The organism is uncultured Tenacibaculum sp. (assembly GCF_947494125.1).
GTDB lineage: Bacteria > Bacteroidota > Bacteroidia > Flavobacteriales > Flavobacteriaceae > Polaribacter.
This window is the reverse complement of record NZ_CANLTU010000002.1, coordinates 576715-692057: the sequence shown is the minus strand read 5'-3', so window position 1 is coordinate 692057 and position 115343 is coordinate 576715. Positions and strand designations below refer to the sequence as shown.

The window sequence follows — 115343 nt, the reverse complement described above, 5'->3', positions numbered from 1 at the left end:
GTAAAAAACAGATAAGTTTCTCCACCATCTTTTATTTTAGTTTCTGTTCGAATTTGAGCTACTGTTTTGGGAAAGTTTCGTATACTAATATTAGCTTTATCTAATTTTAATGTTTTTTTAATTTTCTTTTTATTATATGAATGAATGTTATTAATTTTAAATATTCTACCTGGAAAGTTTGCTATTAATTTTTCAGATGTATACAAGTGAGAATGTTGTTGTAATTTATTTATTTTTAATTGATAAGAAACTTCATTAAACCCCCCTGATTTTAAAATAGCAGCGTTTGGTTCATATAAATAATTTTGTGGTATTGAATATATCGACTCGTTGTTGTTCTTATAGGTAAAGTTAAATTCTTGATTATTGTTTTTTAGTAAGTTATGTGTTTTTACCTGAATTGATTCTTTATAGTTTTTTTCTAATATAAATAGAAGCTCTTTCACTTCATTTTTGACAGAAATAATATGTATTTCTTTGATAAATTTTAAATCATTAATTGTAGATGTTATATCTAATATTGGAGAATTTTTAATTAATATAGTGTTAGCTTTTGTAAATAGAAAATCAAGATTTTCAGGTACGTTAGGTAGGCAATCTTTTAACAGGAACACTTTCCCTTTTACATCATGCCTTCTTGATGGGTCGATATAAATACAATCTAGTTTTCCATTAAATTGTTTTAAAAAATCAATTCCATTTTTAGCTATAGTTTTAATATTGTTTACACCTAGTTTTTCATAGTTGTATTTAACTATTTTAGATAGTTGTTCATTAATTTCACAGTGAATAACATTTTTAAATATTTTAGAAAAAGCTAAACAATCTACACCAAAACCACCTGTAAGATCAATTATGGTATCTCCAGAAATTAAATTTGATTTATATTCTGCTGTAATTTCAGATGAAGTTTGTTCAATACTTAGCTTTTCAGGGTAATAAATATCTTTAGTATTAAACCATTGAGGTAATTTCTTTTCCGACTTCTGCTTTGCTAAAATTTGATTAGCTAATTCTTGGATAGTGATGTTTTCAAAAGGGCTCCCTTTAAAAATCAGTTTATTAATATCTGTTTTTAAGTTATTTTGAATGAATAACTGAACATTTGGTTGTAAAATAGCTTTGTTCACTGTAAAAAGAAGATATATTAATATTTAATTGTAACCTTTCACATTCCCCATGTCTAGAGTTCCTATTGAAAGTTCATGTTTTGTGGGTAAAACTGCTCCAGATTGTGTTGTTGTCCAATCATTCCAAGAAGCTTCCATACCGCCAGTTGGTATAATTGACACCCACATTTTATAAGCAATAGGTTTGTAGTTTTCATCTAAAATCCACAAATAGGAATCTCCTGGAGTTGTGCCTCCAGTTATATAAGTTACCATAAGTGCGTCTTTGTTTTCATGTTGCACTATTTTACGCTTAATTCCTTCTTCAAAAACTTTATAAGGAGCTACTAACCAAAAACTATCGTTGTTAAAAAAATCTGTAGCTTTTTTTAATATTTTAGAATCCTCAACTTGTTTGTTATTGATAAAAACTTTACTGTTAGGTATATTTTTAGTTTCTAAAAAAACTTTATTCTTGCCCCAAGAAACTTCTACAATGTTGTTTTTCTTATTCCATTTATAAAAATGTTTACCTCTAAAACTCCATTCTATAAAATGTGTATTTTCATAAGCTTCATAATTTAATGCTTCTAACATTTTTGTAGCTAATACATCGGCTTCTTTATTGCTGTTTCCTTCAGGTAAGCTTTCATTACTCATAAAATAAAAAACAGTTAGGCTAATAATTAAAAACAAGATTATTGTACCTAATATTCTTAAGATTTTTTTCATGTTTATTGTAATAATTGTTGAATTTCTACTGCTAGTTTATCCGCCGCTTGTGGATTATTTCTGAACCATAATTCTGGCTCTATTAATTCTAATTCAGCAATAGCTAAATTACCATTATTATCTGTAAAAATATCAACTCTGGCATAAATTGGTGTCTCACTACACGCTTTTATGGCTTTCTTAGCAAATTCAATCTCAGCTTGAGTAGGTGTGTAATTATAAACAGAACCTCCAAAGTCGTCTTGAACCCTAAAGTCTCCTCTTTTAGCTTTTTTTAAAACTGCATGTGTAAATTTTCCGTTGATTAATACTAAAGAAATTTCGCCTTTTTCTGTTATATTGTATTGAAAAGGCTGAATAATCATTGCTTCATTACTGATTAATTCGGAGAAAATTTCTTCATGCTGAGCTATGTTATTTTTATTGATTTTATAAGTGTGTCTTCCCCCACCAGAAACACAAGGCTTTAAAATAAATTCAGAAAGTTTAAATTCTGTAGCTAGTTCTTGTAAGTTTCTGCTTTCTGAAGTTTCTAAAAAATAAGATTCACAGATATTAACCCCTTTATTTTGCAAGTCTAATAAATAGTGTTTGTCTACATTCCATCTGATAATATTTTCAGAATTCAACATGGTAGTTTGCTTACTTACTTTATTTAACCAGTTTGAAAATTCTGAATAACAATTTTGGTAATCCCAAGTTGATCTAAAAAGGATGAACTTAGTTTTAGACCAATCAAAACTTGTATCATCCCAAGATAAACGGAGAGTTTTTAAACCAAGTCTTTCTAAAGCTAGTTTGACATAATTATCTTCATCTAATACGTTTTGTATAATGAGGTTATTTTCTGTAGATTTTAGATGTTTATTATCAGTTAGAATAATTACGTCGAAAGCATTCATAATTTAATTTATTTCGAATAGAATAATTGTGTGAAATAATAATTTCCTGAACTATTTTTTTCTACACCAATACCAGTATGACTATAATTTCCTTCTATGTTTTTTCTATGCCCATTGCTATTTATCCAGTTTTGAACAACTTGATTGGCTGTTTTTTGATGTGAAGCAACATTTTCTGCAGCTCCTATGGCGTTGTCTAAATTTTGTAACTCTTTAAATCGATCATCAAACTTATCGTGGCTAATCTTTTTTACATTTATCATGTATTTTGTATGCTTCAACGCAATTGAAGATGCATCTTTACTAAAGATAAGTTGAGATTTACCTTTGCTAACTCTATATTTATTAATAAGTTCATGAATTTCTTGAGTTATAGAAGTGTTTTCTTCTGAATTTAGATTATCTGAAGAATCACTACTACAAGAAATAAAGAAAAAGGTCGCTATAAGGGTAACAAATGTGTATTTAAACAACATAAATAAGTATTTAGGGAATTAATAAAGCTAGCTAAAATACTATTTATTTTGGATGTAATAATCTGTAACATGCTTAGGAACTTTAATTCCTTTTTTTAATTTATCATCAGAAATAGGAGGCAAGGCTATTTGTTTTAAAGGTACTAAACCAGCCCATACATCTAAATCATAATCCTCAGGTTCATCAGCTACACCTACATCTCTAATTTTAGCAGAAGCAGTTTCAATAGTCATTTCTACAACCATTGTTCTATCTAATTCTTCCTTGTGCATTGGACGTATTCCATCCCATCTTCCTTTCATCATATGCTCCATAAAGCAAAGTAATGCAGTATCTTTTTCATCTGGGTTAGTAATTTTTTTTACTGAACCAAAAAGAGTGGCTGATCTGTAATTTACTGAGTGATGTAATCCTGAACGAGCAAGAACTAAAGCATCTAAATGCATTACAGTCATGCTCATTTCCTTTGCTTCTAATAAGGCCAAAAGCATTCTGTTAGCTTGAGAACCATGTAGGTATATTTTATTTTCTTTTCTTCCATATGCCATTGGTAAGGTGATAGCTCCGCCTTGATATACATAGCTTACATACCCAATAAAACCTGCATCTAAAATAGTATTGATTTTTTCAACATCATATGTTGCTCTATTCTGACCACGTTTTACTCTGTTTAATTTTGATTTTGAATATTCTTTCATAATGCTATTTTTTTAGAGAATACTATATTGTCATATTCTTTTCCATTGACTATGAAATTTAATTTTCCTACGTTTTTAAATTGATTCTTTTGATAAAACCTGATAGCTCTTTCGTTTTTTACGTAAACTGATAACCACATCGTGTCTAACTGCAAATCTTTTGATTTTTCTTCCAGAAAAGTTAAAAATTGTTGACCAATTTTTAATGGAATAAATTCATTTAAGATGTAAATTCTTTCTAATCGACAATTATTTAAAGAAGTAATAGTTTCATGAGTTCCGTTTAAAACTAATTTAGCATAACCAACAGGCAAATCATCTACATAAACGATGTAGAAAAGATTATTTGGGTGATTTAAATCTAGTTTTGTTTTTGAAATAGAAAAAGCTTTATTATTGTATTCAAATAAATCTTTTTTATCATCTATAAAATGCCCATGAGATTCTGTGTAAGTTATCCTTCCTAGTAAGGCTAAAACTTCTGCATCAGCTTCTTCTGTTTTTCTAATGTGAATCATTTTATCTTTTTTTTGGGTGTATATTTTTGAATGTTTTCGAATTGATTCTAGCTTTTTCTAACTCCTTAGGTTTAAAAAGTCGTTGAATTGAAGCTGGGTATTTTTCAATCATTTTTGAAGGGCGAATAGGTCTTTCAATAAAATTTCCCGAACAACTTGGGCAAACGTTTTCAAAAACTTCTAAAGCACAAGTTTTACAGTAGGTGCATTCAAAAGAACAGATCATTGCTTCGGTAGATGTGTTTGGTAAATCTTTATTGCAGTGTTCGCAGTTTGGTCTAATTTCTAACATTATAAATAGCGTTCTTTAATAATTTCTATATGCCATATACTATGTCCTAACAACACAAAAGCACAAGCTCTTGCAGATATTTTAGCGTTACTTGCTGTTCCAATATTTTGTAGATTTTCATCAGAAATACTGTTTAGTAAATTCAATGAATACAGACGTGTCGTTGTAAATTCATGTATTAATTCTTTAATAGATTTTGTATTTGCTAGAGATGGTGATATGTATATATCTTGATCAAACCCAGCCAGTGCTGTAGTGTCATTCCTGGCAATACGTAAAAAACGATACATGAAAATTCTCTCAGTGTCTATAATGTGTTGTAGCACTTCTTTAATACTCCATTTTTCTGGCTGATAACGATATTCTAATTTGCTTTCTGGTATTGAAGTAAAGAAATCAATAACCATGTTTTTATCTTCTTCAAAACCTTTAGCAAGGTTCGTTTTGTTAGAAACCTTATTAATATATCTCGAAAAGTATTCGTTGTATTCAGTGCTTTTTAAATCTTGTCTAATCATGTTTGCTGTTTTGTTATCCAAAAATACTATTTTTATGGACTATTATGTTGGTCCAGAATAAAAACAATAAATAGTCCAGATGTTTCCTTATAAAACCAGTTTTAAAGTTAATCGAAGTTGTAAAGAACCGTTGTATTTACAATTTGCAAATCAATTTATAAATTTTATAAAAGGAGGAAAACTTTCATCTGGAACAAAATTGCCAGGAACGAGAAGTTTTGCTGATTTATTAAATGTGCATAGAAAAACAGTTGTAGCTTGTTATGAAGAATTAGCATTACAAGGATGGGTTGAAAGCATTCCTAAAAAAGGAACATTTGTACATAGTAATTTGCCTTTACTTAATACAACCAGTATTGTAAAAGAAAGTATAAAAAGGGAGAAGTTAAAAACAGGATTTTCTTTTTATGAAAATAACGAGTTACTAAAAAAAAGAGAAACAGAATTAGTCGATAATATATATATAAATGATGGTACTTCTGATGGGAGATTAACACCTGTAGAAGAAATAGTAAGGACTTATAGGAGGATAGCATCAAAAAAAAATATTTATAAAGAGTTAGGTTATGGGTCTACCTACGGAAATAGTAAACTAAGAGAAATATTAGTTAGTTATTTGAATGAAACTAGAGGCTTGCGAATTTTAAAAGAAAATATATTAATTACTCGTGGAAGTCAAATGGGAATTTGGTTATCATCAAAACTATTATTAAAAAAAGGAGATAATATTGTAGTTGGAGAAACTAATTACGGATCTGCAGACACAACTTTCTTACATCAAAAAGCTAATTTATTAAGAGTGCTGGTTGATGAAAACGGAATTGTAACCGATGAGATAGAAAAGCTTTGCCAGAAACAGCAAATTAAAGCGGTATATGTAACTTCTCACCATCATCACCCAACAACAGTAACATTATCGGCAGAAAGAAGGATTCATTTATTAAATTTAGCAAAGAAGTATATTTTTGCTATTATTGAAGATGATTATGATTACGATTTTAACTATAATCATGCGCCCATATTGCCTTTAGCTAGTCACGATACGAATGGAAATGTTATTTATATAGGGTCTGTATGCAAAACTGTGGCACCTGTTTTTAGAATTGGTTATTTAATTGCTTCTAAAGAGTTTGTTGATGAAGCTTCAAAACTGCGAGGTTTTGTAGATAGACAAGGAGATGCACTTCTTGAACTTACTTTTGCAGATTTTATTAAATCCGGAGATTTAGATAGGCATATTAGAAAAGTATTGAAGATTTATAAATTGCGTAGAGATTTATTCTGTAAACTTTTAAAAGACGAATTAACTGAATATTTTCAATTTGAAAAGCCTAAAGGAGGTATGGCAGTTTGGGTACGTTTGAATAAAAAATATTCATGGAATCAGGTTTCTGATGAAGCAAAAAAACATCAATTAGAAATAGGAGAGTGGCAACGATACGATATGGCAAATACAAAGCACAATGCTATTAGAATGGGATTTGCTAGTTATAATGAAGGAGAAATTTATGAATTAATTTTTAAGTTAAAACTAATATTAAAATCTTTATAAAGAAGCTTTAATCATTCTGTCGTTGGTTAAGAAATCTTTACGTAATTCAATATTTATAAACCCTTTTTCTTTAAGCATATCCATAGTTTCTTTTCCTAAATACTGATTGATTTCAAAAAATAAAATTCCATTTTTGGTTAAATGATCTTTAGCTAAATCAGCAATTTTACTATAAAATATTAAGGGATTATTATCATCAACAAATAAAGCTAAATGAGGTTCATTTTCTAAAACGTTATTTTTAATCTCCACCTTTTCAAGGTTTCTTACATAGGGTGGATTTGAAACAATAACATCATACAATTGAGGTAATTCTTCAGTTTCTAAAATATCCCTCCTAATAAAATTAATAATAACATTATTTAACTGAGCATTTTGTTTGGCTATTTTTAAAGCATCATCAGAAATATCAATAGCACTCACATTAGCACTTGGTAAGTTCTTTTTTAAGCTAATAGGGATACAGCCAGAACCAGTACCAATATCAATGAAATTTAATTTTTTTTCTTTTTCTGTAGTGTTTAAAACCCATTCTACAAGTTCTTCGGTTTCTGGACGAGGAATTAGTGTATGCCTATTTACGTTAAATGGTAGTCCATAAAACTCGGTCTTTTCAATAATATATTGAATTGGTTCTTCTTTACCTAGCCTTTCTAGTGCGATATTTAAAGCTTTTTCTTTTTCTGTAGAAATTTCAAAATCAGGTTTCATGATCATGTCAATTCGCTGTAACCCCAAATACTCTTCAATTAAATAGGAGAAAAAGGTGTCTATTTCTGTTTTAGGATAAATTGAAGATAGTTTATCTGAGAAATAAACTTTGTATTGTTTAAGCTGCATCTTATATAGGGTATTTTCTTGTTTACAGATTTTTAAGCATCCAAACATTACAAGAATAATGTCCTGTGTTTCCTATTGGCTTGTCTAAGTTTGTAAAACCATTTTTTTTATACAAAGCTCTAGCGGCTTCCATATAAGGCATGGTTTCTAAATAGCACTGAGTGTAGCCTTGTTTTTTAGCTTCGGTTAAACAATGGTCTATTAGTTTACTTCCTAATCCTTTTCCTCTAGTAATAGGTAAGAAATACATTTTTTGAAATTCACAAACAGCATTTTCAGTACCTTCTAACTTAGCAAAACCAGCACCTCCAACAATTTTATTGTCATGTTCAATTACAAAATAAGCTGCATTTTCTTTTTGGTACGTTTCAAACATTAAATCGGTAGCTTTATCTTCATAGGCAGTACCAACTTTAGGGGCTTCAAATTCAATTAAAACCTCACGTATAACTTTCGCTATTTGTTGATTGTCACTGGGTTGTATTTCTCGAATAATAAAATCTGAGGGTGTCATAGGAATACCTTATTTTTGCATTGCAAATTAGCTAAAAAATGAGAATTCGTATGAAGAAATTGGTGTTTTTTATAGTTGTATCATTAATTATAGGATGTTCTGTAAAAGAAAAACCTGTATTTATAAAAGTAGATGATGTAAAAATAATGTCAATAACACCAGATACAATACATTTAAACGCAAATGCTTTTTTTAAAAATCCAAATGATATTGGAGGAAAGATATCTACAGATGAAATAAAAGTATTGATTAATGGTGATGAAATGGCTAAGGTGTCTTCAGAAGTGTTTAAAGTTCCTGCAAGACAAGAATTTGCAATTCCATTAAAAGTTGTGATACCAACTAAAAAAGTGTTTTCTAGTGAAGGTGGTGGAATTTTAGGAGGATTGATTAATTCACTACTAAGTAAAAGTGTAAAAGTTCAGTTTAAAGGAGATATAAAGTATAAAGTTTTAGGTTTTTCTCATATTTATCCTATTGATAAAACTGAAGACATTAAAATAAAATTATAGCCTTTTTTGAATCACGAAAAATACATAAAACGTTGTTTAGAATTAGCAGAGAAAGGTATAGGAACTGCACGTCCTAATCCTTCTGTAGGAGCTGTGGTTGTTTACCAAGATCGTATTATAGGAGAAGGATATACAAGCGCCTATGGTGGAAATCATGCGGAAGTAAATGCTATAGATGCTGTTAAAAATAAAGAACAGTTAAGAGAAGCAACCATATACGTAACACTTGAACCATGTTCGCATTATGGAAAAACACCTCCTTGTGCCGATTTAATTGTAAAAAATCAAATACCCAATGTAGTAATAGGTTGTATAGATACCAATAGTTTGGTAGCAGGAAAAGGTATAGAACGATTAGATAAAGCTGGTTGTAATGTAACTGTTGGGGTATTAGAAAATGCGTGTAAAGAACAGCATAAACGATTCTTTACGGTACAAAACAAAAAGCGCCCTTATATTATTTTAAAATGGGCAGAAACTAATGATGGTTTTGTAGCGCCTTTAACTAAGGATGAACAAAAACCAGTTTGGATTTCTAATCAATATTCACAACAATTAGTACATAAGTGGAGGAGTGAAGAACATGCTATTTTGATAGGAACTAATACTGTAATAGCTGATAATCCTTCGTTAACCGTGCGTAGTTGGACAGGAAACAATCCAATAAGAATAGTGTTAGATAAAAGTCTTCGAGTACCACAAGATGTAAATGTGTTTGATGGCAATGTAAAAACTATTGTGATTACAGAAGAGAATAAAAAAAATTATCATAGTAAACAAAGTGAAACTATCTCTTATGAAAGAATAGATTTCAAAAAGAATATAGCACAACAAGTATGTGAAGTTTTGCAAAAGCACAATATTCAATCGGTTATTGTGGAAGGTGGTACTAAGACTTTACAAACATTTATAGATGCTGAATTATGGGATGAAGCTAGAGTTTTTGTAGGTAATTCAGTATTTGGAAGTGGAGTTAAGGCTCCAGAGATAAAAGGTAAATTAATAAACAAAGAAAGCATCGATAGCGATGTGTTAAAGATATATATAAATGATTAAAAACATCATTTTTGATTTTGGTGATATATTCATCAATTTAGACAAAGAAGCTACCTATAAAGAGTTAGCAAAGTTAGGAGTAAGTGATATTTCACAAGACATGATAGAGACCTATTATAAGTATGAGATGGGGTTAATTTCTACTGATGAGTTTGTGAATTTTTATCAGAATAAATTTCCGCAATTAAATAGAGAAGATTTAGTAAACGCATGGAACGCTATTTTGTTAGATTTTCCATTACATAGATTGGAGTTCCTTAAAGAGCTTGTGGCTTCTGAAAAGTATCGAATATTCTTGTTGAGCAATACAAATGATTTACATATTTCATGGATTCAAAACGATTGGGGGGCTGAATTATACAATGATTTTAAAAGTTGTTTTGAACAATTTTATTTGTCACATGAAATAAACTTGAGAAAACCCAATACAAATATCTATGAATTTGTATTAGCTGAGAATAATTTAAACGCTGTTGAAACTATTTTTATAGACGATACAGAAGAAAATACCAATGCAGCAAAAGAATTAGGAATGCATGTTTGGAATTTAACTCCAGGAAAAGAAGATGTGGTTGATTTATTAACGAGGAAAGAGTTTTAACGTGAATTATTTAATACTAAGTATTTTAGTTTCAAGTTTACTATTTGTAATCTTTAAACTATTTGATGTTTTTAAGATTAATACATTACAGGCTATTGTTATTAATTATGCTATAGCATTATCTTTTGGATTATTTTCATCAAATATACCTTTGTCAATAGTAGAAATACCAGAACAGCCTTGGTTTTTTGGAGCTTTTTGTTTGGGGTTTTTATTTATATCTGTATTTAATGTAATGGGGCTTACAGCACAGAAGAATGGACTTTCGGTAGCATCTGTTGCAGGAAAAATGTCTGTAGTAATTCCTATTATCGTTGGTATAATTGTTTATAAAGAAAGTGTAGGTTTTGTAAAAATTATAGGAATTTTAATGGCTTTAGTAGCGGTTTATTTATCCTCTGCAAAAAGCGATACTTCTCCAGTAAAGTTTAAAAACTTACTATATCCATTATTACTATTTATAGGATCGGGATGTATAGATGCTGGTTTAAAATATGTAGAAAGCACCTCGGTACCAGCAGGAAATGTACCAATGTTTTTAGCAACCATATTTGGTTGTGCATTTATATTAGGATGTTTCTTTGTAATTATTCAAATGATAAACGGTAAGTTTCAATTTTATTGGAAAAATTTAATTGGAGGAATTGCATTAGGAATTCCTAATTATTATTCAATGGAGTTTTTAATAAAAGCTTTGCAAACTAAAGGGCTAGATAGTTCAACGTTATTTACAATTAATAATGTGTCAATAGTAATATTAACTACAGTTTTTGCATTGCTCTTTTTTAAAGAAAAACTAATAAAAAAGAATTGGATTGGCATTGGACTAGCTGTAATTAGTATTTTATTAGTAGCTTCGGCATAATGGAAGAGGTAAAAGACACTTATAAAACAATTGATGTTCCTTCAGAAGAAACATTATTTAAAGATAGAAATAGTAAATTCTTTGGTTATGCATTTTCTGTATTTTCTGAGGAAGATATAAAAGAGGCTTTAGATGGTTTAAAAAAGAAGCATCATTCAGCACGTCATTTTTGTTATGCATGGCAGTTAGGAACAGAAACTACAAGATTTAGAGCAAACGACGATGGTGAACCTAGTAATTCTGCAGGGATGCCTATTTATGGACAAATACAAGCTTTTGAAGTAACCAACATACTTATTGTTTCAGTTCGTTATTTTGGAGGAACAAAACTTGGAGTAGGAGGGTTGATAAATGCCTATCGTACTTCTGCCCAATATGCTTTAGAAGCGTCAGAAATTATCGAAAAAACAATAGATATCCAGTATAAGCTAACTTTTGATTACGATATGATGAATAAAGTACAGCGTATTATTAAGGAAAGAAATTTAAATATAATTGCTCAGAAATTAGAAATGAATTGCGAATACACCATTTCTGTACGTAAAAAGGAAGCCCAAACTATATTCGAAATTTTTGAGAACCTTTTTAAAGTGGAGGTAAAAAAAGTAGAATAATTACTACATTCCTATTTTTAAATGTTTTAGAAGCAATTTTTTACTATAGGTTTTAGTGAGGAATAAATAAATGCTTTACATTTGTATTGCTAAATGAAAAAATAAATTGCTAATTCAATAATAAACTTTATGAGAATATTAATCATAAGCATTTTTACAATGCTTTTATGCGTATTTGTTAATGCGCAAGAACTACCTAAGATTGTTCCACCTTCACCAGAGGCATCAGCATTATCAGAATTTACAAATGTTCCAGTATCTCATTATACTGGCTTACCAAATGTTTCGGTACCAATATATACAATTCAACAAAAGGGAATAACAATTCCTATTAATTTAAGTTATCATGCAAGAGGTGTGAGAGTTTCAGAAACAGCTCCCAGAACAGGAATGGGATGGTCTTTAGTATATGGGGGGTCAATATCTAGACAAGTAAGAGGAAAGCCAGATGAATCTCCAAATAATGGATATTTAGTAAATAAAGCTGATTTTACGAGTTATTTTTTAAGTGAGCATACACGAAATATATTAGTTGCAAGAGAAGTTAGTGATCCGAGTTATGATTTCTATCCAGATCAGTTTAGTTTTAATGCAGGAGGAACTAATGGAAAGTTTGTGTTGAATTATGTAGATGGAGAACCTGTTGTACAAAGTTTTGGAGACGTTGAAGTATCCTATACTAGAGAGAATGGATTTAGTGGGAAGATAGATTCTTTTATAGTAATTGATTCGCAAGGGAATAAATATTATTATGGAAAATCGAAAGATGGGTTAAGAGCAGCACAAGATTATCAAAACTCAATAGGAACGACAATATCTTTTGTTACTAATGTAGAAACAGACCTTCCCCCATCTAGCGACGAAACAGTATACAGTTCATGGAAACTAATGGATATAGAGACAGTTTATGGAGAGTTAATAAGTTATTTTTATAGTGAAGATACTACTATTTATTATAGTAAAGGAGCAGATAAACATGCACAAATAGATCCATATCATGCAGATTTTCAAGGGCAATATCCTAAAGATCATGGTCCGAATTCAACAATAAATATGTCGAAGATTGAAAAAATTACGACTAGACTTTCTAAGGTTTTTAACTATGAAAAGCAATTAACAAAGATAGAGTTTAATCAAGGGAGAGATAAGGTAGAATTTACGAAATCACAAAATAAAAGAGCGGATTCAGATGGATATTCATTAGATAAAATTTCAATTTATAATGATACTAAAAGAATAAAGTCATTTAACCTTAATTATAGCTATACGACTAGTACAGATCAAACAAATCTATTATGGTATTTTGTAGGAAATAGTGTTTTTGATAAATATTTAAAACGAATGTTTTTAAGTAGTATACAAGAGGAGGCTGTTAATGGAGAAATGCTCCCTCCTTATACATTTACTTATGATTCAACAGTACTACCAAGTACATTTTCATCGCGCCAAGATTACTGGGGTTATTATAATGGTGCTGAAAATAATGGGCCATTTACAAGAGCATTTGATTATGGTAATTACAAACCAGATAGAAGAGTAGATGTATTAAAATCGGAAGCAGGAATTTTAAAACAAGTTAACTACCCAACAGGAGGTATTTCGAAATTTACGTATGAGCATAATACAGGAAGGGTTCCAGAAGATTTTAAAAGTTTAAAATTACCAAGTATTAATCCAGGGTCAGTAGGAGAAGTCGAACTGATACTTACCAAAAAAGATTTTGCATATACATCAGGAGGCTATACTCCATATCAGGTTCAAATTCCTGGTGCAACAAATGTTGTTTATAGGTTTGAGTGTAAGCATTTTAAAAGTGAAGGAGATACTACTCCCGACTGCCTTTTCAATTTCACTATTGATCAAGGAGCTGTAAACCTAAGTGAAAATATTACACTTATGACAAGTATTAATAGTAATTATTCGGGGCATGTTTCAATAGGTGTTTCAGCACCTATAGTTCCAGGTGTAGACCCTGATTTACATTTAGGTGAAAATTATGATTTTCAAATTACTATTAAATATGATGCTCCTAACAATAGGAATAATTTATATGGAGCAGGAAAACGTATAAAAAAAATAGAAAATATTAGTGATAATGGAGAAGCGATTATTAAAGAGTATGAGTATGTTTTTCCTTTAGATGGAGTTTTATCACCTACAATTTCTAGTGGAGGAATTATAGGGTTGCCAGCTTATTTAAATACAATAAAGGATGTAAATAATAATGTTTATTTAAATAAATATTACGATGAAGGTAGTGCATATAGTAGTTTTCAGCCCAATAGTATAGGGTATTCATCTGTGATAGAGTATCAAGGAACAAAACAAAATAATCTAGGAAAAATAGAATACACATATACAAATATGATGGATACTGGAGGCGATTATTATGAGTTTCCTTATCATCCATCTACAGATAATGAATGGTTACGAGGGAAGAATATTAGAACAAAAGTTTTTAAACGAGTAGCAAATGGAGAATATTCTTTAGTGAAAGAAGTTTATAATAAGTATTTGTATGGTAATAATGAATATATAGCAGATTTCGAACATACAGGCGATATAAAGCATATAGAATCGGAAACTAATAGTTTTATTTTTACACCAAAAGGAACAAGGTACAATTGGAAATCAAACTCAACAGTTTCTACTATTAATTCAAGGACTTTATTTAAACTTCCTTTATTCATGAGAGAAAGAATTCCATGGGAAACAGGTATTAATGTATCGGATACTAATAATTGGGGGTATCGAGTATATCACTTAACAGGAGGTACAGTAAATTTAAAAAGAACAGAAGAAAAAAACTATTTAGACGGAAAGGAATTAAAAACAAAAACGGAGTATTTTTATAATTACGATACGCATTATCAGGTAAAAAGAACAGAGGTAACCAACAGTAAAGAAGAAAAGTTTAAAACAATAAATTACTATCCAGATGAAGTAGAGTCAATAAATTCATTAGGACATGATAACCTTACTACTGCAGAGTTTAATGCTATAAAAAAGCTGCAAAAGAAAACAGCAACTAATACAGATGGACAAAATAGAGTAGCAACACCAGTACAAGTAGAGAGTTATAAAGAAGACAATTTATTAACAACACAGCGTACCAATTTTTTAAGCCAAGGAGCTAATTTGGTGCTCCCTAAAAATGTACAAACATCAAGAGAGACAGATGTTTTAGAAGATCGTGTGGTATATCATGCATATGATGCTAAAGGAAATCCAACAGAGGTAAGTAAAAAGGACGGAACCCACATCGTTTATATTTGGGGCTATCATCAAACCCAGCCTGTAGCCAAAATAGAGAATGCAACTTTAGCAGATATTCCAAGTGCTACAATTATAAGCATACAAAATGCTTCCAATTTAGATAAAGATACAGCAAGTGAAAATACTTTACGCACAGCTTTAAATGGGTTACGCGGAGTATCAGCCTTGTCAAAAGCACAGATAACAACTTTTACGTATGATCCGCTAATAGGAGCCACGAGTATCACGGATCCACGAGGACAAACGATGTATTATGAGTATGATGATTTTAATCGCTTACAATTTGTAAAAGATAAGGATAGAAATATATTAAAAGAAACAAAATATAAGTATAAAAACTAGTAAGCTATGAAAAGACTAGAAAAACAATTATTCCTATTCTTATTGCTATTAGGGGGAGTAATTTACGGACAATTTGGAGGAGATCCAGGAATAGATCCAGGAGGCTCAGGATTTGGAGGGGGTATCGAATTGATACCTATAACAGGAGCTACTAATGTAGATTTAAACAGTACTCATATCTATACAGTAACAGCTCTTGGAGGCGACCAGCCCAGTAGAGGAAGTTGGGAAGTGCCAGGAGCAACGATAATAAGTAGTTCAGCAACACGAGCAACGATAAAGTGGACGAGTGTAGGAAGTAAAGAAATGACTTATAGAGGAAGTTTAGGAACGCGTAACTTTTTGAGTCCATATTTTGTTACCGTAAATGCTTTACCAGTGGCTCCACCCACACCATCAGTACCTACCATATCGCAAAATAATTGTGGAAGTATGGTGTTATCTAGAGCAACACCACCAAGTGGAATAACATGGTATTGGCAAGGGACAAATGGAAATGGAACAGGAGCAGGTTATTCTAATAGTACTTATAATGTATCTAACTCAGGGCGTTATTATTTGAGAGCACGAGATAATAGTAGTGGACTATGGAGTGCAGCCTCTTCATCTATACAGGTGAGCGTAAAAACCATTCCATCAGTACCACCAACAGCATCAGTGGTAAATAATTGTGGAAGTTCAGTATTAACCAAAGGAAGTCAACCAAGCGGCATTACTTTTTACTGGCAATCAAGCGCAAGTGGTACCTCTACTAGTAATTCAAGTACAAGCATCAATCGTACTAGTGGTTCGGTATACTATTTAAGAGCAAGAAATAACAGTAGTGGCTGTTGGAGTTCAGCACGAAGTGTAAGTTATAGTATCAAAACAGTGCCATCAGTGCCACCAACAGCATCGGTAGTAAATAATTGTGGAAGTTCGGTATTAACCAAAGGAAGTCAACCAAGCGGCATTACTTTTTACTGGCAATCAAGTGCTTCAGGTACGTCAACGAGTAATTCATTAACAAGTTTAACCAGAACCAGTGGTTCGGTATATTATTTAAGAGCAAGAAACAACAGTACAGGCTGTTGGAGTTCATCACGAACAGTGAGTTATAGTATTAAAACAATCCCATCAACACCAACCACACCATCAGTAGTCAATAATTGTGGAAGTTCAGTATTAACCAAAGGAAGTCAACCAAGTGGGATTACTTGGTATTGGCAGTCAAACGAAAGAGGTACATCAACAAGTAATTCATCAACGAGTATTACCAGAACTAGTGGTTCGGTATACTATTTACGTGCAAGAAACAATAGTACAGGCTGTTGGGGAGGTTCACGAACCGTAAATTATAGTATAAAAACCATTCCATCGATACCGCCAACAGCATCAGTGGTAAATAATTGTGGAAGTTCGGTATTAACCAAAGGGAGTCAGCCAAGTGGCATTACTTTTTACTGGCAATCAAGCGCTGGAGGAACCTCTACGAGTAATTCAGCAACAAGTTTAACCAGAACGAGTGGTTCGGTATACTATTTACGAGCAAGAAACAACAGTACAGGCTGTTGGAGTTCGGCGAGAAGCGTAGGTTATAGTATCAAAACAATCCCGTCAGTGCCAGCAGCTGCCTCGGTAGTCAATAACTGTGGAAGTTCGGTATTAACCAAGGTTAGTCAACCAAGTGGCATTACTTTTTACTGGCAGTCAAGTGCAGGAGGAGAATCAACGAGTAATTCATCAACAAGTATTACTAGAACGAGTGGATCGGTATATTACCTAAGAGCACGAAACAACAGTACAGGCTGTTGGGGAAGCTCACGAACCGTAAGTTATAGTGTAAAAACCATTCCATCAGTGCCAGCAGCTGCCTCGGTAGTCAATAACTGTGGAAGTTCGGTATTAACCAAGGTTAGTCAACCAAGTGGCATTACTTTTTACTGGCAGTCAAGTGCAGGAGGAGAATCAACGAGTAATTCAGCAACAAGTATTACTAGAACCAGTGGATCGGTATATTACCTAAGAGCACGAAACAACAGTACAGGCTGTTGGGGAAGTTCACGAACCGTAAGTTATAGTGTAAAAACCATTCCATCGGTGCCAGCAGCTGCCTCGGTAGTCAATAACTGTGGAAGTTCAGTATTAACCAAGGTTAGTCAACCAAGTGGAATTACTTTTTACTGGCAGTCAAGTGCAGGAGGAGAATCAACGAGTAACTCAGCAACAAGTATTACTAGAACCAGTGGATCGGTATATTATCTAAGAGCACGAAACAACAGTACAGGCTGTTGGGGAAGTTCACGAACCGTAAGTTATAGTGTAAAAACCATTCCATCGGTGCCAACAGCTGCCTCGGTAGTCAATAACTGTGGAAGTTCGGTATTAACCAAAGGAAGTCAACCAAGTGGTATTACATTTTACTGGCAATCAAGTACAGGAGGTACGTCAACGAGTAACTCAGCAACAAGTTTAACAAGAACCAGTGGTTCGGTATATTACTTACGAGCACGAAATAATAGTAGTGGTTGTTGGGGAAGCGCAAGAACAGTAAACTATACCATTCAACAACCTTCAACATGGTATGCAGATACCGACGGCGATGGTTATGGAAATTCAACAAGCATCACAAGTGCATGTTCAAAGCCATCAGGTTATGTAGCAAACTCAAGTGATTATAACGATAGTACGACAAATATTACGAATATAGCCCCACAGACCTTTTATTTAGATGCGGATAATGATGGATTTGGAGATCCAAACACGAGTGTTTATTACAGTGTGAAACCATCAGGTTATGTAACCAATAACACCGATAATTGTCCAAATACAGCAGGAGCAAATAACGGATGTAACTATACAGCACCAGTTTTTAGTAATGAGAATTATGTATTTACAAGAGCCTATAGAAAAGGAATGACGAGCCCATCGGGAATAACAGATGCAAGTGATGTGGTAGAAAGTATAACTTATTTCGATGGTTTAGGAAGAGCCAAGCAAAGTATAGGAATCCGTCAAGGAACCAGTGGTAAGGATATTGTAACCCATATGGAGTACGATGCTTTTGGAAGACAAATCAAAGAGTATTTACCCTATGCAACAACGAGTCAAAACGGTTTAATAAGCACAGGAGATATCGCAACAGCTACCAAAACCTATTATCAAACAGCGTATAGCGAAGATTTTGCAGGAGTTCCATTACCAGCGATAAATGCCTATTCAGAAAAAGTATTAGAGAGCTCGCCATTAAATAGAGTGTTTGAACAAGCAGCACCAGGAAAGGATTGGGCAAAAGGGAGTAGTTTCTCATCAAAAGGTTACACCAATAATAGTCATAGTATTAAGTTTGAATATAGTGCGAATGAAGCGAATGAAGTAAAAATATTTGGAGTTACAACTACATATGCAAATAATACGTATACGCCAAGTTTAACAGGAGGAGCTACGTTTTATCCAGCAGCAGTTTTGTATAAGACAATCACTAAAGATGAGAATTGGGAGCTAGCAGATGGTGTAAATCATACCACAGAAGAGTTTAAAAACAAGCAGGGACAGGTAATCTTAAAACGAACCTATAATAATAGTGAAAAGCATGATACCTATTATATATACGATGATTTTGGGAATTTAAGCTATGTATTGCCTCCAAAGATAGATGGTAGCATAGCTACATTAAGTAGTATAAATAGTAAATTAAACGACTTAGGGTATCAATATAAGTACGATTATAGAAACCGATTGGTAGAAAAAAGAATACCAGGGAAAGACTGGGAATATATTGTATATAATAAGTTGGATAAACCAATATTGACGCAAGATGCTAATCAAAGAATAGAAATACCTAATGAATGGTTACTTACTAAATATGATGCTATTGGACGTGTAGCTTATACAGGGATATATAACGATAATTCAACAAGAGTTCCTTTACAAAATGCTCTTTATAGTAATTCTTTTTCTCAATATGAAACAATGACAACTGTTTCTCAAAACATAACAGGAGTTAATATTTACTATACAAATGGAGCATTGCCTACAGGAGCTATTACTATTTACACCATTAATTATTATGATACTTATGTAGATGTACCAGCAGGATTAACTTCAACGGTAACAACGAGCTACGGAGTAACATCAACAGTAACGACTAAAGGATTAGCCACAGTAAGTAAAGTACGCGTATTAGGAACCAATAACTGGATAACCACAGTAACTTATTACGATGAAAAAGCACGACCAATATATGTGTATTCTAAAAACGATGAATTACAAACAGTAGATATTCTAGAAAGTAAGTTGGATGATTTTACAGGAAAAGTTTTAGAAACAAAGTCTACTCACAAGAAAACAGGAAAGTCAGATATTGTAACGGTTGATACGTTTACTTATGATAATTTAGATAGGTTACTAAGTCAGATACAAAAAATTAATGAGCAAGTATCTAATAGGGTTGTAAAAAACAATTACGATGAACTAGGACAGTTAGCTTCTAAAATAGTAGGAAATGGAACAGCTGTAGGTTATAAAGATGTAACCTCTGGAATTACAATTAATGATGATGTAATTACAAAAACTGGAGCTAATGGTTGGGATGCAGGATTAACCACTATAGGTAGTATTCAAACAACTGGTTTTGTAGAGTATAAACTACCAAAGAAATATATGCATTTTATGGTTGGTTTATCAGAACAAAATACGGATGCCTACTTTGGATCAATATCATATGCAATATATAATGCAGGAACAGCTATACAAGTATTTGAAAAAGGAATATTAAAAGGAGTTTTTGGAAATTCAGAATTAGATGATGTGTTCAAAGTAGAGCGTATAGGTAATCAGGTGTATTATAAGAGAAATGGAAATGTTTTTTATATATCAAAACAAATATCTATAGGAGTTTTAGTAGGAGATGTTTCAATGTATTCTACAGGAGGCCAAATAAAAGACTTAAAAATAGTAGATAATAATAAAGGGTTGCAAACTGTAGATTATCAGTATAATGTACGCGGATGGTTAAAAAACATAAATCAAGATGCAAATAATGATAATGATTTATTTAACTTTACGTTAAAGTATAACGATGTAACCGATGCTAATAAACGTTTGTATAATGGAAACATCAGTGAAACAAATTGGAATACTTTAAGTGTAAACAATACACCAAACTCTGTAAGTAATAAGTATGTGTATACTTATGATGCTTTAAATAGAATTACAAGAGCAGATGATAATACAGGGAGATATGATGTATACGGAATTAGTTATGATAAGAATGGAAATATTATCAATTTAAGAAGAGATGGACATACCGACCTAGGAGGAACCAGTTTTGGAGTCATGGACAATTTAGTATATTATTATAACGGAAACCAATTACACTCTGTTACCGATAGTGGAAATGTTACCTATGGATTTAAGGATGGAAATATATCAGATAGTAATTACAGTAATGGTGATGGCGATGATGATTTTAAATATGATGATAATGGTAACATGATTAAAGATGCAAACAAAGGAATAACCAACATTGTTTACAATCACTTAAATTTACCAACGCAGGTAACCATAGGAAGCGGAACTATAAATTATACCTACGATGCCGCAGGTATGAAGTTAAAGAAAGTAGTAAATGGTATAACAACAGAGTATGCAGGTAATTATATCTACGAGAACAATGTATTACAATTCTTTAACCACCCAGAGGGTTATGTAAAACCCGTCTTTGCGAACGGTAGTGCGGCAATCTCATCATTTGATTATGTATACCAATACAAAGATCACTTAGGAAATGTTCGATTATCGTATACAGATAATGATAATAATGGTGTTATACAAACTGATGGTCCAAATTCAGAAATTGTAGAAGAATCTAATTATTATCCTTTTGGTTTGACTCATAAAGGGTATAATACAATTAAGAATATTGGTATTGGAAATGCTAGTGCGCAGAAGTTTGGGTATAACGGAAAAGAGTTAGAAGAAGGTTTGGGTATTCAGTGGATGGATTTTGGTGCTAGAAATTATGATGCTGCCTTAGGTAGATGGATGAATTTAGACCCTTTAGCAGATGATATGGAGCAAATTAATATGAGCCCTTATACAGCATTTTGGAATGACCCAATTAAGTATAATGACCCAACAGGGATGAAGCCAGAAGATGATTATGGGTTGGATACTAAAACAGGAGAGCTAATTTTCTTAAGAGAAACAAAGGGTAACACTGATACGATTTATACAGGTGAGATTACAAATATGAATGACGATGGTTCTCAGAATTTTAAAAAAGATGGAGGAGGAAAAACATTTAAAAAAGGAAGTAGTAATATAAAGGAAGTCACAACAGCTAAAGACAGTGAAGGAAATGTTATAGGTTCTGGGTCAGCTCATTTCCAAGGATTAGTTTTTAATGAAGGTAATCTTGAAATTGGATTAGAAGTAATGGAGTTTATATCTTTCAAATCAAATATAGAGCTAAGCGCTTGGGGTTTTGAGAATAGTAAAGGACAAGGACTTTTTATTTCACACTGGAGTGATAATGATGCTTTCAGTGCTAGAGAAGATGTTAGTTATTTTACTGATAATGTAGTTAAAAGACAGTCAACTAAAATTTATGGTAAAAAAATAGGACATATTCATACTCACCCAGGAAGCAAGGATGGTAGAGGAGGATTTGGAACTCCAAGCGGAGGAAAAGGATTCGATATTGGTGATAGGAAAAATAGATTATTAGGAAAAAACAAAAAATACCCATACTATATAAACTCTAAACATGATGGCTGGAAAACATATTAAATTTTTAATTTTTATTACAATTTTTATTACAAATTGTAAAACAAATGTGAATACAGAAAAAAGTATTCGATTAATAGTTAATAATTATATTAAAGAAGAGTTAAATTCAGTAAATGAGCACTCAATTATTTGCGTAAGTAAAGATTCTGCAATTAATTATGAATTAATTAGAATTGCTAAATATGCTAATTTATTGGATGTAAATAGTCCAATACCCAATCATTTTGAGAGTATTGAAGGGAACAAAATTGTTTACTATACTCAAAATAATAATACTAAAAAAGAATTAGATAGCATTAAAAAGCTATTAGATGAAAATTCATATTATAGAAAGGATTCAATTTATTATAGCTCAAATTACCCAGAGTGGATTGTTTTAAGAAATAAAAATTCTAAAAAACAAGTCATAGTTAAAAACATGTGGTATCAACCTATAGATTCTATAATTAAAAAATATAAAAAGGAAATAGAATAGAATTTACCAAATGCTACTGTAGAAGATAATTCTTAGTAGTGAAGTAACATATTAAAACAAGCAAGAAGATGGACTTAGGTTCATCTTTTTGTTTTTGCGGGAGTTTTTATGTGTGTTTTGTCGCTAGCGTAAATAAGTATCAGTGAGTATAATAGTAGTTAGATTTAAAAAGAATGATATAACTATTTATAATATGTATACTTACATTTTTATAGTTTCTCACGGATTTAAAATCCGAGAGATCCGTTTTTCTTAGGTTTTTACCTCCAACGGAGTTCGCTGAAGGTTCCGTATTGTTTTTATTGTATCAGCGAGCTTCGCTGATAGTTCTGCATAGTTTTTATTTGGTCAGCGAACTTCGCTGAGCATATTGTATACTTATAAAAGCTTCAGCGAAACTCGCTGATGGTTTCAATATGAGTTTTAGTTCAATTCTTACACGATTGCATCGAAAGATGAGTAAACACAAAATAATTAAAAGAAATGAGCATAATAAAAAGAGGAGTTGACTTTAGTTTTTTAGCCAGAGTATAGTTAAATCTTTTAAAATCAAAACCTTTATAGGTTATTTCAATAAAACTTTGTAAATTTGCACGCCTTTTTACAAGAACAGATTTATAAAAGGTGGAAAACAAATTTATATAAGTTTAATTTCTCTTAGCGTTAGTATTGTTAATGGTCTGACTAACAAAAAGATACAAAGTATTATTCAGAATGTCTGAAGAAACAAAAACAGTAGCTGCTGAGGCAGTGAACCCAGCAGAATTTTTAGCAACATTTAATTGGCATAAATACGAAGAAGGTATTGATGAAGTTGATGAATCTAAATTAAAAGAATTTGAAAAAGCCTTAGAAGGTACAGTAGGTTTCGTAAACGAACGTGATGTAATCGAAGGTTTAGTAACAAGAATTACTGATAGAGATGCAATTATCGATATCAATTCTAAGTCTGAAGGAGTAATTTCTTTAAACGAATTCCGTTACAACCCAAGTTTAACTGTTGGAGATACAGTAGAAGTATTAGTTGACAAAAGAGAAGATTCTTCTGGTCAATTAGTATTATCTCACAAGAAAGCACGTGTAATTAAAGCGTGGGATCGTGTTAATAATGCACACGAAACTGGAGAAATCGTTAACGGTTTTGTTAAGTGTAGAACTCGTGGAGGTATGATCGTTGATGTATTTGGTATTGAAGCATTCTTACCAGGTTCTCAAATTGATGTGAAGCCTATCCGTGATTACGATCAGTATGTAGAGAAAACTATGGAATTCAAAGTTGTAAAAATCAACCACGAATTTAAAAACGTAGTAGTATCTCATAAAGCGTTAATCGAAGCTGATTTAGAAGATCAAAAACGTGAAATCATCGGTCAATTAGAAAAAGGACAAGTATTAGAAGGTGTTGTTAAAAACATTACTTCTTATGGTGTGTTTGTTGATTTAGGTGGTGTTGACGGATTAGTTCATATTACTGATTTATCATGGTCTCGTATCAACCACCCGAACGAGGTTGTTGAATTAGATCAGAAATTAAATGTTGTAATTTTAGACTTTGATGATAACAAGTCTAGAATCCAATTAGGATTAAAACAATTATCTGCTCACCCATGGGAAGCTTTAAACTCTGAATTAAAAGTTGGAGATAAAGTAAAAGGTAAAGTTGTTGTTTTAGCTGATTATGGTGCATTTGTAGAGGTTGAAGAAGGTGTTGAAGGATTAATTCACGTTTCTGAAATGTCTTGGTCTACGCACTTACGTTCTGCGCAAGATTTCGTGAAAGTTGGTGATGAAGTAGAAGCTCAAATCTTAACATTAGATCGTGAAGATCGTAAGATGTCTTTAGGTATGAAGCAATTACACCCAGATCCATGGACTGATATTACTACTAAGTACCCTGTAGGTTCAACGCATTCTGGTACTGTACGTAACTATACTAACTTCGGTGTATTCGTAGAATTAGAAGAAGGTATTGACGGATTAGTGTATATCTCTGATTTATCTTGGACTAAGAAAATTAAGCACCCATCAGATTTCGTAACTGTAGGTGATAAATTAGATGTTCAAGTATTAGAATTAGATGTTGAGAACCGTAAGTTAAACTTAGGTCATAAGCAAACTCAAGATAACCCTTGGGATGCGCATGAAGCTACGTATGCAATCGGATCAACTCATGAAGGTACTATTAAAGAAAAGAACGATAAAGGTGCAACAGTATCTTTCGCTGATGGAATTGAAGCATTTGCTCCAACTCGTTTCTTAGAAAAAGAAGACGGATCTAAATTAGCTAAAGGAGATACAGTTCAATTTATTGTAACTGAATTTAGTAAAGAATACCGTAGAATTGTTGTTTCTCATACTTCTATCTTTAGAGAAGAAGAAAAGAAAAACATTAAGGCTGCTGCTAAGAAAGCTGCTGATGTAGAAAAAACTACATTAGGAGATATCGGTGGATTAGCTGAGTTAAAGAAGAAAATGGAAGGGAAATAAATCTCTGAACATTATACTTATAAAGCCGCTACAATTGTAGCGGCTTTTTTGTGCTTTTAAATGTAACATTTGTTACAGTTAAAGACCGTTTGTTTTTAAGTTAATTTCTTAAATACCATTATATTTGTACACAAATAAAAATTAAAATGACGCTAATAAAATCAATATCAGGAATCAGAGGTACAATAGGGGGAGCTACAGGAGATAACCTTACACCGATTGATGCTGTCAAATTTGCTTCAGCATATGGAGCATTTATAAAAAAGAGAAATCCAGAAGCAAAGAAAATAAAAGTAGTTTTAGGAAGAGATGCACGTATTTCTGGAAAAATGATAAGCAATTTAGTTGCTAACACTTTAGTAGGTTTAGGGATAGATGTTGTTGATTTAGGATTGTCTACAACACCAACTGTTGAAGTAGCAGTGCCATTAGAAAAAGCAGAAGGAGGTATTATTTTAACAGCTTCACATAACCCAAAACAATGGAATGCGTTAAAATTATTAAACGAAAAAGGGGAGTTTTTAAATGGAGCAGATGGAGAAGAAATTTTAAAGTTAGCAGAAAGTGAAGATTTTTCTTTTGCAGAAGTTGACGATTTAGGTAGCTATAGAAAAAACAAGAAATATTTAAAAAAGCATATAAAAGAAGTACTAAAGCTAGATTTAGTAGATGTAAAAGCTATTAAAAAAGCAAAGTTTAAAGTAGTAGTAGATGGAGTAAATTCTACAGGAGGTGTATTTATACCAGCTTTATTAAAAGAATTAGGAGTTAAATGTGTGGAGTTGTATTGTGAACCAAATGGAGAGTTTCCTCACAATCCAGAGCCATTAAAAGAACACTTAACTGATATTTCTAAGTTAGTAGTTAAGAAAAAAGCCGATTTAGGAATAGTAGTTGATCCAGATGTAGATCGTTTGGCATTAATTTCTGAAGATGGATCAATGTTTGGAGAAGAGTATACATTAGTAGCTTGTGCAGATTATGTATTAGGTAGATTAGGTGGTGGAAACACTGTTTCTAACCTTTCATCTTCAAGAGCATTAAGAGATGTAACAGAGAAACATGGAGGAACCTATACGGCTTCAGCAGTAGGAGAAGTAAATGTAGTTCAAATGATGAAAGATACCGATACTGTAATTGGAGGAGAAGGAAATGGAGGAATTATTTATCCAGATTCTCATTATGGAAGAGATTCATTAGTAGGAGTTGCATTATTCTTATCGCATTTAGCACATAAAAAAATGTCATGTAAAGAATTAAGAGATTCGTATCCAAGTTATTTTATGAGCAAGAACAAAATCCAGTTAACACCACAAATTGATGTTGATAATATTTTAGAAACAATGGCTGATAAATATAAAGCAGAAGATGTAAATACTATTGATGGAGTAAAAATAGATTTTGCTGATGAATGGGTGCATTTACGTAAATCAAATACAGAACCTATTATTAGAATTTATACAGAAGCGACATCTCAAGAAAAAGCTGATTCATTAGCTGAAAGAGTGATTGAAGAAATAAAAGAAATAATTAAATAAGAAAACAATAGTACCTTGAAAATAAGAATAGCGAGTTTATTAATAATGTTATTAACAACATCATTAATAGTAGGGCAAGAGAAAGAGGAAAAAGAACAAGAGAAAAAGAAAGTTACAAATAAAGGTAAATTCTTTGTGTATTGGGGGTGGAACTGGGCAGATTATTCAGATTCAGACATCCGATTTAAAGGAGAAAACTACGATTTTACCTTATCGAGTGTAAGAGCACAGGATAGACCAACAAAGTTTTCTTTTAGAGATTATTTTCATCCAGGAAGAGTTACAATACCGCAAACAAATTATAGAATAGGATATTTCTTTAAAGAAAATTATACTATTTCTATAGGTGTAGATCATATGAAATATGTGATGATTGCTGATCAAGATGTAACAATAAACGGAAATATAAATGTAGGAAATGCGAAATATGATGGAGTTTACAATAATGGAACTATCAATTTAGCTGAAGATTTCTTACGTTTTGAACATACAGATGGTTTAAACTATGTAAATGTTGAATTAAAACGTTTTGATGATGTGAGTCATTGGTTTGGATTAAATCTAGAAAACTTACAAATTAATTTAACCGAAGGAGTAGGAGCAGGTATCTTATTTCCAAGAAGTAATACAAAGTTGTTAGAAAACGAACGCTATGATGAGTTTCACTTATCAGGATACGGAATGTCTATAGGGGCAGGATTAAATATAGCTTTCTTAAAACATTTCTTTGTACAAGCAGATTTAAAAGGAGGGTATATTAATATGTCAGATATTAGAACCACTATGAATCCTGCAGATAGTGCATCACAAAGCTTTTACTTCTTTGAAAACACTATTTTAATAGGAGGTAAGTTTAGGCTATAATTAAACAAAAGTCATTAATTGGTTAATATTATAAATCTTTTAGATTAGAGAATTTAATAAGTTTAATTTTAACCATAATACAATCAAATTATGAATTTAGAACAATATTTTGATAAATTTAGAAAAAACATTGTAGGTATCAATCAAACCTATCAATCGCCATACGGTGAACAAAAAATGATATATACCGATTGGACTGCCAGTGGAAGATTGTATGGACCTATCGAAGAACAATTATTATACAAATTTGGTCCTTTTGTAGCAAATACGCATACAGAAACATCAACTTCAGGAGCGGCTATGACTTTAGCGTATCATGAAGCAAGAAATATTATAAAACGTCATGTAAATGCATCAAAAGATGATGTATTAATTACAGAGGGATCTGGAATGACAGGAGTTGTAAATAAGTTTCAACGAATCTTAGGTTTAAAAGTTACAGAAAGCTTAAAAGATCATACCCAAATTCCAGAGGAATTAAAGCCAATTGTTTTTGTATCTCATATGGAGCATCACTCAAACCAAACATCATGGATAGAAACAATTGCCGATGTAGTGGTAGTTCCATGTAATGATGCTGGGTTAGTATGTCTAAAAAAGTTTGAAGAAACTATAGAGAAATACAAAGACAGACCTATTAAAATAGCTTCAATTGTTGCAGGATCTAATGTTACTGGGATTAAAACAGAGTACCATAAAGTAGCGTCGTTAATACATAAATACGGAGGGCTGTGCTTTGTAGATTTTGCTTGTTCAGCACCTTATGTTGATATAGATATGCATCCAGAAAACGAAGATGAATATTTAGATGCTATATTCTTTTCACCACATAAGTTTTTAGGAGGTCCAGGGAGTTCAGGAGTTCTTATATTTAATAAAAAACTTTATAAGAATATGGTTCCAGATAATCCAGGAGGAGGAACTGTAAGTTACACCAATCCATGGGGAGGACACGATTATTTTGATGATGTAGAAACTCGTGAAGATGGTGGAACTCCAGCATTTTTACAAACTATAAAAATTGCTTTATCTATTCAGATAAAAAACCAAATGGGAACTGAAAAGATGAAGAAACGAGAAGATGAAATAAACCCGATAATTTTCGATTGTTTAGAGAATTTAGAAGGCGTAAAAATATTAGCCCCAAACCATAAAGATCGTTTAAGTATTTTTTCATTTTATTTTGAAAAATATCATTTTAATCTAGTGGTTAAATTATTAAATGATCGTTTTGGAATTCAAACAAGAGGAGGATGTTCTTGTGCTGGTACTTATGGACATTTTTTATTAAATGTTGATCAAAATACGTCTCATAAAATTAAAGATCAAATTTTAGAAGGTTGCAATACAGAAAAACCAGGATGGGTACGTTTATCAGTTCACCCAACAATAACAGATGAAGAAGTACAATATATATGCAATTCATTAAATACATTGGCTGATAATATAGAAGAATGGTCTAAAGATTATAAATATGATATGAATAAGAACGATTATATTCATATATCAGCAACGCCTATAGAAAAGGAACTAGTAGCAAATTGGTTTTCGATATAATAAAATATGAAACAGATAGAATCTTTATTCTTAGAAAGTAATTATTCGAAAATTAAAGAAAGTGAAATATCAGGTAGATGGATAACACTACAAGATATTAAACCATTATACGCGAATATAGCAGCATCTATTCAGAAAAAAATAATAGGGCAGTCTGAGGAAGGAAGAGATATTTATCAATTAAAATTAGGCTCAGGAAAGAGAAAGATTCTTATTTGGAGTCAAATGCATGGAAATGAAAGTACAGGAACCAAAGCTGTTTTTGATTTTTTAAATTTTACAAAATATTTTTCTGATTCAAATATTATGAAAGCAATTATAGACAATTGTGAAATCATAATAATACCTATGTTAAATCCAGATGGGGCAGAGGTGTATACTCGAGTAAATGCTAATAAAATTGATTTAAATAGAGATGCAGTAGCTTTAAAAGCAAAAGAAAGTAAATTATTGCGAAAAATCTTGAATGGGTTCAACCCGGATTTTTGTTTTAATTTACATGATCAAAGGACCATATTTGGAGTAGAAGGAACTAAAAACCCAGCTACAATTTCATTTTTAGCTCCATCGGAAGATGCTTCTCGTAAAATTACGAGAGGAAGAAAAGAAACGATGAATGTAATTGTTGCTATGAATTCTTTATTGCAACAATTTATTCCAGATCATATAGGTAGATATACAGATGAGTTTTATCCAACGGCAACAGGAGATAACTTTCAAAAATTAGGAAACAATACGATTTTGATTGAAGCAGGTCATTATCCAGAAGATTATGAACGAGAAGTAGCAAGGGAATTCAATTTTTATGCATTATTACAGGGGATTTATCACATTTCTACTGCAAAAAACTTTGAAAATTATTCTGATTATTTATCTATTCCAAACAATATCAAGAACTTCTATGATGTAATTTATAGAACAAAAAATAATCAAAAAGATGTGGCATATCAGTATGTCGAGAAAGTAGAAAATGGTAAATTTGCACTCACCTTAACTAGAGAAAAGGAAGGAAACTTATCTTCCTTTATAGGTCATAAAGAATTTAATAAAAACGATTAAAAATTAAACTTTTGTTAATTAAAGTTGTTTTTATTTATAAAAAAAACATATTTTAGCAATATTACTTGAAGAAAACAAAAAAAATGAAGAAGTTTGTACTAGATGAAATTGATCATCAAATTTTAGACATTTTAATTGAAAATGCTCGTACTCCTTTTACAGACATAGCAAAGAAATTATTAGTATCAGCTGGTACTATTCATGTTCGTGTTAAAAAAATGGAAGATGAAGGAATTATTCAAGGATCTACATTAACCTTGAATTATGAAAAAATGGGATATTCTTTTATAGCCCATGTAGGTGTTTTTTTAGAAAAAACATCTATGACTCAGCATGTTTTAGATAATTTACGTTTAATACCAAATGTAACTGTTGCTTATGTTACTGCAGGAAAATATAATATATTTTGTAAAGTAAGAGCAAAAAGCACCAATGACGCGAAGGATATTATTTATCAAATAGATGATGTTCATGGTGTAAATCGTACAGAAACAATGATTTCTTTAGAAGAAAGTATTAACGATAAAAAACGTTTAATGCACGCTATTTTTAAAGAAATTTAATGAATAAAATATTTAATTAAAAGGGTTACATTTCATGTAACCCTTTTTTTAATTAATTTTAAATACTGTTTGCTTAGTTATATTTATTTTAAATTTTATTAAATGAAAATTACCAATCGTAGTTTACATAGAGATTTTGCATATTTCTATGTAGGACTTATTATAGCCTTTTCTTTTTCAGGAATTATATTAAATCATAGAGAAGATTGGTATCCTATGAATTATACATATGAAACCAAAGAAGTAGCATTGACTATTCCAGATACTCCTGAAGAAATTACAAAAGAATATGTTATAAATAGTACCAAAGACTTGAATTTAAAATATGATGGACATAGAGTAAGGGGAGGTAAATTGCGTGTGTATTTCAAAGGAAACGCAATACTTGATACGGACTTAAAAACTGGAATTGGTAATATAGAATTTAAAAGAAAAGTACCAATTATAGGACATTCTATGTATTTACATAAATCTACCAATAGTTTTTGGGTATGGTATTCAGATATTTTTGGTGTGGCAATGTTATTAATAGCTATTACAGGAATTTTAATCCCCGCAGGAAAAAAGGGGTTCTCAAAAAGAGGTTGGAAATTAGCGATAGCCGGAATGATATTCCCTTTATTATTTTTATTCTTGTTTTCTTAAATACACCAATTAAACTTTTCAAAAACAATATTCCAATCATTTGGAAATTTAGCATTCAATACAATGCCCTCTTTTGAAAAAGGATGAATAAACTCTAAAGAGTATGCGTGAAGAAAAAGATTTTCACAATTAAAGTTTTCTATAAACATAGTATTGTGATTTTTATCTCCGTATTTAGGATCGCCAATAAGAGGATGACTAATTTTATTCATATGTATACGCAATTGGTGTAATCTACCTGTTTTAGGAGATAACTTAACCAAACTATATCGTGATGAATCATATGGTTTTACAGGAATATCTTGAATTGTCTTCCCAGATAGTTCTAATAGAGTTTCCGCTTCCTTATAAACATTAGAATCACGTCCTTTTACTGGAGAATCAATCGTTTTTATTTCAGGAGCATGTCCTCGAACAATTCCATAATAAGTTTTCTGAATTTCATTATTTGTAAATAGCTCTTGAAATTTGGAAACAAATGAGGTTTCTTTTGCTAATAAAATTATTCCTGAGGTTTTTCTATCTAATCTATGAATAGGATAAAACTTTTTCCCTAATTGATTAAATAGTAATTGCAGTAATGAATCCTCATCTGAAACATTTCTTGAATGGTGTGCATGATGTACAACAACATTATTTGGCTTAGAAACACAAATAATATATTCATCTTCAAAAAGTATATCTAATTGCATAATTAGTTTTTTACTGCTTTAAGTTTAGTTGACTTTAATAAAATTATAGACAATACTCCACAAATTAAAAACCCTATAAATAGAGGTAGTGTAGAAGTAATAACAAATTTACCTATATAAGTGGCTATAGGTACAGCCATTATTGTTGAAACAAAACCATTAATAGCTGCTCCAATTCCCGCAATATGCCCAACTGGTTGCATAGCCAAAGCCCGTAAATTTCCAAATAAGAAACCGATAGCAAAAAATTGCAATGCAAAAAAGGTTAATAGAATACTTATACTTGGATTTTCTTTTTGATAGAATAAAAAGATATATATAATAGGAATAATAGTGAATACAATTAAAAAAACTGAAACTAGTTTGTGCATTCCATATTTCATAACAAAAGTTCCATTTAAAAAAGTAGCAAAACCTACTGAAATGGCAAGGCCGGCAAAAATGTATGGAAACTCATCTATTAAATGATATTGTTCCTGAAAAATTTGTTGTGAAGCACTTAAATATACCATAAATGAACCTGTAATAAAACCAGATATTAAAGTAAATACAATGGCTTGCTTATGTTTAATAAATTCTTTAGTACCAGTAATAAATAAACGAAAAGAAAAACGAACTCTATTTTCTTCTTTTAAGGTTTCAGGCTGTCGCTTCCATAACCAAAACATAACGATAACTCCAAAAATTAACTGGCTATAAAAAATAGACTTCCATCCATAAACATCTAACATTAATTTACCCAAAGCAGGTGCTACTACTGGAACCATAATGAAAATAACAACAATAAAAGACATTATTTTGGCCATATAATCTCCACTAAAAGAATCTCTAACCATTGCTATGCTTATTGTTCTAGGAGCGGAAAGACCAATTCCTTGAAGGATTCTTCCAAAAACCATCATTTCAATTGATGTTGCACTAACGCAGATAAAACTAGCTATAACAAAAAGTATAAAACCACCATATATTATGGGCTTTCTACCTAAGCTGTCAGAAATTGGCCCAGATATAAGTTGACCAAAACCTAAACCTAGAAAAATCATAGTAACAAGTAATTGATTATCACTTGATGCTTGTTTTAAATTAAGAGATAATCCTATTTGTTCTAAAGCAGGTAGTAAAGCATCTATAGATAATGCTACTAATGACATTAATGAGGCCATTAAAGCTATAAATTCAAGCTTAGAATTATTTTTTTGTTTTTGCATCTGGCAAAAATACAGTGTTTATTTTCAGTAAAACTATATCTATAAAAAAAAGACCATATTTTTTCAATGGTCTTTTTAAAACAAACAAATAGAAAAAATCAGTTTATAATTTTCTCTAATAACTTAACTAAGTCTTTTATTTCTTCTTTATTATTTATCGTAAGCTTTTCCCCATTATATTTTAATATTATGTTAGGTAAATCTCTTACAATATTAGTTTTGATCTTAAAATCAATACTTTTAAGTTCTTTTTTAATTTCGTCTATGTGATTTTTAGAAATAGAAAATTTGTGCTCTCCTTTTAAAATTACATTTTGAAATCCTTTATAAATTACTTTACCATCATTATAAATATACATATCAAAAACTGGACATTCACCTAAACATGGGGTTTTACCATAATAAAGTAATGCATTCTCTTTAATGTTCTTGGATAAAGAGCAACTAATAATAGTAAGAAAGACTATATAAAATAAAGAATGTTTCATATTATGAATTTAAAAATGACGCCATCAAGAGTTAAATGATTGAAGGGTAAAATAGAAGAGTATTCACTCTCAACAGCGTCTTATATGTTTTATTATCGATGTCTACATTTAGTTTTATATGGATTCCCAATAGTATTGGCTTGTTTCCATTTTCCTGGTTCTGGTAATTCAAAAGCTAAAGAGTTACCTCTACCTCTTAATTGTAAGTTTTTTCTTATGTGATTTTTAAATTCTATTAGTTCATTTCTTTTGTACATTAATAGAATCTTTTTTTCAGCAATAGTATTACCAGCTGGTTTTTCTTTCTTTGTAATAAATGTTGCAAAAACTTCAGCAATATCTTCAGGAGGGTTGGTAGATGCATATTGAGTTACAAATCTATCTTTATGCTTCTCGTAAAATTTTTGCTGAGATTCTTGATCCTTTTTGGCTACTTCATATTCAGTCCAAATATCTTTCCAATAATTAGCATGCAATTCATTTATATAAGAATCCTCTTTAGCACAACCTTCTCCTGGAAAGTAATTTTTACAATTTTCTGTAGTAATTGAAGCGTCTAATTGAGTGTCATTTAACGTTAATACATGCCCAAATTCATGAATAATAGTATAAGCTAATTGCCCCCCAGCATTAAAACTACCTTGAAAGGCATAATTAATAGCTATTCCCATTTTCCAACTAGATAAATCTTTTTTTAATTGTACTACAAAACCAGCACTTCCAGAAGTTGTTCCGTTATAGATTAAGAATTCGCCCATTTTTTTACGTTGATTTAATGGTACTATTTTCTTAACTAAATCCCATATTTGATTATGTTTAACAATATCTTTTTGATATTCTAAATCTTCACCGGTAACTTTATAATCTTTAATTTTTGAAATATTATCATTATCAATTTTATATAAAGTAATTTCTCCATCATTTCCTTGTTCTTGATTACTAGTATCTTCTGAATTTGAATCATTTGAATTATCAGCAGTACTAGACGGAATTATAATAGCTTCATCATTATTACACGAGTTTATCACTAAAATTGATAAAACAATGAAAAGAGGTATAATTAATCTTTTGATTTTTTTCATAATGTTTAAATTTTAATTAATAACTAATTCCGCGCGGCTATATAAATTAAACAGCAATAACAAATTCTACCCTACTTAAATAAAAGAAGCAATCATGATTTTTATCATATTATAAAGAACTCATTATATAGAAATTTGTATTTTATAAATAATGAAAATCAAATAATTATGAAAATATTTAAAATTTTATCAGCATTATTACTGCTCTTATCAGTAACAACTTATGGACAATTGAAGATTGATGCAGAAGTACGTCCTCGTGCAGAATACAGACATGGTTTTAAAACTTTATTTCCTGATAATGCTAAAGCAGCATTATTCACGTCGCAAAGAACTCGTTTAAATTTTAATTATGGTATTGAAAAATTAAACTTTTATATAAGTGTTCAAGATGTTAGAGTATGGGGTGATGTTCCTCAATTAAATACTAGCGATGCTAACGGTCTTAGCTTGCATCAAGCTTGGGGAGAGTTATTATTGGACTCAAACTTCTCATTAAAACTAGGACGTCAGGAAGTTATTTATGATGATAGTAGAATGTTTGGTAATGTTGGTTGGGCCCAGCAAGCTAGAAGTCATGATTTAGCTTTGTTAAAGTATAGAAAAAATAAATTTAAATTAGATGTTGGTTTAGCTTTTAATCAATCAAAAGAAAACTTAATAGGTACTAATTTAACAACACCAAAAACCTATAAAGCAATGCAATATGCTTGGCTTCATAAAGATTTTGGGAATTTTTCAGGAAGCTTCTTGTTTTTAAATAACGGATTACAATCTTCTTCAGGTTTAAAGTATAGTCAAACTGTTGGTACACATTTAAAAGCTAAAAAGAACAACTTGAATTTATCTGCTAATTTATATTATCAATTTGGAAATGATATTAATGACAATGATTTAAGTGCGTATTTATTAGGTTTAGAATCTAACTATAAGCTTACTGATAAAACAACAGTTGGTTTAGGTGTAGAATTGCAGAGTGGTAACGATTACAATGCAGCTAGTGTAAAAAATAATGCTTTTAATCCTTTTTATGGAACAAATCATAAGTTTAATGGATTTATGGATTATTTCTATGTAGGAAATCATATAAATAGTGTAGGGTTATTAGATATTTATGCTAAAGCTAATTTTAAGTTGAATTCAAAATCTAAACTAACAGCTTTTGTACATAATTTTTCAGCAGCGGCAGATATTAATAGTACTGTTTCTAAACAGTTAGGTACAGAAGTAGATTTAGTATATGCATATAAGTTTACTAAAGAAATAGGTATTAAAGCTGGATACTCTCAATTATTTGCTTCAGATGGAATGAGAGCTTTAAAAGGGAATTTTGATAATACGAATAACTGGGGATGGGTAATGGTTACTATTAATCCTGTATTATTTAAATCTAAAAATAAGTAGTTATGCTAGTATCAAATGATAAAACAGTAGCAGATTACGTTACTGAAAATATTAAAGCTGCACATGTTTTTAAAAAGCATGGAATAGATTTTTGCTGTGGAGGCGCTATCTCTATAGAAAAAGCTTGTAAAAAAAATAATGTTGATCAAACAATCTTAGAAAAAGAACTTTCAGAAATTGATAAGGTTGTTGATACAATGAAAGATTTTGATAATTGGGGGCTAGATTTTTTAATGGTTTATATTGAAAATATCCATCATACTTATGTTAGAGAAAGCTTGCCTTTAATATCTCAATATGCAAATAAAGTAGCAAAAGTTCATGGACATCACTACGAAGAAGTTGTAAAAGTAAATAAGCTTTTTCATGAAGTTGCCAATGAGTTAATTTCTCATATGCAAAAAGAAGAACAAGTTTTATTTCCTTTTATAAAGGAACTAATTGATGCAAAAAAAGGAAATAAAGTATATGAAAAACCTCCATTTGGTACTGTAAACAATCCTATTAGAATGATGGAGAATGAGCATGAAAATGCAGGTAACACTTTAAAAGAGATATCTCGTTTAACAAATAATTATACACCTCCAGTTGGTGCTTGTAATACTTTTAAAGCTTTATATTCAAAATTAGAAGAATTTGAGCAAGATTTACATCAACATATACATTTAGAGAATAATATTTTACATCCTAAGGCTATTGTTATAGAAAAACAATTATCTAGTTAATTCTAATAGTTTTTAATAAAAAAGGGCATTCAGTAGAATGCTCTTTTTTATTTGTATTTTGATTTAAATATTAATGAAATCTTTCATAAGCTTCACGCTCTAACTCTTCTCTAAAATTAGGATGTGCTATAGATATTAAAGCTTTGGCTCTTTGCTTTAAACTTTTACCAAATAAATTAACAACTCCATACTCAGTTGCAACATAATGTACATGCGCTCTTGTAGTAGTAACTCCAGCTCCTTCTTTTAAAAATGGGGTTATTTTAGAAATTCCTTTGGCAGTAACCGAAGGCATAGCTATAATTGCTTTTCCTTCTTTTGATAAAGATGCACCTCTAATAAAATCCATCTGTCCACCAACTCCTGAATATTGATATTTACCAATAGTATCGGCACATACTTGCCCAGTGATGTCTATTTCTATAGCACTATTTATGGCTGTTACTTTTGGATTTTGTTTAATTATAGAGGTATCGTTTGTATAACCTGCTTCTTTAAAATGCACCAATGGGTTATCGTCAATAAAATCATATAGTTTTTGTGAACCTACAGCAAAACAAGTAACTATTTTTCCTGTTTTTATTTCTTTTTCTTCACCTGTTATAATTCCTTTTTCAACCAAAGGAAGAATCCCGTCAGAAAACATTTCTGTATGAATTCCTAATCGCTTATGGTTTGTTAGGTTGTGAAGTACTGCATTAGGAATATTTCCAATTCCCATTTGTAAAGTAGCACCGTCATCAATTAAACCAGCAACATGTTTTCCTATTTTTAACTCTATTTCTGAAGGAGTTCCTGAGATTGAACCATGAATTAATTCATCAGTTTCAATAGCATAATCTATCTTATTAATATGAATAATACCATCTCCATGTGTTCTTGGTACATTTGGGTTAATTTGTGCAATTACAGTTTTTGCTGTTTGTATTGCTGGCAAAGTAATATCCACAGAGACTCCTAAAGAACAGTACCCGTGTTTATCTGGAGGAGAAACCTGGATAAAAGCTACATCTAAAGGGTAAATATTACGTCTGAATAGCCAATGTATTTCACTTAAAAAAATAGGAACATAATCTCCATTATTAGTATTTACACCTTTTCTAACATTGTCTCCAACAAAACAACTAACCAACTTAAAAGAATCACTATAAGGTGCTTCTAAATATTTTGCTTTTCCATGCGTATGAATTTGAATAATTTCAACATTAGTTAATTCATTATAGCGTTCACATAAATTATCTATTAATACATTAGGAGTCATAGCCGCTCCTTGAAAAAATATTTTATCATTAGATTTTACAATTGAAACAGCTTCCTTAGCTGTAACAATTTTCATCATATCTATACTCATTGTTTTATTTATTTACTGCAAAGGTCAGTCGAAAGCATGTTGTATAAAATGATAAAAATCATGTTACTTATATAGATTGTTTTCAGCTGATATTCCGTATTTTTACAAGTATGTTAACCTCATTTAATTTCTTAGAAAAACACAGTAAAATTGCTTTAAGTTATTTTTTAATAATTGCTTTTTTAGGGGTTCTACTTCGTTTTTTTGCAGTTTTCGATTTACCTATTAATTATCGATTTATAGTACACACACACTCACATATAGCTCTATTAGGGTGGATATACATTGCAATAACAACACTCATTTTTAAAATGTATTTGTGTGAAATAAATATAAGAAATAAATACAAGAAAGTATTTTGGGCTACTCAATTAACAATCATTGGAATGTTAATTACATTTCCTTTTACTGGATATGCTTTGTTTTCTATTATTTTTTCTTCATTATTTTTAATAATCTCATATGTATTTGCTTACCTAATTTTTAAACATACTCCTAAAAAATATAAAGAAAGAAATTCTTACAAATGTATTCGTATTTCTTTATGGTATATGATTATTTCTAGTATTGGTCCATGGGCTTTAGGAATAATAATGAAAACTACTGGTAATGGTTCAGATTTATATAAAAATGCTATTTATTTTTACCTTCATTTTCAATATAATGGCTGGTTTATTTTAGCTTTATTAGGTATTCTATTATATATTTTTGAACAACAAAATATTAATATTACTAAAAGAATATTTAATCTCTTTTTTGGATTAATAAATATTGGAGTTGTATTAACATTTGGTATTTCATTATTATGGATGAAGCCTACTATTTTGATTTATATAGTTTCAGGTTTAGGAGCTTTTTTTCAAATAATTTCTTTCTTTTTTTTATTTAAAAGCTTCGTTGTTTTTAAAGCACAACTTGAAAATAGTTTTTCTAAAAAATTTATTCAATCATTAAAGTTGGTTGCTATTTTATTTTTATTAAAATTAATATTTCAATTATTAGGAGCAATCCCTTATGTAGCAAATGCTATAGCATCAAATATAAATTTAGTTATAGGCTATTTACATTGGACTTTTTTAGGTGTAGTAAGTATTAGTTTATTATTGTTTTTAAATAAATTTAAATTAATAGTGCTTTCAAAAAAAGCTATTATATTTTATTTAGCAGGTTTTCTTTTAACTGAAATCTTAATTTTTTATAAAGCTATAAGTGCCTGGTTTAATATATCTTTAATCGATAAATATTTTGAGTTTTTAATAATTGTTAGCTGTATATTTTTTCTAGCTATAGCATATATTTTTATAAATCAGTTTAAACGAAAATAATTAAAGATAAAAACATCTTTTTTATTACTTTTATCTAAAAAATATAGATGTTATCAAACGCTTGTAAATATGCTATTCGATCTGTTCTTTATTTAGCTATTCATAATGAAGAAAATAAAAGAGTAGGGGTAAAAAAAATTGCTGAAGGTTTAGAGGTTCCTCAACCTTTTTTATCTAAGTTACTACAGCAACTAACAAAAAGTAAATTAGTTTCTTCTTCTAAAGGGCCTACAGGTGGATTTTATTTAAATGAGGTTAATTTTAAAAATACTGTTTGGGATATTATAAAAAGCATTGATGGTACTGATAAATTTGATCAATGTTTTATGGGATTATCGTCTTGTGATGATAAGAATCCCTGTCCTGTACATTTTACTGTAGCTCCATTTAAAAAGAAATTAATGGATGATTTTAAAGATAAAACAATACAAGAATTTACGAAAGAGATAAAAGTTAAGGGTAGATATATTTCATTAAAAAAAATGGATTTTTAGGTTTATGAATTAAAAATCTTTGTTTTTTGATTTTGAAACTATTCTCCAAGTAGGTAAAACAATCCACAATACTAAAACACCACTAGATAATAACATTCCAAAGTTAGTGCCAAAAAACTTTTGAAATACAGCACCAGTATAGCCTAACAAAGCCGAAATATCTAGTTTTAGAAGTATTAATATTCTTGATAAATCAACAGGATTAAAGAGTGTAGCAAATAAAGAAAATTGATCTAATGGATATTCTTGAAATACCATTAAAGAAATTAAGAATAAGCCATCATAAATAACTGCTAAAAACAGCCAAAGTAAAATAGCATATCCAAATCCTTTTATTTTATTTTCATTGTTCAATCCAATATTAAATGCCAAAGCAACAAAAATAAAGGTTAAAAAAGCCCCTATAGCTAATAAAGAAATAAAATTAAATATTGCTGTTGATTGTATTACACCATATGCTAAAAATGGAATTCCTAAACCTAAAACTAAACTAAGAGATAATGATAATGAGACTCCAATATATTGGCCTAAAAAAATAGTGCTTCTTTTTAAAGGTTGCGCTAATAAAAGTTCGGTAAACTCTCGCGAATTATAGTAGTACATTATTCCAAAAATAGTACCTATTAAAGGAGTTAGTACAACAATAATATTCATTAATGTTATAACTGCTTTAGAAGTATCATTATTTAGAAATAACAATACAAAACCAATAACTAAATAAAAAAGAAAGTACACATAACTCCATCTACTTCTTAATAAATCCGAAAAACTATATTTTAATATTTTAAGCATACTCTGTAGTTAAAATGTTAGCTATTGCATGTTCTAAATCAGTTTGATTAGTTTGCTCTTTTAATTCATTAATTTTTCCTTTAAAATGAATATTTCCATCCAAAAGAAATACAATTTCGTCTGAAATTTCTTCAACAAAACTCATAATATGAGAAGTAATTAAAATGGTTTTCCCTTTTTGTTTTTCCCATCTAATAAGCTCTTTCAAATGAAGTAATGAAATAGGGTCTAGTCCAGTTGTAGGTTCGTCTAGTATAATTAGTTCACTATCAAACATAAAGGTTAGTACCAAATTTACTTTTTGTTTTGTACCTCCTGATAAATTTCCAAGTTTCTGCTTTAAAAAAGGCTGTAAACCAAAGAGTTCAATTAAGCCTGTATCGTTAGATTTTTTTATTCTAATATCTTTAATCATCTGAATTAATTCAGATACTGTAAGATTTTCAGGGAAATTAGCTATTTGTGGTAAGTAATTTATATTATTACGATATTCATGCTTTTTTAAAATATCAGTATCGTTAATTTTAATAATTCCTTTATCAGGAATAACCATACCTAAAATACTTTTTATTAACGTAGTTTTTCCTGAACCGTTTGGACCTAATATTGCAAAAATCCCTTTAGATTGTATTTCTAAATTTAACTCTTTTAATACAGTTACTTTACCAAAAGTTTTATGTAAATTTTTAATATCTATCATTGTATTTTATTCATTGAAGGTTCTTTATCTACTAAATCATCAGGGGTAAATGCTGGAGAAATTTTTTCAGAAAAATTAATAATATCTACAAATAAACTTCTCAATAAAACAATAGCTTCTGGAGTTCTGTTCACAACATAAGAAAAGAGTTTTACAGGCCTATAAGGTACATCTCCAATACCATTTTTATCTAAATCATATCCTGTATACGAACTCCAATAATTATTATTAAAACTATTATCATTTAGCTTACTGTTGTATGATAAATCAAAAGAATTGTTTAAGAAATTATTTTTTGAAAATTTATTTGCATAACAAGCTCCTGCTATTTTTAAAGCCCAGCCATTACTTGAAAAAGTGTTTTTTAAATAATTAATTCTTGTTGAACCTTCAATATTAATTGCAATTGTATTTTCTTGAAATGTGTTATTTATAATTTCAGCATCATAAATTTCCTTCAGTAATAATCCATATGAAGCGGTTCCCCAATTTTTTAAAAACGTGTTATTAGTCATTTTTATAAATTTAGAAAACATTACTGCTACTCCTGAACCATTATTTTGAAAAGTATTGTTATGATATTCATCATTATTAGAAAACATAAAGTGTAATCCGTAACGTAAATTTTTAAAACTTGTGTTATTGATAACTTTACTATGTGTTACAAATTCGAAATAAATACCATCTCTTAAATGATGTACTCTATTATTTTCTATAATAACATTTGAACTGTGCCACATATGAATGCCATTTCCAGATCCAGCTTCTTCTTTAGCTTCACTAGATATATGGTTGTTTTTAATAAAACCATGATGTGATTTTTCTACTAAAATTCCAAAAAAAACAGTTTTTAAACGAACATTCTCTATTTTAAAATGCTTACTTCTTGATATATAGATAGCAGCGAAGTCTTTCGTATAACTTTTCCCTACATTTTTTAAGGTAATTCCATTAATAACAACACTATCTGATGCTATTTTAAGAATATATCCTTTTTTATTACCATCAATAATAGCATCTCTTGTTCCTATAATTGTTAATGGTTTATTTATAAGAATATCATACTCATTGTACACACCTTTTTCTAAAAAAATAGAATCGTGTTTAGAAGCAATATTAATAGCTTCTTTTATAGTTTTAATACTACAATCAGAACAAACTTTTAATTGTTGTGCGCTTACAAATGCTCCTATAAATAGAAACGTTAAAGTGATTATATAATATTTAATTTTTAATACCATTTAAAATAATAAACCAGTTCTTAAACTTACTCCGATCAAAACAAATGCAATACTTATTAATGTAACCAAAATTATATGAATAGCTAATGGTTTTAATTTTCTTTGAGGAATTAAAAAAATCGCGCATGAATTGCTAAAATTAAAGTAGCTAATAATAAAAGTAATTTTAGCATTAAATGTTTAGGGAAATGTACTTGAAAAGTAAACCAATCAGAAAAAACAGGAACTCTAATAAAAGCAAGAGTAAGTCCGCTTATTACTGATATTAATAAAGCAGGAAGTCCAATTGGTTCATATGCTTTTTTAAAATACTCAATAATTGAAAAATTATCTTTCTTTAATGCTTTAGGTAAAAATCGAATAGCTAAAATTAAATGACCTCCAACCCAAATTGTTGCAGCAATAATATGTACAAAAATTAATAGAGGATACATTTTTTATGCTTTAAATTGAATATTTAATACCTAATTGAAATGATAAATCTTCATCCATTAGCACTCCATTATAGTTTTCATAAATAGGTGCACCAGCTTCAATACCAACTCTAAAGTTCTTAAAACTAGAATTTTGATTGAATATAAAATTAAATCCTAAGAATGATTTTACTTTTTTACCACCATAATTATTCGTATTAGCTGTAGGAACCATCATTGGATTTAATTGTGCATCATTTCCTGATATTTTTCCTTGTGAAACACCTAAAACTCTTCCAGAAACACTTATCCAATCAGCAATTTTATAAGCTCCCCAAAAATTAATTTGTTGTGAATTTCCTAATCTATAATTTTCACTATTTGTTCCAGTTCTAAAAGTAAATAAAGGTTGAATTCCCCAAGAAATATATTCTGTATTTCCTTTGTAAGTAGCACCTAATGTAATGTCATACGTTCCAGAGCCCAATTGCATCGCATATGGTAATTTTGCATTTAGCATCATTGGAGTGTCATCTTTTTGTTTAATGCTCCCTAAAGGTATATTTAATGTACCATTCAAGTGAATAGAAGTATTTTCTGTAGTATAAATACTATATAAAGCCCCAAGTTTTAAATCACCAAATCCAGAAGAACTTGTAGAGAAATCTCTAAACATAGTTGTACCACCCATCATCATACGAGCTTTTAAATTCATTTTATTTCTAACAAAATTCTGCATTAACATAAGCGTTAATTTATTAGAAGGAGCATACATAACTCCTAACATATACATATCCATACTCATGTTCTGAGGTGCTACCATATAAGTATTAAAAATAGAAGTATTATTTATAGAAGAAGATCCTGAACGATTACCATTCATCTCCATTTTCATATAACGTAATGATACCATAATTCCACTTTTTTCATGTAAGTGATCTCCCATTACGCCAATTGGAGCATGAGCGTCAGGTCTATTATGGTGATGATGATTATGCTCTACATTACTAAGTTTATTAGCTTTAAAGTTTTCTTTAATTTCTTGCCATGTATATAATTTCCCTTTTTTATTCTTTTGAATTAATTCAGCTTCATTTTTAGTTTTAAAAGCCGATAAATTTGCACCCATTGGACTTTTAATTCTATTGCTAATTAAATAAGTAGCAGTCTTAGCATTTACTTGTTTTCCGCTTTTATAATCGGCAACTGTAAGATTAGAATAAGTTGTTTCTTTTGTACTATTTAAATAATTTAATAAACACTCAATAGCATCAAAATTTAATGTTTTTTGTGAATCAGTTGTTAATTGTGCATTATGTAATTTATCTTTAATTACCATATTACAATGAATGCACTGATTTGATGTATGCTTATTTTGAGATATTGCTATTTTATTTAAAAATAAGACAGCAATTATACTTAACAAATAATATTTTGTTTTCATTTTTTGATTGATTTAATCTTTGAAATCAGTAGTAAGTTTATTTTTATTTTAATTAAAACGCTTTTTAATAGCTTTCCAATTAAATAAATCACCTTGATTTGTTTCAGCTTCATTATCAGATGCATATGCCGATAAGTAAGCACCCATTGGGCTTTTAATTTGTTTACTTATTAGGTAAACCGCGTTAGTAGCGTTAATTAGTTTTTCAGGCCTTGTATAATCTGTAACAAGAATATGAGCTAATGAAGTTTCTTTTTTATCTTTTATATCATTTAGCATACATTCTATGGCATCATATTTAGATGCTCTACCTTTTTTTGTTACAATTTGAGCAGCAAACTTCTTTTCTACAATTGTCATTTTACAAAAGCTGCATGCATCTTTTCCGTATTCTATTTTTTGTGGCTCAATAGCACAACCACTTAATAAAATAATAGTTAGTAATAGAATAAAAGGTTTTGCATAGTTCATACTAATTATTTTTAGATTGTTTTTTCCCCATAAAAAAGGCCGATAGTGTTAATAGCATACCTACAAACATAAAATAAGCGCCTAGTTTAGGATATGAATGTGCTGTAAAGTTTAAAATATCTTTGGTTCCAAATAAAGGAGGTTGAAAACCCATAACAGATCCATCTGGATTGGTAAACTTCATAATAGCTTTAGGATCTAAATTATGTCCATAATTATGTTCCCATAAATAAAAATCATACATACCAGCAATACCTAAAATAGTCATAAGTATAAACCAGCCTAAATACCATTTGTAATTCGATTTAAAACCTATAAACACACCTAGTAAAACCATTATTCCTATTGCTAAAGGGAAAATTTTAAATTCAGGAATTGTTTTTGGAATGTATTGCATACCTACATAATGATTCATTAAATTGATATTTTTAATATCAAATTCATTGGTGTCGGCAAATTTATTAATATGAATATCCATTCCAAGTGGAGTAGGGTACTGTGGGGCTTCTAAGGTAATATTCCATAAAGGAAATATAAAGAGACCTAATAATAATAAAGAACCTACTATCATTGTAATTTTGGACTGTTTCATCTTTGTATTTTTTAATTTTGATTAAAGGCTGCTTGATATAACTTATTCAATCTTACAATTCAAGCAGCCAATCAATCAAAAAATTAATTATTCACCATCTAAAGACCAGGATAGTTTAATTGTAGAGTTTTTAGGGGAAACTCTAACATAACCTTGCATTTCTTGATGTAAAGCTGAACAAAAATCTGTACAGTAAAATGGCCAAACACCAACTTGTTTTGGTTCCCATACAAATGTTTCTGTTTGTCCAGGCATAATTAATAACTCTGAAGTGTTAGCACCAATCATGCTTACTCCATGGGGAACATCGTAATCTTGTTCTAAATTAGTTACATGAAAGTATACTTTGTCACCAACTTTAATACCTTCAATATTATCAGGAGCAAAGTGGCTACGAATCATGGTCATATATACATGTACATTATTACCTTCTCTAACTACTTTGGCGTCAGATTCACTTTTTGTAACAAAAGGATGCTTATTATCTTCTAATTTGAAAAACTTCTTAGAGTTAGCTTTTATTAAATCTGCAGGAATACCAGCAGCATAATGAGGCTCTCCAACTGTTGGAAAATCTAATAATAACTCCATTTTTTCTCCAGAAATATCATATAGTTGTGCTGATTGTGTTACCTCAGGTCCAGTAGGTAAGTAACGATCTTTAGTTATTTTATTCATAACTAAAACATATTTACCAAATGGCTTTGCCGAGTTTCCTCCAGGTACCATTAAGTGTCCAGGAGAGTAAAATGTTTTCTTTCTATCTATAACTTCCCACGTTCCTAATTTCCATTTTACTACTTCAGAAGAAATAAAGAATGTTGTATATGCATTTCCTTTATCATCAAATTCAGTATGTAAAGGCCCTAAACCAGCCTGTTTAACGCTACCTGCATTAATTGCTTCGAAATTAAGAATTGGAATTCCGTATGCATCGCCATCAAAAGATTTATCTTCAATAGCTTTTATCATTTTAGAGTATGAATGCACTGTTAAATCTGCTGATAATTTTCCTGAACCAACAATATACTCACCACTAGGACTCACATCACATCCGTGAGGAGATTTTGGTGTTGGTAAAAAATAAATTGCTCCTGGAACTTCAGATGGATCAACAACTAATACTTCTTTTTTCATTGTTGAAGTTGCAGAATGTGTATGTTCATCATATACATTATGTGCATAATTTGCTGGCATCTTTTTTCCACCTCCATTTTTCACATATTCTGCTACTTTTTTCCAGTTTACAGCTGTAATAAAATCTTTATCATTTTGAGAAGCATTAACTTCTAATAATGTATTTGCTTCTTCAGTATTATAGGTTGTAAAGAAAAACCAATCGCTAGATTCACCTCTACCTGGATGCGCCTTATCATAATCGAAACCTGGCATTAGAATTTGAAAATCAATTTCCATTCCTCCATCTTTAGGATCTACTTTAATAAAAGATAGCGCACCTTTAAAATTCCCTTTGTATTCATTAATTGGCATATCTCTCTGCGGAACTGGTATAGCAAAACGAGTACCTGCAACTACATATTCTGTATTTTCTGTTACATATGAAGAACTATGATTTCCGGCTGTATTAGGAATCTCAATAATCTCTGTAGTTTCAAAAGTTGTCAAATCAATTTTAGCAATACGTGGTGTATTGTTTCCGTTAATAAATACATAACGACCATCTAATACTCCATTTGTTTGAGAAATATCTGGGTGATGGGCATCATCCCAAGGAATAAACCCGTGAGAAGTGTTTAACATTGGTTTCGTTTCTTCGTTAAATCCATATGCCTTTTCTGCATCCACAGAAAATACTGGAATTACTTTAAATAACCTTCCAGAAGGCAATCCATACACTGCTAATTGTCCACTAAATCCACCAGAAACAAATGCATAAAACTCATCATGTTCACCAGGAGCTACATATACTTTCTCTGCATTATTACTAGATAAAACACCTTTTTTAGTTCCGTTTTTATTATTATTATTATTATTATTATTATTATTTCCGCAACTTGTTAGAAACAGTGATACCGAGAATAGTGCAAGAAATATCTTTATTGTTGTTTTCATAAATTCTTGATTTTTGATTGTTATAATGTTCTAAAATATTCTAGTACGGCTCTTGTTTCCTCTTTACTCAAGTTTTGATTAGCCATAGGAGAACCATTAAACTTTATTAATAATTCTTTTGCTATAGGATCTTTTTGAACCATTTCTTCTGGATTCATAATCATATTCATTACCCATTCAGGAGAACGTCTATCTAAAATACCAGTTGGATTAGGACCTATAAATTTTCTATTTACTCTATGACATGATGAACATTTATTTTTAAATAAAAGTTTACCTTCTTCTGCCATAGAAGAGTTAATTGTTGCAGCTATTTCTACAGATTTTATTGGACCAATTCCTTTATTATTTAAATCTATTGTTCCACTTTCTGAAGCTTTTTTCGCAACTTTTTTTATAGGTTCTTTCTTTACAACTGCTTTTTTTACGGCTTCTTTTTTTACTGTTGAAGAATTATAAGAAGGCTTCTTTTTATCATTGCCGCCACAGCTTATAAATGCTACAATTATTATTGCTGTTAGTAGGTTTTGTAATTTCATTTTCTAAATTGATTTTTGCTATTAGTTATCTTTTGGTACAAGTACATCTCCAATTACATGAACCCATCCATTACTTACTTTTACCGATTTTAAAATTTTTGTACCTCCTACATACAAATCATTTCCTTCCTTTGTAACATTTAAATATTTTCCAGAAGCCATATATAGCTTTCTGTTTTTTCTAACATTTTTCTCTAATGTTTTAACAGGGAAATTAGCTGGAGCTACATGGTTTTTTAAAATAAAAGCGAGTTGAGATTTGTTTTCTGGTTTTAATAATGTTTCAACAGTTCCTTTAGGAAGTTTATCGAAAGCTGTATTAACTGGAGCAAAAACTGTTAAAGGACCTGCATTAACAAGAGCATCTTCTACACTTGCTGCTTCTATTGCAACAACTAAAGTTTTAAAGTCGTCTAATGATTTTGCAACTTGTAAAGCATTAGCTTCAGAATCTTTATCAATAACCGAAGCTTGTCCTTTATGAATAGTTTCTGTAGTCTTAGGTGTTTCTTCTACACTTTCTTTTTTAGCCTCTTTACAAGAGAAAAAAGTTAGTAATAGTATTAATGATATTATTGGAATTTTTATTTTCATCTATGAAAGATTTAAAATTTTATACAAATTTATAGAGGTATTTTAAAGTAAAATATGATTAATATCATATTAAAAGACTTTTTTATCTTTTTTGTAAAAAAAATTAATCTATTTCAGATAATTTTTTCACTTGTTTATCTAAATATTTCCAGCAATTGTAATTAATAGTATCAAACATTTCAATCATCTTAATACCATAAGGGGTAAGCTTAGTGCCACCACCAGAGCTACCTCCAACACTTTTTATAACAATTGGTTTATCATTAGATTTATTTACAGAATCAATTAAATTCCATGCTTTTTTATAAGACATACCTAATTCTTTAGCAGATTTAGATATAGAATGAGTCTTATTAATTGATTTTAATAACTTAATCCTACCTTCTCCTAAAAACATTTTATCGCCTGCTTCAATCCATATTCTACTCTTAATTTTATATGTCATATTCAAATGTTTAATTAGTCAAAACTATTTAATATGGCCAATAACAACTATGATATATATCACCCTTACTTATTCTTATTTATACTAAAAATAAATTAGCAGTTTAAAGTGCTTTTTCCTTATTTCTAAGTACTTGTAATTTAAGATTATGAAAGAGTTTCGTTATATTTATAGAGATATAACGATTTGATAAACTGTAAATTATGATAAATATCATGTGAATCCTCTTTCATATTTATGTAATTTGTTTAACAATTAAAGACCTATTTTTCTATGCCTATTAAAAGTTATTTAGCACATCCGTTTGAAGGAAAAAAAGAAGAACTTCAACAAGAAATTTCTCTTTTAAATGGCTGTGAAATAATACCTGCTGAAAATCAAAATGTTCTTGTTCTTGTTACAGAAACAATAGATGATGCAGAAGACAAAAAATTAAAAGAAACTATAGAAACCATAAAGAGTTTAAAATTACTAGCCTTGGTTTCTGGATTTAATACACCAATAAAATAAATAAAATATGAGCGCTTCATTATCTAGTAGACGAAGTTTTATTAAAAAAATGGCTGCTACAGCAGCAATGACAGCTGCAGCGACTATGTTTCCAGGAATCATTTTTGCTAGCGAACAATTAGCAGGAATACCAGAAGGAAATTTAGATTGGAAAAAAGGACCTTGTCGTTTTTGCGGTGTAGGTTGCGGAATTTTAGTCGGGGTAGAAAACGGAAAAGCAGTTGCTGTTAAAGGTGATCCAAATTCTTCAGTAAATAAAGGATTACTTTGTGTAAAAGGATATCATCAAATAATGTGTATCCAATCAAAAGATAGATTAGAATATGCTTTGGTTAAAGAAAACGGAAAGTATGTTAAAACACCAATAAATGAAGCTTTAGATATAGTAGCTAACAAAATGAAAGAAACCATTGAAAAACATGGAAAAGATTCAGTAGCTATGTATACTTCAGGGCAATCAACTATACCAGAAGGTTATGTTGCTTCTAAATTTATGAAAGGTGCTATTGGTACTAATAATTTAGATTGTAACGCTCGTTTATGTATGGCAAGTGCAGTAGCTGGTTTCTTAACTTCGTTTGGTGCAGATGAACCAATGGGATGTTATGAAGATTTTGATCACGCAGATTACTACATAACTTGGGGAAATAATATGGCGGAAATGCACCCAGTATTATTTTCTAGAATGCTAGAGCAAAAAAACACAAGAGGAGCTAAAATTATTGATTTTGCAACCAGAACAACACGTTCAAGTATGGCAGCAAATAAATCAATCTTATTTGAGCCTCAAACAGATTTAGCAGTAGGTAATGCTATTTGTTATGAAATAATTAATAATGGTTGGGTAAATAAATCTTTTGTTGAAAAGTACTGTAACTTTAGTAAAGGACTTACTAATATGGGGTATGGTTTAGAAGATAAATATAAATTTAAAGATAAACCAACAAAAATAAACTTTGATGAATACAAAGCCTTTTTAGAAGATTATTCTCCAGAGAAAGTATCAAAATTAACGAAGGTTTCAGTAAAAGATATCAAGTATTTAGCAGCTATATATGGTGATCCAAACAAAAAAGTAATGTCACTTTGGTGTATGGGTGTTAATCAACATACAAGAGGTACATGGATGAACAATATTATTTATAATATTCACCTATTAACAGGAAAAATATCACAACCAGGTAATAGTCCTTTTTCATTAACAGGACAACCATCAGCTTGTGGTACAGCTCGTGAAGTAGGAACATTTACACACAAATTACCAAAAGGAGTGGTAATGAATCCAAAACATAGAGCTAAAGCCGCAAAGATTTGGAAAGTTCCTGTAGAAAAAATACCATCAAAACCAACGTATCATGCAACTGAAATGTTTAGAGCTGTTGATAGGGGGGATATTAAATTTATTTGGACACAAGCTGTAAATCCATTAGTGTCATTACCAAGAACAAGTAGATTCCGTCCAGGAATGGAAAAAGAATCATGTTTTGTGGTTGTTTCTGATGTATTTCCAACTCCAACCTCAGATGTTGCTGATGTTATTTTACCTGCATCTTGGCATATAGAAAAATCTGGATTGTATGGGAATTCTGAAAGAAGAACACAGCACTGGAATAAAATGGTGGAAGGGCCAGGAGAAACAACACCTGATGCGTGGATGTTTATTGAAGTAGCAAAACGTATGGGGTATGGAGATTTATTCCCGTATTCAAAAGAAAATCACGTAGAAGAAATTTATAATGAATATCGACAGTTCCATGCAGGAAAAAAGCACAATATGGCACCACTTGAAGTTCTTAAAAAAGAATCTGGAGCTATATGGCCATATGTAGATGGGAAATCAACACAGTGGCGTTTTAATTCTAAATACGATCCTGCATGTACTAATGGAGAAGAATTTCATTTTTATGGAAAACCAGATGGTAAAGCAGTTATATGGCAACGCCCATATGAACCAGCTCCAGAAGTACCAGATAATGAATATCCGTTTTGGTTAAATACAGGTCGTGTAATTGAGCATTGGCACACAGGTTCTATGACACGTAGAATACCTGTTTTACACAAAGCAATGCCACATGCTTATGTTGAATTTCATCCAGATGATGCAAAAGCATTAGGTATTAGAAACGGTGAAAATGTTAAAGTTTCTTCTCGTAGAGGATCATGTGTTTTACCTGCATCTATAAACGAAAGAGGTTTACCTACAAAAGGACAAGTATTTGTACCATTTTTTGATGAAAACATGTTAATTAACGATGTTACTTTAGACGCTTTTTGTCCAATTTCTAAAGAACCAGATTACAAAAAGTGTGCAGTTAAAGTAGAAAAAGCATAAAATCATGAGAAAACGACTCGGTATTATATCTTTATTTGTAATTCTATTTATTGCTTTTATAACAATATGGAACTACAGCTATCAGACAGGGAAAGAGGATGCATATATCCCTGTAAAAAAGGATAAAACAATTCCTGTTATTCCTTTAGAAAAAGGTGTTTTTAAACGTTCAGAACATGCTTTAGATTATAGTAAAATGCCTGTAGATGAAACACATCAACGAAGCATAGAAACATATCATAAAAACAGAGCTTTTTATGGAGCTCCGCCAAGTATTCCTCATGAGGTAAAAAATGAGAGAAATATGGGAGACAATAGCTGCTTAAAATGTCATGAAAATGGAGGTTATGTAGAAAAATTTGAAGCATATACACCTGTTACGCCACACCCAGAGATGGTAAACTGTCGTCAATGTCATGTACCACAAAAAAGTAAATCATTATTTGTAGCTAACAGTTTTAAGAAAGGAACCATTCCTGCTGTTGGAAATAATAACGCTTTATTGGGAAGCCCACCGGCAATTCCGCATCAATTACAAATGAGAGAAAATTGTTTGTCTTGTCATGCAGGGCCAAGTGCACCTAAAGAAATTAGAGTGTCTCACCCAGAAAGAGTTAACTGTCGTCAATGCCATGTTCCTAGCAATAAAGTAACCGGAGATATAGGTTCTTTTATCAGAAAAATTGAAAACTAATGAAAATACACCGTTACATATACAGTATTAGTTATTACTTATTAATAGCTTTTTTAATAACTTCTTGTAAGCATGATAAAGAGCACGAATATCATACTGTTACAGATAAAATTGAAGCAAAAAGTAAAAACTACAAAGGAATTAAAACAAGTTCAGACACCTATATTGATGGAATGAATTTATTAGAGGTAACTGAAAATGAAATTACTTTTTTGATTCCTAATAGAAAAGATGAAATTAAATCTTTTAAATGTACAGAATGTCATACCAAACCTTTAGCTGAAATGCAAAGTAAGGATATAAAAAAGGCACACTGGAACATAAAATTAAAACATGCAGATGTAAATACTATGAACTGTGTTACTTGCCATAACAGCAACAATATGGATAATCTAAAAAGTATTACGGGGCATGATATAGATTTTAATAAAAGTTATAAATTATGTAGTCAATGTCATCAAAAACAATACAAAGATTGGACAGGTGGAGCGCATGGAAAAAAATTAGAGAGTTGGGCAAAACCAAGAGCTTCTATGACCTGTGTAAACTGTCATAATCCACACTCACCAAGTTTTAAGACTAAGTGGCCAGCAAGATTTAATACTCAAAAAGTTAAAGAACGTAAATAGTTTAGGCATGAGCGATAACAAAAAGAAATGGTTTACTCTAAACCTAAATAGCAAACACAAACAAACAGCTAGTTCTTGTGGTTGTGGTAAAACTTCTGGTGGATGTGATTCTCACAACAAAAAAGAAGAATTAAGTAATGATGAATTTTTTGAAGCTGCAGTTGATGCTTCAATAGGGGATGAAAGGCATAAAGATGGTTTTGATCAAGTTTTTGATGTAAAAATGGATCGTAGATCTGCCTTTAAAAAACTAACTGCTAGTTTATTAATTGGGGCTGGAGCAGCTTCATCTTGTACAAGTATTACATCAAGTGAAGAATCTAAAGAGAAAGCACAAATAGATTGGGAAGAACAATTTAAAGGAAACTATAAATTGATGGACGATAAAGAGAAATCTGCTACCGTAGATAGATTGGTTCGCTCTTATCAATTAAGAACTGGTAAAAACATTAGCATGTCTTCTAAAAATGCAGAAGAAGATGTGTTATTTGGCTATGCTTTTAATATATCTAAATGTCAAGGATACATGGATTGTGTGAGTGCTTGTGTTGAAGAAAACAACCAAGATAGAAACTCAGAAATGCAATACATTCGTATTCATGAAATGAAAGATGGTAAAGGTTTTAATTTTAATGAAGCTGATGATAATTACTATCATGAAGTTCCAGCCGAAGGTCATTTTTATATGGGAACTCAATGTTTTCATTGTGATAATCCACCTTGTGTAGAAGTTTGTCCGGTACAAGCAACTTGGAGAGAAGAAGACGGTTTAGTTGTAGTTGATTATGATTGGTGTGTTGGTTGTAGATATTGTATGGCAGCGTGTCCTTACGATGGTCGTAGATTCAACTGGAGCAAACCAGAAGTTCCTGAAGAAGAAATCAATAAAAACCAACATTATTTAGGAAATAGAATGCGTAAAAAGGGTGTCATGGAAAAATGTACTTTCTGTGTACAACGCTCAAGAGCAGGTAAAAACCCCGCATGTGTAGAAGCTTGTCCAACAGGTGCACGTATTTTTGGAAACCTATTAGATCCAGAAAGCTCTATTAGATGGGTGTTGGAAAACAAAAAAGTATTCAGATTAAAAGAAGATTTAGGTACAGAGCCAAAGTTCTGGTACTTCATGGATTAAAATATATAGAATGAAAACACTTAAAGTTTTTGGAAGTTTAGTTAAAGATAGCCTTGATATTATTACCAAAGGAACCAAAAAATACCACTTATGGATGGGGTTTTTAACCTTAGTAATGTTAATAGGTATGTACTGTTATTCAATTCAGTTAGAACACGGATTAAGTGTTACTGGAATGACAGATAGAGTAAGTTGGGGATTGTACATTTCTAATTTTACTTTTTTAGTTGGTGTAGCCGCAGCAGCGGTTATGCTGGTAATGCCAACCTATGTTTTAAAAGATATAGATTTTAAACAGGCCGTTTTAATTGGTGAAGGAGTCGCAGTTGCTGCATTAATTATGTGTTTAGCATTTGTGGTTGCAGATATGGGAGGTCCATCAGTTTTATGGCATATGTTACCTGGAATTGGAGTTTTTAATTTTCCAAACTCAATGCTTACATGGGATGTTATCGCTTTAAATGGTTATTTATTTATCAATATTAGTATTCCTTTGTATATATTATTTAGACATTATCAAGGAAAAGAATCTAAAAAAAGTGTCTATTTACCAGGAGCTCTGATTTCGGTTTTTTGGGCTGTAGGAATTCACTTAGTTACGGCATTTTTATATCAAGGGTTACAAGCAAGACCATTTTGGAATAATGCTTTATTAGGACCTCGTTTTTTAGCTTCAGCATTTGCAGCAGGACCTGCTTTAATTATTTTAGTATTAGCAATTATTAGAGGATTTACTGATTTTAAAATTGAAGATAAAACCATCAAGAAAATTGCAATGGTGGTAACAGTTGCAGCACAGATTAACATTATTATGTTAGTTTCTGAATTGTTTAAAGAATTTTATGCGCCTACACATCATAGTGAAAGTGCTTACTATTTATTTTTTGGATTAGATGGTAAAACTGCCTTACTACCTTGGATTTGGACAGCTATTTCTATGAATGTTTTAGCTACAATCATCTTAACTTTCCATAAATTACGTAATAATTTAAATGTACTTTATTTTGCTTGCATTCTTTTATTCGTTGCCATTTGGATTGAAAAAGGTTTTGGATTAATAGTTCCAGGGTTCATTCCCGGACCTTACGGTAAAATTGCTGAATATACTCCTACAGGGATAGAAATCGGTGTTACTTTGGGTATTTGGGCTATGGGAGCTTTAATATTTACCATTTTAGCTAGAACAGCTATTGGTATTGAAACAGGTAAATTGAGGTATAAAAATTAATTTTATTTGCTATTTATTGTAAAATAGTAGTGTGTTTAATAAGAAGCGTCTTCAGATAAGGCGCTTCTTTTTTTGTGGAATATTTTTATCATTTTATTTGTAACTATACCAATTAACTTATTATTTTCGCATACGAAATGTCAAAATTTAAAGCCGGGGGGCTTTTGTTAAGACTAATTCGAAAAAGGAACTGAAAGTGTTCCTTTTTTTAGCTTCAATAATTACTACAATTATCAAATAAAATATAATTTCACAATCATTATAGTGCTGCGATTGTTGAGTTTGTTATTTTAAACAAACCTCGAAGAGTTTAATTATTTTTTTTTGAAAGCAATAAATCTGTCTGTCAATTCATCTATTTGAAGTTTATTTACTTTAGCAATGTATTCGATAGTTTCTTTTCTATATATAAATACATGAGTAGGGTCATTTCTATAAAACCAGGAGTTAAAATCAATACTATCATTGTATAGCATCGTCATAATGAGTAAGCTCCCATTATCTTTTAATTTAGATACAAGTCTGTTTATTTCTTTTTTAGGATTGTAAAAGTGCTCAAAAACTTCACAGCTTACTATATAATTATACATAGAATCTAGTAAATCATACTTGGGAGCAAAAAAAGGATCGTATTGCACAATCTCATAATTTTTCTTCATAAGCATACTTGAAATAACAGGCCCTGTGCCACAACCAAAATCGAGTCCTTTATGCTTAGATGAAAAATTATCAAACACATAATTGGTAATAGGTGATGTAAAATTTTGATATCGAATATCATTTACATCATTGTTATGTGTTTCATACCTTGCTTTTTCTTCAGCTGCTGTTAAATAATACTTCTCATCTTTTACAATGCCCATACAAACTGTACATTCATAATAATAGTCATCTTTTTTATTTACAAGTTCAGAACTACAAAGAGTACAATTCATATTAATTATAGATATTTGTTTGTAAGATAACAATATAGTAAAAACAAAAAAAACGACCTCTAGAGATCGTTTAAATTAGAAAGTATTATTATTTACATCTCCAATTTCCATTAGAATCTTGTATACAATGTCCAGTTTTACAAATAATAGGAGCTCCTAACCAATTACAAATTTCAAGAGATGGTCCATTTCCATTAATCGATAGTTGTTCTTTTTTGTTTAGAGGGAATCCTAAGTTTGAAATGTTTTTCAACATGGTTTAATTTTTAAGTTTTCAAAATCATGCTTTTAAGAAGACTATGATTAAAATAAACCCGTAATAAAAGTAAAGATGAACAATATTTCTTTGCTTTTTTATATTTAATTTTCAGTTACTCAAAAGTAACTTATTATAATAATAACAAGGATAAAAAAGCGAACCGAAGTTCGCTTTTTATTTAACCTGGAAGGCATCTTCCGTTATGACAAATTGCATAAGGGTCATTCCAAGAAATAATGCATTCTTCATCTGCTTGACAAGATAAACTACCTCCATTAATAGATTTTTGTTCTATTTTATTTAAAACTGAACCTAAATTTGAAACATTTTTTAACATAGTAATAAATTTTTAGTTGTCTCAAATTTAGATAATAGTAGCTTAAATAAGTTTAGAAAAACCATAAAAAAAGTAAGGCAAAACCTTTAAAAATAACTTATTTAAACGCAAAATAGTTTTTGAATTAAATTTGAAAATTAAAAAAAGAAGAGTACGTTTACAGTATAACCACCAACAAGAAAAAAATATGGATAAAACCGATTTAAAAATAGTACAGTTACTAGCTAAAGGCTTTAAACAGAGTGAAATTTCAATTCAATTTAAAAACAAAGAAATAACCCCAAATAGTATCTCTATAATAGAAAAAAGGATAAAAAAATTAAAAACGAAGTATAAAGCTAAAACAAATTTTCATTTAGGTATCTTATTAACCAAAGAAGGAATTCTATAAAAGAAGAGAAGAAGTTATCACCTCCAGATACTTCTTCTCTTATAACTAACTAATCTATCAAACTGTTAAATAAAAAACTAAATTTCAATTTATATTCCAAAGATAGTTTAGAGATGTTCTTATTATTTTAAAAATTAGACGAATAGAAATAAAAGTATCGGTGAAAGGATCTTTTCTACTAATTAACTAAAATAAATATGTAAAATATATTATTGATTAATGTTTTCTAAAGTAAAGTTGAAGGGCTCAGATTCCTTTCCAGTTCCGCCACCTGTCATAACAATATCTGCACTTGTAATTCCGAATAAATTAATTTCAGTGTTAATTTGTGAAATTATAGCTGAACTCATTACATCTCCTTCTTCAACTTGAGAAACAACACCTATAAAGATTTTTGGTTGAAATTCAAAAACAGCTTTTTGTCCAGGAGCCAAGCCTGTTTTTGCTGCAAATAATTTTCCATCTCTATAGCAATTAGCATTAATAGCTCCACTAGCTAAATTATTTCTTATTTCTACTTCATTTGGGCTAGTAGCAGGAGTAGAAGACTTTCTAAGTATATCTCCAGATGAATCTTTGATCATTTCAAAGGCTTCTCCTTTAGAAGCTATTTGTTGTGGAGTATAGTTTCCATAAGAATCACTTGCACAGACATTAAATTGCATAGGGTATATAAAAGGATGATTATCTAACCTTCCACAGTTTTGGATTACTATCCAAGCTATAGCTGTTTCCCCAAAATCTTCTGCAACATTTTGTTGAAAGATTACAACGCTGCTATTATTGACATCTGCAGATTTATTTATAAAGTTTAATTTAATTTTTTCCATGATTTTAAAAGTTTTATAAAAAGGTTAATATATAATCGATACTTATAAATCTTTAAAAGTTAATCGAATTTTGAGTATTCGAATGTATTTTATAAAAACTAAATTTAGGCTAGTGATAAGCCTTATAAAAAATAAGGAAAAGACCTGTTTTTAATTGGATGAAACCACCTTCAGAGGGCTATATTATAAGCAGTAGAGTAGGAGATTTTATATTTATAAGTTATATAGAATAAAGAAATATAACTAAAATAAAACCCCACAAAACATTATTAATAATGTTTTGTGGGGTTTTCTGTGCACATAGCGGGAGTCGAACCCGCACGTCCTTACGAACACAAGCCCCTCAATTTAGTGGGCTTAGTTATACAATATTTTAAGCCTTGTTTCTTAGATAGTTGATTAAGGTCAATATTACTTGCTTTATTAATTATAGGTACTTATAAAGGTACTGTTTTTTTTAAACTAATATTATATTAAAAAGAGATTGTTATGGTTGTTTGGAGGCTAAAATATCAATACATTAAAAATTAATCAAGTTAACTAAAGGTAAATCAACCGGAGACATTTTCTACTCATCCAAAGGAAATAGATGATTGTAGTTGAATCCATAATTTTTATTGATTAATCTTGTTGTTTGTGCGGTCATTTCTTCAATGAAGTACAGTGTTTAGTTATGAATAGATTGATATATCCGTTTATTAATCTATCAATATTTTTGTTGAAAATTTTATTTCTTCAAGAACTATTTGACTCTCAATGTCACCGATATTATGGATAGATGCAACCTCATTAACTAAGAAGTTTCTGAAAGATTTAATATCAGAGAATCTAACTTTTACCAAAAAATCAAAACTTCCCGATGTGTGATAAAATTCAAGAACAGTTTTTAGTTTCTCCATTTCTCGTATAAATTCATTTCGCTTTTCTAAATGATGATCCTTTATAGTAATATTCATGAAAACTAAAATACTTTTACCAAGCATGTCAGCATCTAATAAAGCAACATATTGTTTAATAATTCCAGTCTTCTGCAATTTCTTTATACGTTCATAAATAGGAGTTGTAGTAAGAGAAAGCTTATGAGCCATTTCTTTGGCTGTTGTCATTGCGTTTTCTTGGAGAATTTCAAGGATTTGTGCATCAATATCATCAATATTTAGTGAATTAGTCTTCATTAAGTTATTTTTTAGTGTAATTTACTTAAATAAACACAACGTGCAACTATATTCCCTTTTTTAATTGAATTTTGCTTTGAAAAATACTTATATTCAATGAAAATCTGTTTTATAATGTACCCTTGGGAAAAGGTAAATCCTAAGCAAGATTCTACACTTAGAATGATTCATGAACTTGCAGTTCGTGGACATGAAATTGCCATAACATCCCCATCTAATTTAACAATTCGTGATAGTATTACATTGAGTTTGTGTAAAACTATTGTTAATCAAGATAAAGTTTCTAATAGTATTCCATCGTTTTATAAGTCGGTTAAATTTTATAAAGAAATGAAACCTTTACAACATTTTGATGTAATATTTATGAGGGACAATCCACCTATGGATCCATTGGTGCTTAACTTCCTTGATTCTATAAAAGATGATGTGTTTATATTAAATGCGGTGGATGGTTTACGAGAAACCAATAATAAAATTTATACAGCTGCATATTACGATCCAAAACGTGAGTTGATTCCAGCGACTCATGTATCAAAAAATATTGATTATTTATTAAGGATCATCGAAGAATCGGATAAAGAGAAGATGATTTTAAAACCATTAGATGGATATGGTGGTAGTGGTGTAATTATAATCGAAAAATCAGCAATGCATAATATTAAATCTTTACTTGATTTCTATATTAATGGAAAAGAAGGAAAGTCTAGTTATGTTATTTTGCAGGAGTATGTTGAGGGTGCTGAAGATGGAGATGTACGTGTATTAATGTTAAATGGAGAACCTATCGGAGCTTTACGTAGAAGACCAGCAAGAGGTGATGCACGTTCAAACATTTCTGCAGGTGGTAGTGTAGAAAAATATAAGTTAACCAAAGAGGATAAAATTCTATGTAGAAAAGTTGGAGAAAAATTAGTCCGTGATGGTATATACTATGCTGGACTTGATTTGATAGGAGGAAAATTAATTGAAGTAAATGTAATGAGTCCAGGAACGATTACAGATATCAATAAATTGAATAACACAAAGATTCAAAAGAAAATTGTAGACTACTTAGAACGTGTTGTAGAAGAAATAAGTAATAGAAAGAACAAGTCAGAACTTATAAAGCTAGTGTCCGATGAAAAGGTTAGAGATTAATGAAATTATAGCATTAATAAATGCCGAAAAACATTTTGAAACTATTGCTTTTGACGGTTCTTTTTCTATAAAAATAAATCGATACCTACCATATTGTTGTACTGCTATTCATGATGGAAGCAACTTGCGTAATGAGTTAAAAGAAAAGATAAATCATGACGAGTATAACCGTTGGTATGAAGAAGATCCTTTTACAGGAGATTTTATATCTTCAATGCCCATTACTTTAATTGGTAATGATTCTCGTTTTGAATATGATTTAAATAGAAAACCAAATGATTGTATTTTTGATATTGCCTGGGATAAAAAAGTTTGGAAAAAGAAATTAACACCTAAAGAAAGACAGAAAAGTATTGAAAAGCATAATAACTATTATAAAGTTACTCATGCATTAATTAAAAAATTAGAGGCACTTTTTGGAGGATGTGTAGTTTATGATATTCATTCTTATAATTTTCAGCGTTGGGACAGAAAAGTACCATTGTTCAATATCGGAGCAGAGAATATTGATATGAATCGGTTTGGAAATGTTATAGAGCATTGGAGGCAAGAACTTGGGAAGATTGAAGTACAAGATATTGAGAATAATAGCGCTATTAACGATGTTTTTTATGGAAGAGGTTATAACCTTGAGTATATTACAAAAAACTTTAAGAATACCTTAGTTTTAGCTACAGAAATCAAAAAAGTTTATTGTAATGAAATTTCAGGAGATGATTATCCTAACATAATTAAGACGCTACAAAAAGGATTTAAAAAAGCAATACTTAATAATGCTAATTTTTTTAATCAAAAGCATTCAGAATGGGAACATCAAGTAAAGGCAAAATTATTAGATAAAACAATGGATTCTTCAATTCTTAAAGTTGATAAAGAATTGTTTAGGCTACTCAAAGGGTTTGAATTGTTGGCTTCTGTTAATCCTATTAATAATATTCAAGAGAAAAAACGTTTTTTCAAAAATAAATGTACAGAAACACCAAATTTCAAGTATAATCCTATTAAAATAAATCCATTTGAATTAAAACAGAAATTAAGCAATCTTAGAGTACAAGATATATCAGATGTTTCAATCCGTCATTTATATGAATCTGTTATCAATAGTTATTTTGATAAAATAGATATGCTGTCTGAATTAGATACCCCAAAATTTTTGTATAATTCATTGCGTTATTTTGGAAGGCCTTCCAAAAAGGATATTCAAAATGCACATTATTTTTTGCATTTGCCCGATGTAGCTGGTGAGCCTAAGAGATCACCAAGTTTAGGTGTTGAAGAAGCTATGGTTTCTTTTAAAGAAGGTCTTGAAAACTATGGATTTAAAAGTAGAATAGAAAAAAGTAATCGTGTTATCTCACAAGTAATGGTTTTAAATGCGAAAAAGACTATTTTATTTAGACCAGATGCAAAATTTACTAGAAGTCAAATAAACGCACTTGTAGAACATGAAATAGGGGTACATATGGTTACAACAATGAATTCTAATGCTCAGAAATTGAATTTATTCAATCTAGGACTTCCTGTAAATACCATGACACAAGAAGGGTTAGCTATTTTATCTGAATATCTTAGTGGTAATATTTCAATGAAAAGGCTTAAAAAGTTAGCTTATCGTGTTATTATAGTAGATATGATGTGTAATGGAGCTGATTTTATTGAATGTTATAATTTTCTTGTAAACGACCATGATTTAGATAAAGATGACGCTTTTAGTGTAGTGACAAGAATATTTAGAGGAGGGGGCTTTACAAAGGATTATTTATATTTAAGTGGATTTGTGAAAATATTACGTTTTTGGGAGAATGATAATGATTTAAATCCTTTATTAATAGGTAAAACCTCTCTTGATTTTTATCATATAATTAATGAAATGATGCAAAGGGAGATGATTCAGAAACCAACTTATACTACACTTAGTTTTAACTATCCAAAGCTTGGTAGAAATAATGATATATATGAATATATTTTAAGTGGGCTTAAGTAGTAAAATGTTCTATTCTACACAACCTTTTAGTGTAAGAAATTTAGGGCAGAGGATAGATACTGTTACAGGTATTCTCATGCTTTTTTTAGTAAAAGGCTAGGAGTGAGAAATAAAAAATCACTTATAAATATTTTTATAAGTGATTTTTTATTAACGTTTTAGTCTATGTGCACATAGCGGGAGTCGAACCCGCACGTCCTTACGAACACAAGCCCCTCAAGCCTGCGCGTCTACCAATTCCGCCATACGTGCTTAAACTAAAAAAGCTAAGCAAATGCTTAACTTTTTTGTGACCGGGCTGGGGCTCGAACCCAGGACCCTCTCCTTAAAAGGGAGATGCTCTACCAACTGAGCTACCAGGTCATTGCTTCCTTGCAAAAGCGGTTGCAAATATACAACTGTTCTTTAAGCTAAAAAAGCTTTTTTATAATAAATTTTACTCATATTTGTAACTGCTTAATTATTAGTTTATGAAAATAGTTTTAATAGGGTATATGGCTAGTGGGAAATCAACCATAGGTAGATTGTTAGCTACTGAAATGGGATTATCCTTTATTGATTTAGATGATTATATTGAAGAAAAAGAAAATAAATCGATCACAGAAGTTTTTGCAACTAAAGGAGAAATCTATTTTAGAAAACAAGAGCATTTCTATTTAAAAGAATTATTAGCTCTTGACACTAATTTTATTTTAGCATTAGGAGGAGGAACTCCTTGTTATGCTGGAAATATGGAGTTGCTATTAGAGGCAACAAATGTTATAACGGTATATTTACAAACAAGCATTAATACAATTGTAGAAAGGCTAACAAACGAAAGAAACAAACGTCCATTAGTAGCTAGACTTAACGAAAATGAATTACCAGAATATATTGCTAAACATTTATTTGAAAGAAGTTACTTTTATAACAAAGCTGCTTTTAAGCTAAAGATTGATAGTAAGAATAAAGAAACTATTATTACAGAGTTAATAGAATATACTAATCTAGATAAGCAATAATTTCATTTTCTTTAAATTCAACCACTACATGCTCTTTTATAGAAGTAGATAAAGAGATCCCTTTAAAATCAGCTTTTACAGGGTATTTCTTATGATTTCTGTTCACTAGTACTGCAGTTTTAAAACGCTTTAAAGGAACATCTAAAAAGTGCTTTACACCGTATATTAAAGTAGTACCTGAGTTTAAAACATCATCTACTAAAACTAATGGCTTATTTTTGTATTCATCTACAACTAGAGATGTAGTAATAGGAGTTATTGGATTTTTCTTATCAATAACAACTTTACACAACACAGTTTTTAATGGAGAAATCTCAGATAATACTTCTATAATTTTTTTAGCAAACAAATAACCATTATTTGCAATACCAGCTATAATTAGCTCGTTTTCTTCGTTATTACTCTCATAAATTTGAAAAGCAATTCTACGAATTTTTTGTTCTATTTGAGTATTTGTTAAAATAATAGTCTCAACTGGTGCCATGTTTGTTTTTTTTGTAAAGTTATTATAAATTAAGATTTTTTTCATCAGAATCTTCATAATAATCGTCAATATCACGTCGATCTTTTTTTGTTGGCCTTCCTGTACCTTTTTTTCTATAATAATCTTTTGAATACTTTAATAACTCCGTTTTTTCAAATTCTTCTTTAGGTGTTAAATCTTTTCTATATAAATCTACCAATTTAGCACCAACTCTGTTAGGAGGGATGTCTAAAACTTTAATTTTATAATTTATTTGATTTTTTCTAATAGTAATTTCTTCGTTTCCAAATATATCTTTAGAAGGTTTTAAATTAGTGCCATCAATTTTAACATGTCCCTTTTTACATGCTTCTGTAGCTATACTACGTGTTTTAAATAAGCGAATACACCACAAATATTTATCAATTCTCATATAAAAAGTTAAAATTTAAAGATTCATTTTTTACAAAGGTATAAAAATGGTAAATTGCGCGTTAAAATTTCAAAACTAAATGATAAAATTTAAACATTTTTTTTACACCGCTATAATTAGTGTTATCCTATACTCTTGTGGAGGGTCAAGCAATACTGCTGCTAATTTCGACCATGAAGCTCAAGCTGTAATAGATAACGATTCTTTAGTTACCTTTTTAAAAAACAATTACTATAATGCTACTTTAGATTCTGTTAAAGTAATTGATAGTGGGCAAACTTCATTATTTGATGATCCTAATTTAAAAACTAAGGATGTAAAAGAAAATGATATAGATTATAAATTGTATTATTATGTAAATAGAATAGGTACTCCAGTTCCTGTAAAAGGATTTCCAACGGTTATGGATTCTGTTTATGCAAAATATAGAGGACAAAGAATTATAAGAAAAGATAGTTTAAGCCCTGATTTTGATAAAAATACTACATGGTTTTCACTTAATCGTGTAATTAGAGGTTGGACCTACAGTTTTGTACATTTTAAAGGAGGAGAAAATGTAACGGGTAACGGACCAATAACTTATATTAATGGAGGTAAAGGTATTTTATTTATCCCTTCAGGATTAGCATATAGAAACGGCGGGAGATCTCCTTCTATTTTACCTAATGAAAATTTACTTTTTTATATTGAATTATGGGATCTAGTAGAGAACACCGATGATGATTTAGATGGTATTCCTTCTATTTTTGAAGATGTAGATGGTGATGGTGATCCTAGAAATGATGATACTGATAGCAATAATGTTCCTAATTATGCTGATGCTGATGATGACGGTGATGGAAAATTAACAAAAGATGAAGATGCTAATGGTGATGGTGACCCAAGAAATGATTTTAGTGACCCTAAAAACCCAACATTACCAGATTACTTAAATAGAGATATTAGATAATATATCTATATAAAATAAAAAAACCGAAGTTGTTAACTTCGGTTTTTTTATGCTTTAAGATTAATTTAAAATCTATAAGAAAGTCCTACTATAATTTGATTTACTCGTGTATCAAAATTAACGGTACTCGTATTTAATAAGCTACTTTCTGTACTAGAAAAAGCTCTTTCCCATCGTACATCTAAACCTAATTTTCCTAAATCAACACCTGCACCTAATTGCATTCCCATAGAAAAACCATCGGCTTTTACATCTTTAATATCACTAATACCGAAATCTCCATCTAAAATATACTGAAAAGAAGGTCCAACGAAAATACGTCCAACACCAAAAACTTTTTTCCCTAATAATACAGGTATATCTATTTTTCTAAATTCATAACTAGTTGTACTAGGATTTGCAGATTTAGGTAAATACACAACTTCATTACTTAATTGAGTATATACTAATTCAGGTTGAATAAATAAACCTATAACAGGAATTTTTACTCGTGTCCAAATACCAGCATGAAATCCTGTTTTACTTTTTGCTCCACTAAGAATGTCACTACTTACATTTGAAATAGATTTAGAATTGTAGTTTACACCACCTTTAATTCCAAAGTGAATTTGACTTTGCGCAAATTGAATGCTTCCTATAAAAAGGAACGCAATTAAAATTATTTTTTTCATATTTATTGATTTAAGTGTATTATTAAAACTTATTTTTATTTAATTTATTGAGTGAATATAAATGAAGAAGCATCATTTTAACTATAAAATGATGCTCTTAAATTTTATGTTTTAAAGTTTATTTCCTAGAAATTACTTTTTCTACAGCTGCAATAATTGCTTTATCATTCAATCCGTATTTCTCCATTAATTCAGCTGGAGTTGCAGATTCTCCAAAACTATCATTTACTGCTACAAATTCTTGTGGAGTAGGGGTATTAGTGGCTAAACAACGAGCTACACTTTCACCTAAACCACCATATTTATTATGCTCTTCAGCAGTAACAATACAACCAGTTTTAGCTACAGATTTTAAAATAATATCTTCATCTAAAGGTTTAATCGTATGAATATTAATTACTTCAGCAGAAATACCTTTTTCTTCTAATTGCTCTGCAGCTTGTAAAGCTTCCCAAACTAAATGTCCAGTGGCAACAATAGTAACGTCATTTCCTTCAGTAAGTTTAATTCCTTTACCAATTTCAAAAGGCTCATCAGTCATAAATACTGGTACTTTTGGTCTACCAAAACGTAAATATACTGGTCCATCAAAATCTGCAATAGCAAGAGTAGCAGCTTTAGTTTGACTGTAATCACAAGTATTAATAACTGTCATACCAGGTAACATTTTCATCAAACCTATATCTTCTAAAATTTGGTGTGTTGCTCCATCTTCACCAAGAGTTAATCCCGCATGAGAAGCACAAATTTTCACATTTTTATCTGAATAAGCAATTGATTGACGAATTTGATCGTAAACACGACCTGTTGAAAAGTTAGCAAAAGTACCCGTAAAAGGTATTTTACCTCCAATCGTTAATCCAGCAGCAATACCCATCATGTTTGCTTCAGCAATACCAATTTGGTAAAAACGTTCTGGATGATTTTTAGCAAAATCGCCCATTTTTAATGATCCTGTTAAATCTGCACATAATGCAACTACGTTCTCATTGGTTTTTCCTAATTCAGTTAAACCATCACCAAATCCAGATCTGGTATCTTTTTTTTCAGTATAAGTATATTTTTTCATCAGTTATGTTGTGTGAATACGGGTCAAAAATAATCTTTTATAAAAATGTATACTACAAATTTATTAATTCTTTATAAAGTTTATGAACAGGAAAGCCCATAACATTAAAATAACTACCTTCTATTTGAGTAATTCCTATTTTTCCAATCCATTCTTGAATGCCGTAAGCACCAGCTTTATCAAAAGGTTTGTAAGTATTTATATAATAATTAATCTCTTCATCGGTAAGCTTTTTAAAGGTAACGGTAGTTGCATCATTAATAATATGTTTCTTCTTTTTACTTGTAAAACATATGGAAGTTATTACTTGATGTGTATTATTAGATAGCTCTTTAAGCATTTTAAATGCTTCTTTATAATTTTTAGGCTTCCCTAATGCTTTATTATCAAACCAAACTATTGTATCTGATGTTATTAAAAGATCATTTTCTTTTAATTCATTTTCAAAAGGCTTCGATTTTAAATTAGCTAGAAAATCAGTTATTTCAATACCTAATAATTCATTAGGGTAAATTTCTTCAACTTCCTTGGTTCTTATCTCAAAACTTAAGTCTAAATCTTTGAGAAGTTGTTGTCTTCTTGGAGAATTAGAAGCTAGAATTATGTTGAATTTTGATAGTTTATTTGATAACATATTTAAAATAATAAGTAACTATTGGGACACTAAAAATAGCTAGAAGGTAAGCTACATTAGAAACCTTATATAAAAATTTATAGTTATTTGAACTAGATGCGTTAATTAGTAAGTAAATAATAAAGAGTTCTGGAACCGTTCCTAAAAAAAATATAGCTAATAGTAGTATTTTGTTTTTAATATAAGTTATTGAAAAATACAAAATGATAATACTAACAATAACCACGATTATTAAAGCTGTATTTTTAGCTCTCTTTCTTCCTAAAATAACAGGTAGTGTTGTGTTTTTTCTAGCATAGTCATAATTGATTTGATTAATATCAATTATTATTTCTCTATAAAAATTACTCAAAAAAGAAATAATTACATACACAATTGCAATTGACTGCAACTTAAAAAACAGATCCCATTGAGAAGTATTTAAGTTTATTGGAGCATCAAACCATAAAACAACTAAGATTATAAATGGTTTTAAAAAGGCTCTCCCAATACTATTTAAAAAAGTTTTCTTCTTAGTATTATTGGCATATATCAGAGTAGCTATTAAACAACATAAAAAAATAAAACTGTAATAAGGTTTACTTATTTTAAATGACAATAATACTCCTAAAGAAATCCCTGAAATTGAAAAAAAAAGAATAGAAGCCTTTATTTTATCTAAAGGGAAAACATTTTTCTTTCCTTGCTTTCTTTTATAATAATTTGTTAAATAACCTGTTCCAATGATAAAGGTAGTGGATAAGGATAAAATACTTAAATCTAAAAAAGAAAGTGTTGTTTTAAAGCCACAACCATATAAAAAACAGAATTTGAATAGAAAGAGTAAAAAAATAAAATATAAAAGTTCTTTCCAGTGAATAATATTAAAAAAAGCTATAAGCATTAATTAAATGCTTTTTTAATTCTTGCTAAATCTTTTTTATTATCTCTATCTTTTATTGTTTGACGTTTGTCATGCGTTTTTTTACCTTTAGCTAAAGCAATGTCTAGTTTAGCCCAACCATTTTCATTTATAAAAAGTTTAAGAGGCACTATAGTACTTCCTTTGGCTTCAACTTCTCTTTCAAGCTTTTTTAACTCACGTTTATTTAATAATAATCGACGTTCACTTTTTGGCTTGTGGTTATAATTATTACCAAAAGCATATTCTTCAATATACATATTAATAACAAAAAGTTCACCTTGATCATTAAACTCACAAAAGCTTTCAGTTATACGAGCTTTACTGAGTCTTATCGATTTTATTTCAGTACCAGTAAGCTGTATTCCAGCAGTATATTTATCAATTATCTCGTATTCAAAACGAGCTTTTTTATTTTGTATGTTGATCTTTTTTTGCATAAGTAATAGCAAATATAAATATAATTGTTAAGCTTATTTATAAAAATAATAAACTATGATTTTAGTCATGATATTCCCTAAAGCTTCAAGGTAATTTTGTCTTAGAAATAAGTGAATAATTAAATTTTAAAATTATGAAAAAAGTAGTATTAAGCTTAATTTTTGGGGTACTATTAATAGGAAGTATCAGTGCACAAGAAAAAACAAAAGAAGACAAAAAATGGCAAGCTAGATTTAGATGGGTAAGTGTTTTGCCTAGCGAATCTGCAACAATTGGAACTATTGGTGGCGATGTAGAGATTAGTAATAATTTAATTCCTGAAATTGATTTTACCTATTTTTTTACAGAAAACATTGCAGCTGAATTAATTTTAGGAACAACAAAGCATAATGTTAAAGCTGTGAACACTGCTCTAGGAAATGTAGATTTAGGGCATGTATGGTTATTACCACCAACTTTAACAGTTCAGTACCATTTTAATTTAAATAATTTTAGACCTTATATTGGTGTAGGAGGGAATTACACTATTTTTTATAGCGCAAACCCTGGAGCTGTTGTTGATGTAACTTATAAAAACTCTTTTGGATATGCTTTTCAAGCTGGTTTTGATTATGATTTAGATGATACTTGGTTTTTAAATATTGATGCTAAATATATAGGATTAAGTACAGATGTTACTGTAAATGCTGGTGTAGCTACAGTTCCTGCTAATGTTGATATTAACCCTTTACTAATTGGGTTTGGAGTAGGTATGAGATTTTAAAACTCTTTAAAAATAAACAATAAAAAGCAGCTTTATATGCTGCTTTTTTTATTAACATAACTTTAAATATTGTACATACAATATTCTTGTAATTTTGTTTAAACAAACAGTAAAATGAAGTACATGCGATATATATATGCAATTGTTATGCTATTTTTAGTTTCTTGTAAACCTAGTTATACAGCACAAGAGATAGTAGATAAATCAATAGAAAATTCTAAATTAAAAGTATTAAAAAATGCCTCAATTTCCTTTGACTTTAGGAATAAAAAATATCAAGCAGATAGAAATAATGGTGTTTTTGAATTTATAAAAACAGAGAAAAAAGACAGTTTAAATATTAAAGATATACTGTCTAATAATAGTTTTAAAAGGTATATAAATGGTAATTTAATTGAGTTATCTGACAAAAAACAAAAAGCTTATGGAAATTCAGTGAACTCTGTTCACTATTTTTCTATTTTACCATTAGGATTAAATGATAAAGCTGTTTATAAAAAGATTTTAGGAAAAGTAAAGATAAAAGGAAAAGAATATTATAAAGTTGAAGTAACCTTTAATGAAAATGGAGGAGGAACTGATTTTGATGATGTATTTATTTATTGGTTTTTTAAAGATAATTTTCAGTTAGATTATATAGCATATAAATATCATACAAATGGAGGAGGAGTACGTTTTAGAGATGTTAAGAAAGAAACGTTTGTTGATGGAATTCGATTTGTAGACTATAATAACTATAAACCTTTAGAAAAAGACATAGATTTTTATATGATAGATAAATTGTATGAAGAAGGAAAACTTAAAAAACTTTCAGAAATAATTTTAGAAAACATTAAAGTTAAACTGAGTAAAAATTAATCTATTTTTAATAAAATAGAATTCTTTACATTATCAATGATTGTAATTATGTATAAATTAGCATTATTATGATCATTGATAAATTTATATTTTTCTTTATTTAAAATTTTATTAGCCAGCATAGGAGTTGTATTGCTGTGACCAACAACTAAGACCGTTTTTCCTTTAGTAGCTTTTTGAAATTCTTTATTGAATAATTTATTTGGATTATATGCTAAAACTTTCAACTTTTTACTTTTAGCAGTAGGTGCTGCTGTTTGTTGAGTCCTATTATAATTTGTAGCATAAACTAAGTCAAAATTAACATCTTTAAACACTTCTGCCCATTTTTTTGCTCGTTTTTCTCCTTTTTCTTTAAGGTTTGGGTTTTTATTCGCTTTATCTGTTCTATCTTTTTCTGCATGACGAATTAAATAATAAGTAGTAACATTATCTTGTGAAAATGCTACAATAGAGCTTAAGGTAAAAACTAGTAAAAAAAAATATTTTTTCATGCTTGTAAATTTGCTGACGAATATACTCAAAAAAGAAAAAGCGATGTAATAAATACACCGCTTTTGATAAATAAAATAATATTAATTTTTATTTTTCTACCAAATCAGATTGATTTCTAAAGACTAATTCATCATCGAAAGCATCTAATAAAATAATGCTATCTGTAGTTATTTTACCTGATAAAATTTCTTTAGACAACTGATTCAATACTTGTTTTTGTATAACACGTTTTACTGGACGTGCACCAAATTCAGGCTGATATCCTTTTTCCGCTAAATACTTAATAGCTTCATCAGTAGCGTCTAAAGTTATATTTTGTTCAGCAACCATTTTCTTAACACTGTTTAATTGTAATTTCACAATTCGTTTAATATTATCTTGAGATAATGGCGTAAACATAATAATATCATCAATTCTATTTAAAAACTCAGGACGAACCGTTTGTTTTAACAATCCTAAAACTTCAGTTTTTGCCATTTCCATAGTTGTATGAATATCGCCTTTAAAGTTTTCAAACTTTTCTTGAATAATATGACTACCCATATTAGAGGTCATAATAATAATTGTATTTTTAAAATCTGCTACACGACCTTTATTATCAGTTAACCTACCTTCATCTAGTACTTGTAATAAAACATTAAAAGTATCTGGATGTGCTTTCTCAATTTCATCTAATAATACTACAGAATATGGCTTTCTTCTAACAGCTTCTGTTAATTGTCCTCCTTCATCATAACCGACATAACCAGGAGGTGCACCTACTAAACGACTTACCGAATGACGTTCTTGATATTCACTCATATCTATACGCGTCATCGCATTTTCATCATCAAATAAATAATCAGCTAATGCTTTTGCCAATTCTGTTTTACCAACACCTGTAGTACCTAAAAATAAGAAACTCCCTATTGGTTTGTTTGGGTTTTGCAATCCTGCTCTAGATCTTCTAACAGCATCAGAAACAGCTTCAATTGCTTCCTCTTGTCCTACAACACGTTTATGCAATTCATCTTCTAAACTTAATAATTTTTCTCTTTCAGATTGTATCATTTTAGTTACTGGTACTCCTGTCCATTTAGCAACAACTTCAGCAATATCATCATAAGTAACTTCTTCTTTTATTAAGGCATTTTCACTCTGACTAGCCAAAATCTCTTGTTGTTTTTCAAGAGCCTCTTGTGCTTCTTTTATTTTACCGTAACGGATTTCTGCTACTTTACCATAATCCCCTTGACGTTCTGCTTTTTCAGCTTCGAGCTTATAGTTTTCTATAGTTGTTTTTAATTGCTGAACTGCATCTACAACACTTTTTTCTGATTGCCATTTGGCGTTAATCTCGTTGCGTTCTTCTTTTAAATTAGCTACATCAGCGTTTAATGACTTTAATTTAACTTCATCATTTTCTCTTTTAATCGCCTCAATCTCTATTTCTAACTGCATTATTTTACGATCTAAGACATCTAATTCTTCAGGTTTAGAGTTTATCTCCATTCGTAATTTAGAAGCAGCTTCATCCATTAAATCAATCGCTTTATCTGGTAAAAATCGATTGGTTATATAGCGTTGTGATAATTCTACAGCTCCAATAATAGCCTCATCTTTAATACGAACTTTATGATGTGTTTCGTATTTATCTTTAATACCTCTTAAAATAGAAATAGCACTTTCAGTATCTGGTTCATCTACTAATACTTTTTGAAAACGACGCTCTAAAGCTTTATCTTTTTCAAAATACTTTTGATATTCATCTAGGGTAGTGGCACCTATTGCTCTTAATTCACCACGAGCTAAAGCTGGTTTTAAAATATTAGCTGCATCCATAGCCCCTTGTCCGCCGCCAGCACCTACTAAAGTGTGAATTTCATCTATAAATAAAACGATATCTCCATTAGAGGTAGTTACTTCTTTTACAACAGATTTTAAACGCTCTTCAAATTCGCCTTTATATTTAGCACCTGCAATTAAAGCGCCCATATCTAAAGAAAAAATTTGTTTTTCTTTTAAGTTTTCAGGAACATCACCACGGATTATTCTATGTGCTAATCCTTCTGCTATAGCTGTTTTACCAGTACCTGGCTCTCCTACTAAAATTGGATTATTTTTTGTTCTTCGTGATAAAATTTGAAGCAAACGACGAATTTCTTCATCACGTCCAATTACAGGATCTAATTTTCCGTCTTGTGCTAACTGGTTTAAGTTTTTAGCATATTTATTTAAAGAGTTATACGTTTCTTCTGCGCTTTGCGAAGTAACTCGATCACCTTTACGTAATTCACTAATAGCAGCACTAACTAATTTCTCTGTAGCTCCTTGGTCTCTTAAAGCTTGACCAATTCCACTTTTAGATTTTACTATAGCAAGTATTAAATGCTCAATTGAAACATATTCATCGTTCATTTTTTTTGCTAAAATACTAGCTTCGTTAAGCGTTTTACTAGCTTCTCTAGAAAGCATTATATCGGCACCAGAAACTTTAGAAAAACTTTCTAATTGTTTGTCTAAAATTTGCTGTACAACATCTAAATTAATGTTGAGTTTTTTTAATATAAATGGTAACACATTTTCATCAACTAAAGAAATAGCTTTAAAAATATGCTCATTTTCTATTTGATTATGACCATAACTTTGCGCTAATTGCTGCGCTTGTTGAATGGTTTCTTGTGATTTTATTGTATAATTGTTAAAATTCATGTTTTGTAGATTTCAAATTCAATACCATTTCAAAAAAAAGCTTAAAAACAGTCAAATTGTCTTTATTTCCTTTGTTTTTACTGACTTTTTGACTTATTGAAAGGTTTTGTAATTTGAATCGACAGAATCAAAAAAATACTAATGGGTATATTTAATTCAATATTTGGTAATAAAACAGTAAAAGAAGAAAAACAAGAATCTTTTATAAACTGGATTCCCTTAACTTCTATAGAACAATTAAAAGAAATAAAAAAACAATCAAAAAATGAAGCGATAGCTATATTTAAACATTCAACAAGATGTGGAATTAGTAGTATGGTTATTAAACGTTTTGTAAGTAGTTTTGATGAGGAGTTAAAAGACTTTAAAGTATATTATCTTGATTTACTTTCTTACAGAGATTTATCAAGTGAAGTAGGGTATGAGTTTCAAGTATTACACCAATCACCTCAGTTATTGGTAATTAAAAATGGAGTTGCTGTTGCACACGCTTCACACTATAATATAGCTCAAATTGATTTAAAAAACTTTTAAAAAACCTATTGTTTTTAATGGTATTTATCTAAATACGTCGTAATTTTGCTTTTCCCAAAAATAGTTAAAATTGAGTAACGAAACCACGACTCCGCAAACCACTAAAGGAAAAAGTTTATATAGCTACCAAAAGGAAGCATTGCACAGAATTTTTAAAAGTTTTGAAAATGCACCTCAAAATTATCATCTTTTATATCAATTACCAACAGGAGGTGGTAAAACAGTAATTTTTTCTGAAATTACACGTCAATTTTTAAAACATTATCAAAAGAAAGTATTGATAATGACTCACAGAATTGAACTATGTAAGCAAACAGCAAGAATGTTGAGTGAGTTTGGTGTAGAAAACAAAATAATAGATAGCAAGGCTAGCTTAGATGATCAAGATAAGTTCGGTTGTTTTGTTGCCATGGTAGAAACACTTAACAATCGTTTGAATGATGATATGTTAGATATTTCTGATGTTGGATTGGTTATTATTGATGAAGCCCACTATAATTCGTTTACTAAATTATTTAAGTTTTTTGATAAGTCGTTTGTTCTTGGTGTTACAGCAACCCCTTTAAGTTCGAATATCAAATTACCAATGCGAGATAATTATGATGAGTTAATTGCAGGTGAAAGTATTGGTACTTTAATTCAAAATGAATACTTAGCAAGAGCTAATGTTTTTTCATACAATGTAGGGCTAACTTCATTGGAAATTGGTGCTAATGGAGATTATACAGTTAAATCTTCAGAAGACTTATATACAAATACAGACATGTTATCTAAGTTGTTACAAGCATATGAAGAACGTGCTAAGGGAACAAAAACGCTTATTTTTAATAATGGTATTAATACTTCATTACATGTATTTGATACTTTTAAAAAAGCGGGATATCCAATAGCTCACTTAGATAATACAAATACTAAAAAAGAAAGAGATTTTATACTGAAATGGTTTCATAAAACTCCTAATGCTATTATTACTTCTGTAAGTATTTTAACAACTGGATTTGATGAACCTACAGTACAATCTATTATTTTAAATAGAGCAACTAAATCGTTAACTTTATACTATCAGATGATAGGTAGAGGTTCTCGTATTTTACCAGGGAAATCAGAATTTAACGTAATTGATTTAGGTAATAATTTCCATCGTTTTGGACCATGGGGTGCTGACTTAGATTGGCAAAAAATGTTTAGATCTCCAAATTTCTACTTAGATAATTTATTATCTGATGAAGAAATAGAAAATGATTTTAGATATGAATTACCAGCAGATGTTAAAAAAGAGTTTGCAAATTCTACCGATTTATATTTTGATGTAAAGAGAGTATATATTGATACTATTCAAGCTGGATTGTCATCTAAAAAAGTTCTTGAAAAATCAATAGAACATCATGCTAAACTTTGTATAGAAAATAGTGAAGATGTTTTTGATGCTTTAATTCTAGCTAAAAAATTAGGAGGAGATATTGATGATAGAATTTTTAGATACTCTAAATGTATTTGCAAGAGCACACATAACTTTATTGATTGGCTACAGGATGATTATAGAAAAAAATTAAACACGCATTTACGTACTAATTTTGATGAAATTTACGAACAAATTCATGGACATCCACCGCCAGAAGAAGAATAAAAATAATTTTTAATTTAAATTATTTAAAGTCCTATTTAAACTACGTAAAGTAATTCCTAAATAATTAGCAATGTCTTTTTTAGAGAATATTTTATCGAAGTTTGGGTAGGATTTTTTTAACTTTATAATGTTCTCTTCTATTGAATAGGATTGTTGAAATGAGTGCCTTGGTGCTTTGTAAGCTATTTTAGCTGCTAGCGATTTCATTACTAACTTATTAAAAACAGAATCGTTTTCTAATAAGCTAGTATAATTTTTATGAGATATCTTGTACAATTTCACATTAGAAATTGCTTCAATATTACAAAAACTTAAATTTCCACTAAATACTTCCAATTCACCAAATTCCATTCCTTCTCCTAAGAACTCCTGAATAAAATCTTTTCCATTCTCATCTGACAGATAACATTTTGTAATTCCACTTTTTATAATATACAAAGAATGATAATGCTTGTTTTGTTTTAAAATAACTTCACGAGTAGCATACTCTTCAAGTATAAAATAATCTAAGTGCTTTTGAACTAATATCTCAATATAAGCTAGAAAATTAGGATTTATTCGAATCATTTTTTTAGTTGGGACAATTGTCCTTTTATAAGAATTATAATAGCTTGTATTTTGCAATGTAAAATTATGAAATAATGAATTACATGAGTGTTTTTTTGGAACAAATTAAATTTATAAAAGAAATTGATAAATTAAAATATATACAACGAAAAACAAAATTATTTAGTAGCGATCGATGTGAAAATGATGCTGAACATAGTTGGCATTTGGCAATGATGACAATAGTTTTAGCTGAACATTCAAATGCGAAAATAGACGTTTTAAAGGTTTTAAAAATGGTTTTAATTCATGATATCGTTGAAATTGATTCTGGTGATGTTTTTATTTTTGATTCAGTAAAGAATCATGACAATACTGTTGAAGAATTAAAAGCTGCTAAAAGAATATTTGGACTACTACCTGACAAACAAGCTAAAGATTTAATAGCACTTTGGTTAGAATTTGAAAATGGAAAAACAAATGAAGCAAAATTTGCCAAAGCTATGGATCGTTTTGAACCTATTTTACAGAATATTTCTAATGAAGGAGGCACATGGAAAGAGTATAATGTTCCTATAGATAAAGTATTAAGTAAAACGAAGCCTGTAGAAAATGGTTCAAAACTGATATGGGAATATTCAAAGAATGAAATTGAAGAAGCTTTTAAATTGTTTTAAATGAAATTAACAAATACTAAATTATACACTACAAATTTTATTTTGGTATGTATAAGTTCTTTATTTTTCTCTGCTAGCTATAATATGTTAATTCCTGAATTACCTAATTATATAAGCGGTTTAGGAGGGGCAGAGTATAAAGGATTAATAATTGCGTTATTTACACTTACAGCTGGTTTATCAAGGCCTTTTAGTGGGAAGCTAACAGATTCTATTGGGCGTAAACCAATCATGATATTTGGAGCTGTTGTTTGTGTTATTTGTGGTTTTTTATATCCTATTTTAAGTACTGTTTCTGGTTTTTTATTCTTGCGATTAATACATGGATTTTCAACAGGTTTTGGTCCAACAGCTATTGCAGCTTATGTATCAGATATTATTCCTAAAAATAGGCTAGGGGAGGCTATGGGAATTCAAGGGCTTTGTTTTAGTTCAGGCTTAGCTTTAGGTCCCGCTTTAGGTAGTTACATAAAATTATACGCAACCTATGACATCCTTTTTTATAGCTCTTCGTTATTTGCTATAGTATCTATATTATTAATTTTTAAAATTAAAGAGACGCTCACATCAACTCAAAAAATTAAATATTCAACGTTTAAAATAGCTAAAGAAGATATTATAGCTAGAGAAGTGATACCTGCTGCAATAATAACATTTGTAACTTACCTAGGTTTTGGAGTAATACTAACATTAATTCCAGACTGGAGTGAATATTTGGGTATAAAAAATAAAGGGACTTTCTTTATAGTCTTTACAATCTCATCTTTATTTATAAGAATAATTTCTGGAAAAGTTTCCGATAAATATGGTAGAATAATAGTAATTAAAATAGGGCTTATTATTTTAGTTTGCTCTTTAATTTTATTAGGGTTTCTTGATTTCAAACAAGGATTACTAATCGGTGCAACTGTATATGGATTAGCTATGGGGATTTTATCTCCAACTATAAATGCATGGACTATAGATTTAAGCAATCCATTAACAAAAGGAAAATCTATAGCCACTATGTATATCGCTTTAGAAGCTGGAATTGGGCTAGGGGCATTATTTTCAGGCTGGTACTATAAAGACATAATTACAAGAATTCCAATAATCTTTTATGCTTGTACATTCTTTACTTTTCTAGGTTTATATTATATAATAACCTTTCAAAAAAAGATTAAAAAATTGCATTAAATTTTCAAACAAGAAAAGATGCTCGTTTTGAGCATCTTTTTTAAATTACTTTTATGATTTCACTATTCTATAGCAGGTAATATTTTACCTGTACATTCTCCAAAACCAATACGTACATTTTCATTTTCAGAATATCCACGCATAATTACGGTATCATTATCATTGATAAATTTACGTTCTGTACCATTATTCATTTTTAAAGGATTTTGTCCTCTCCAAGTTAACTCAAGCATTGACCCAAAACTATCTTTAGTTGGACCAGAAATAGTTCCACTACCCATCATATCTCCAGCATTTACAGGACAACCATTAACAGTATGATGTGCTAATTGTTGTGCCATTGTCCAATACATATATTTGAAGTTTGAATTACAAACTACAGTTTCTTCAGCATTTTCTGGTTGAATAGCCATTTGTAAGTTAATATCATAACTTCCTTTTCCTTCTTTTTTCAAATATGGCAAAGGTTCATGTACTTGCTTTGGATTCTCGACTCTAAAAGGCTCTAAAGCATCTAAAGTAACAATCCATGGTGATATAGTAGAAGCAAAGTTTTTCCCTAAGAAAGGTCCTAAAGGAACATACTCCCATGCTTGAATATCACGAGCAGACCAGTCATTAAATAATACCAATCCAAAAATATATTCTTCAGTTTCTTCTATAGGAATACGCTCTCCTAAATGATTTGAAGCTGTTGTGATAAATGCCATTTCTAATTCAAAATCTAATAATTTTGATGGTCCAAAATTTGGAGTTGTTTCTCCTTCACTTGGTCTTTGTTGTCCTAAAGGACGACGTATTGGAGTTCCTGATGGAATTATAGATGAGCTTCTACCATGGTATCCTATTGGAATATGTAACCAGTTTGGTAATAAAGCATTTTCTGGATCACGGAATAGTGAACCTACATTTGTAGCGTGTTCTTTACTCGCATAAAAATCAGTATAATCACCAACAGCAACAGGCAATTGCATTTCTACATCTTCCATTCTAAAAATAACCTTGTCTTTATGGTCTGCATTGTCACGTAACTTTCCGTTAGTAACATCAAAAATTTCAGCAATTTTATTACGTACTAAACGCCAAGTTTTACGACCATCAGCAATAAAATCATTTAAAGTATCTTGTAAGAAAATATCATCAGTAAGAGGGATGTCTTCAAAATACCCTAATTGGTGTAAAGCCCCTAAATCAATAGCAAAATCACCAATTCTAGTACCAATAGTAATAATATCATCTTTAGTAATAAATACTCCAAAAGGAATGTTTTGAATAGGAAAATCTGAATCTTTATTTACATTTAACCAAGATTTCCTATTAGGGTTATTAGCTGTTATTTCCATTGAATTCGTTGTGTTTTATTTTACATCAAACCTACATATTTTTTTCAATTTAACCCAATTTCAAGGTCAAAATTTACAAAAGAAGGTTTTAGTAAAAGTGTAGCTTTTCAGGGCTTTTAAAACTAAAAAGTTCATTGATATAACTGTCATAAATATAAAAGTATATTTTTGCATTTCTAAAATTAAAAATTATTATGAAAAAAAGAATAGTACTAATTGTATTAATATTAATTGTTGCAAAATTAAACTCCCAAAATTTAATTAATGAAAAATTAGTTTTAAAATGGAATGAAGGAAATATAAATTGGACAACTTCAGATACATATTCTCATATTTTAACTTCTGGCCAAACGGGTAGCGCTTATCCTTTTCAAACCAGAGGTAATTTAGTCTTTCAACCAAGGGCAAATGCAGGTACAGACATAGTCTTTGGAACTGGAGCAATTCCAGAAGTTAGGGCTGTTATTAAAGCTAATGGTAACATAGGTATTGGAACTACAAACCCTTTATATTCATTAGATGTAATTGGTGATATAAGAATTAATGAAGCTAGTTATTTAAGATTTGGTTCTAATCAGTGGGCTGTACAACAAACAGGAGGGAATCTTAACTTTTTGGAAGTGGGAAAATCTGATGGTGTATTATATATGAAATCTGGAGGTAATGTAGGAGTAGGAACAACAAATCCACTATCTAGATTGCATATTTTTGGATCGGGAACAGGAAGTAAAGGTTTAACTATTCAAAATAATGTTGAACAGATAGGGAATTCAGCAACCTTGTGGTTTAAAAGTGCTTCTTCAAATAGTGATTATAGAAAAGGAGCATTAATGTTCGTTAATGATGGTCGTGCACACGGAAGAGGTGACTTTATATTAGCATTAAACAATTCTCCCAATTCATCAGTTGTAAAAGCTTCTGATGCTAAAATGGTAGTGAAAAGTGGAACAGGTAATGTAGGAATAGGAACAACAAATCCAAATGCTAAATTTGAAATAGTTGATAACACTTCAAATATTGGAAATTATTCTGATGGATCTTTACAGATAGCAGGGTCAAATAATGTAATTGGGTTTGTTGGTCAAAGTAATTTAAACCCTGGCTTTAATAGATGGGGTATTAAGTTAAGGGAAAATAAAGATGGTGATTTTTCAATACATAGTTATTCAACTAATAGTACACGGTTTATTATAAACTCTTCTGGAGATATTGGAATCGGAACAATCAATCCAGACGCAAAGTTAGCTGTAAATGGAAAAATACACACAAAAGAAGTAAAAGTAGATTTAATTGGCTGGTCTGACTTTGTTTTTGAAAATGATTATAATCTACCATCATTAAAAGAAGTTGAAAAACATATTAAAGAGAAAGGACATTTAAAAGATATTCCTTCTGCAAAAGAAGTAAAGAAAAATGGAATATTTTTAGGTGAAATGGACGCTAAGTTATTGCAAAAAATAGAAGAGTTGACTCTTTATACTATTGAACAAGAAAAGAAAATAAAAGTATTAGAAAGACAAAGCATTAAACTAGAGACACAAAATACTAAGCTAGAAAAGCAACAAAAAGAGATAGATGAATTAAAAACGTTATTAAAACAACTTTTGAAAAAATAGAAGTAAATCAAAAAAATATACTACTTATCACAAACATCTTTTTAAGATGTTTTTTTATTTCAAAAAATTAAGAAACAAATATTAAATTAACTATAGTTTTTAAGAACTTGAAAACAAAAAATTGTTATCTAGATTACATCTATAACAAAGTATTTAATTGTAAAATTCAAACCAGAATTTAATCTTCAAGTTTTAAAATAAATTCTTTGTTTTTTTGACCTATCTGGTTTGGGTTATCTTCTTGAATAAAATGTGTTCTTGCGCAGAAAGTTAGTTTACAAACCAAATATAATATGTACAAAACTTATAAACATATTAATTTTGTATATTAAATGATTTTTTATTAAAAACAATTACTAGATAAGCATAAAAAAGGTTAAAATACAATTAAAATAAAGCTAAAATTGCATAAAGCTTAATTAATAAAATTAGTACATTTGACTACTTATTTAACAACATAGCAAGATGCAAAAAGATCATCAAATATTTGATTTAATTCAAGAAGAAAAAGAACGTCAACTAAATGGTTTAGAGTTGATTGCTTCTGAAAACTTTGTAAGTGAGCAGGTAATGGAAGCTCAAGGTTCTATATTAACTAATAAATATGCTGAAGGATATCCTGGTAAACGTTATTACGGTGGATGTGAAGTTGTAGATGTTGTAGAACAAATAGCAATAGATAGAGCTAAAGAGTTATTTGGTGCAGAATATGTAAATGTTCAGCCACACTCTGGCTCACAAGCAAACACAGCAGTTTTTGCTGCTTGTTTAAATCCTGGAGATACTATTTTAGGTTTCGATTTATCGCACGGAGGGCATTTAACGCATGGTTCTTCAGTAAACTTTTCAGGAAAATTATACAACCCTGTTTTTTATGGAGTAGATAAAGCTACAGGAATTATTGATTATAATCATTTAGAACAACAAGCTAAAGAGCACAAGCCAAAGTTAATTATTGCTGGGGCTTCTGCATATTCTCGTGATATTGATTTTAAGAAATTTAGAGAAGTAGCAGATAGTGTTGGTGCCGTTTTAATGGCAGACATTTCTCACCCAGCGGGATTAATTGCTAAGGGTATATTATCAGATCCATTACCACATTGTCATATTGTAACTACAACTACACATAAAACATTACGTGGGCCACGTGGTGGAATGATTATGATTGGGAAAGATTTTGAAAATCCATTCGGATTAAAATTAAAATCTGGAAAACTAAAGAAAATGTCAACCTTACTAAATTCTGCTGTATTCCCAGGTAATCAAGGTGGACCATTAGAGCATGTTATTGCTGCTAAAGCGGTTGCTTTTGGAGAGGCATTAACAGATGAATTCTTAGAATACCAATTACAGGTTAAAGAAAATGCACAAGCAATGGCAAAGGCATTTGTAGCTAAAGGATATGATATTATCTCTGGAGGTACAGACAATCACTGTATGTTAATTGATTTACGTAATAAAGATATTACAGGTAAAGAAGCTGAAGAGGCTTTAGGTAAAGCTGAAATTACGGTAAACAAAAATATGGTGCCATTTGATACTCAAAGTCCTTTTGTAACTTCAGGAATCCGTGTGGGTACAGCTGCTGTAACTACTAGAGGTTTAGCTGAAGAAGATATGGATACTGTTGTTAACTTAATTGATGAAGCACTAATGAATGCTGGAAACGATGAAATTTTAGAACAAGTAGGAGAGAAGGTACATGATTTAATGCACCAAAGAAGATTATTTGTTATGTAATTGCATAATAAATTTATAAATAAAAAAAGCGACCAAATGGTCGCTTTTTTTATTCGTTATCTTGAGCTCTTTCAATTATATTTTGTGGTAGTGCTTTTTTAGCTTTGGCACCCATTTTCTTCAACTTCTCAACACTTGTTATTAAGTTTCCTCTACCATCAACTAATTTATTCATGGCCAAATTATAATCAGCTTTAGAAGCATCTATTTTCTTACCAATACCTATTAAGTCTTTTAATAATCCATCAAACTTATCGTATAAAGCACCCGCTTGTCTTGCTATTTCAATAGCATTACGTTGCTGTTTCTCATTATTCCACATGGTATCAATAGTACGTAATGTAGCTAGTAGAGTAGTAGGAGTAACAATTACTATATTTCTTTCAAAAGCTTTATTGTATAAAGTATTATCTTGATTTAACGCTACTGCAAAAGCCGGTTCTATTGGTATAAATAATAATACAAAATCTGGAGATTCTATTTTATAAAGATCTTCGTATTTTTTTTCTGATAATTGCTCTACATGACGTTTTATCGAGTTAATATGCTCTTTTAAGAAACGTTCTTTATCAATATCATCATCTGAATTCACAAATTGCTCGTAAGCTGTTAAAGACACTTTTGAATCGACAATCATTTTTTTGTTGTCTGGTAAATGAATCACAACATCGGGTAAAACTCTAGCACCTTCATCGTTGGTAAAACTTTGCTGTACGTAGTATTCTCTATCTTTTTCTAAACCAGACTTTTCTAGAACTCTTTCCAATACTAATTCTCCCCAGTTTCCTTGTGTTTTACTATCTCCTTTTAAAGCTTTTGTTAAGTTAATAGCTTCTTTACTCATTTGAGAATTTAACTCTTTTAAACCTAACAATTGTTCTTTTAAAGCAGAATGCATGGAGATACTTTCTTTCTGAGTATCATCTACCTTTTTTTCAAAAGTTTTTATTTTTTCTTGAAGTGGGTTTAAAATATTTTGAATGTTCTCTTTATTTTGAGCGGTAAACTTTGTTGATTTTTCATCTAAAATCTTGTTCGCTAAATTTTCAAATTCTTTTGTGAATTTTTCTTGTAGCTTTTCAACCTCTTCTTTATTATCATTTAATTTTAATTGAAGGTTTTTTAATTCTTCATTTTTTCTAGCTAACTCAATACCAGAAAATTCTTTTTCACGCCTAATCTCCTCTGTTTCTTTCACTTTCTCTTCAAGACGATCTTGTATTTCTCTTTTTTGAACTTCTATGTTAGATTGATTAATTTCTAGGACAGACATTTCTTTTTCTAAATCTGAAACTACTTGTTTTGTCTTTAGTTTAGAAATTAAAGTACCAATTATAAAACCAAGTATTAAGGTAAAAAAAGCTACTAATATGATTATAAGAGTTGTATTCATTGAGTTTTGATAATTTTATAAGAAAACAAATATAGTACAAGATAGGTTAAAATTGTTTGATTTTTAGGTGGAAAACCGTATCATTGGCTTTTATTATTTATAGATGATCTCAAAATTTATATACACAAAAATCTTAGGGTGGAAATTAGTTGGTAATTTTCCAAAAGATTTAAAAAAATACATAGTTATAGGTGCTCCACATACGAGCTGGAAAGATTTCCCTATTGCTATTTTGGCTAGAAATTCTTGGGGAGTTCCTATAAATTTCATTGCTAAGAAATCTTTATTTAAACCTCCTTTTGGGTTTATTTTCAGAAGATTAGGAGGTACTCCAGTTGACAGATCGAAAACAACTAATAAGGTTGACTCTATCGTTGCTTTATTTAATAAGTATGATGAATTTAGACTAGCGCTTTCTCCAGAAGGAACTCGAAAAAAAGTAAAAGAATGGAAAACAGGGTTCTATTACATCGCTAAAGGTGCTAATGTTCCAATTGTTATGTTCACTTTCGATTTTGAAAATAAAACAGTAAAACTTTCTGAACCTTATTATACAACTGATGATATGAAGAAAGATTTTAATTATTTCTATGATTTTTATAGAAATATTAAAGGTGCCAAACCAGAATTATTTTCGGTTCCTGATAAGGTTGAATAAACATGTATATTTTATACTATAAAAAAAGGTTCTGAGATAAATCAGAACCTTTTTTTTAAAGAATTTTTTCACATTAATTTCTAATTTCGGTTAGTTTTGATGATAGTTCATCTTTTATAGTACTATCGGAAGCACTTAAAGGCAATTGGCTTGCACTCATTAAATTTGTTGCTTCTAACGGGTCGTTTGTTAAATTAAATAAAGCTTCACTACCGTTCTCAAATAACATATACTTGTGTGTAGTATTTCTTATTGAAAAATCAACGCTACCATCATCATTTCCGTCTTCAATGAATGTATAATCTCTATTATTAGTGTTTGTATTCTGAGTCAGTAAACTCTTAAAGCTATTACTATCATTTATAGTAGATATACTTGCCCCAGCAATATCTGCAATGGTAGCAAATAAATCGGTAAGATTAATTAAAGCATCCTCTGTCTGATTAAATCTAGTAACACCTTTTCCGGCAATAATCATAGGTACATTTATTCCTCCTTGATATAAAGTTCCTTTTCCTCTACTATAGCCTTGCAATACTTGATTTGGTGTTCCATTATCGCCAATAAATATAATAATTGTATTGTCTTTTTCAGCTTGACTCATCGAGCTTAAAAAACGCCCATATTCACTATCCATAGCTTCTATCATTGCTAAATAGTATGGAAGAGGATTGGCATCTATACTTCCCTGATCCGTTGGTAAAGCACCTTGATTGTGTAAATTATTTGGAGGTAAATGAAATGGGGTATGAGGTGCATTATAAGCCAACCATAAAAACCAAGGTTTTGTTTGGTCTTTTACCCAATCGATCGCTAAATCTGTAATTTTAGTGGTTGCATAGTCTGTAGATGTTTCCGTTTGTCCGTTAATAGTTAAACTCCAATTAGAATATGATTGTAATCCACCTCCAATAGGGCCTGCATAATAATCAATTCCCATATTATTTGGATGGTTTGCATTTTTAGATAAATGCCATTTACCAATTACGGCACTGCTATACGCATTATTCGCATTTGTTTTTATGTAATCTTGCAAAGCTACTTCTGAAGTATGCAAAGGATCATCAACCTTAACAACACCATTTCTAATACCATACTTTCCTGTTAAAATGGAAGCTCTTGTAGGTGAGCAAGTAGGGTTAGACCATGCGTTATTAAAGCGTACCCCCGTATTAATTAAATTTTGAAGATTTGGCATTAAAGGTTTCTGTGTACCTATATTGTAGCCAGGTGTTGCATCTAACCCCATATCATCTGCAATTACAAACAGTATATTAGGTATGTCTCCATTTTGAACTGGAACTTCATCTGGATCATCTTGCACTATGGCTTCTCCTGAAGAACTACACGAACTAATAAAGAAAGAAATTACTGTAAAAAATATAAGACGATTTATAAAAGAAGTCATATAAAGGGTTTTTAGTGTTATGCTTATTTAGACAGCAAAAAATTAAAATAGTTTAATTTTTAGAAAGATATTTTTTACATTTTCATCATTGCATCTTTGTTATTTTGGATTTTTTATAAAAATAATGAAAAAAAAACGAGGATTATTTAAACTATTTTAATTATTTGATGTCAAAGGTTTAACCAACACCCCAAATTATGAAAGTATCTTTTTTTGAAAAATTAACTAAAATTTTACTATGTTCTTTATGTATAATCACCTATTCATGTTCTAGTGGAAGCGATATTTCTGTTGATGATACTGATATTGGAGAAGAACCAACATTACCTTGTAATGTTGCTGAAATTTTTGCGAATGAAACTACCAACGCAGTTTGTTTTGAGGAAGTAAATAATGTTAGAAAAGTATATACCAACAATTTTCCTGCACATAATTATGGACCTTGGGCTGGCGCTAATACATTAGAAGCACAAGATTTTGAGTATTCAATGTGTTTATATCCAGAATTAACATCAACTATTACCGAAATAAAAGAAGATCCTACCTCACAAGCTTGCGGAGGAGGAATTATTTTTGGAGTATCCGATCAAGGTATTAACTATTCGCCTTTTGCTAGATTGTATTGGGTAAACCCAAATACGCAAGAGGAAAATTTAGATTGGCATGTTGAGGCTGATTTTACGTTAGCAATGGATTTAAACGGAGGTCATGTAAATAATGTAAGTAGGTACCATTACCATAACATTCCTACAGATTATTTTACAAATGATTTAAATATTAACGGAACAAAACACTCGCCAATTATTGGCTATGCTGCCGATGGTTTTCCTATTTATTATAAATATTTATATACAGATGCGAATACAACAGCTACAAATCCATCGGTATCAACGTTTGCTAGTGGATATTCATTAAAATCGGGTAATCGACCTGGAGATGGTATTTCTGCTCCTAATGGTAGTTATGATGGAACTTATATTGAAGATTATGAATATACTGGTGCCGATTTAGATGAATGTGGTGGACGTTTTGGAGTTACGCCAGAATATCCTAATGGGACCTATTATTATGTGTTAACCGATAATTGGCCATACATTCCTAGATGTTTTAAAGGGAAATACGTAGATAATTCATTTCAAATTAGTCCTGGATGTCCAGATTCAACAGCAGCACAAGATTGTAGTTCTGTCGCAGTTACTTCAATAAATGCTAGTGTTTTTGAAGACTTAAAAAACAAACTTGACACAAAATTATATCATAAGTTAAATACGCTTGATTATGGAAGTAGGTATGCAGAATCTAAAATAAATCAAATTAAGATTTATACTACTAACGGTACTTTAGCCTATACTTCAAACTCAACGAATGAATTGAATAAAACTGAAATAATTGATTTAAAATCTTTTTATATTCAAGTTGATTTTTCAAATGGAAGTATCACTAAAAAAATAACTGCTTAATTATGAAAATGTTTATTCTAGTAATCAGTACTTATATTGCTTCTTTATTTCACGCAGATGGTATAGCTGAATACCATTATTTTATGGAAAATGATCATGTAGTTTTAAAGTTTGAAATGGATAAAAATGAATTGCAACACTATCGTATAGATAAAGATTGTCAGAAAAATAAACTTTTTGATCTTTGTATTAAGAATTACTTACTTAAAAACGCTGATTTACAAATAAACAATCAAAAAGTTTCTTTTGATTTTATAGGTTCTTCAACCTATAACGACCATATTATTTTTAACTTTAAATCTAAGAAAACTTATAACGATATTACTGATTTACAAATTAAGAATACTTGTTTTTATGAGGTTAATAAAAAGTTTAAAAACAGAATCCGAATAGATCTTAATCAATTTCAAAAATCATTTTTACTCACAAAAGGCAAGGGGAGTATACAATTATAAAACTCTTAAGCTTTAAAAAGTTTATTCACATTTATTTTATACAATTTACCTATGGGAATACTATAATCATCAATCATTATTTTATTCCCTTCAATACTTTTTATATGCTTTAAAGCTATGGCGAAAGATTTATGCACTTGTAAAAAGCTTTCTGCGGGTAATACACCTAACATTTCAGAAATTTTCTCTCTAACTGTTATTGTTTGAGATTTGGTAATCACTTTTGTGTAATTTCCAGCTGCTTCTATGTATAAAATATCGTCTGTTTCTACTTTTATATGACTTTTGTTCTGACGAAGAAAAAGTTGCTTATTATCGTCTTCTTTTATTGGAGCAGATTGTTTGCTACTCGTATTAGAAGAATCGATAACTTTATTTACTGCTTTAAGGAAGCGTTCAAAACTAAATGGCTTTAGTAAATAGTCTACAACATTAAGTTCATAGCTTTCTAATGCAAATTCACTATAAGCTGTAGTTACAATTACTTTTGGCGGATTTGCTAAGGTTTTTAAAAAATCGAAGCCTTTTAATTTTGGCATATTCAAATCTAAAAAGATCAAATCAACAGGATTCTCATTTAAGTAACCTAAAGCTTCAATAGCATCGTAACAATGCTTTTTAAATTCCAAATTAGGCAATAAGTCACAATAATCTTTAATAATATCGTGCGCTATATGCTCATCATCAATAATAATATACGTCATCATAATTTAGAAATATTCAATTGAGATTTATACACATTATTTACTTTAAAGAACGATAATGTATGCGTTTTAGGATATACCAATTCTAATCTACGTTTTAAGTTATGCAAGCCTATTCCGCTTTTCTCATCGCTAACAATTGTTTCATCAAAGTTATTTTCAATATCAAAATATACTTGATTTTTCTCTGCTTTCATATTTATATAAACATAGGCATTATCTCTTAAATTTTCAACTCCATGCTTAAATGAATTTTCTAATAAAATAATAAAAAGAAGCGGCATTATTTCATAATCATTACCTTCAATATCATAATTAAATTCAATATCAATTGTTTTACGATAGCGCATTTTATGAAGTTCTATATAGGTTTGTAAATAACTTATTTCTTCAGATAAAAGTACCGTTTCTTTTTGGCCATCATAAATACTATAGCGCATCATATCTGAAAGCTTTAATATTAACGCTTTTGCTTTTTTCGAATCTTTGTCAACTAAACCATACAAATTGTTCAATATATTAAAGAAAAAATGTGGACTTACTTGACTTTTTAAATGCAGTAATTCTGTTTTAGTCTTTTCATTCTTTAAACTTAATATTAATTTAATTTGCTTAAAAAGCCATCTAATTAATAAAAATAATAACAATAGAAAATGAAAAAAACTAAACAGAGCAAATGGTTCACTACTACCAAAAGCATCATTAAAAATAATAATGATAACTGTTATTAAGAATAATAAATACCAAAAAAACTTCTTAGGAATTCGTTTTAACATACCTGTTTTACTCATAAATTTAGTTCAATATTAGACAAATTAATTGCTTTCAACAAATTTGTTGACAAACAAACTTTAACCTGGGATAAACATATATTCTAAGGTTACAAAAGACCTTTATAGTCAGATAAAATCTTTATGTCACAGCTATAATTACATACATCACAAATACTTTTTTCCATCAAATTAAGCTGTTAGGTTTGCTGCAAACAATTAAAAATAACTACATGGAACTTAGTATAAACAATCTATCCAAAACCTATTCAAATGGAGTTAAAGCATTGCAAGATATTAGCTTAGAAATACCTAATGGTATGTTTGGCTTATTAGGACCAAATGGTGCTGGTAAATCTACTTTAATGCGTACAATTGCAACACTTCAAGAAGCCGACAATGGTAGTATTACCTTAGGAAATTTAGATGTTTTAAAACAAAAAAATGAAATAAGAAAAGTATTGGGTTATTTACCACAACAGTTTGGCTTATATCCAAAAATATCTGCCGAAGTATTATTAAATCATTTTGCTGTTCTTAAAGGAATTACCAGTAAAAGTGAGCGTAAGGATATTATAAATAGTTTGTTACATAAAACAAACTTATACAAGGTTAGAAAACAAAACTTGAATGGTTTTTCTGGTGGAATGAAACAACGCTTTGGAATTGCACAAGCATTGCTTAACAGTCCAAAATTATTAATTGTAGATGAACCTACTGCTGGATTAGATCCATTAGAAAGAAATCGGTTTTACAACATACTTAGTGAAATAGGGGAGAACACGGTTGTTATTTTATCTACTCATATTGTAGAAGATGTAAAAGAACTGTGCACCAATATGGCCATTATTAACCAAGGAAATGTGCTCTTAAAAGGGAATCCATTAAAAATTATTGAAAATTTGGAAGGAAACGTTTATGAAAAAACAATTCAGAAAGAAGAATTAGAGAATTATAAGCAAGAATACAATGTAATTAGTGAAAAATTATTTCTTGGAAAGCCAATTATAAGTATTCTAAGCGAACAGGATCCATGCCATGGTTTTACACCAATTAAGGCAAGTTTAGAGGATGTTTATTTTTCTCAAATATTTGGTAAAAACAATCATTTAACACCAACTTTATAATATGTGGTACGAGATATTTAAGTTCGAATTAAAGTATAGAGCAAAGCGTGCCGATACCTATATATTTTTCTTATTCCTATTTTTATTTTCTATTGTAGGGGTCGATTTTATATTTCAAGGAGTAGGCTTTGGTACAGTCAAAAAAAATGCGCCTTTGGTAATTGCTAAAACCATGGGAGCTGTTACGGGAATCTTTATGATTCTGGCTTCTATGATTATGGGGGTTTCAGTATTAAGAGACTTTGAGTATAATATAGAATCGTTAATGTATGTAAACCCTATAAAGAAAAGTGAGTATTTATTAGGACGTTTTTTAGGGTCGTTTGTGGTATTACTTTTTGTTTTTAGTGGTATTTTATTAGGAATGATTTTAGGAGAATTTATGCCTTGGCACAATCCAAATGATTTTAACCCTTTTAACTTCTTTTCTTATTTAAAACCATTTGTATATATAACCTTACCTGTGTTATTTTTTGGCGCTAGTTTGTTTTTTGTTACGGGAGCTTTAAGTAGAAAACTAGTTGTTGTTTATACACAAGGAATTGTATTTTTTGTTGTGTTTATACTTACAAAATCCATAACAAACGAGTTTTTACAAGCTATAGTAGATCCTTTTTCATTAACCACATTAACCTTACTTACAGATGCTTGGAGTATTTCCGATCGTAATTTACTTAACATTCCATTTAGTGGAATACTTTTATATAACAAACTATTTTGGATTGCTTTTGGTATTGTTATTTTACTATTTGGTTATAAAAAATTCAGTTTTAATCTGATTAAAAACAAACGTTTAAAAAAGAAGAATTTACAAACCTTTGCTGTAGAAGATAATACAGCGCACACCACTGCAATTCCTCAATTTAAATTTCAAAAAGAGTTGCAAACAAAATGGACGCAGTTAACTCATTTATCGAGATTTTACTTTGTTAACATCTGCAAACAACCATCATTTTGGGCGATTATGATTTGTGGTATGATTATCATTTTAATCAATTCAGTGAGCCTTGGAACTGTTTATGGAGTTGATAGTTATCCAGCTACGTATTTTATTGTAGAGGAATTGCAAGAAACATCATTCTACTTTTTTATAATCTTGTTGCTATTCTATTCAGGAGAACTTATTTGGAAAGAAAGAGGTGCCAATTTAAATTTAATTTACGATTCAACACCTGTAACTAACTTTATAAATTTATTGAGTAAATACATTGGTTTACTACTCGTTTATATGGTTTTAATAGTTTCGTTAATTATCTCTGGTATACTTTTTCAAACCATGAATGGCTATTATAATTATGAGCTATCAGTTTATTTTTATGGTTTCTTTTTAGAAATTCTTCCATTCTTAGCTTTGTATACTTTTATTGCGTTTTTTGCACAGGTAATTACCAATCATAAATTTGTAGGAATATTGGTAGTGCTGCTATTTTTTATGGCAAACATTGCCTTAGTTGTTTTTGGTTATGATCATGATTTGTATTGGTTTGGGGGAAGTTCTTTAGGTAAATATTCCGATATGAATGGCTATGGTCATTTCTTAAAACCCTATCTTTTTATTAAGTCATATTGGTTTCTTTTTGGAATTTTAATCTTAATTATTGCTTCAATTATTGGAGTTAGAGGAACTGAAACCAACTTAAAAAAACGATGGAGTAGTGGTCGACACAATATTAGCAAACGATTGACAGCATTTACACTTGTAGTATTTTGTTCGTTTTTAGTGCTGGGTGCTTATATTTATTACAACACTTCTATTTTAAACAAATATTGGACAAATACAGAAGGAGTTGAGTTTAGAGTTGCATATGAAAAGGACTTAAAAAAGTTTGAGTTTATAAAACAACCTAAAATTACAACTGTTTCTTTAAATGTAGAATTGTACCCTAAAAAGCGAAGTTATAAAGCTACGGGTGAATATACCTTAAAGAATACCAATGAAATAGCGATAAACAAAATTCATATTCAAAAGCAGTTAGAATCAAATGTTTTTCTTAATGAAGTTTCTTTTGATGGCGGAGCTAGTGTAGATAATAGCTATAAAAAATATGATTACACTATTTACAAGCTAAACAAAGCCTTACTGCCGGGAGATTCTATAAAGATGCGTTTTAAGCAAGACTATACAAACAAAGGTTTCGAACTTAAAAACTCGAATACTAATTTTGCTTTTAATGGTACTTTTTTCAAAAATGAAAATTTTCCTACATTAGGTTATAACAGAAAATATGAACTAAGAGATAAAAACGATCGAGAAGAGTACAACTTGCCAAAAAGACCAAATAAAGCTAGTAGGGAAGATGCTAATGAAGTACTGAATGCACGTTCTGGAAGCGATTCTGATGGAATTAATCTTGAAATTATATTGGGAACCGATGGCAACCAAACAGCTATAGCTCCTGGAAACCTGGTTAAACAATGGAAAACTAATAATCGAAATTATTTTCATTACAAAACAGGAATTCCTATCATTAATTTTTATGCTATTGTGTCTGCTCGTTACGAAATTTTAAAAGATACCTGGACTTCTTCTAAAACCAATGAACTTGTTGATTTAGAGATCTATTATCATAAAGGACATGAGTATAATTTAGAACGTATGATGCGTTCAATGAAAAAATCTTTTGAATATTATAGTACAAACTTCAGTCCGTATCAATACAAACACATGCGTATTACCGAGTTTCCTCGTTATTCAGAATTTGCGCAGTCATTTCCTGGTACAGTACCTTTTTCGGAGGCAATGGGCTTTGTATTAGCTATTGATGATGAAAAAGATGTAGACATGGCTTTTTATGTAACAGCCCATGAACTAGCACATCAATGGTTTGGAATGCAAATAGAAGCGGCAAATGTACAAGGACAGCATTTAATTTTAGAAACTTTATCGCAATATGCAGCCTTAATGGTCTTAAAAAAGCAATATTCAGAAGAAAAAGTGCAACAATTCTTAGATTATCAAAGAAAAAAATACAAAGAAGGATTGCGAAGAGAAGAACAGCAGGAACCTTCATTGGCATTGGTAGAAAATCAAAGTTATGTGTATTATGCAAAAGGAGCCATAAGCATGTATAAATTACAAGAAGAAATTGGAGAAGACACTGTAAATTCAGCTTTAAAACAATTTATTATCGATTGGAATAGTTTCCATGGTCAACTAAAAAGTAACACAAAAAGATACGCGACTACAAAAGATTTACTGAACTATTTTAGAAAAGTAACTCCAGAAAACAAGCAACATCTTATAAATGAGCTTTTTGAGTAAAACTAATAAGGGAGTTTGGAAACAAACTCCTTTATCTATATATAACTGATTTTCAACGACTAAAAACTACCATTTAACTATTGTTTTACGATTCTGACTATAGTTTTCATAGTATTAAGTATAAATTTTAAGAATATGAAAAATAAGCCAATACTAATTCGATTTATTAAAGGATATGGAAATGAATACGAAATAAAGTTTCCTAGTTTAAAAAAACCGTTAACCATTAGCAGGTACTATTATGAACATATAGTTAACAGTCCTGATGAATTCAAATTTATTTAGTTTTCACCTAATTTCACAGAGTAGTAACAAATAACCAATTCAGATTGATTCATGATTTGGTTTGTTTTACATTTACTCTATTTAACATAATATAAATTATAGTACAAATATATAGTAATGTATGTGAAGCCATTTTTCAGGCTATTTACACATAATTGTATATATTACTTATTTAGAATCATATCGTCAACAATTATGTTAAAAGAAATACGAAGTATTCACGAACTAAAATAAATTAGAGCTCATTAACTTTTAAGTTTATTTGATAGCTATAATTCTATCATTATGGAAAATATCCAAGAATGCTCATTTTATATATGAAATGTATTACTAGAGTTATTAAGTATTTTCTTTTTAGCATTCCTGATGATTCAATATTCTATGCTATGATACATAATTTATAAAATACGCAATTCTCAGAAAGATCTAAAAAGTGATAAAAATATGTCTGCTATAATATTATGTAAAATAGAATCATAATTTAGTTATTAACCCAAATACTACATTTTTATCATTTTTAATATGACCTTTATATAAATATGTTTTATCATTCAAAATTTCAATTATCTCAACCGAAATTATATTACCTTCTTTGTGCTTATCTTTTTCTAAAGGCATTTTAATAGATTCTAATTCGTATTCATGGTCATTAACCCACTTAATCTTATAAACTTGTCTTCCACCTAAACCGCCTTTTTCTATTTGTCGGTTCTTTCTTCGTTTCATTATTGTTTTACTGTAAGCAGGATTTTCATATTTAAACTTCCCACGATGAAATACTTTACATTTTGGACGTTCTTCTTCTGGCAATTGGTACGTTTTATATTTTGAATTTACAAAGTAATAAACAGATTGCCAGCATTTATTTGTCATCTTCATTGGGTAAAATAACTTTCCATTTTTAAAGTTTTCTATACAACCTTGCCTCCATCCTTTATGCTTATAAGTACTTTTTTCTTGATTAATTTTAATATCATAACGTTTACCGTTCTCATCTACACAGTAATCAATTACCACTACAGCTACCCTATTAACATCATTAACAAAGATTTGTGAATACGAAGAAAAGGATATAATTATGAATGAAAGAAAAAGAAATTTTTTCATGTTGCTATTTTTAAAGCTAAAATACTTTATATCTTTTTCTTGATAAAAGAAATCAACCCAAAAACATCAATTTTTCTTCGACAAACGAATTTAAGCCGCCTTAAAAAGATTTTCTATGATTCAGGGTACTATATTAGTGGTTTTCCTGGAAACCTTTTTATTTGGACTAGCATACTAACCTCTTTGGCTTTTATTTTTATTGGTTTTTTTAAAACTTACATAACACAAACGAGTAAACTAAAAGGAATATTAGAAACCGTTATTTTAGGCATGTTTGCTGCAACAGTTTCCTATTTTGTTAGTGATATTATTGAAGGGATAATAACTGGATAAAAAACAAAGGATAAAAAATATTTTCTTATTCTTTTTGTTTAATTTTAGAGATAATCTGCTGCTCTTCTAAGGCCAAAATCAATAAATTGACATAATCATTTACAGTTTCTTCAATAGATTTAGGATCAACAATATCTATATACCCTTTCCAAATTAACTCTCTGTCTTTTGTAGGGCAAATACAATATAAAGAAGTTTCAGCATTGTATATTTTATACTCTTCATAATAATTAGGATTTTCAAGGATTTCACGATGATTATAATATTCATCTTTAAACTTAATATCCAAATATTTTTTTTCTTTATACTTTTCCGAGAAAACTCTTCTGTTTTCTACTCCAACAACTTTAGTGTAAATTACAGCATCATAATAGTTGGCTGTTAATACATCTTCGATTACTTTTAATTCCTTTTCTGTTTTTCCTTCTATTCTAAATTTAGGTTCAAAAATATCTAAACTTGGAACTGCATCAATACCTCTAGCTTCAAATTCATTTGTTAATAGTTCTTCGAATTTATCTCTAGCTTCAACATTCGGAGTCATACCAATAACTAAAACTTTAGATAATGAAAGAGTATCTACTTCTGGGTTTTTCCAGTACTCAATCATTTGAGTTCTAGTACAACTACTAAATACTATAATAATTAAAAAAGGTAGTATTAACTTTATACATGTTTTCATTTTAATAAGTTTTAAGTTATTTTCTTTTTTTCTTTTTTAACAATTGTTTTAATGGTACTAAAAACTGATTGTTTTAAGTTTTTATATTCTTTTAAAAACTCATCAACAATTTCTATTAATCTTTTATGCTCTACTTTATAAATTTCCTCTTCTATTAACTGATCTTTTCCATCAACCATTATTTTTAAATCATTTTCGTGTTTTTGGATAAGGTTTATAAGCTTTTCATTCTCTTTATTAAGAGCTGCTAATGAATCTACTATTTTTGCAGAAGCCTTAAATTGATCTGGCGCAATAAGTTGGAAAATATATTTACGTATTAGGTCTTCAAAAAAATGTTGTTCATCTCTTATAAACTTTAATTCTAATAACCAGTTTTTAGACGTTGCATGCATATCTTCTGCACTTAACCATTTTACAAATTTTAATTGTGTTAGTATTGTTTTCATTTGTCTTGATTTAAAAAAGTAGCTTAAAACGTCCTCTTGATAATTATAACAATAGTTTTGTTTTAAGCTACTTAAATTTTTCTAAGTAACTTCTATAATTTTCTTAGGCATCATATACAATTATTTCAAACTTTTTTCTAATCATTTTTAGCTATTAAAAAAATCTCTAACTAATGCTTTTACTTGGTTATTTGTCATACTATCTACCTTTTTTACAGCTTTTATTTTTTTGTTTATTTCTTGATAATAGACTTCTAATTCTTTTTTAAAGTTTTCATATGTTTCAGCTGGTCCAAAAATTGCCAGTGCACTAGCTTCTTTTACTTTAGAAGCTAACTCTTTAAAATAGTTTTTTGTTTGATGCTTTTCTCGCTCTAAATATTTACTATCTTGTACTACATCTTGCGGTCCTCCTTTAAAACGTGTGCCAGAACCTCCATGAATATGATAATTTTCAATATTTGAAGGTATTTTCTCCATAGTTTCCTTATCGCCTTCAATAGTAATTATAAATGCTTTTTCTTTGTCTAACCAAATACCTATATTTTTCATCTCTAAAAATTTTAATTTCTTAAATCGTGTAATACCAATACAGGAATTTTTAATTTGTATCCTATATCTTTCACCAATGGTTGTGTTAATATACTTCCAAAAAAATTATGTTTTTTGTTAATAAATGCAACCATATCGCTTTCTCTACTTTCAACAAAACATTTTACTGCTGTAGAAACTGTAACACAAGACAAAGAATGAAAAGAATAATCTAATCGATCAAAATATTCCTCTAACATTTGTTGATGTGCTTCTTGACTTTTATCTAATTTATCTTCTTCTTTGATGTGAAGAATTTTTATTGACGCTCCGTTTTTTCTAGCGATCTCTATTAAATAATCTAATTCTCTTCTTTTATAATGAGTTTTATAACTTGTTGGAAAAACAATTTCTTTTGGTAATACTTGTTTAGCCTCACTAGGAATAACTAAAACAGGGCAGTTTCTGTTTTTCTCCATTATCTCAATAGCGTTACTTCCATAAACAGGGCTTTCATTGTCTGAAACTCCTTTAGTCCCCATAACTACCATCTCTATATCTTTTTCTTCTACTAATTCATCTACAGCCTTTAAAAGTGGTTTATTTAAGGACACATAAGTAAAGTTGTGGTACGGATTTTTATCTTCTCTAAATTCAATAAGTTTTGAAATACGCTCTAAACCTTCTGCAGATTTCTTTTTAGGAACATCATATCCTTTTTCTCCTTGCTTTGGTGGAATAATATCCTTAATTAAATCATAGGTAGTTCTAAATACATTCAATACATAAAAATCACATCTATCTAACCTATACAGTTCTAATGCATACATAATTGCATTTAATGAGTTCTTTGAAAAATCGGTTAATAATAAAATCTTTTTTTTCATGACATATAATTTATTTATTACTAGGTAATACTAAAAACGGAGTCTTTAAATGGAATCCTATTTTATTAATAATGGGTTTGAAGAAAACATTATCAAAAAATGAATTTTTATTATTCATCATAACAAGCAAATCAACACGCATTTTTAGTAGAAAATCATCAATTGAATTGGCTATATGCTTATGATTTTCGAAATGAGAAATTAGTTTTATATCCTTTAATAAAGATTTTAACCTCATAATATTTCTCTCCTGATTCTCAGTTAACTCTTGTGTGTTTTTTCCTAAAACATGTAATAAATGTATTTCAGAGTTATGCTTTTCAGCTAAATCTATTATTAAATTTAAATGCTCAGATTGGTAAAACAATTCAAAATCTGTAGGGAACAAAATTTTTTTAAGTTTAGAAAATTTAAAACTTTCAGGAACAGCTATTGTAGGACATTTAATATCATTAATTACTGTCATAGTATTTGTTCCTAATATGGTTTCAATAATACCTGAAGCTCCTTTGGTTCCCATGACTATTATATCAATTGATTTTTCAATAACTACTTCTCTTATCTCAGAAATTATCATATTCAATGAACTTATTGTTTCAATAGTATGTCTTTCATTTACATAGTCTTTTAATATTTTAGATTTAAAAACCTCTAACCCTATAGTAGATGATTCTTTTAAAGCATCAGCTACCCCTGTATAACCAGCTCCAGAAGGCATATAATCCATATGATAAATACTAGGCATATATGTATTTAAAAGATGAAATGTACATTTCTCTTTATCAAATAATTGCAATGCGTATGCTATGGAATTCCAGGAGTTTTCAGAAAAATCTGTTGGCAGTAAAATATTTTTCATCGTGTTATTTTTTTATTATTATAAACTAGTAAGGCACAATTTTATAGGCTTCATTTAATAAAAACATACCTATAAAAAATAAAAGCATATACATAACTTGTATTAGTTTATGATTTGTGTTTTCAAACCATTTAAGAGCGTATTTAGGGTAGGCAAAAAGCATAATCCCTTTTATTAATGCAAACCAACCAAAAAGAGTAATAATTACGTTAGCATTTGCTTCCCATACATTGTGTAATAAAATATTTATCAACCCAATAATTACAGCTAAAAGAGAAATAACTATTAAAAATTTTTCATCTTTTAAATCGGCTACTATTTGTTTACTTCTTTTAGGGTTTATGCTAAGGATAAAAAAGAAAATAATACAATACCAACCCCAAAACTTAAATAGAAAAATTGAAGTGCTCATAGTTTCTATTTTTACATTATATTCAAATTTACACATATAAACACTTAAAAACCATGATATTAATCATATCTCATAAATATTTTAATGAGTAACTTTAGTATTAATAAATTATAAAAAATGAGAGAAAACTTAATTCCTTTTTATTATAACTTAAGCAAGTTATTTTATGCTATAACAGCCATTGATGGTGTCATAAGAGAAGAAGAGTATCGTGTTTTTCTTACTCAAATTAATACCCTTTGGCTAAGCTCAGGAATTATTAACAAAAGCTCTAGTCAATTCATAATAAACACATTTGAAACATTAAAAAATGAAAACTCAAGTGCGCAAGCTTGTTTTGATGAATTCAAATCTTATAAAAAGCAGCACGAAAATTTATTCCCAGAAAAAACAAAAAAGGCAATTTGGGAAACTGCTTGTGTTATTACCTCTGAAGTAAATAACAAAAATAAATCTGAATTAATTATCCTTGTACATTTAGGAAAATTATTACAAATAATGTAACTGTTTATACTTTATAAGTATATAATTCTTTAACAGCTTTTTATTCTTCTAAGCGCTATCAAAAAAACATATCATCGCGAGAAAACTGTACCATTAACTCGTTAGCATTGCTTTAAAAAAAACAGAAATAACATTGTCTCATACATGTGACATCACTATATTTGTCTCATAATTGAGACATAATGAATAATACTAAAGCAAAAATCTTATTAGCGGCTATTAAAGCATTCAGTAAATCTCCTAATGCTTCAATGGAAGAAATTGCGGAATCAATAAATTTAAGCAGAAGAACACTGCATAGGTACTTTAGCGGTAAATCAGAACTTATTACCGAAATAATAAACTATGCAAGTACTCTTTGTTTAGAGAAAACAAAAGAGGCTGTAAAATCTTCTATTAACCCAATAAATCAACTCAATACAATGTTTTTGAGTGACATAGAAAGTGGTTATCAATTTCGCTTCTTATATAGCTATAGAGACGGTTTACAGGGAATGGAAAAAGAATCTTCAGACTTTAGAGAAATGATGCAGATTTTTAGACATTTATTAAAAACACTAAAAAATATTGATTTAATCAATTCAAAAATTACAATAGATTGGATAGAAAGTCTTTATTTTTCTACAATCGATTCTGCAATAAATCTAATACTTGAGGATGATTCAAGAATGCAAGAAATAGCTGAAATGGCTTGGTTATCCTATTTCAATGCTATCACAAACCACACTAATAATCAATCAAAACAAATTTAAAAAATAAGAGATATGAATTACGAAGTTATAATTATTGGTGGTGGTCCAGCTGGAATGAGTGCTGCCTTGGTTTTAGGTAGAAGTAGAATAAAAACATTGGTTTTAAATACTGAAAACCCAAGAAATGGTGTAACAACTCATTCACACGGTTTTTTAACTCAAGATGGTAAACATCCATCCGAAATATTCAAAGTAGCTAAGCAACAATTATCTAAATATACCTCAGTAACTTACAAAAAAGAAAAAGCGGTATATGTAAAAGGTAAAAACAATAATTTTTCTGTTGGGGTACAGCATAACACCTACTCAGCAAAAAGAGTTATAGTTGCAACAGGGCATAAAGACAATATTACAGAAATTGGTATTGAAGGCTTATCTGAGGTATATGGGAAATCTGTTTACCCCTGCCCTTTTTGTGATGGTTTTGAGATGGCTGATAAAAAATTGGCCGTATTTGGTGATGCTCTAATGGCTCCAATGTTTTCAAAGACAATTTCTCATTGGTCAAAAAATGTTATTGTTTTTACAAATGGAGAAAAAGTTAAGGATAAAGAATTAATACATAATCTTAACAAAAATGGAATCCAGATAATTGATAAAAAAATTAAAAAGCTTCTTTCAATAGAAGGACAACTTAAAGGTGTTGAACTTATAGATGATTCAGTTATTGAAAGAGATGGAGGCTTTTTACCTGACACTAAATCAACTGAAAGTACCGACTTTGCTAAAAAAATGAATATTTCAATTGAAATCGGTCATTTTGGAATGGAGCTTTACAAAGTCGATGACAATAAAGAAACAGAAATTAAAGGGTTTTACATTATTGGTGACGCAAGAATTGGATGGAGTGGAGTTGCTTCTTCTGTCTCTGAAGGTAGTGAGGTAGCCGCTATAATTACACATCAAATAATAGGTGAGAATTGGAAATAATGATTAAATAGAATATATAATGGAAGCTTCCTTCTAAAATATAAACACCCTCTCTCCTATTGTTTTAGCTAAAATTTTATAAGGTTAAATTATTTTATGACTATAAAAATAGTAATATAACTATATTTATAGTCATACTTTAAAAATTAGTTCTATATTTGCCTTATGAATGAATTAACAAAAGCCGAAGAACAAGTAATGCAATATGCTTGGAAACTTGAAAAAGCATTCCTTAAAGATATTGTAGAACAATTTCCAGAACCAAAACCAGCATACACTACCATATCAACAGTAGTAAGGGTTTTAGTAAAAAAAGAATTTTTAAAATTTGAAACTTTTGGTAAGATCCGACAGTATTCTCCAACGGTTTCTAAGGATTCTTATTTTAAAAGACATATGAAAGAAGTAATTGGTAATTTTTTTAGCGGTTCGCCGAGTAAGTTCGCTTTATTTTTTACCGATAGTGAAGATTTAAACCTTACTGAATTGGAAAAAATGAAACTCATACTTGAAAGTAAAATTGAAAAATTGAAAGCAAAAAATGAATAATATAATGTTATATCTATTGCAGGTCACTTCTATTTTTTCTGTACTTTATCTTATCTATATCGTTTTTTTAGATAAACTAACCTTTCATAATCTAAATAGATTTGTTTTACTATTGTTACTTCCAGTTTCAATTATTATTCCATTTTCAAATATTCTACTCCCTTCTATAGCCCCAAAAATTATCGAAATACCATTATTTGAAGAGGTAAATTTAAACTCATTTAACAAGCAATTACAAGTTATTGAACAACCTTTGATTGATTCATCTACTAATTATGCTACAATAGTATTAATACTATATTGGTTTGTGTTTTCTGTCTTCTTTATTCGATTTTTAGCCACAATAAGACATTTATTTGTATTGAGGAGTCGTTCTAAAATTGAACAAAAAAATGGCTATCAATTAGTTATTTCAAAAGTTCCTCAAATATTTTCATACTTCAATTGGGTTTTTATTCCAGAAGATAAATTTGAGCACTATGACAAACAAATAATAGAGCACGAAAAGGTACATATTCAATTAAAACATTCTTGGGATGTGATTCTCTCTGAAGTTTATATTCTATTCTTCTGGTTTAATCCACTACTCTACTTTTATAGAAAATCGTTAAAAGCTGTGCATGAATTTCAAGCTGATAAAGGCGTGCTTCAAAACGGAGTTAAAACCTCACAATACATGCAATTACTTGTGCAAAACCTTGAGCTTTCTAAACCCAATAATTTATACAATTACTTTAATCAACACATATTAAAAAAAAGAGTTACTATGATGACCAAACCCAAATCAAATCGCCTTTCAAAACTTACATACATCTTATTATTACCAATTTGCATCTTTTTAATTTCAGCTTTTACTTCACCAAGCATTAAAAATAACCAGCATATGAATATTTTAGATGTTACAGCCTTAGTAAACAAACCTCCTTCTCTATTCCCAGTGCAAAATGCCTCAAAAAAAGATATTACATCTTATTTTGGAAAGAATGCTAAGCGTCCAAAAAACCGAAAAAACATACAGCATAATGGTATTGATATTAGAGCAAAGATTGGTACACCAGTTTTAGCTACTACCGACGGAATAATTGCTAAAGCTTCTATGAAAGGTAATTGGGGGAATTTAATTGTAATAACGCATTCCGATGGATACGAAACTTGGTATGCACATTTAAACGATTTCAATGTTAGCAAAAATCAAAAGGTAAAAAAAGGAGATATTATTGGGTATGTTGGTAATACAGGTCTTTCTACAGGACCACATTTACACTATGAAGTAAAGCAAAATGGGAAGCCTCTAAATCCTTTAAACTTTATAGAATAATAGGCACTTTCTAAATATTATCTAAATTTTAAATATTGATTTTTAAACCAAAATGAAGTTCTCTTTTTAAGCAGAACAGGATAGCTACACCCAAAATATTTCAAAATTATTTATGAAATCAATAATGCAATTATTTTTTATCATGTGTTTTTCCCATAGTTTTTTTGCCCAAAACACAATTGTGAAAGGAACTATTAAAGATAAATCAGAAGCTCCAATAGCTTATGCAAATATTATTTTTAAAGCAGTAAATAATCCCGAAACTATCTTTGGAACTTTGGCAGACGAGAATGGAAATTTCTCAATAGGAATACCAAAACAAATCTATAATTTTGAAGTTTCAGTAGTAGACTTACCTCCTACTATTTTAGTACTCGATTTAACAAGTGCTAAAAGCAAAACCAATCTTGGAGATATTCTTATTAATGCTGATGTTACTTTAAATGAAGTCGTTGTAACCTCAAATACATCTAACTATAAAATTGAATTAGATAAAAAAGTTTACAATGTATCAAAAGACCCTTCGGTAAGCGGAGGAAGTTTAATTGATGTTATGCAAAATGTACCTTCTGTACAAGTAGAAGTTGATGGTACAATGAGTATTCGTGGCAATGGTAGTGTTCGTATTTTAATAGATGGTCGTATAAGCGGATTAACTAACACTACATCCTTATTGCGTACTATTCCAGCAGCTTCGATAGATAAGGTTGAAGTAATTACAAATCCATCGTCAAAATATAGTGCCGAAGGCGCTGGAGGTATTATTAATATTGTCTTAAAAAAAGGAAAGAAAAAAAGATTAAACGCTAGCTTTGAGACTTTTGTTGGCGCACGCTTAAATTCTGGAATTAATATAAATATCAATAAAGCAAACGAAAATTATTCTTGGTATGCTAATACTGGTTTGGGATATTCTAAACCAAAAGCAACTGGTGATATTGCTCTTACAAATTTTGAATCTTCTCCTTCCAAAAGTTTCCAGACTTCAGAAAAAATACTCAAACAATTTTATATTTCTAATAATTTTGGAGGTGCATATAAATTTAATATGAACCATTCTATTTCTGCAGACTTTACTTATCGATTAGCCGATTTAAATACTATTAATTCCATTAGTTATAAAGATTATAATACTAATAATTTATTTGCAACTTCTGAACGTTTAGATTCCGAAGAATTTAAAAATAACTTCTTTCAAATTGCTAGTGAATACAAAATAAAACTCAATGATAGAGGCTCGCAACTAAAATTAAGTGCATTAACACAGTCATCTATTGAAGATGGAAATTCCTTAATTTTAGAAGAAACTACATTCCCTCAGTTGAAAATTGATGCCAATGATGCTATTATTAACGATATTAACGACAAGCGTTTTACAATAGCCTTAGATTATGTTCATATATTAAAAAACAAGTCGCAGCTAGAGTTTGGAGGTAGAAGTAGGTTTACAAATATAGATAACGACTATATGGTAAATCGTTTAGCAGGCAACATTTTAACTACAATACCAGAATTTTCAGATGAAACGAATTACAAAGAAAATATTACTGCATTTTATGGGCAATACGCAAAAAGTTTTGACAAATTTAAATTTCAAGTAGGCTTAAGAACAGAAACTACTAATATTAACATTACCTCTAATAGCAACGCAGAAAAAGTATCGAGAAATTATACAGATGTATTTCCATCGAGTTTTTTAAACTATCAGTTTAATAATGATAGTAGTATCCGATTTTCAATATCAAGAAGAATTAAAAGACCTAGACGAAATGCCATAGTTCCATTTTCTTCTTTTAGCGATTCCAGAAATATTTTTGTAGGTAACCCCAAAGTAAATCCATCATACGCAATACTTACGGAACTGGCTTTTGAGTCAAAATTCAGCAATAAATTTACACTCGCACCAACCATATTCTTCCGAAGAACAAACCAAGAAATGGATTACTTTATTCAGAAACAACACCTTTTTATTAATGGTAATATGGAAGAAGTTTTTGTAACTAAAACTGTAAATATTGGTACAGATAAATCTTATGGATTGGAATTAGGCTTTATATATAAACCCATAAATTGGCTAAACATTTATAACGAAGTAACTTTAAATGGATATCAACAAATTGGGCGTTATGAGTCTACAAATTTTAATACTAATGGATTTACTTTTGGTGGTAGATTGCATCTTAATTTTAAAGTATCAAATTCTTTTAGATTTCAATTTCAAACCAGATTTAGAGGTGCTAATAACAGAGGACAATTATCTCGAAAGGCATTATACAGATTAGATTTTGGAATGAGTCAAAGTCTCTTTAATAATAATGCCTCATTGAGTCTTAATTTTAAAGATATATTTGACAGTTGGGAATGGAATATTAAAACCAGGGGAGAAAATTTTGCCCAAGAAATAAACTCACAAGTTAGGGTACCACAGTTAAATCTGTCTTTTATTTACAGATGGAATCAGAAGCGGTATAAAGGAAAAAAGGGACAGCAATACGATAGAATATAATATTTAAAAAAATGAAACAGTTTAGTACCCTACTAATTATAGTAATTGCAATGCCAGTTTTTAGTCAATCGAAGATTAGTTTTACGTTTGATGATGGTGCACTAGGAAATAGACCAAATTACACCTTTAATGAATGGAACGGAATGCTTTTAAAGAAGCTTAAAGATGCCAACATTGAAGCCATGTTTTTTGTAAAAGGAAATGATAAAACAGGAACTAAAGGAAAAAAATTATTAAAAAGCTGGAATGACAATGGGCATAAAATAGCAAACCATACATTTAGTCATTCCAACTATAATAGTAAAAAACAAACATTTGAAGCTTTTAAAAATGATTTTATTAAAAATGATGCTATCATCAATAAGTATTCAAATTATTGCAAGTTTTTTAGATTTCCATATTTAAAAGAAGGAAACACAGCGGAAAAAGTAGCTGCATTCCGTGAGTTTTTAAAGAGCCAAGATTATAAACACGGATATGTAACCATAGATGCATCTGATTGGTATATTGATAGTAGGTTGATAAAACGATTAAGAGAAAACCCTCATACTGATTTAAGTGCTTTTAGAGATTTTTTTTTGAATCATATATGGGAACGTGCTCAATTTTATGAAAAACTTTCTCTAGCACTTAATGGAAGATCTATTAAGCATACACTTTTATTGCATCATAATTTAGCTGCCGCTTTATTTCTTGATGACTTAATAAAAATGTTTAAAACGAAAGGATGGGAAATTGTTTCTGTTACAGAAGCTTATAAAGACCCTGTTTATAAAACGAAAACAAACTTTGCAGGTGAAAGCCTTATTTATGCACAAGCAAAAGATTCTGGGAAGTATAAAGGTGTTTTACGTTATCCAGCAGAAGATAGTAGGTATGAAAAAGAAAAAATGAAGGCATTAGGTTTGTAATTTTTTGCATATAAATATCACTCTATACATATTATACTTTCCTCCTATCTTCGCTTCATTCAAAAGCTTATTATTGAATTTCACGTTATCTTTTTGATTTAAGTATTTATTATTTTGGAATGTCTGGTAGACATTCCAAAATAATAAATTTAAGGATTAAAAAGAATGTTTTAAAAAGATCATTAATTCTTAGTTGATTTACTAGGTTTTAATGAAGGTTTATTACCTGGCGTATTCTTGTTGTCTCTTCTTCTTTTATCAAGAGTACCATCTTGCTTTTTAGGTTTTGGTCCTGGTTTAATTGCTTCAATTATTTTCATAATATTTTGATTTATCTATTAGAAATTAAAAGTAAATATGTGGTTTGATTAATATATGCGGAAAACCATAGCCAATTAAAAAATATATTAAAATTTAAGGTATAAACTTCGCTTTTACCAAAGCAAAATTCCTTCTTGCGATAAAATTGAAAAAAATGAAAATTATTTAGCTACTTTGAGTATTTTAATTTCTTGTTTTAGAGAATCTATTTGTGTATTAAAGAATTCAAATAAAGAATCATTAGCTTGTAATTGTTTAATATTATGCTCAATTAAAACATTATATTTTCCATTAAGTTTATCTAATTCTTTTGGAGTGTCGTTATTATAGCTTAAAATGATTTGAATAGTTAAAGCGCAGAATGTTAAAATAGAAAAAGCCACTGTAACATAATTAGAAGCTATATTAGACTTCAATAAGCTAGATTCTCTTTGTGCTTTTTCGTTTACAAAATTCAACCATTCTTTAAAGCTTTTAAATATTGCAGCATCATAAAATTTATTAGTTCTTTCTGCTGTACTACTAGAAGGACTGTAACTTAATTGAATTAAATTGTATAAACTTAAAAAATGTGCCGCTTCTTCAAATTTTCTTTTAATTTCAATATTCTCAATAGAATTTTCATCATATGTACTTGACAAAGGAATATCTGGATCCTCATTTATCTTAATGTATTCACTTTTTATAAAATAATCAAGATTTACAGATTGGTTATTTTTAAATTCTTTAAAAAGTCTTTCAATCTCTTCCTTACAATCTAATTCAATAAATTTCATTATATTTTTTTTCAAATATAAATAAAGCATCCGTTTTAGAATGCTTTTAATTTCTATTGATTTGATACTTTATAAGTTTGTTTGGTAGTACAAATTAGTCACTATAGAAAATACCCAAAATATTCTCAATTCTATAAAATCAATATTATTAGAATCTCTAAAACTTCATTTTTAAACATTCATGAGAATTTAATATTCTGTGTAATGGTTCATTATTTTTTAAATACGCGATTCTCAGATTATCCCTTAAAAACAGTCGAGCTAAAATTTTCAGCAATAATTAGAGTGAGTTCCATTTTTTTCACGAAAAGTTTGTACAAACCAAAAAGTAATTGAAAAAAGCTTGTACAGAAATTTTATGAAAAGTTTGTACAAGCCTAAAAGCAATTGAAAAAAGCTTGTACAGAAATTTTACGAAAAGTTTGTACAAGCCAAAAAGTAATTAAAAAAAGCTTGTACAAGAATTTCACGAAAAGTTTGTACAACAAATAATTGCCTAAAAAAATGTTGTACAAACTAGAGTATAATAAAAGGAAGAAAATAATTAGGGTATTTCTGAATTAGAAACGTCAGAAATAGTTGTATCAATCCCTGTTTTAGAGGTTTGTTTTAAAATTTACCAGAATTTTCCCATTGGTTTTTTGGAAGTATTTTTTCTTGAACATCCCAATGCTCTACTATTAATCCATCTTTTAAACGGAATATATCAATAAAAGCAAAGTCAACATCATTCACAATGACATGGCTTAAAATTGAAACAAAATTCCCTTGCCCCACTAGCAAGTGTAATTTTTTATACCCTGACTTAATGTTATTTGCTATATTTTTTTGAATATGTTCTAGTAATCCCTCTATGCCATCGCCAATTTTAGGATTGTGTTGGTCGTATTGTTCTGTAGAAACATATTTAGTAATGTTCTCTATATTTCTACCAATAAGGATCTCATCAACAAATTTTCGAATGTGTTCTTTATTTGCTTCGGTTTTGTCTAGATCTTCAATTTCTGTTGGACCATCCACCATAGTACGCCCAGAAACCGTATCCTCTTCATAAGCTTGAATAGCATCCCAATGCTCTATCATACGATCAGCAGCATCTGTATCAAAAAAATCTGCGGTAACCCATTTAGCTTCCCCATTATTTAAACTTTGGTATACATGTACAAACACATATTGACCATCTTCAAATGCACGAATTATTTGAATGTCTCGTACTGGATTTCTTTTTATAAACGGAATAAAAAACTTTAAAAAGCCTTCTTTATTATTACCTACTCCTGCAGAATGTTGTGTATAGCTATCCCCGGTATATTTGTCAAGCGCTTCCTGTATATTCCCGTCGCGAATCCCTTCTAAATAAAGGCGCTTTGCATTTTGTATTTTAGTACTCATTATTCTATTATTTAATTGTACACTATACTAAAAACTCCTTAATCAACCTAAGGAGTTTTCTCATACAGTACTTTAAAGTTTAAAATTTACCATTGTTATTTTTCCTTTCCGGTTTTGGAAGAATTGGTGCCATAACTCCCCAATGTTCTGCAATTTTAAAATCTTTAATTCTTAATAAATCAAAATAGGCATAGGCAATTCCAGAAAGATTTCCTTCAGACATTACCAAAGCATAATTCCCCTCACCGTGTACATAATGTATTTTTTCATACACCATGTGAATATTGTTTTCAGCCATATGTTTTAGTGCTGCTTGTAAACCATCAATTCCATCAGCTATTACAGGATTGTGCTGTATATAGTTGTTGCCATTAAAATAGTTTTGAATTTTATCAAATTCACCACCAACAAGTATGGTTGCAATAAAGTCTTTTGCAAAAGCTTTATTGACAGCCGTTTTATCTAGATCTCTAATTACAGTTTCACCATCGAGTTGGGTACGTCCACTTGGATTTGGACTTGCTGCTAGTTCATCTAAATTATCCCAATGTTCTACAATAAGCCCATCTTCAAATCTAAAGACATCAATGCCCACTTTAGGTCCGAAAAAGTCATATTCTGAATGGCAAAATACAAAATCACCATCCTCAAAAGCTCTTACTACTTTTACTTTGAATCCGCCTTCTGGAGCATTTTGTAAAACGGCTCCAAATCCTGCTAATCCGTCAGCTACAGACAAATTGTGCTGAATATATTTAGTCGGATTTACATAGCTTGCAGGTTCTGTTGCACCTGTTTGAATACTGTTTAATAAAGCAACTGCCTTTTCTCTGTTTGTTAAATTCATGCTATTTGTTTTTAATTATTGCTATTAAATTATTTGTTGTTATTTGTTTTTTGCCAGGGAAATCTTCCTTCCAATTCTACTTCTAAAGACATGCTCATAAAAGTTCTGATAAAAACGATTAGCCCCAATACAGCTGCTGATTTGAGCGTTGGAGCTGTAGTAACTGTTTCCATAATATCTGCGGCTATTAAAATTTCTAATCCTAAAAGAATTGATTTGCCTAAGGATTGTCTTAAGCTTGTATAAGCTGTTTTATTGTTCCTTTTTAGAGAAATTAAAAACCTAGCTATTGAATACACAGTGCCGAAAAAAATAACCAAAACGCCTATAAACTCAATGGTTTTGGTAATACAGTTTATGTACATATTTAGCCCTTCCATTCTTCATCATTATTTTTCTACTAAGATTAAATCTTCAATAATTCCTCCATCAAATCGTGTGAATTGGTCTTTAGTTCCAAAGCGGAATATTCCTGAAGAATACATCACATTATTATTAAAATTGAAAATTAAGGTTGTATAATCTGGATGCGATGCTTCTAACCAACTTACGATATATAGCTTCTCGCCAATTTTACGAGAGCTATAAGGCAACTCTTTATTTCCATTCCCTTTTCTTGGACCTACAATCCATTTATATTTAAGCATTCCGTTATAGAATTCTATATGAATTCCTCCACCATTTTGATAGTAATACTTCATAGAAGTTCCATTTAATAGCTGCTCTGGACGCTTTGCTTCTGCTTCTTTTTTTACTTGTTCTAAAGAAGCACTTGTTGGTTTTTCTTGTGCCATACTAAAGTGTATATTAGCCGTAGTTACCATTAATATTGCAATTTTTTTTACCTTGTTCATTCTACTAAATTTTTAGCGGTTATATGATGAATTATTTCATCAAACTTTAATTTTAAACCGTGTTTTAAAAGGTTATTCCGCAAGATTGGTGCTATTTGTTCTCTATATTTTTTAAGTTGAGATGTTGTATATACCTCTTGAATTTCCTTGCTTTCTTCTTTTAATAGCTTGTTCATTTTTGGTCGAACATATTTTGGAAGATTTAAATATTCAATTTTCACATCATTGGTTCCAGCCGCTTTTATCTCTGAAAATAAGTTGTCAATCAATTCAGGTTTTAATTTCATGTGAGGTAAAAAAGGACCAATAAAAACATAGGTTTTTATGCCTGCTTTATTCAACTTTTTTAACGTCCGTAACCTAGCACTAGCCAAGGGGGCTTTCACTTCTAAAAATCGACTTAGTTGATCATCGGTTGTGGTAATAGACATTCCAACTTCTAGGTTTGGAATTTTCTTCAACAGCTCTAAATCGTCTAATATCATTGGCGATTTTGTTAAAAGCCCTACTCTACCTTGATACTGATACTTTACAAAGACTTCTAAAATGCCTCGGGTTAATCGGTATTGTTTTTCAACTCCTTGATAAGGGTCAGTTACTGTACTCATTGCAATTTTTGGATGCGGATTCTTTTTCATTAAGCGTTGAATATCCTTTTCCATCAATTCAATTGCGTTTGTTTTTACATATACATACTTTCCCCAATTATTAGTGGTTTCTCCAACAAAACGTCCCATAAAACTGGCAAAGCAATACATACATGCAAATTGACATCCTGTATATGGATTTATTACATAATCTGCACTAGGAACTTGCGTGGTTCCTATAATAGATTTCGCGGCTATTTCTTTGATTTTAAAAGGCATAAACTTTCTGCGTTATTTATACCTCAAAATTAAAGTCTGGTTTAATTTTGTGAAAGGTGAATTATTTCGAGAATTCTCAAATAATGGTAAATCTCAAAACATATTACTGTTTTGTAATACTATTTTAACAATATAATAGTTCTCTTTAACCTTTTAAAACTAACTATATTTCCATCTTCAAAACTACGAATTGTATTCACCGTAGTTCCATTTAATTCGCCAGATTGAATGGCTCCTATTACTGAAGCAATGCCATCTGGGAATGATAAATTGTGCTGCGTATAGCTAGTTTGGTTTACATAATTTTGCATTGCGGTAACATTTCCTGTTTGTATAGATTGTAAAATAGCTGTAGCCTTTTCTATATTGGTTGGTGCTATTGTTCCATCATTATTACTACACGCTGTAACAAACATTATAAATGCGATAAATAATCCTGCTAAAATTAATTTTGATTTTTTCATATTATTGTTTTGTTTTTATTCAATACAAAATTAGAATCGCTTCAGCTCCTATAAAAGGTGAATTTTTCTTAAAAAAATCAAATAATGGTAAATCTCAAAACATTTTACTGCTTTGTAATAATTCTTTTAAATTGACTTGGAGTTTGGTTAGTATGCTTCTTAAAAAACTTAATAAAATTAGTCGTTTCATTAAAACCTATAAGATAGGATACCTCATTTACATTGTTTTGATTCTCTGCAAGAAGCCTTTTTGCATGTAATATGAGTATTGAATCAATAAATACTTTAACCGATTTATTAGTAAACCTCTTAACTACTTTAGTAAGTTGATGGCTAGAGCAGCCTAACATTTGTATATAATCAATCGCATTTCTAGTATGAAATATATGTTGATCTAATGCTTTTTGAAATTCAATAAATAACTCCTTCTTTTTATTATCAACAGGTGCTACAGGCTGTAATTTAGATTTTACTTTTAAAATTAAGGTTCTTAATAATGTTTGTAATACCTCTTGTTGAACCTGATAGGTTATATTTTTATACTCTTCATTAATCAGTTCAATTAAAGATAAAAAAGTATTATAATGTTTTTTACTAATAGTAGTTATTGGGCTATACAATGCTGTATTATATGGATAGCTATACGTTAGCTCGTTAAATTGTAGTTGGTTTTTATACAAGAAGTTTTCTGTAAAAAGAATAATATATCCTTTACTACTTCTATGTTTTTGCCATGAATGTACCTGATTTTTACCTACAAATAAAATACTACCTTTTTTAAAATTGTAGGTTTCAAAATCAATATAATGTGCCCCTTCTCCTTCTTCTATAAAAAGGATTTCATAAAATTTTAAAACTTTTGGTGGCGTTAAAAATGCTGCATTATACTTTTCGTAAAAACCTTTCATTGTTAAAATTTCAAATCCTATCAATTCTAAGTCTTCTTTAAAAAGTAATTTAGGAAGTTCTTTTTTTTTCATTTTACCCTATAGTGTTTTCTATTTTTTTATTCGGAACTAGCCAAATCAAAGCTACAACTACATAACAAGCAACTGCTAGCTATGGAGCGTAAAATGATAATACTAATCCAATAATATAAATAAGTAGGGATGCTTTTTCTTTATTTTTTTGGTTGAGATAATATTTTATAGAAGTAAATGTACAAACTTTATAGATACTAAACCTTTCATATATATTTTCTAGGTTTCTATTGTTATTTAATAAAAGTTTAAAACAAACGAGGGCTGTTAATTAACAGCCCTCGTTTGTTTTATTATTAGTGAATCAAATATTATTTCTTATTTATAACTAGCAATCATCTCCATTAAGTATTGAACCAACTCCTATCGAAATTATACTACTGGTTAATGAACCAACAATAGCTCCTCCTAAACCACCTAATAGCGTTCCTGCTGGACCTAAAAAAGACCCCCAAGTTGCCCCAGTAATAGCTCCACCAATTGCTCCTGAGATAGCACCACCAGCTATTTGTGATCCTGTAGGTGGACAATCTCCAATCCTTGCATTTGGTGAAGTTTGCCCTAAAAGCTCAGACTTATATACTTCTATAGTTGCGAAAATACCACTTAAAGCGTATAAATTATTATCGCTATTTAAATCTATTTTATAAGTATCAAGCAATTTAACCATACCTTCATAATCTGCTTTTTCATTTAGATTTACGATTCTTTCAAAATATCTAGCTACCTTTTCAGAAAAACCATAATCTCTAAAGTCAAAATTACTTGGCGGCGTTACTTTTAAGTAATTGAAATCCAAATAATTAATAGTATTATTTCTTTCCATATAGTTTACAACATAATTTCTTACGGCTTTTTGGTCCTTGAAAGTCATACCTTCTGTACTAACAATTGCATTATGTGTTATCTTTTTTAGAATAGAGGCATCATTTAAAAT

The 115343-nt window shown here is 29.7% G+C and carries 116 protein-coding genes and 2 tRNA genes (2 of these 118 only partly in view); 53 read left to right on the top strand and 65 right to left on the bottom strand.

The window, feature by feature from the left end:
• The 8 genes in view from Q0881_RS06780 to Q0881_RS06745 are tightly spaced (at most 39 nt apart) and all read right to left on the bottom strand, a layout consistent with a single transcriptional unit that may run on beyond the window.
• Window positions 1-1130: the 5' portion of an RsmD family RNA methyltransferase gene (locus tag Q0881_RS06780; protein ID WP_299158068.1), read on the bottom strand. The gene continues 49 nt to the left of window position 1, outside the view; the window shows 1130 of its 1179 coding nt (coding positions 1-1130); its start codon is at window positions 1128-1130; its stop codon lies off the left edge, out of view.
• A 24-nt stretch (window positions 1131-1154) separates the two neighbouring features.
• Entirely contained in the window at window positions 1155-1841 is a 687-nt protein-coding gene (locus Q0881_RS06775) for a hypothetical protein (RefSeq protein WP_299158067.1), read from the bottom strand.
• A 2-nt stretch (window positions 1842-1843) separates the two neighbouring features.
• On the bottom strand, window positions 1844-2743 hold the full coding sequence (locus Q0881_RS06770; RefSeq protein WP_299158065.1) for a hypothetical protein: 900 nt from the start codon (window positions 2741-2743) through the stop codon (window positions 1844-1846).
• Between the two features lie 8 nt (window positions 2744-2751).
• The gene (locus tag Q0881_RS06765) at window positions 2752-3219 is read right to left on the bottom strand and encodes a CAP domain-containing protein (protein WP_299158063.1); all 468 of its coding nucleotides are present in this window, start codon (window positions 3217-3219) and stop codon (window positions 2752-2754) included.
• Window positions 3220-3258: 39 nt separating this feature from the next.
• Window positions 3259-3918: a pyridoxamine 5'-phosphate oxidase family protein gene (locus tag Q0881_RS06760; RefSeq protein ID WP_299158061.1), complete on the bottom strand. Its 660-nt coding sequence runs from the start codon at window positions 3916-3918 to the stop codon at window positions 3259-3261.
• Entirely contained in the window at window positions 3915-4436 is a 522-nt protein-coding gene (locus tag Q0881_RS06755) for a GNAT family N-acetyltransferase (protein WP_299158059.1), read from the bottom strand. The genes Q0881_RS06760 and Q0881_RS06755 overlap by 4 nt, the downstream gene beginning before the upstream one ends.
• Before the next feature lies 1 nt (window position 4437).
• Entirely contained in the window at window positions 4438-4728 is a 291-nt protein-coding gene (locus Q0881_RS06750) for a DUF1272 domain-containing protein (protein ID WP_299158057.1), read from the bottom strand.
• The gene (locus Q0881_RS06745) at window positions 4728-5246 is read right to left on the bottom strand and encodes a DinB family protein (RefSeq protein ID WP_299158055.1); all 519 of its coding nucleotides are present in this window, start codon (window positions 5244-5246) and stop codon (window positions 4728-4730) included. The genes Q0881_RS06750 and Q0881_RS06745 overlap by 1 nt, the downstream gene beginning before the upstream one ends.
• A 79-nt stretch (window positions 5247-5325) precedes the next feature.
• Here Q0881_RS06745 and Q0881_RS06740 point away from each other — a divergent pair, with 79 nt between their 5' ends.
• The gene (locus Q0881_RS06740) at window positions 5326-6798 is read left to right on the top strand and encodes a PLP-dependent aminotransferase family protein (protein WP_299158053.1); all 1473 of its coding nucleotides are present in this window, start codon (window positions 5326-5328) and stop codon (window positions 6796-6798) included.
• Here Q0881_RS06740 and prmC read toward each other — a convergent pair.
• Complete coding sequence (prmC, locus tag Q0881_RS06735; protein ID WP_299158051.1) at window positions 6793-7638, bottom strand: peptide chain release factor N(5)-glutamine methyltransferase; 846 nt, start codon at window positions 7636-7638, stop codon at window positions 6793-6795. The two genes, Q0881_RS06740 and prmC, sit on opposite strands and share 6 nt — an antisense overlap.
• 22 nt (window positions 7639-7660) lie before the next feature.
• Window positions 7661-8152: a GNAT family N-acetyltransferase gene (locus tag Q0881_RS06730; protein ID WP_299158047.1), complete on the bottom strand. Its 492-nt coding sequence runs from the start codon at window positions 8150-8152 to the stop codon at window positions 7661-7663.
• Between the two features lie 38 nt (window positions 8153-8190).
• Here Q0881_RS06730 and Q0881_RS06725 point away from each other — a divergent pair, with 38 nt between their 5' ends.
• The 15 genes from Q0881_RS06725 to Q0881_RS06655 all read left to right on the top strand — a co-directional run bounded on the left by Q0881_RS06725 (window position 8191) and on the right by Q0881_RS06655 (window position 31377).
• Window positions 8191-8664, top strand: a complete 474-nt coding sequence (locus Q0881_RS06725; RefSeq protein ID WP_299158044.1) for an LEA type 2 family protein — start codon at window positions 8191-8193, stop codon at window positions 8662-8664.
• 6 nt (window positions 8665-8670) lie between these two features.
• Window positions 8671-9720 (top strand): bifunctional diaminohydroxyphosphoribosylaminopyrimidine deaminase/5-amino-6-(5-phosphoribosylamino)uracil reductase RibD, encoded by a 1050-nt coding sequence (gene ribD, locus Q0881_RS06720; RefSeq protein WP_299158041.1) that lies wholly within the window; start codon window positions 8671-8673, stop codon window positions 9718-9720.
• The gene (locus Q0881_RS06715; protein WP_299158039.1) at window positions 9713-10321 is read left to right on the top strand and encodes an HAD-IA family hydrolase; all 609 of its coding nucleotides are present in this window, start codon (window positions 9713-9715) and stop codon (window positions 10319-10321) included. Before ribD ends, Q0881_RS06715 begins: the two co-directional genes overlap by 8 nt.
• A 1-nt stretch (window position 10322) precedes the next feature.
• Window positions 10323-11186: an EamA/RhaT family transporter gene (locus tag Q0881_RS06710; RefSeq protein WP_299158036.1), complete on the top strand. Its 864-nt coding sequence runs from the start codon at window positions 10323-10325 to the stop codon at window positions 11184-11186.
• Window positions 11186-11800, top strand: a complete 615-nt coding sequence (locus tag Q0881_RS06705) for a YigZ family protein (RefSeq protein ID WP_299158034.1) — start codon at window positions 11186-11188, stop codon at window positions 11798-11800. Before Q0881_RS06710 ends, Q0881_RS06705 begins: the two co-directional genes overlap by 1 nt.
• A gap of 129 nt (window positions 11801-11929) precedes the next feature.
• Window positions 11930-15418: a hypothetical protein gene (locus Q0881_RS06700; protein ID WP_299158032.1), complete on the top strand. Its 3489-nt coding sequence runs from the start codon at window positions 11930-11932 to the stop codon at window positions 15416-15418.
• A 6-nt stretch (window positions 15419-15424) separates the two neighbouring features.
• A complete protein-coding gene (locus Q0881_RS06695; RefSeq protein ID WP_299158029.1) occupies window positions 15425-22189 on the top strand; it encodes a DUF6443 domain-containing protein in 6765 nt (2254 codons plus the stop codon).
• Entirely contained in the window at window positions 22167-22664 is a 498-nt protein-coding gene (locus Q0881_RS06690) for a hypothetical protein (protein ID WP_299158026.1), read from the top strand. Before Q0881_RS06695 ends, Q0881_RS06690 begins: the two co-directional genes overlap by 23 nt.
• Window positions 22665-23378: 714 nt before the next feature.
• A complete protein-coding gene (rpsA, locus tag Q0881_RS06685; protein WP_299158023.1) occupies window positions 23379-25151 on the top strand; it encodes a 30S ribosomal protein S1 in 1773 nt (590 codons plus the stop codon).
• 146 nt (window positions 25152-25297) lie between these two features.
• Window positions 25298-26689: a phosphoglucosamine mutase gene (glmM, locus tag Q0881_RS06680; protein ID WP_299158021.1), complete on the top strand. Its 1392-nt coding sequence runs from the start codon at window positions 25298-25300 to the stop codon at window positions 26687-26689.
• Window positions 26690-26704: 15 nt separating this feature from the next.
• On the top strand, window positions 26705-27553 hold the full coding sequence (locus tag Q0881_RS06675) for a hypothetical protein (RefSeq protein ID WP_299158019.1): 849 nt from the start codon (window positions 26705-26707) through the stop codon (window positions 27551-27553).
• A gap of 90 nt (window positions 27554-27643) precedes the next feature.
• Window positions 27644-29110 (top strand): aminotransferase class V-fold PLP-dependent enzyme, encoded by a 1467-nt coding sequence (locus Q0881_RS06670; RefSeq protein ID WP_299158016.1) that lies wholly within the window; start codon window positions 27644-27646, stop codon window positions 29108-29110.
• Window positions 29111-29116: 6 nt separating this feature from the next.
• Window positions 29117-30169 (top strand): M14 family zinc carboxypeptidase, encoded by a 1053-nt coding sequence (locus Q0881_RS06665; RefSeq protein ID WP_299158013.1) that lies wholly within the window; start codon window positions 29117-29119, stop codon window positions 30167-30169.
• An 83-nt stretch (window positions 30170-30252) separates the two neighbouring features.
• Window positions 30253-30732 carry a winged helix-turn-helix transcriptional regulator gene (locus Q0881_RS06660; protein ID WP_299158010.1) on the top strand — a complete coding sequence of 160 codons (480 nt, stop codon included), beginning with the start codon at window positions 30253-30255 and terminating at the stop codon, window positions 30730-30732.
• Between the two features lie 102 nt (window positions 30733-30834).
• Complete coding sequence (locus Q0881_RS06655; protein WP_299158008.1) at window positions 30835-31377, top strand: PepSY-associated TM helix domain-containing protein; 543 nt, start codon at window positions 30835-30837, stop codon at window positions 31375-31377.
• On the opposite strand, the gene Q0881_RS06650 is transcribed toward Q0881_RS06655, so the two are convergent.
• The 4 genes from Q0881_RS06650 to Q0881_RS06635 all read right to left on the bottom strand — a co-directional run bounded on the left by Q0881_RS06650 (window position 31374) and on the right by Q0881_RS06635 (window position 34847).
• Entirely contained in the window at window positions 31374-32069 is a 696-nt protein-coding gene (locus Q0881_RS06650; protein WP_299158005.1) for a pseudouridine synthase, read from the bottom strand. The genes Q0881_RS06655 and Q0881_RS06650 overlap by 4 nt on opposite strands.
• A gap of 2 nt (window positions 32070-32071) precedes the next feature.
• Entirely contained in the window at window positions 32072-33277 is a 1206-nt protein-coding gene (locus tag Q0881_RS06645) for a multidrug effflux MFS transporter (protein ID WP_299158002.1), read from the bottom strand.
• A gap of 98 nt (window positions 33278-33375) precedes the next feature.
• Complete coding sequence (locus Q0881_RS06640) at window positions 33376-33765, bottom strand: DUF6438 domain-containing protein (RefSeq protein WP_299158000.1); 390 nt, start codon at window positions 33763-33765, stop codon at window positions 33376-33378.
• Between the two features lie 92 nt (window positions 33766-33857).
• A complete protein-coding gene (locus Q0881_RS06635; RefSeq protein WP_299157997.1) occupies window positions 33858-34847 on the bottom strand; it encodes a putative zinc-binding metallopeptidase in 990 nt (329 codons plus the stop codon).
• A gap of 168 nt (window positions 34848-35015) precedes the next feature.
• On the opposite strand from Q0881_RS06635, the gene Q0881_RS06630 reads away from it, so the two are divergent.
• Both Q0881_RS06630 and ric read left to right on the top strand, forming a co-directional pair.
• The gene (locus Q0881_RS06630; RefSeq protein ID WP_299157995.1) at window positions 35016-36251 is read left to right on the top strand and encodes an alginate export family protein; all 1236 of its coding nucleotides are present in this window, start codon (window positions 35016-35018) and stop codon (window positions 36249-36251) included.
• A 2-nt stretch (window positions 36252-36253) separates the two neighbouring features.
• On the top strand, window positions 36254-36976 hold the full coding sequence (gene ric, locus Q0881_RS06625; RefSeq protein WP_299157994.1) for an iron-sulfur cluster repair di-iron protein: 723 nt from the start codon (window positions 36254-36256) through the stop codon (window positions 36974-36976).
• Between the two features lie 70 nt (window positions 36977-37046).
• On the opposite strand, the gene Q0881_RS06620 is transcribed toward ric, so the two are convergent.
• On the bottom strand, window positions 37047-38327 hold the full coding sequence (locus Q0881_RS06620) for an acetyl-CoA hydrolase/transferase C-terminal domain-containing protein (RefSeq protein ID WP_299157992.1): 1281 nt from the start codon (window positions 38325-38327) through the stop codon (window positions 37047-37049).
• A gap of 110 nt (window positions 38328-38437) precedes the next feature.
• On the opposite strand from Q0881_RS06620, the gene Q0881_RS06615 reads away from it, so the two are divergent.
• Both Q0881_RS06615 and Q0881_RS06610 read left to right on the top strand, forming a co-directional pair.
• Window positions 38438-39652, top strand: a complete 1215-nt coding sequence (locus Q0881_RS06615) for a hypothetical protein (RefSeq protein WP_299157990.1) — start codon at window positions 38438-38440, stop codon at window positions 39650-39652.
• Between the two features lie 47 nt (window positions 39653-39699).
• Window positions 39700-40146: an Rrf2 family transcriptional regulator gene (locus Q0881_RS06610; RefSeq protein ID WP_299157989.1), complete on the top strand. Its 447-nt coding sequence runs from the start codon at window positions 39700-39702 to the stop codon at window positions 40144-40146.
• A 9-nt stretch (window positions 40147-40155) separates the two neighbouring features.
• Here Q0881_RS06610 and Q0881_RS06605 read toward each other — a convergent pair whose 3' ends face one another.
• The 11 genes from Q0881_RS06605 to Q0881_RS06555 form a co-directional block, all read right to left on the bottom strand.
• Window positions 40156-40938, bottom strand: a complete 783-nt coding sequence (locus tag Q0881_RS06605; RefSeq protein ID WP_299157987.1) for an ABC transporter permease — start codon at window positions 40936-40938, stop codon at window positions 40156-40158.
• The gene (locus Q0881_RS06600; protein WP_299157984.1) at window positions 40931-41638 is read right to left on the bottom strand and encodes an ABC transporter ATP-binding protein; all 708 of its coding nucleotides are present in this window, start codon (window positions 41636-41638) and stop codon (window positions 40931-40933) included. Before Q0881_RS06600 ends, Q0881_RS06605 begins: the two co-directional genes overlap by 8 nt.
• Window positions 41635-42879, bottom strand: coding sequence for a nitrous oxide reductase family maturation protein NosD (locus Q0881_RS06595; RefSeq protein ID WP_299157982.1), 1245 nt, complete (start codon window positions 42877-42879; stop codon window positions 41635-41637). The genes Q0881_RS06600 and Q0881_RS06595 overlap by 4 nt, the downstream gene beginning before the upstream one ends.
• 110 nt (window positions 42880-42989) lie before the next feature.
• Window positions 42990-43313 (bottom strand): copper resistance protein CopD, encoded by a 324-nt coding sequence (locus tag Q0881_RS06590; protein WP_299157980.1) that lies wholly within the window; start codon window positions 43311-43313, stop codon window positions 42990-42992.
• A 10-nt stretch (window positions 43314-43323) separates the two neighbouring features.
• Window positions 43324-44736: a nitrous oxide reductase accessory protein NosL gene (locus Q0881_RS06585; protein WP_299157978.1), complete on the bottom strand. Its 1413-nt coding sequence runs from the start codon at window positions 44734-44736 to the stop codon at window positions 43324-43326.
• Between the two features lie 48 nt (window positions 44737-44784).
• The gene (locus Q0881_RS06580) at window positions 44785-45207 is read right to left on the bottom strand and encodes a nitrous oxide reductase accessory protein NosL (RefSeq protein WP_299157975.1); all 423 of its coding nucleotides are present in this window, start codon (window positions 45205-45207) and stop codon (window positions 44785-44787) included.
• Window position 45208: 1 nt separating this feature from the next.
• Window positions 45209-45799: a hypothetical protein gene (locus Q0881_RS06575; protein WP_299157972.1), complete on the bottom strand. Its 591-nt coding sequence runs from the start codon at window positions 45797-45799 to the stop codon at window positions 45209-45211.
• 87 nt (window positions 45800-45886) lie between these two features.
• On the bottom strand, window positions 45887-47872 hold the full coding sequence (nosZ, locus tag Q0881_RS06570; RefSeq protein ID WP_299157969.1) for a Sec-dependent nitrous-oxide reductase: 1986 nt from the start codon (window positions 47870-47872) through the stop codon (window positions 45887-45889).
• A gap of 20 nt (window positions 47873-47892) precedes the next feature.
• Window positions 47893-48411 (bottom strand): cytochrome c, encoded by a 519-nt coding sequence (locus Q0881_RS06565; RefSeq protein ID WP_299157967.1) that lies wholly within the window; start codon window positions 48409-48411, stop codon window positions 47893-47895.
• Between the two features lie 21 nt (window positions 48412-48432).
• Window positions 48433-49005 carry a fasciclin domain-containing protein gene (locus Q0881_RS06560; protein WP_299157964.1) on the bottom strand — a complete coding sequence of 191 codons (573 nt, stop codon included), beginning with the start codon at window positions 49003-49005 and terminating at the stop codon, window positions 48433-48435.
• 103 nt (window positions 49006-49108) lie between these two features.
• Window positions 49109-49450 carry a LysR family transcriptional regulator gene (locus Q0881_RS06555; protein ID WP_299157962.1) on the bottom strand — a complete coding sequence of 114 codons (342 nt, stop codon included), beginning with the start codon at window positions 49448-49450 and terminating at the stop codon, window positions 49109-49111.
• 273 nt (window positions 49451-49723) lie between these two features.
• Between Q0881_RS06555 and Q0881_RS06550 the strand changes: the two genes are divergently transcribed.
• Genes Q0881_RS06550 through dsrP form a run of 6 tightly spaced genes read left to right on the top strand, consistent with a single transcriptional unit; the run spans window position 49724 to window position 55978 of the window.
• On the top strand, window positions 49724-49960 hold the full coding sequence (locus Q0881_RS06550) for a hypothetical protein (RefSeq protein ID WP_299157959.1): 237 nt from the start codon (window positions 49724-49726) through the stop codon (window positions 49958-49960).
• A 7-nt stretch (window positions 49961-49967) separates the two neighbouring features.
• Window positions 49968-52292 carry a molybdopterin-dependent oxidoreductase gene (locus tag Q0881_RS06545; protein ID WP_299157957.1) on the top strand — a complete coding sequence of 775 codons (2325 nt, stop codon included), beginning with the start codon at window positions 49968-49970 and terminating at the stop codon, window positions 52290-52292.
• A 4-nt stretch (window positions 52293-52296) separates the two neighbouring features.
• Window positions 52297-52986, top strand: a complete 690-nt coding sequence (locus Q0881_RS06540) for a nitrate reductase cytochrome c-type subunit (protein WP_299157954.1) — start codon at window positions 52297-52299, stop codon at window positions 52984-52986.
• A complete protein-coding gene (locus Q0881_RS06535) occupies window positions 52986-53615 on the top strand; it encodes a cytochrome c3 family protein (RefSeq protein WP_299157951.1) in 630 nt (209 codons plus the stop codon). The genes Q0881_RS06540 and Q0881_RS06535 overlap by 1 nt, the downstream gene beginning before the upstream one ends.
• A gap of 7 nt (window positions 53616-53622) precedes the next feature.
• Complete coding sequence (locus Q0881_RS06530; protein WP_299157948.1) at window positions 53623-54750, top strand: 4Fe-4S dicluster domain-containing protein; 1128 nt, start codon at window positions 53623-53625, stop codon at window positions 54748-54750.
• Between the two features lie 10 nt (window positions 54751-54760).
• Window positions 54761-55978, top strand: coding sequence for a sulfate reduction electron transfer complex DsrMKJOP subunit DsrP (gene dsrP / locus Q0881_RS06525; protein ID WP_299157945.1), 1218 nt, complete (start codon window positions 54761-54763; stop codon window positions 55976-55978).
• A gap of 314 nt (window positions 55979-56292) precedes the next feature.
• On the opposite strand, the gene Q0881_RS06520 is transcribed toward dsrP, so the two are convergent.
• The 3 genes from Q0881_RS06520 to Q0881_RS06510 form a co-directional block, all read right to left on the bottom strand.
• On the bottom strand, window positions 56293-56913 hold the full coding sequence (locus Q0881_RS06520) for a class I SAM-dependent methyltransferase (RefSeq protein ID WP_299157941.1): 621 nt from the start codon (window positions 56911-56913) through the stop codon (window positions 56293-56295).
• Window positions 56914-57001: 88 nt separating this feature from the next.
• Complete coding sequence (locus Q0881_RS06515; RefSeq protein ID WP_299157939.1) at window positions 57002-57169, bottom strand: hypothetical protein; 168 nt, start codon at window positions 57167-57169, stop codon at window positions 57002-57004.
• Between the two features lie 181 nt (window positions 57170-57350).
• Window positions 57351-57509 (bottom strand): hypothetical protein, encoded by a 159-nt coding sequence (locus Q0881_RS06510; RefSeq protein WP_299157937.1) that lies wholly within the window; start codon window positions 57507-57509, stop codon window positions 57351-57353.
• A gap of 130 nt (window positions 57510-57639) precedes the next feature.
• Between Q0881_RS06510 and Q0881_RS06505 the strand changes: the two genes are divergently transcribed.
• Window positions 57640-57900 carry a hypothetical protein gene (locus Q0881_RS06505; protein WP_299157935.1) on the top strand — a complete coding sequence of 87 codons (261 nt, stop codon included), beginning with the start codon at window positions 57640-57642 and terminating at the stop codon, window positions 57898-57900.
• Between the two features lie 209 nt (window positions 57901-58109).
• On the opposite strand, the gene Q0881_RS06500 is transcribed toward Q0881_RS06505, so the two are convergent.
• Both Q0881_RS06500 and Q0881_RS06495 read right to left on the bottom strand, forming a co-directional pair.
• Window positions 58110-58730: a hypothetical protein gene (locus Q0881_RS06500; RefSeq protein WP_299157933.1), complete on the bottom strand. Its 621-nt coding sequence runs from the start codon at window positions 58728-58730 to the stop codon at window positions 58110-58112.
• Between the two features lie 698 nt (window positions 58731-59428).
• On the bottom strand, window positions 59429-59905 hold the full coding sequence (locus Q0881_RS06495) for an Lrp/AsnC family transcriptional regulator (protein WP_299157931.1): 477 nt from the start codon (window positions 59903-59905) through the stop codon (window positions 59429-59431).
• A gap of 96 nt (window positions 59906-60001) precedes the next feature.
• On the opposite strand from Q0881_RS06495, the gene gshB reads away from it, so the two are divergent.
• Both gshB and Q0881_RS06485 read left to right on the top strand, forming a co-directional pair.
• Complete coding sequence (gshB, locus tag Q0881_RS06490) at window positions 60002-61042, top strand: glutathione synthase (protein WP_299157928.1); 1041 nt, start codon at window positions 60002-60004, stop codon at window positions 61040-61042.
• Complete coding sequence (locus tag Q0881_RS06485) at window positions 61023-63026, top strand: flavohemoglobin expression-modulating QEGLA motif protein (RefSeq protein ID WP_299157925.1); 2004 nt, start codon at window positions 61023-61025, stop codon at window positions 63024-63026. The genes gshB and Q0881_RS06485 overlap by 20 nt, the downstream gene beginning before the upstream one ends.
• 168 nt (window positions 63027-63194) lie before the next feature.
• Here the strand turns inward: Q0881_RS06485 and Q0881_RS06480 are convergent.
• Together Q0881_RS06480 and Q0881_RS06475 are read right to left on the bottom strand one after the other, a co-directional pair.
• Window positions 63195-63278: transfer RNA gene (locus Q0881_RS06480), tRNA-Leu, on the bottom strand.
• 38 nt (window positions 63279-63316) lie between these two features.
• A tRNA-Lys gene (locus tag Q0881_RS06475) sits at window positions 63317-63389 on the bottom strand.
• A gap of 107 nt (window positions 63390-63496) precedes the next feature.
• Here Q0881_RS06475 and Q0881_RS06470 point away from each other — a divergent pair.
• Window positions 63497-64027 (top strand): shikimate kinase, encoded by a 531-nt coding sequence (locus Q0881_RS06470; RefSeq protein ID WP_299157924.1) that lies wholly within the window; start codon window positions 63497-63499, stop codon window positions 64025-64027.
• Here Q0881_RS06470 and Q0881_RS06465 read toward each other — a convergent pair.
• The gene (locus tag Q0881_RS06465; protein ID WP_299158137.1) at window positions 64008-64511 is read right to left on the bottom strand and encodes a phosphoribosyltransferase family protein; all 504 of its coding nucleotides are present in this window, start codon (window positions 64509-64511) and stop codon (window positions 64008-64010) included. The two genes, Q0881_RS06470 and Q0881_RS06465, sit on opposite strands and share 20 nt — an antisense overlap.
• Window positions 64512-64533: 22 nt before the next feature.
• Window positions 64534-64923 carry an RNA-binding S4 domain-containing protein gene (locus tag Q0881_RS06460; protein ID WP_299157922.1) on the bottom strand — a complete coding sequence of 130 codons (390 nt, stop codon included), beginning with the start codon at window positions 64921-64923 and terminating at the stop codon, window positions 64534-64536.
• Window positions 64924-65002: 79 nt separating this feature from the next.
• Between Q0881_RS06460 and Q0881_RS06455 the strand changes: the two genes are divergently transcribed.
• Entirely contained in the window at window positions 65003-65872 is an 870-nt protein-coding gene (locus Q0881_RS06455) for a peptidylprolyl isomerase (protein ID WP_299157920.1), read from the top strand.
• Window positions 65873-65937: 65 nt separating this feature from the next.
• Here the strand turns inward: Q0881_RS06455 and Q0881_RS06450 are convergent, their stop codons facing one another.
• The 5 genes from Q0881_RS06450 to smpB all read right to left on the bottom strand — a co-directional run bounded on the left by Q0881_RS06450 (window position 65938) and on the right by smpB (window position 69587).
• Complete coding sequence (locus Q0881_RS06450) at window positions 65938-66543, bottom strand: porin family protein (RefSeq protein WP_299157918.1); 606 nt, start codon at window positions 66541-66543, stop codon at window positions 65938-65940.
• 118 nt (window positions 66544-66661) lie between these two features.
• A complete protein-coding gene (locus tag Q0881_RS06445) occupies window positions 66662-67612 on the bottom strand; it encodes a transketolase family protein (protein WP_299157915.1) in 951 nt (316 codons plus the stop codon).
• Between the two features lie 52 nt (window positions 67613-67664).
• A complete protein-coding gene (locus Q0881_RS06440) occupies window positions 67665-68246 on the bottom strand; it encodes a Maf-like protein (protein ID WP_299157913.1) in 582 nt (193 codons plus the stop codon).
• Window positions 68233-69129, bottom strand: coding sequence for a hypothetical protein (locus Q0881_RS06435; protein WP_299157911.1), 897 nt, complete (start codon window positions 69127-69129; stop codon window positions 68233-68235). Before Q0881_RS06435 ends, Q0881_RS06440 begins: the two co-directional genes overlap by 14 nt.
• Window positions 69129-69587, bottom strand: coding sequence for an SsrA-binding protein SmpB (gene smpB, locus Q0881_RS06430; RefSeq protein WP_299157879.1), 459 nt, complete (start codon window positions 69585-69587; stop codon window positions 69129-69131). The genes Q0881_RS06435 and smpB overlap by 1 nt, the downstream gene beginning before the upstream one ends.
• Window positions 69588-69721: 134 nt before the next feature.
• Between smpB and Q0881_RS06425 the strand changes: the two genes are divergently transcribed.
• Both Q0881_RS06425 and Q0881_RS06420 read left to right on the top strand, forming a co-directional pair.
• A complete protein-coding gene (locus Q0881_RS06425) occupies window positions 69722-70351 on the top strand; it encodes an OmpW family outer membrane protein (RefSeq protein ID WP_299157877.1) in 630 nt (209 codons plus the stop codon).
• A gap of 123 nt (window positions 70352-70474) precedes the next feature.
• Window positions 70475-71209 (top strand): DUF6503 family protein, encoded by a 735-nt coding sequence (locus Q0881_RS06420; protein WP_299157875.1) that lies wholly within the window; start codon window positions 70475-70477, stop codon window positions 71207-71209.
• Here the strand turns inward: Q0881_RS06420 and Q0881_RS06415 are convergent.
• Both Q0881_RS06415 and clpB read right to left on the bottom strand, forming a co-directional pair.
• A complete protein-coding gene (locus tag Q0881_RS06415; protein ID WP_299157873.1) occupies window positions 71206-71703 on the bottom strand; it encodes a phosphoglycerate mutase family protein in 498 nt (165 codons plus the stop codon). The genes Q0881_RS06420 and Q0881_RS06415 overlap by 4 nt on opposite strands.
• A gap of 88 nt (window positions 71704-71791) precedes the next feature.
• Complete coding sequence (gene clpB, locus Q0881_RS06410; RefSeq protein ID WP_299157871.1) at window positions 71792-74395, bottom strand: ATP-dependent chaperone ClpB; 2604 nt, start codon at window positions 74393-74395, stop codon at window positions 71792-71794.
• A 141-nt stretch (window positions 74396-74536) separates the two neighbouring features.
• Here clpB and ytxJ point away from each other — a divergent pair, with 141 nt between their 5' ends.
• Both ytxJ and Q0881_RS06400 read left to right on the top strand, forming a co-directional pair.
• Window positions 74537-74929 carry a bacillithiol system redox-active protein YtxJ gene (gene ytxJ, locus Q0881_RS06405; protein ID WP_299157869.1) on the top strand — a complete coding sequence of 131 codons (393 nt, stop codon included), beginning with the start codon at window positions 74537-74539 and terminating at the stop codon, window positions 74927-74929.
• A 70-nt stretch (window positions 74930-74999) separates the two neighbouring features.
• Window positions 75000-76556, top strand: a complete 1557-nt coding sequence (locus Q0881_RS06400; RefSeq protein WP_299157866.1) for a DEAD/DEAH box helicase family protein — start codon at window positions 75000-75002, stop codon at window positions 76554-76556.
• A gap of 9 nt (window positions 76557-76565) precedes the next feature.
• On the opposite strand, the gene Q0881_RS06395 is transcribed toward Q0881_RS06400, so the two are convergent.
• Window positions 76566-77123: a Crp/Fnr family transcriptional regulator gene (locus Q0881_RS06395; protein WP_299157864.1), complete on the bottom strand. Its 558-nt coding sequence runs from the start codon at window positions 77121-77123 to the stop codon at window positions 76566-76568.
• Between the two features lie 83 nt (window positions 77124-77206).
• Here Q0881_RS06395 and Q0881_RS06390 point away from each other — a divergent pair, with 83 nt between their 5' ends.
• Together Q0881_RS06390 and Q0881_RS06385 are read left to right on the top strand one after the other, a co-directional pair.
• Window positions 77207-77779, top strand: a complete 573-nt coding sequence (locus tag Q0881_RS06390; protein ID WP_299157862.1) for an HD family hydrolase — start codon at window positions 77207-77209, stop codon at window positions 77777-77779.
• The gene (locus tag Q0881_RS06385; protein WP_299157860.1) at window positions 77780-78955 is read left to right on the top strand and encodes an MFS transporter; all 1176 of its coding nucleotides are present in this window, start codon (window positions 77780-77782) and stop codon (window positions 78953-78955) included. It begins immediately after the preceding gene.
• Window positions 78956-79017: 62 nt separating this feature from the next.
• On the opposite strand, the gene fahA is transcribed toward Q0881_RS06385, so the two are convergent.
• On the bottom strand, window positions 79018-80298 hold the full coding sequence (gene fahA, locus Q0881_RS06380; RefSeq protein WP_299157858.1) for a fumarylacetoacetase: 1281 nt from the start codon (window positions 80296-80298) through the stop codon (window positions 79018-79020).
• Between the two features lie 194 nt (window positions 80299-80492).
• On the opposite strand from fahA, the gene Q0881_RS06375 reads away from it, so the two are divergent.
• Both Q0881_RS06375 and glyA read left to right on the top strand, forming a co-directional pair.
• The gene (locus tag Q0881_RS06375; RefSeq protein ID WP_299157856.1) at window positions 80493-81914 is read left to right on the top strand and encodes a tail fiber protein; all 1422 of its coding nucleotides are present in this window, start codon (window positions 80493-80495) and stop codon (window positions 81912-81914) included.
• A 465-nt stretch (window positions 81915-82379) separates the two neighbouring features.
• Complete coding sequence (gene glyA / locus Q0881_RS06370) at window positions 82380-83654, top strand: serine hydroxymethyltransferase (RefSeq protein ID WP_299157854.1); 1275 nt, start codon at window positions 82380-82382, stop codon at window positions 83652-83654.
• Between the two features lie 49 nt (window positions 83655-83703).
• On the opposite strand, the gene rmuC is transcribed toward glyA, so the two are convergent.
• Window positions 83704-85047: a DNA recombination protein RmuC gene (rmuC, locus tag Q0881_RS06365; RefSeq protein WP_299157852.1), complete on the bottom strand. Its 1344-nt coding sequence runs from the start codon at window positions 85045-85047 to the stop codon at window positions 83704-83706.
• 103 nt (window positions 85048-85150) lie between these two features.
• Here rmuC and Q0881_RS06360 point away from each other — a divergent pair, with 103 nt between their 5' ends.
• Window positions 85151-85705: a 1-acyl-sn-glycerol-3-phosphate acyltransferase gene (locus Q0881_RS06360; RefSeq protein WP_299157850.1), complete on the top strand. Its 555-nt coding sequence runs from the start codon at window positions 85151-85153 to the stop codon at window positions 85703-85705.
• 73 nt (window positions 85706-85778) lie between these two features.
• On the opposite strand, the gene Q0881_RS06355 is transcribed toward Q0881_RS06360, so the two are convergent.
• On the bottom strand, window positions 85779-87113 hold the full coding sequence (locus tag Q0881_RS06355) for a sulfatase-like hydrolase/transferase (RefSeq protein WP_299157848.1): 1335 nt from the start codon (window positions 87111-87113) through the stop codon (window positions 85779-85781).
• A 197-nt stretch (window positions 87114-87310) separates the two neighbouring features.
• Here Q0881_RS06355 and Q0881_RS06350 point away from each other — a divergent pair, with 197 nt between their 5' ends.
• Together Q0881_RS06350 and Q0881_RS06345 are read left to right on the top strand one after the other, a co-directional pair.
• Window positions 87311-88573 carry a YHYH protein gene (locus Q0881_RS06350; protein ID WP_299157846.1) on the top strand — a complete coding sequence of 421 codons (1263 nt, stop codon included), beginning with the start codon at window positions 87311-87313 and terminating at the stop codon, window positions 88571-88573.
• A 2-nt stretch (window positions 88574-88575) separates the two neighbouring features.
• A complete protein-coding gene (locus tag Q0881_RS06345) occupies window positions 88576-89028 on the top strand; it encodes a DUF6702 family protein (protein ID WP_299157844.1) in 453 nt (150 codons plus the stop codon).
• Between the two features lie 5 nt (window positions 89029-89033).
• Here Q0881_RS06345 and Q0881_RS06340 read toward each other — a convergent pair whose 3' ends face one another.
• A complete protein-coding gene (locus Q0881_RS06340; protein WP_299157842.1) occupies window positions 89034-89735 on the bottom strand; it encodes a LytTR family DNA-binding domain-containing protein in 702 nt (233 codons plus the stop codon).
• A complete protein-coding gene (locus Q0881_RS06335) occupies window positions 89732-90523 on the bottom strand; it encodes a histidine kinase (protein ID WP_299157840.1) in 792 nt (263 codons plus the stop codon). Before Q0881_RS06335 ends, Q0881_RS06340 begins: the two co-directional genes overlap by 4 nt.
• A gap of 212 nt (window positions 90524-90735) precedes the next feature.
• On the opposite strand from Q0881_RS06335, the gene Q0881_RS06330 reads away from it, so the two are divergent.
• From Q0881_RS06330 to Q0881_RS06320, 3 genes are all read left to right on the top strand, one after another.
• A complete protein-coding gene (locus tag Q0881_RS06330) occupies window positions 90736-91629 on the top strand; it encodes an ABC transporter ATP-binding protein (protein WP_299157837.1) in 894 nt (297 codons plus the stop codon).
• Window position 91630: 1 nt separating this feature from the next.
• A complete protein-coding gene (locus Q0881_RS06325) occupies window positions 91631-94891 on the top strand; it encodes a M1 family aminopeptidase (protein ID WP_299157835.1) in 3261 nt (1086 codons plus the stop codon).
• 135 nt (window positions 94892-95026) lie between these two features.
• Window positions 95027-95176, top strand: a complete 150-nt coding sequence (locus Q0881_RS06320) for a hypothetical protein (RefSeq protein ID WP_299157832.1) — start codon at window positions 95027-95029, stop codon at window positions 95174-95176.
• Between the two features lie 474 nt (window positions 95177-95650).
• On the opposite strand, the gene Q0881_RS06315 is transcribed toward Q0881_RS06320, so the two are convergent.
• On the bottom strand, window positions 95651-96283 hold the full coding sequence (locus Q0881_RS06315; protein WP_299157829.1) for a hypothetical protein: 633 nt from the start codon (window positions 96281-96283) through the stop codon (window positions 95651-95653).
• Between the two features lie 39 nt (window positions 96284-96322).
• Between Q0881_RS06315 and Q0881_RS06310 the strand changes: the two genes are divergently transcribed.
• Window positions 96323-96616, top strand: a complete 294-nt coding sequence (locus tag Q0881_RS06310) for a VIT1/CCC1 transporter family protein (protein WP_299157827.1) — start codon at window positions 96323-96325, stop codon at window positions 96614-96616.
• 25 nt (window positions 96617-96641) lie between these two features.
• On the opposite strand, the gene Q0881_RS06305 is transcribed toward Q0881_RS06310, so the two are convergent.
• From Q0881_RS06305 to Q0881_RS06280, 6 genes are all read right to left on the bottom strand, one after another.
• Window positions 96642-97298: a hypothetical protein gene (locus tag Q0881_RS06305; RefSeq protein WP_299157825.1), complete on the bottom strand. Its 657-nt coding sequence runs from the start codon at window positions 97296-97298 to the stop codon at window positions 96642-96644.
• An 11-nt stretch (window positions 97299-97309) separates the two neighbouring features.
• Window positions 97310-97747 carry a hypothetical protein gene (locus Q0881_RS06300; protein ID WP_299157823.1) on the bottom strand — a complete coding sequence of 146 codons (438 nt, stop codon included), beginning with the start codon at window positions 97745-97747 and terminating at the stop codon, window positions 97310-97312.
• Window positions 97748-97894: 147 nt separating this feature from the next.
• On the bottom strand, window positions 97895-98299 hold the full coding sequence (locus Q0881_RS06295; protein WP_299157821.1) for a hypothetical protein: 405 nt from the start codon (window positions 98297-98299) through the stop codon (window positions 97895-97897).
• An 11-nt stretch (window positions 98300-98310) separates the two neighbouring features.
• Entirely contained in the window at window positions 98311-99165 is an 855-nt protein-coding gene (locus tag Q0881_RS06290) for a universal stress protein (RefSeq protein ID WP_299157820.1), read from the bottom strand.
• A gap of 10 nt (window positions 99166-99175) precedes the next feature.
• Window positions 99176-100024 (bottom strand): universal stress protein, encoded by an 849-nt coding sequence (locus Q0881_RS06285; protein ID WP_299157819.1) that lies wholly within the window; start codon window positions 100022-100024, stop codon window positions 99176-99178.
• Between the two features lie 25 nt (window positions 100025-100049).
• On the bottom strand, window positions 100050-100436 hold the full coding sequence (locus Q0881_RS06280) for a hypothetical protein (protein ID WP_299157816.1): 387 nt from the start codon (window positions 100434-100436) through the stop codon (window positions 100050-100052).
• A 117-nt stretch (window positions 100437-100553) separates the two neighbouring features.
• Between Q0881_RS06280 and Q0881_RS06275 the strand changes: the two genes are divergently transcribed.
• From Q0881_RS06275 to Q0881_RS06245, 7 genes are all read left to right on the top strand, one after another.
• Window positions 100554-100940, top strand: coding sequence for a hypothetical protein (locus tag Q0881_RS06275; RefSeq protein WP_299157815.1), 387 nt, complete (start codon window positions 100554-100556; stop codon window positions 100938-100940).
• Window positions 100941-101122: 182 nt separating this feature from the next.
• Complete coding sequence (locus Q0881_RS06270) at window positions 101123-101692, top strand: TetR/AcrR family transcriptional regulator (RefSeq protein WP_299157814.1); 570 nt, start codon at window positions 101123-101125, stop codon at window positions 101690-101692.
• Between the two features lie 12 nt (window positions 101693-101704).
• Complete coding sequence (locus tag Q0881_RS06265; RefSeq protein ID WP_299157812.1) at window positions 101705-102622, top strand: NAD(P)/FAD-dependent oxidoreductase; 918 nt, start codon at window positions 101705-101707, stop codon at window positions 102620-102622.
• A gap of 165 nt (window positions 102623-102787) precedes the next feature.
• Window positions 102788-103171, top strand: coding sequence for a BlaI/MecI/CopY family transcriptional regulator (locus Q0881_RS06260; protein WP_299157810.1), 384 nt, complete (start codon window positions 102788-102790; stop codon window positions 103169-103171).
• Window positions 103164-104489 (top strand): M23/M56 family metallopeptidase, encoded by a 1326-nt coding sequence (locus Q0881_RS06255; protein ID WP_299157808.1) that lies wholly within the window; start codon window positions 103164-103166, stop codon window positions 104487-104489. Before Q0881_RS06260 ends, Q0881_RS06255 begins: the two co-directional genes overlap by 8 nt.
• Window positions 104490-104670: 181 nt before the next feature.
• The gene (locus Q0881_RS06250; RefSeq protein ID WP_299157806.1) at window positions 104671-106995 is read left to right on the top strand and encodes an outer membrane beta-barrel family protein; all 2325 of its coding nucleotides are present in this window, start codon (window positions 104671-104673) and stop codon (window positions 106993-106995) included.
• A gap of 11 nt (window positions 106996-107006) precedes the next feature.
• Window positions 107007-107906 (top strand): polysaccharide deacetylase family protein, encoded by a 900-nt coding sequence (locus Q0881_RS06245; RefSeq protein WP_299157804.1) that lies wholly within the window; start codon window positions 107007-107009, stop codon window positions 107904-107906.
• 182 nt (window positions 107907-108088) lie between these two features.
• Here Q0881_RS06245 and Q0881_RS06240 read toward each other — a convergent pair whose 3' ends face one another.
• The 10 genes from Q0881_RS06240 to Q0881_RS06195 form a co-directional block, all read right to left on the bottom strand.
• Complete coding sequence (locus Q0881_RS06240) at window positions 108089-108226, bottom strand: hypothetical protein (RefSeq protein WP_299157803.1); 138 nt, start codon at window positions 108224-108226, stop codon at window positions 108089-108091.
• A 162-nt stretch (window positions 108227-108388) separates the two neighbouring features.
• Entirely contained in the window at window positions 108389-109003 is a 615-nt protein-coding gene (locus Q0881_RS06235; protein ID WP_299157801.1) for a hypothetical protein, read from the bottom strand.
• Window positions 109004-109612: 609 nt separating this feature from the next.
• Window positions 109613-110395: a hypothetical protein gene (locus Q0881_RS06230; RefSeq protein WP_299157799.1), complete on the bottom strand. Its 783-nt coding sequence runs from the start codon at window positions 110393-110395 to the stop codon at window positions 109613-109615.
• 79 nt (window positions 110396-110474) lie between these two features.
• A complete protein-coding gene (locus Q0881_RS06225; RefSeq protein ID WP_299157798.1) occupies window positions 110475-111242 on the bottom strand; it encodes a nuclear transport factor 2 family protein in 768 nt (255 codons plus the stop codon).
• Window positions 111243-111271: 29 nt separating this feature from the next.
• Window positions 111272-111622 (bottom strand): DUF1622 domain-containing protein, encoded by a 351-nt coding sequence (locus Q0881_RS06220; protein WP_299157796.1) that lies wholly within the window; start codon window positions 111620-111622, stop codon window positions 111272-111274.
• Window positions 111623-111631: 9 nt separating this feature from the next.
• The gene (locus Q0881_RS06215) at window positions 111632-112096 is read right to left on the bottom strand and encodes a hypothetical protein (protein WP_299157794.1); all 465 of its coding nucleotides are present in this window, start codon (window positions 112094-112096) and stop codon (window positions 111632-111634) included.
• Entirely contained in the window at window positions 112093-112962 is an 870-nt protein-coding gene (locus Q0881_RS06210) for a spore photoproduct lyase family protein (RefSeq protein WP_299157792.1), read from the bottom strand. The genes Q0881_RS06215 and Q0881_RS06210 overlap by 4 nt, the downstream gene beginning before the upstream one ends.
• A gap of 119 nt (window positions 112963-113081) precedes the next feature.
• Window positions 113082-113426: a hypothetical protein gene (locus Q0881_RS06205; protein WP_299157790.1), complete on the bottom strand. Its 345-nt coding sequence runs from the start codon at window positions 113424-113426 to the stop codon at window positions 113082-113084.
• Window positions 113427-113530: 104 nt separating this feature from the next.
• Window positions 113531-114406, bottom strand: a complete 876-nt coding sequence (locus tag Q0881_RS06200; protein ID WP_299157788.1) for a helix-turn-helix transcriptional regulator — start codon at window positions 114404-114406, stop codon at window positions 113531-113533.
• Window positions 114407-114734: 328 nt separating this feature from the next.
• Window positions 114735-115343, bottom strand: the 3' portion of a protein-coding gene (locus Q0881_RS06195) for a hypothetical protein (protein WP_299157786.1). The gene runs 186 nt beyond the window's last position; 609 of the gene's 795 nt are visible here — the last part of the coding sequence; its start codon lies beyond the right edge, outside the window; its stop codon occupies window positions 114735-114737.

Coding starts and splice junctions, on each gene's coding strand:
- Q0881_RS06775 (WP_299158067.1), bottom strand. CDS start 1,841: ATGAAAAAAATCTTAAGAATATTAGGTACAATAATCTTGTTTTTAATT.
- Q0881_RS06770 (WP_299158065.1), bottom strand. CDS start 2,743: ATGAATGCTTTCGACGTAATTATTCTAACTGATAATAAACATCTAAAA.
- Q0881_RS06765 (WP_299158063.1), bottom strand. CDS start 3,219: ATGTTGTTTAAATACACATTTGTTACCCTTATAGCGACCTTTTTCTTT.
- Q0881_RS06760 (WP_299158061.1), bottom strand. CDS start 3,918: ATGAAAGAATATTCAAAATCAAAATTAAACAGAGTAAAACGTGGTCAG.
- Q0881_RS06755 (WP_299158059.1), bottom strand. CDS start 4,436: ATGATTCACATTAGAAAAACAGAAGAAGCTGATGCAGAAGTTTTAGCC.
- Q0881_RS06750 (WP_299158057.1), bottom strand. CDS start 4,728: ATGTTAGAAATTAGACCAAACTGCGAACACTGCAATAAAGATTTACCA.
- Q0881_RS06745 (WP_299158055.1), bottom strand. CDS start 5,246: ATGATTAGACAAGATTTAAAAAGCACTGAATACAACGAATACTTTTCG.
- Q0881_RS06740 (WP_299158053.1), top strand. CDS start 5,326: ATGTTTCCTTATAAAACCAGTTTTAAAGTTAATCGAAGTTGTAAAGAA.
- prmC (WP_299158051.1), bottom strand. CDS start 7,638: ATGCAGCTTAAACAATACAAAGTTTATTTCTCAGATAAACTATCTTCA.
- Q0881_RS06730 (WP_299158047.1), bottom strand. CDS start 8,152: ATGACACCCTCAGATTTTATTATTCGAGAAATACAACCCAGTGACAAT.
- Q0881_RS06725 (WP_299158044.1), top strand. CDS start 8,191: ATGAGAATTCGTATGAAGAAATTGGTGTTTTTTATAGTTGTATCATTA.
- Q0881_RS06715 (WP_299158039.1), top strand. CDS start 9,713: ATGATTAAAAACATCATTTTTGATTTTGGTGATATATTCATCAATTTA.
- Q0881_RS06705 (WP_299158034.1), top strand. CDS start 11,186: ATGGAAGAGGTAAAAGACACTTATAAAACAATTGATGTTCCTTCAGAA.
- Q0881_RS06700 (WP_299158032.1), top strand. CDS start 11,930: ATGAGAATATTAATCATAAGCATTTTTACAATGCTTTTATGCGTATTT.
- Q0881_RS06695 (WP_299158029.1), top strand. CDS start 15,425: ATGAAAAGACTAGAAAAACAATTATTCCTATTCTTATTGCTATTAGGG.
- Q0881_RS06690 (WP_299158026.1), top strand. CDS start 22,167: ATGATGGCTGGAAAACATATTAAATTTTTAATTTTTATTACAATTTTT.
- rpsA (WP_299158023.1), top strand. CDS start 23,379: ATGTCTGAAGAAACAAAAACAGTAGCTGCTGAGGCAGTGAACCCAGCA.
- glmM (WP_299158021.1), top strand. CDS start 25,298: ATGACGCTAATAAAATCAATATCAGGAATCAGAGGTACAATAGGGGGA.
- Q0881_RS06670 (WP_299158016.1), top strand. CDS start 27,644: ATGAATTTAGAACAATATTTTGATAAATTTAGAAAAAACATTGTAGGT.
- Q0881_RS06665 (WP_299158013.1), top strand. CDS start 29,117: ATGAAACAGATAGAATCTTTATTCTTAGAAAGTAATTATTCGAAAATT.
- Q0881_RS06660 (WP_299158010.1), top strand. CDS start 30,253: ATGAAGAAGTTTGTACTAGATGAAATTGATCATCAAATTTTAGACATT.
- Q0881_RS06655 (WP_299158008.1), top strand. CDS start 30,835: ATGAAAATTACCAATCGTAGTTTACATAGAGATTTTGCATATTTCTAT.
- Q0881_RS06650 (WP_299158005.1), bottom strand. CDS start 32,069: ATGCAATTAGATATACTTTTTGAAGATGAATATATTATTTGTGTTTCT.
- Q0881_RS06645 (WP_299158002.1), bottom strand. CDS start 33,277: ATGCAAAAACAAAAAAATAATTCTAAGCTTGAATTTATAGCTTTAATG.
- Q0881_RS06640 (WP_299158000.1), bottom strand. CDS start 33,765: ATGAAACATTCTTTATTTTATATAGTCTTTCTTACTATTATTAGTTGC.
- Q0881_RS06635 (WP_299157997.1), bottom strand. CDS start 34,847: ATGAAAAAAATCAAAAGATTAATTATACCTCTTTTCATTGTTTTATCA.
- Q0881_RS06630 (WP_299157995.1), top strand. CDS start 35,016: ATGAAAATATTTAAAATTTTATCAGCATTATTACTGCTCTTATCAGTA.
- ric (WP_299157994.1), top strand. CDS start 36,254: ATGCTAGTATCAAATGATAAAACAGTAGCAGATTACGTTACTGAAAAT.
- Q0881_RS06620 (WP_299157992.1), bottom strand. CDS start 38,327: ATGAGTATAGATATGATGAAAATTGTTACAGCTAAGGAAGCTGTTTCA.
- Q0881_RS06615 (WP_299157990.1), top strand. CDS start 38,438: ATGTTAACCTCATTTAATTTCTTAGAAAAACACAGTAAAATTGCTTTA.
- Q0881_RS06610 (WP_299157989.1), top strand. CDS start 39,700: ATGTTATCAAACGCTTGTAAATATGCTATTCGATCTGTTCTTTATTTA.
- Q0881_RS06605 (WP_299157987.1), bottom strand. CDS start 40,938: ATGCTTAAAATATTAAAATATAGTTTTTCGGATTTATTAAGAAGTAGA.
- Q0881_RS06600 (WP_299157984.1), bottom strand. CDS start 41,638: ATGATAGATATTAAAAATTTACATAAAACTTTTGGTAAAGTAACTGTA.
- Q0881_RS06595 (WP_299157982.1), bottom strand. CDS start 42,879: ATGGTATTAAAAATTAAATATTATATAATCACTTTAACGTTTCTATTT.
- Q0881_RS06590 (WP_299157980.1), bottom strand. CDS start 43,313: ATGTATCCTCTATTAATTTTTGTACATATTATTGCTGCAACAATTTGG.
- Q0881_RS06585 (WP_299157978.1), bottom strand. CDS start 44,736: ATGAAAACAAAATATTATTTGTTAAGTATAATTGCTGTCTTATTTTTA.
- Q0881_RS06580 (WP_299157975.1), bottom strand. CDS start 45,207: ATGAACTATGCAAAACCTTTTATTCTATTACTAACTATTATTTTATTA.
- Q0881_RS06575 (WP_299157972.1), bottom strand. CDS start 45,799: ATGAAACAGTCCAAAATTACAATGATAGTAGGTTCTTTATTATTATTA.
- nosZ (WP_299157969.1), bottom strand. CDS start 47,872: ATGAAAACAACAATAAAGATATTTCTTGCACTATTCTCGGTATCACTG.
- Q0881_RS06565 (WP_299157967.1), bottom strand. CDS start 48,411: ATGAAATTACAAAACCTACTAACAGCAATAATAATTGTAGCATTTATA.
- Q0881_RS06560 (WP_299157964.1), bottom strand. CDS start 49,005: ATGAAAATAAAAATTCCAATAATATCATTAATACTATTACTAACTTTT.
- Q0881_RS06555 (WP_299157962.1), bottom strand. CDS start 49,450: ATGACATATAAAATTAAGAGTAGAATATGGATTGAAGCAGGCGATAAA.
- Q0881_RS06550 (WP_299157959.1), top strand. CDS start 49,724: ATGCCTATTAAAAGTTATTTAGCACATCCGTTTGAAGGAAAAAAAGAA.
- Q0881_RS06545 (WP_299157957.1), top strand. CDS start 49,968: ATGAGCGCTTCATTATCTAGTAGACGAAGTTTTATTAAAAAAATGGCT.
- Q0881_RS06540 (WP_299157954.1), top strand. CDS start 52,297: ATGAGAAAACGACTCGGTATTATATCTTTATTTGTAATTCTATTTATT.
- Q0881_RS06535 (WP_299157951.1), top strand. CDS start 52,986: ATGAAAATACACCGTTACATATACAGTATTAGTTATTACTTATTAATA.
- Q0881_RS06530 (WP_299157948.1), top strand. CDS start 53,623: ATGAGCGATAACAAAAAGAAATGGTTTACTCTAAACCTAAATAGCAAA.
- dsrP (WP_299157945.1), top strand. CDS start 54,761: ATGAAAACACTTAAAGTTTTTGGAAGTTTAGTTAAAGATAGCCTTGAT.
- Q0881_RS06520 (WP_299157941.1), bottom strand. CDS start 56,913: ATGAATTGTACTCTTTGTAGTTCTGAACTTGTAAATAAAAAAGATGAC.
- Q0881_RS06515 (WP_299157939.1), bottom strand. CDS start 57,169: ATGTTGAAAAACATTTCAAACTTAGGATTCCCTCTAAACAAAAAAGAA.
- Q0881_RS06510 (WP_299157937.1), bottom strand. CDS start 57,509: ATGTTAAAAAATGTTTCAAATTTAGGTTCAGTTTTAAATAAAATAGAA.
- Q0881_RS06500 (WP_299157933.1), bottom strand. CDS start 58,730: ATGGAAAAAATTAAATTAAACTTTATAAATAAATCTGCAGATGTCAAT.
- Q0881_RS06495 (WP_299157931.1), bottom strand. CDS start 59,905: ATGAAGACTAATTCACTAAATATTGATGATATTGATGCACAAATCCTT.
- gshB (WP_299157928.1), top strand. CDS start 60,002: ATGAAAATCTGTTTTATAATGTACCCTTGGGAAAAGGTAAATCCTAAG.
- Q0881_RS06485 (WP_299157925.1), top strand. CDS start 61,023: ATGAAAAGGTTAGAGATTAATGAAATTATAGCATTAATAAATGCCGAA.
- Q0881_RS06470 (WP_299157924.1), top strand. CDS start 63,497: ATGAAAATAGTTTTAATAGGGTATATGGCTAGTGGGAAATCAACCATA.
- Q0881_RS06465 (WP_299158137.1), bottom strand. CDS start 64,511: ATGGCACCAGTTGAGACTATTATTTTAACAAATACTCAAATAGAACAA.
- Q0881_RS06460 (WP_299157922.1), bottom strand. CDS start 64,923: ATGAGAATTGATAAATATTTGTGGTGTATTCGCTTATTTAAAACACGT.
- Q0881_RS06455 (WP_299157920.1), top strand. CDS start 65,003: ATGATAAAATTTAAACATTTTTTTTACACCGCTATAATTAGTGTTATC.
- Q0881_RS06450 (WP_299157918.1), bottom strand. CDS start 66,543: ATGAAAAAAATAATTTTAATTGCGTTCCTTTTTATAGGAAGCATTCAA.
- Q0881_RS06445 (WP_299157915.1), bottom strand. CDS start 67,612: ATGAAAAAATATACTTATACTGAAAAAAAAGATACCAGATCTGGATTT.
- Q0881_RS06440 (WP_299157913.1), bottom strand. CDS start 68,246: ATGTTATCAAATAAACTATCAAAATTCAACATAATTCTAGCTTCTAAT.
- Q0881_RS06435 (WP_299157911.1), bottom strand. CDS start 69,129: ATGCTTATAGCTTTTTTTAATATTATTCACTGGAAAGAACTTTTATAT.
- smpB (WP_299157879.1), bottom strand. CDS start 69,587: ATGCAAAAAAAGATCAACATACAAAATAAAAAAGCTCGTTTTGAATAC.
- Q0881_RS06425 (WP_299157877.1), top strand. CDS start 69,722: ATGAAAAAAGTAGTATTAAGCTTAATTTTTGGGGTACTATTAATAGGA.
- Q0881_RS06420 (WP_299157875.1), top strand. CDS start 70,475: ATGCGATATATATATGCAATTGTTATGCTATTTTTAGTTTCTTGTAAA.
- Q0881_RS06415 (WP_299157873.1), bottom strand. CDS start 71,703: ATGAAAAAATATTTTTTTTTACTAGTTTTTACCTTAAGCTCTATTGTA.
- clpB (WP_299157871.1), bottom strand. CDS start 74,395: ATGAATTTTAACAATTATACAATAAAATCACAAGAAACCATTCAACAA.
- ytxJ (WP_299157869.1), top strand. CDS start 74,537: ATGGGTATATTTAATTCAATATTTGGTAATAAAACAGTAAAAGAAGAA.
- Q0881_RS06395 (WP_299157864.1), bottom strand. CDS start 77,123: ATGATTCGAATAAATCCTAATTTTCTAGCTTATATTGAGATATTAGTT.
- Q0881_RS06390 (WP_299157862.1), top strand. CDS start 77,207: ATGAGTGTTTTTTTGGAACAAATTAAATTTATAAAAGAAATTGATAAA.
- Q0881_RS06385 (WP_299157860.1), top strand. CDS start 77,780: ATGAAATTAACAAATACTAAATTATACACTACAAATTTTATTTTGGTA.
- fahA (WP_299157858.1), bottom strand. CDS start 80,298: ATGGAAATAACAGCTAATAACCCTAATAGGAAATCTTGGTTAAATGTA.
- Q0881_RS06375 (WP_299157856.1), top strand. CDS start 80,493: ATGAAAAAAAGAATAGTACTAATTGTATTAATATTAATTGTTGCAAAA.
- glyA (WP_299157854.1), top strand. CDS start 82,380: ATGCAAAAAGATCATCAAATATTTGATTTAATTCAAGAAGAAAAAGAA.
- rmuC (WP_299157852.1), bottom strand. CDS start 85,047: ATGAATACAACTCTTATAATCATATTAGTAGCTTTTTTTACCTTAATA.
- Q0881_RS06360 (WP_299157850.1), top strand. CDS start 85,151: ATGATCTCAAAATTTATATACACAAAAATCTTAGGGTGGAAATTAGTT.
- Q0881_RS06355 (WP_299157848.1), bottom strand. CDS start 87,113: ATGACTTCTTTTATAAATCGTCTTATATTTTTTACAGTAATTTCTTTC.
- Q0881_RS06350 (WP_299157846.1), top strand. CDS start 87,311: ATGAAAGTATCTTTTTTTGAAAAATTAACTAAAATTTTACTATGTTCT.
- Q0881_RS06345 (WP_299157844.1), top strand. CDS start 88,576: ATGAAAATGTTTATTCTAGTAATCAGTACTTATATTGCTTCTTTATTT.
- Q0881_RS06340 (WP_299157842.1), bottom strand. CDS start 89,735: ATGATGACGTATATTATTATTGATGATGAGCATATAGCGCACGATATT.
- Q0881_RS06335 (WP_299157840.1), bottom strand. CDS start 90,523: ATGAGTAAAACAGGTATGTTAAAACGAATTCCTAAGAAGTTTTTTTGG.
- Q0881_RS06330 (WP_299157837.1), top strand. CDS start 90,736: ATGGAACTTAGTATAAACAATCTATCCAAAACCTATTCAAATGGAGTT.
- Q0881_RS06325 (WP_299157835.1), top strand. CDS start 91,631: ATGTGGTACGAGATATTTAAGTTCGAATTAAAGTATAGAGCAAAGCGT.
- Q0881_RS06320 (WP_299157832.1), top strand. CDS start 95,027: ATGAAAAATAAGCCAATACTAATTCGATTTATTAAAGGATATGGAAAT.
- Q0881_RS06315 (WP_299157829.1), bottom strand. CDS start 96,283: ATGAAAAAATTTCTTTTTCTTTCATTCATAATTATATCCTTTTCTTCG.
- Q0881_RS06305 (WP_299157825.1), bottom strand. CDS start 97,298: ATGAAAACATGTATAAAGTTAATACTACCTTTTTTAATTATTATAGTA.
- Q0881_RS06300 (WP_299157823.1), bottom strand. CDS start 97,747: ATGAAAACAATACTAACACAATTAAAATTTGTAAAATGGTTAAGTGCA.
- Q0881_RS06295 (WP_299157821.1), bottom strand. CDS start 98,299: ATGAAAAATATAGGTATTTGGTTAGACAAAGAAAAAGCATTTATAATT.
- Q0881_RS06290 (WP_299157820.1), bottom strand. CDS start 99,165: ATGAAAAAAAAGATTTTATTATTAACCGATTTTTCAAAGAACTCATTA.
- Q0881_RS06285 (WP_299157819.1), bottom strand. CDS start 100,024: ATGAAAAATATTTTACTGCCAACAGATTTTTCTGAAAACTCCTGGAAT.
- Q0881_RS06280 (WP_299157816.1), bottom strand. CDS start 100,436: ATGAGCACTTCAATTTTTCTATTTAAGTTTTGGGGTTGGTATTGTATT.
- Q0881_RS06275 (WP_299157815.1), top strand. CDS start 100,554: ATGAGAGAAAACTTAATTCCTTTTTATTATAACTTAAGCAAGTTATTT.
- Q0881_RS06270 (WP_299157814.1), top strand. CDS start 101,123: ATGAATAATACTAAAGCAAAAATCTTATTAGCGGCTATTAAAGCATTC.
- Q0881_RS06265 (WP_299157812.1), top strand. CDS start 101,705: ATGAATTACGAAGTTATAATTATTGGTGGTGGTCCAGCTGGAATGAGT.
- Q0881_RS06260 (WP_299157810.1), top strand. CDS start 102,788: ATGAATGAATTAACAAAAGCCGAAGAACAAGTAATGCAATATGCTTGG.
- Q0881_RS06255 (WP_299157808.1), top strand. CDS start 103,164: ATGAATAATATAATGTTATATCTATTGCAGGTCACTTCTATTTTTTCT.
- Q0881_RS06245 (WP_299157804.1), top strand. CDS start 107,007: ATGAAACAGTTTAGTACCCTACTAATTATAGTAATTGCAATGCCAGTT.
- Q0881_RS06240 (WP_299157803.1), bottom strand. CDS start 108,226: ATGAAAATAATTGAAGCAATTAAACCAGGACCAAAACCTAAAAAGCAA.
- Q0881_RS06235 (WP_299157801.1), bottom strand. CDS start 109,003: ATGAAATTTATTGAATTAGATTGTAAGGAAGAGATTGAAAGACTTTTT.
- Q0881_RS06230 (WP_299157799.1), bottom strand. CDS start 110,395: ATGAGTACTAAAATACAAAATGCAAAGCGCCTTTATTTAGAAGGGATT.
- Q0881_RS06225 (WP_299157798.1), bottom strand. CDS start 111,242: ATGAATTTAACAAACAGAGAAAAGGCAGTTGCTTTATTAAACAGTATT.
- Q0881_RS06220 (WP_299157796.1), bottom strand. CDS start 111,622: ATGGAAGGGCTAAATATGTACATAAACTGTATTACCAAAACCATTGAG.
- Q0881_RS06215 (WP_299157794.1), bottom strand. CDS start 112,096: ATGAACAAGGTAAAAAAAATTGCAATATTAATGGTAACTACGGCTAAT.
- Q0881_RS06210 (WP_299157792.1), bottom strand. CDS start 112,962: ATGCCTTTTAAAATCAAAGAAATAGCCGCGAAATCTATTATAGGAACC.
- Q0881_RS06205 (WP_299157790.1), bottom strand. CDS start 113,426: ATGAAAAAATCAAAATTAATTTTAGCAGGATTATTTATCGCATTTATA.
- Q0881_RS06200 (WP_299157788.1), bottom strand. CDS start 114,406: ATGAAAAAAAAAGAACTTCCTAAATTACTTTTTAAAGAAGACTTAGAA.